The organism is Escherichia sp. WS547 (assembly GCF_046486065.1).
GTDB classification, from domain to species: domain Bacteria; phylum Pseudomonadota; class Gammaproteobacteria; order Enterobacterales; family Enterobacteriaceae; genus Escherichia; species Escherichia coli.
Genome location: NZ_JBJQMA010000002.1, coordinates 287,339 through 377,220 on the forward strand (window position 1 = coordinate 287,339; position 89,882 = coordinate 377,220).

An 89,882-nucleotide genomic window follows, 5' to 3' on the forward strand; every position below is an offset into this window, starting at 1 on the left:
AACGAAGTCTTCCGTTCCGGTATGATCGCCATCGTGGCGGTGTACGGTATCGCATGGATGGCAGAAACCATGTTCGGTGCGCATATGTCTGAAATTCAGGGCGTACTGGGCGAAATGGTGAAAGAGTATCCGTGGGCCTATGCCATTGTTCTGCTGCTGGTTTCCAAGTTTGTAAACTCTCAGGCTGCGGCGCTGGCGGCGATTGTTCCGGTCGCGCTGGCGATCGGCGTTGATCCGGCATACATCGTGGCTTCAGCACCGGCTTGCTACGGTTATTACATCCTGCCGACTTATCCGAGCGATCTGGCAGCGATTCAGTTTGACCGTTCCGGCACCACCCACATCGGTCGCTTCGTCATCAACCACAGCTTTATTCTGCCGGGGTTGATTGGTGTGAGCGTATCGTGCGTCTTCGGCTGGATCTTCGCCGCGATGTACGGGTTCTTATAAATGCACTTTGCGTGCCGCCCGTGACTACGCGGCACGCCATTTTCGAATAACAAATACAGAGTTACAGGCTGGAAGCTATGTCAAACAAACCCTTTATCTACCAGGCACCTTTCCCGATGGGGAAAGACAATACCGAATACTATCTACTCACTTCCGATTACGTTAGCGTTGCCGACTTCGACGGCGAAACCATTCTGAAAGTGGAACCAGAAGCCCTGACCCTGCTGGCGCAGCAAGCCTTTCACGACGCTTCTTTCATGCTCCGTCCGGCACACCAGAAACAGGTTGCGGCTATTCTTCACGATCCAGAAGCCAGCGAAAACGACAAGTACGTGGCGCTGCAATTCTTAAGAAACTCCGAAATCGCCGCCAAAGGCGTGCTGCCGACCTGCCAGGATACCGGCACCGCAATCATCGTCGGTAAAAAAGGTCAGCGCGTGTGGACCGGCGGCGGTGATGAAGAAGCACTGTCGAAAGGCGTGTACAACACCTATATCGAAGATAACCTGCGCTACTCGCAAAACGCGGCGCTGGACATGTACAAAGAGGTCAACACCGGCACTAACCTGCCTGCGCAAATCGACCTGTACGCGGTAGATGGCGATGAGTACAAATTCCTCTGTGTCGCTAAAGGCGGCGGCTCTGCCAACAAAACCTATCTCTACCAGGAAACCAAAGCCCTGCTGACTCCCGGCAAACTGAAAAACTTCCTCGTTGAGAAAATGCGTACCCTCGGTACTGCAGCCTGCCCGCCGTACCATATCGCGTTTGTGATTGGCGGTACGTCTGCGGAAACCAACCTGAAAACCGTCAAGTTAGCAAGCGCTCACTATTATGATGAACTGCCGACGGAAGGGAACGAACATGGTCAGGCGTTCCGCGATGTCCAACTGGAACAGGAACTGCTGGAAGAGGCCCAGAAACTCGGTCTTGGCGCGCAGTTTGGCGGTAAATACTTCGCGCACGACATTCGCGTTATCCGTCTGCCACGTCACGGCGCATCCTGCCCGGTAGGCATGGGAGTCTCCTGCTCCGCTGACCGTAACATTAAAGCGAAAATCAACCGCGAAGGTATCTGGATCGAAAAACTGGAACACAATCCAGGCCAGTACATTCCACAAGAACTGCGTCAGGCCGGTGAAGGCGAAGCGGTGAAAGTCGACCTTAACCGCCCGATGAAAGAGATCCTCGCCCAGCTTTCGCAATATCCGGTTTCCACTCGTTTGTCGCTCACCGGCACCATTATTGTGGGTCGAGATATTGCACACGCCAAGCTGAAAGAGCTGATTGACTCCGGTAAAGAACTTCCGCAGTACATCAAAGATCACCCGATCTACTACGCGGGTCCGGCGAAAACGCCTGCCGGTTATCCATCAGGTTCACTTGGCCCAACCACCGCAGGTCGTATGGACTCCTACGTGGATCTGCTGCAATCCCACGGCGGCAGCATGATCATGCTGGCGAAAGGTAACCGCAGTCAGCAGGTTACCGACGCGTGTCATAAACATGGCGGCTTCTACCTCGGTAGTATCGGCGGTCCGGCGGCGGTACTGACGCAGCAGAGCATCAAGCATCTGGAATGCGTCGCTTATCCGGAGCTGGGTATGGAAGCTATCTGGAAAATCGAAGTAGAAGATTTCCCGGCGTTTATCCTGGTCGATGACAAAGGCAACGACTTCTTCCAGCAAATCGTCAACAAACAGTGCGCGAACTGCACTAAGTAACCTCTTCGGCCCAGCGCCTGGCAGCATGCTGCCAGGTGATCCCCCTGGGCCACCTCTTTTGCGATTGTAATTTCACGCTTGCTGGTGAATAGTCAGTATTTTCCCTGACTTGCGAACTCACCATGACCCGCACACTCAAGCCGTTAATTCTTAACACCGGCGCACTGGCGCTAACGTTAATCCTGATTTATACCGGCATTTCGGCCCATGACAAACTCACCTGGCTGATGGAAGTGACACCGGTGATTATTGTCGTGCCGCTACTGCTTGCCACCGCTAAACGTTATCCGTTAACGCCGCTGCTTTATACGCTCATTTTCTTTCACGCCATCATCCTGATGGTCGGCGGACAATACACCTACGCGAAAGTCCCCGTTGGTTTTGAGGTGCAGGAATGGCTGGGGTTAAGCCGTAATCCGTATGACAAACTGGGGCATTTTTTCCAGGGGCTAGTGCCTGCACTGGTGGCACGAGAGATCCTTGTGCGCGGGATGTACGTTCGCGGACATAAGATGGTGGCGTTTCTGGTCTGCTGCGTGGCGCTGGCGATAAGCGCGATGTATGAATTAATCGAGTGGTGGGCGGCGCTGGCAATGGGCCAGGGAGCGGATGATTTTCTCGGCACCCAGGGCGACCAGTGGGACACGCAATCCGATATGTTCTGCGCGCTGCTTGGCGCATTAACGACGGTGATATTTCTCGCTCGCTTTCATTGCCGCCAGCTACGGCGCTTTGGCTTGATAACCGGATAACAACGTGCGCTTTGTTGACGCCGGATGCGGCGTGAATTCCTTATCCGGTCTACAAAATTTGCAAATCCAAAGCATTACATTAAGACATGGCCTGATAAACATATCGCATCAGGCCATTTTCGTTAGCTATTGTCCACGTCAGGCTTTCACATCACTCACTGCACCGACCGGAATATCAGCATGAACAGGCTCGGGCGGTACTTTGCGATATTTATCCAGCAGATGGATCTGGATCCTGCGCAGCGTGTCACCATTGAGGCGATAGAAACGGAAGTAGAGAATCAGCGTTACCATGAAAAACAGAGTCGGTAGAGCAATCATAATAAACTGCATACCTAATAGGGCTTGCGTAGACTGTTCAACATTCGGTACATAGCCAATCATCCCTAACACAACCGCAATGAAAAAAGCCGCAAAGGCTGAACCGCCCTTCACCACCATAGTCTGCACGGAGTAAGCGATGCTTTCACAGCGTACGTGCAGTTTATATTCACCGTAATCAACGGTATCTGCCACCATGATGACCTGTAATACCCAGAAAAGCGCCGTTCCCACATTCAGCAAGATACCCGCAATCACAATGAGGACGACGTTGTGATAGCTCATTAATGCCATTAACAGGAGAACACCACAGCTTAACACCGGAAGAATAGATGCTCCGGCCCATAAAATGCGTCGGGATAATGATTTAACTAAGCGTGGGAAGAATACTAACGTCACCAGGTTAGCAGCTCCCGCATACGACAGATAATAGGGGAACAAATCCGCATCACCGATAACATATGAGAAATAATAGATAGCAAAGCCGGTAATAATATTGCTGGCTACATTATAAGCAAGAGCCATACCCAAGAGGCATGAAAGCTGATCGTTTTTATAAATAAGCGCAACGATGGCTTTAAGTGTCAGATGGCTTCCTTCAGCAGACGGTTGATTGTCTGACGAAAAGACTTCATGCACATTGCGCAGAGTGATGATGGTTGAAACAATAAAAAAGGCGATCAGTACCAGAGTGAACATCTGAAAGCCAAATCCCCGATCGCCACCGCCGACATAATTAACAAATGGTAGCGTCACACCTGCCGTAACAAAGCCCGCCAGACTGGCAAAAAAACGCGGATAAGGAACCAGTTGTTCGCGCTCACGTTTATCGAGCGTTATGGTTGGAACCAGCGACCAGAAGGGAATATCCATAATGGTGTAAGTCATGCCCCAGAGGATGTAGGTCACGCAAACAAAGACAATCTGAGTAGTACCTTCAAACAGATGCGCACTAAAGAGGAGAAATAAGATTACAGAGTTTGCCAACGTACCGATCAGGATCCAGGGTTTGAACTTACCCCCTCGCGATCGCGTAGCATTTACAATCCATCCCATAATCGGATCGTTAATAGCATCCCAGATCCTCGCCACCAGAAACAAAGTACCGACCAAACCCACAGACAGCCCGACGACATCGGTGTAGTAATACATGAGGTACATATACACAATGCCGATCGCAAAATCCTTCCCGAACGCTCCAAATCCATAACTGAGTTTTGTAGTCATTGAAATGCTCATAGGGTATCGGGTCGCTGTTACCAACGCCCGCCTTCTGTTATTGGTATCGTCAGAGGTGTGCGCCGGAATAAATCCCCCGGCGCAGTAGCGTTTAGTCGCGTTTTAACGGTGCAACCAGCCAGGCAGCCAGTCGCCGTGGGCAGCAATCAAGTCGTCAACAAGAGCATATATTTCGTCAATGCCCAGCACGGCGGCAGTATGCGGGTCCATCATCGCGGCGTGGTAAACACGGTCGCGATTTTCCGTAAGAATGGCTTCGGTCAGCAGCGTCTGTACGTTGATGTTGGTTTGCATCAGGGCGGCCAGATGCGAAGGTAGCGTACCGACTTTGGTCGGCTGAATGCCATTAGCATCAACCAGACAGGCCACTTCCACACAACATCCTTGTGGCAGGTTATCAATCAATCCATCGTTACGGACGTTGCCGTAAATCACACTCGGCTCGCCAGTCCAGATAGCGTTCATGATTGTGCTGGCATATTCCCGTGACGGTTTAATATCAATCCGGGAGGCGTTTTTATACTCCTCCAGCTCTTTATGCCAGTTCGCCAGCTGCTCAACGCAGCGTTTCGGGTACTCATCCAGCGGTACTTTATAACGCTCAATCAAATCCTCACGACCTGGCTTAATAAACCACGGTGTGTACTCAGCAAAATGTTCTGACGATTCCGTGACGAAGTAGCCCAGCTTTTTGAACATTTCGTAGCGCACAATATTCTGGCAGCGAGTATTGCCATGAATATTCGGCTTCGGTGCCTGCCCTGCTTCATAAGCCGCCAGCAGTTCCGGGTAGAGATTCACGTAACTACCGTCGGCGGTTTTGCGCTCCAGTTCCAGGTAAAACGCCATATGGTTGATACCTGCGCAACGGTAACGCAGCGTAGCCGGGTCGATATTGAGGTCACGCGCCAGCTCTTCCGCCGTTCCCTGCACCGAATGGCACAGCCCTACCTGTTTGATATGCGGATAGCGGGCATACATCGCCCAGGTATTCATCGCCATTGGGTTAACGTAGTTGAGCATGGTGGCATCGGGGCAGACTTCCGTCATGTCCTCGCAAATTTGCCACAGATGCGGAATGGTACGTAGCGCGCGCATAATACCGCCCGGCCCCAACGTATCGGCAATGGTTTGTTCCAGACCATGCCGCTTACAGACCTCGAAATCAGTCACCGTGCAAGGTTCATAACCGCCAATCTGAAATGCCACCACGACAAAATCGGCATCCTGTAAGGCTTCTTTCTGTTGGGTGTGGCAGGTGATTTTGCCGCTGGCCCCTGCTGAATCCATCAGCTTGCGCACCACAATATGCGACTCTTCCAGGCGGGTGGGATCAATGTCCATCAGGGCAATATGCGCCGTTTTCAGCGCCTCGCGATGGAACACATCACCAAGAATATTTTTAACGAAAATCGTCGAACCAGCGCCGATAAATGTAATTTTGGGTGCAGACATCATGCAGATCTCCTGGCTTGCTTGAATAACTTCATCATGGCAGGCGAATCTGCAGAAAACCTCCGGCTTCCAGGTTGAGCATTCCCATAAACTCAGATCCTACGTGAAGCATCAATAAATCTGAGTTTATGGGAATAAATTACCTGAAAAGCAGAGTTTTCGGCCTCATGATGCTCGGACGCTCCCCTCGCCGCTGTGGGAAGAGGGTGAAAACCGTGCTCCCACTCGCAGTCATCCTCCCTCACTCCTGCCATAATTCTGATATTCCAGGAAAGAGAGCCATCCATGAATAAAGATACGTTTATGTGCAGTAGCGACGAAAAACAGACCCGCAGCCCGCTATCGCTGTATTCGGAATACCAGCGGATGGAGATTGAGTTTCGCGCACCGCATATCATGCCCACCAGCCACTGGCATGGTCAGGTCGAAGTGAATGTGCCTTTCGATGGCGATGTGGAATACCTGATCAACAATGAAAAAGTGAGTATCAATCAGGGACATATCACGCTGTTCTGGGCCTGTACACCGCACCAACTAACAGATACCGGAACCTGTCAGAGCATGGCGATTTTTAATCTGCCGATGCATCTGTTTCTCTCCTGGCCGCTGGATAAAGACCTGATTAACCACGTCACTCACGGCATGGTGATCAAATCACTGGCGACACAGCAACTTAGCCCGTTTGAAGTGCGCCGCTGGCAGCAGGAATTGAACAGTCCGAACGAGCAAATTCGCCAGCTCGCCATTGATGAAATTGGCCTGATGCTCAAGCGATTTAGCCTCTCTGGCTGGGAACCGATTCTGGTCAATAAAACTTCGCGCACACACAAAAACAGCGTCTCGCGCCATGCGCAATTTTATGTCAGCCAGATGCTGGGCTTTATTGCCGAAAACTATGATCAGGCGCTGACCATCAACGATGTGGCTGAGCACGTCAAACTTAACGCCAACTATGCAATGGGGATATTCCAGCGGGTCATGCAATTGACGATGAAACAGTACATTACCGCGATGCGCATCAACCACGTTCGCGCGTTACTGAGCGATACCGATAAAAGTATTCTCGATATTGCCCTGACGGCAGGCTTTCGTTCAAGTAGTCGTTTTTACAGCACGTTCGGCAAATATGTCGGCATGTCGCCGCAACAATACCGCAAACTTAGCCAACAGCGCCGCCAGACGTTTCCCGGCTAAAGACGATATCAGTATCAGCCAAAAAAATAGTTTAGCCGTCGATAATAAGCAGTGAAAATAATTTAAAATAATCACATAATTCATTGTTTATAAAAACAAATATTTCAAAAATGTTTGTTTTTCACGCGCTTTACAGCCCGAAAAGGCCGGAAGATACTTGCCCGCAACGAAGATTCCTTCATAACCGGGTAAGCAATGATGAAAGTATTAATTGTTGAAAGCGAGTTTCTCCATCAAGACACCTGGGTCGGTAACGCCGTTGAGCGTCTGGCAGATGCTTTAAGCCAGCAAAATGTTACCGTGATTAAATCCACCTCCTTTGATGATGGTTTTGCCATTCTCTCTTCAAACGAAGCCATTGACTGCCTGATGTTCAGCTATCAAATGGAACATCCGGACGAACATCAAAACGTCAGACAATTGATCGGTAAGCTTCATGAGCGCCAACAAAACGTGCCGGTCTTCCTGTTGGGCGATCGGGAAAAAGCCCTCGCCGCAATGGACCGGGATCTGCTGGAGCTTGTCGATGAATTCGCCTGGATTCTGGAAGATACCGCCGACTTTATCGCCGGACGCGCCGTTGCCGCGATGACCCGCTACCGCCAGCAACTGTTGCCGCCACTGTTCAGCGCGCTGATGAAATATAGCGACATCCATGAATATTCCTGGGCAGCGCCAGGCCACCAGGGTGGCGTTGGTTTTACCAAAACACCCGCCGGACGTTTCTACCATGACTACTATGGTGAAAATCTGTTCCGCACCGACATGGGCATCGAACGAACTTCCCTCGGTTCTTTGCTTGACCATACTGGCGCATTTGGCGAAAGCGAAAAATATGCCGCACGCGTATTTGGTGCCGATCGCTCCTGGTCGGTAGTCGTCGGTACTTCCGGCTCTAACCGCACCATCATGCAGGCTTGCATGACCGATAACGATGTCGTGGTCGTTGACCGTAACTGCCATAAATCCATCGAACAAGGCTTGATGCTGACAGGCGCGAAACCGGTCTACATGGTGCCAAGCCGCAACCGCTACGGCATTATCGGGCCAATCTATCCGCAGGAAATGCAACCTGAAACCTTGCAGAAGAAAATCAGTGAAAGCCCGCTGACTAAAGACAAAGCCGGGCAAAAACCGTCTTACTGCGTAGTGACCAACTGTACCTATGACGGCGTGTGTTATAACGCTAAAGAAGCGCAGGATCTGCTGGAAAAAACCTCCGATCGTCTGCACTTTGACGAAGCCTGGTACGGCTATGCACGTTTCAACCCGATCTATGCTGATCACTATGCCATGCGCGGCGAACCTGGCGATCACAACGGTCCTACCGTTTTCGCCACCCACTCCACCCACAAACTACTGAATGCACTGTCACAGGCCTCTTATATTCATGTACGTGAAGGTCGTGGGGCGATTAACTTCTCCCGCTTCAACCAGGCCTACATGATGCATGCCACCACCTCCCCGCTGTATGCCATCTGTGCATCCAACGACGTGGCAGTGTCGATGATGGACGGCAACAGCGGCCTGTCACTGACCCAGGAAGTGATCGACGAAGCGGTTGATTTCCGTCAGGCGATGGCGCGGCTGTATAAAGAGTTCACCGCTGACGGTAGCTGGTTCTTCAAACCGTGGAACAAAGAAGTCGTCACCGACCCACAAACCGGCAAAACCTATGACTTTGCTGACGCACCAACCAAACTGCTGACCACCGTTCAGGACTGCTGGGTCATGCATCCGGGCGAAAGCTGGCACGGCTTCAAAGATATTCCGGATAACTGGAGTATGCTCGACCCGATTAAAGTCAGCATCCTTGCTCCGGGAATGGGTGAAGATGGTGAACTGGAAGAAACCGGTGTTCCGGCGGCGCTGGTCACTGCCTGGCTTGGTCGCCACGGCATTGTGCCTACCCGCACCACTGACTTCCAAATCATGTTCCTGTTCTCTATGGGCATAACCCGTGGGAAATGGGGGACTCTGGTTAACACCCTTTGCTCCTTCAAACGCCACTATGACGCCAACACACCGCTGGCGCAGGTGATGCCGGAACTTGTTGAACAATATCCTGACACTTACGCGAACATGGGGATTCACGATCTGGGTGACACCATGTTTGCCTGGCTGAAAGAAAACAACCCTGGCGCACGGTTGAACGAAGCCTATTCCGGCCTGCCGGTGGCGGAAATCACCCCACGTGAAGCGTACAACGCGATTGTCGACAACAATGTCGAACTGGTATCCATTGAAAATCTGCCAGGACGCATCGCGGCAAACTCAGTTATCCCGTATCCGCCAGGAATCCCGATGCTGCTGTCTGGTGAAAACTTCGGCGATAAAAACAGTCCGCAAGTAAGTTATTTACGCTCGCTGCAATCCTGGGACCATCATTTCCCTGGGTTTGAACACGAAACAGAAGGGACAGAAATTATTGACGGTATTTACCACGTTATGTGTGTGAAAGCGTAACCACTATTCCGCTGAAGGCGTAATTGTTAAATAACATTACGCCGCCTGGCTTGAGGCCTTTTAAGTATGGCAACGTTTTCATAAAAATTGCTGCAAACAAAAATGTCATACTTTTTGCGCGGCCCCACCCCGCGCTTTTTTTTGCCTGTTATTTACCCTGTAAAAAAATATGTACATGAGAAATTACTATAAAAATTTGTAATATTAGTAAAACTCGTTATTTTTATGCATGTTTATATTCATCATACAATTATATAACCATTTCCCGGTATCGCTTTGCTTTAGCGAGAACTGGTCTTTTATTCGCACTCAGGAGTACATGTATGAGGATTTGCAGCGACCAACCTTGTATTGTTTTATTGACTGAAAAAGATGTCTGGATAAGGGTGAATGGGAAAGAACCTATTAGCCTTAAAGCTAACCATATGGCGTTATTAAATTGTGAAAATAATATTATCGACGTCTCCTCTCTTAACAACACTTTGGTTGCTCATATTAGTCACGACATCATCAAAGATTACCTCCGGTTTCTGAATAAAGATCTCTCGCAAATACCAGTATGGCAACGTAGCGCTACGCCCATTCTCACCCTGCCATGCCTGACACCAGACGTCTTTCGCGTTGCCGCGCAACACAGCATGATGCCCGCAGAAACTGAGTCAGAAAAGGAACGAACACGCGCATTATTATTCACTGTGCTATCCCGTTTTCTCGACAGTAAAAAATTCCTTTCACTAATGATGTATATGTTACGTAATTGTGTAAGTGACAGCGTTTATCAAATTATTGAAAGCGATATCCACAAAGACTGGAATCTTAGTATGGTAGCCAGTTGTTTATGTCTTAGCCCGAGTCTGTTAAAGAAAAAGCTGAAAAGCGAAAACACCAGTTATAGCCAAATAATCACCACCTGCCGCATGCGTTATGCCGTAAATGAATTAATGATGGACGGTAAAAATATCTCTCAGGTATCACAGTCCTGCGGCTACAACAGTACGTCGTACTTTATTTCTGTCTTTAAAGACTTCTACGGTATGACGCCTCTGCATTATGTTAGTCAGCACAGAGAACGCACTGTCGCCTGATTTTTAACCTTAACGAAGAGCTATATTAATAACGGCATCAGCGATAACCCGGTCGATAATAATTCAACTATCGAATGCAGGCGTATGATATGACGTAATTTATTGTCACGAAGCTCGCCTTCGCAGGAGTTTAATTATGTCTTCGGATGCTGATGCTCACAAAGTGGGCTTAATCCCCGTCACCCTGATGGTGTCGGGGAATATTATGGGGTCAGGTGTTTTTCTGTTACCTGCAAACCTGGCCTCCACTGGCGGGATTGCCATTTATGGATGGTTGGTGACGATTATCGGTGCGCTGGGGCTCTCGATGGTATACGCCAAAATGTCGTTCCTCGACCCAAGTCCTGGTGGTTCTTACGCTTACGCCCGCCGCTGCTTTGGGCCGTTTCTCGGTTATCAAACCAACGTCCTCTACTGGCTGGCCTGCTGGATCGGCAATATCGCCATGGTGGTCATTGGCGTAGGTTATTTAAGTTACTTCTTCCCGATTCTGAAAGATCCATTGGTATTAACCATCACCTGCGTCGTGGTGCTGTGGATCTTCGTCCTGCTGAATATTGTCGGTCCGAAAATGATCACCCGCGTGCAGGCCGTTGCCACCGTGCTGGCGCTGATCCCCATCGTCGGGATTGCCGTATTTGGCTGGTTCTGGTTCCGTGGTGAAACCTATATGGCGGCATGGAACGTCAGCGGCCTGGGCACCTTCGGCGCGATTCAAAGTACCCTTAACGTTACGCTGTGGTCGTTCATCGGTGTGGAAAGTGCCTCCGTTGCCGCAGGTGTGGTGAAAAACCCGAAACGCAACGTCCCTATCGCCACCATTGGTGGGGTATTGATTGCCGCCGTTTGCTATGTGCTCTCCACCACCGCGATTATGGGGATGATCCCTAATGCCGCACTGCGCGTTTCTGCCTCGCCATTCGGTGATGCCGCACGGATGGCGTTGGGTGACACCGCCGGGGCCATTGTTTCCTTCTGCGCAGCTGCGGGTTGCTTAGGTTCACTGGGCGGCTGGACGTTGCTGGCGGGTCAAACGGCGAAAGCCGCTGCCGATGACGGACTGTTCCCACCGATTTTTGCCCGTGTAAATAAAGCGGGTACGCCAGTGGCAGGGCTGATTATCGTCGGTATTTTGATGACCATCTTCCAGCTCAGTAGCATTTCGCCAAACGCGACCAAAGAGTTCGGTCTGGTTTCTTCCGTGTCGGTCATCTTTACACTGGTGCCATATCTTTACACCTGTGCGGCGTTACTGCTGCTCGGCCACGGTCACTTTGGTAAAGCACGCCCGGCATATCTGGCAGTTACTACCATTGCCTTCCTCTACTGCATCTGGGCCGTGGTGGGGTCCGGGGCGAAAGAGGTTATGTGGTCATTTGTCACCCTGATGGTCATCACCGCCATGTATGCGCTGAATTACAACCGGCTGCATAAAAACCCGTATCCCTTAGATGCACCAATAAGCAAAGATTAATTCCCCTTAATCCAGCAAACATAAAAGCCAACCTTAAGAACTTAAGGTTGGCTTAATTTTGCTTTGCGAGCATATGCGCACTTTGTTCGATGGAAACACCGTGATGTTGAAGCGCCTACTAAAAAGACCCTCTTTGAATTTACTCGCCTGGCTATTGTTGGCCGCTTTTTATATCTCTATCTGCCTGAATATTGCCTTTTTTAAACAGGTGTTGCAGGCGCTGCCGCTGGACTCGCTGCATAACGTACTGGTTTTCTTGTCGATGCCAGTCGTCGCCTTCAGCGTGATTAATATTGTCCTGACACTAAGCTCTTTCTTGTGGCTTAATCGACCGCTGGCCTGCCTGTTTATTCTGGTCGGCGCGGCTGCACAATATTTCATAATGACTTACGGCATCGTCATCGACCGCTCGATGATTGCCAATATTATTGATACCACTCCGGCAGAAAGTTATGCGTTGATGACACCGCAAATGTTATTAACGCTGGGATTCAGCGGCGTGCTTGCTGCGCTGATTGCCTGCTGGATTAAAATCAAACCCACCACCTCACGCCTGCGCAGCGTTCTTTTCCGCGGGGCCAATATTCTGGTTTCTGTACTGCTGATTTTGCTGGTCGCCGCACTGTTCTACAAAGACTATGCCTCGCTGTTCCGCAACAACAAAGAGCTGGTGAAGTCCTTAAGCCCCTCAAACAGCATTGTTGCCAGCTGGTCATGGTACTCCCATCAGCGACTGGCAAATCTGCCGCTGGTGCGAATTGGAGAAGACGCGCACCGCAACCCGTTAATGCAGAACGAGAAACGTAAAAATTTGACCATCCTGATTGTCGGCGAAACCTCACGGGCGGAGAACTTCTCCCTCAACGGCTACCCGCGTGAAACTAACCCGCGGCTGGCGAAAGATAACGTGGTCTATTTCCCTAATACCGCATCTTGCGGCACGGCAACGGCAGTTTCAGTACCGTGCATGTTCTCGGATATGCCGCGTGAGCATTACAAAGAAGAGCTGGCACAGCACCAGGAAGGCGTGCTGGATATCATTCAGCGAGCGGGCATCAACGTGCTGTGGAATGACAACGATGGCGGCTGTAAAGGTGCCTGCGACCGCGTGCCTCACCAGAACGTCACCGCGCTGAATCTGCCTGGTCAGTGCATCAACGGCGAATGCTATGACGAAGTGCTGTTCCACGGGCTGGAAGAGTACATCAATAACCTGCAGGGTGATGGCGTGATTGTCTTACACACCATCGGCAGCCACGGTCCGACCTATTACAACCGCTATCCGCCGCAGTTCAGGAAATTTACCCCAACCTGCGACACTAACGAGATCCAGACCTGTACCAAAGAGCAACTGGTGAACACTTACGACAACACGCTGGTTTACGTCGACTATATTGTTGATAAAGCGATTAATCTGCTGAAAGAACATCAGGATAAATTTACCACCAGCCTGGTTTATCTTTCTGACCACGGTGAGTCGTTAGGTGAAAATGGCATCTATCTGCACGGTCTGCCTTATGCCATCGCCCCGGATAGCCAAAAACAGGTGCCAATGCTGCTGTGGCTGTCGGAGGATTATCAAAAACGGTATCAGGTTGACCAGAACTGCCTGCAAAAACAGGCGCAAACGCAACACTATTCACAAGATAATTTATTCTCCACGCTATTGGGATTAACTGGCGTTGAGACGAAGTATTACCAGGCTGCGGATGATATTCTGCAAACTTGCAGGAGAGTGAGTGAATGAAAATTCTGATTGTTGAAGACGATACGCTGTTATTGCAGGGATTGATTCTGGCGGCACAAACCGAAGGCTACGCGTGCGATGGCGTGACAACCGCGCGGATGGCGGAACAAAGCCTTGAGGCCGGTCATTACAGCCTGGTGGTACTGGATTTAGGGTTACCCGACGAAGATGGACTGCATTTTCTCGCCCGTATCCGGCAGAAAAAATACACCCTGCCGGTACTGATCCTCACCGCTCGCGATACGCTGACCGACAAAATCGCCGGGCTGGATGTCGGTGCCGATGACTATCTGGTGAAGCCTTTTGCGCTGGAAGAGTTACACGCCCGTATCCGCGCCCTGCTACGACGCCATAATAATCAGGGCGAAAGTGAGCTGATTGTTGGCAATCTGACGCTGAATATGGGTCGCCGCCAGGTATGGATGAGCGGAGAAGAACTGATTCTGACGCCCAAAGAATATGCTCTGCTGTCGCGCCTGATGCTTAAAGCAGGCAGCCCGGTGCATCGGGAAATTCTCTACAACGACATCTATAACTGGGACAATGAACCCTCGACCAACACCCTGGAAGTGCATATCCACAATCTGCGCGACAAAGTGGGCAAAGCCCGTATCCGCACCGTGCGCGGCTTTGGCTATATGCTGGTCGCAAATGAGGAAAACTAATTGAATCTGATGCGTTTTCTGCGCCGACCAATATCGCTGCGCCAACGGCTGATATTGACCATTGGGGCCATTTTGTTGGTGTTTGAGCTGATCAGCGTCTTCTGGCTATGGCATGAAAGTACCGAGCAGATTCAGCTGTTTGAGCAGGCGCTACGCGACAATCGCAACAACGATCGCCACATCATGCGTGAGATCCGCGAGGCGGTCGCCAGCCTGATCGTCCCCGGCGTCTTTATGGTCAGCCTGACGCTATTTATCTGCTATCAGGCGGTACGCCGCATCACCCGGCCGCTGGCGGAGCTGCAAAAAGAGCTGGAAGCGCGCACCGCCGACAACTTAACGCCTATTGCCATTCACAGCGCCACCCTCGAAATCGAAGCGGTGGTTTCGGCGTTGAACGATCTGGTCAGTCGCCTGACCAGCACGCTGGATAACGAAAGGTTGTTTACCGCTGACGTCGCGCACGAACTGCGAACGCCACTGGCGGGGGTGCGTTTGCATCTGGAACTGCTGGCGAAAACGCATCACATTGATGTAGCACCGTTAGTGGCTCGACTTGATCAGATGATGGAGAGCGTCTCCCAGCTGCTGCAACTGGCGCGTGCCGGACAGTCATTTTCTTCCGGGAATTATCAACATGTAAAACTGCTGGAAGATGTCATTCTCCCCTCGTATGACGAACTCAGTACCATGCTCGACCAGCGACAGCAAACCCTGCTATTGCCAGAGAGCGCCGCCGACATCACCGTTCAGGGTGATGCAACCCTGCTGAGGATGTTATTGCGAAACCTGGTAGAAAACGCCCATCGTTACAGCCCGCAAGGCAGCAACATTATGATTAAGCTGCAAGAAGATGGCGGAGCGGTCATGGCCGTTGAAGATGAAGGACCGGGTATTGATGAGAGTAAATGCGGGGAGTTGAGTAAAGCGTTTGTACGTATGGATAGCCGTTATGGCGGGATTGGTCTGGGGTTAAGTATTGTCAGCCGCATTACACAGTTGCATCACGGGCAGTTTTTCCTGCAAAACCGGCAAGAGACTTCCGGCACGCGGGCCTGGGTACGGCTGAAGAAAGATCAGTACGTGGCAAACCAGATATAAAGAAAGCTGCTGACCACCAGCACGCTGAACACGGTAGTTAAACTTTCATAAACACGGTTTTTCATTGCACTCTCCTCCGTTAACCTGGAGGAGAGTATGCGCGTCAGAGATTAAGTGAACCTTAAGACTTCAATTGGCCTGATAAGACAGCGTCACATCAGGCCATCCGTTTCAGCTTATTCATCAATTCGCGGATGTTGCTGCACCAGGCGGGTACGTTTCGCCTGCAAATCGGCAATCTCGTGGTCAATATCATCGATTTTCTGCTCGATATTATCGTAATGCTCGACGAGAATTTCCTTCGCTTCCTGTATATCTGACGCCGCCGGTGTCGCACCTTTCAACGGACGATTCGCCGTCTCTTTCATGGTTACGCCGGTGATTAAACCAACCACCGCCACTACCATCAGGTAATAGGCAGGCATCATCAGATTCTGCGAGCTTTCGACCAGCCAGGCCGCCAGTGTTGGCGTCAGACCGGCAACCAGCACCGAAATATTAAATGCCGCCGCCAGCGCGCTGTAACGGATATGCGTCGGGAACATCGCTGGCAAGGTAGAAGCCATAACGCCCGTAAAGCAGTTAAGGATCACCGCCAGCATCAGTAACCCGGCAAAAATCAGGCCGATGACGTTACTGTTAATCAGAATAAACGCCGGGATCGCCAACACAAACAGTGCAACACTACCAAGAAGCACAAACGGACGACGGCCAAAACGGTCACTCAGCAAGCCCATCACCGGCTGGACAAACAGCATACCGATCATAATGGCGATAATAATCAGCACCCCGTGGTCTTCGGAGTAATGCAGGTTATGCGACAAATAACTCGGCATATAGGTCAGCAACATGTAGTAAGTCACGTTGGTGGCAATTACCAGACCAATACATGTCAACAGGCTGCGCCAGTGTTTGGTGGCAATCTCTTTAAACGAGACTTTCGGGCCATCCTGCAAACCTTCGCGGTCGCCCTGTTCCAGTTTATCAACATGCTGCTGGAACGCCGGAGTCTCTTCCAGCGCATGGCGCAGGTAAAGCCCGATAATCCCTAACGGCAGAGCAATAAAGAACGGAATACGCCAGCCCCAGTCGAGGAAGTTCGCTTCGCCGACAATGGTCGAAATTAACACCACCACGCCCGCACCCAGCACAAACCCGGCAATAGAACCGAAGTCCAGCCAGCTGCCCATAAATCCACGTTTACGGTCAGGGGAGTATTCCGCAACAAATATCGACGCCCCGGTATATTCACCGCCGACCGAGAAACCTTGTGCCATCTTACAGATCAACAGCAGAATCGGTGCCCAAATACCAATCGTGTCGTAGGACGGTATTAAGCCAATACAGAACGTACTGATCGACATAATCACAATAGTGATAGCGAGGATCTTCTGGCGACCATATTTATCGCCCAACATACCAAAGAAGAGTCCGCCAAGCGGTCGAATCAGAAAGGGAACGGAGAAAGTGGCAAGTGCAGCAACCATCTGCACGCTGGGGTCAGCCCCCGGGAAAAAAACTTTACCTAATGCGTAAGCAACAAAACCATAAACACCAAAATCGAACCATTCCATTGCATTACCCAGTGATGCTGCGGTAATGGCTTTACGCAGTTTACCGTCATCAATAATGGTGACATCACGAAGGGTAATCGGTTTTACTTTTTTCCTTTTCAGCATAGCTTTCCTCGCAGAGTTGGCCCATTTCCGCAAACGCCAGAAAAATCAGCGCGACGGCCGCAAAAGGGGAGCGGGAATTGCAGGATGCAATCTCTGTAACAAGCGTAGCGGGTTTGCTTACACCCTCCGGTTAAGGAATGTACAATCAAACCAGTTGACGCCTGAATTGGGCAGTTAATGACCTTTTTACCCTACCAGTGTTTAAATTTGTGATCAACTTCACACATGTATTTCGTTTAGGACTCATTGGTGTAACTGATTATTTACACCAGATTTACAGAGAAGATTTCCTCGACCATTGCCCCCGCCAGACGCTGCGCTGAACAGAGTCGTGGCATCCCCAGTGCGACAGTTCGCCAGCGTTGGGTCACTGACCAGCAAACGGGTTGTTTATCTGCCGTGGACCACTTTCCCAGCCAACTTAAAAAATCAGCATGATCCCCGCCCGTCGGAATGGTCGAAGAGGCAAACCACTGATGGTAATAGTGACGCGTGGTCGGTGCCGCATTGATACTCTCTGCCAAATGTTGTGTCGCTTTCACGCGCAAATCACCCAGCAACAACGCCACCGCTTGCGGGCTTCCCAGACGGCAGGCATCGCCAAATGCCCCCCAGCGCAACTCCTCCAGAACGATAAAACAGCGCCCAGGCAACGACCAGGCGTTATACGCCCCAGCACGCCAGCGGGTAAAAATTTGCTCGCTCTGTTCACCCGCCTGCACCAGTAGGCCTCGTTGCGTTAACGCCTTTTCCTTCCAGCGACAACGGGCTGAAAACCACTCATACAAGGCGGCAATTTGCTGGGGGAGCTCCGGGAAAGCAGAGTGCTGGCGGTGATCCATTTTTTGCAGCAGCGCCAGATGCTGCGCGATCTGCGTCAGCGCCAGATGACCGGGATCCAGCATCGACGCCAGTTTTTCCACCAATGTCAGACGCAGGCTAAGCGGCGCATTTAACATCCCGCCGTTCGTCCATGCCTGAAGCTGCACACGCGCAAGAAGTTCCTGCATCAGTCGTTCACGAAACTGCTGCTGATGGGCTTGTGGATGGCGGGCATCATCGCCCTGCGCCAGATCCACTAAAAAGCGCGGATGAACCGACTCCAGCACGCGACCGGGGCCGTCCAGTAACGTCTTGATCAATATCGTTCTGCCGTGAAAAGTGTTTGAATATCATCGCGTAACAGCTGAGCGTCGGTGTAAATCCAGCTGTGAGTCATCACAGCCTGCTGCAATTGCTGCTGCATCAGCCTGACCACCGATTCATTTTGTTGACGCAGAGCCAGGCTTTCGCGTAAACGCGTCTGTAATTCCGTCAAACATGAAGCGAACTCAGCGAAAAAAGTATTCATGCCTGCCGTAACAGATTCATCGACCTGCTCTGCCAGAACTTTAGCCATTTGTTGGCAATAAAGATCGACTTCTGCGCTTAATGCTCGTTGCAACACACTGTAATCAACCGTCTCTGTCGGGGATTTCTCATTTCCCCGTCCCCAGTCGGGCTGATTCAACCAGCGCGAAAAAGTCTCACGCACAACGCCTAAACGCGTGCTCTGCTCGTCCGTTGCTTCCTGGCGCGAAATGACTTCACTGAACAGCTGGCGAGTGTTGAAGTGGGGAACTGCGCCGTGAAAAACAGGAAAATGAAACCCAGGACGAAACCCTGACTCGCTCAATTCCATTTTGACTTGTTGCTCAATGGGGCGAATAACATCGGTTAACACCCGGCAAAGGGTGGATTCCAGCTCGGCAAAACGCAGCGTAAAGTCGCGACTGATGGTGTTCTGCGCCGTCTGTAACAGTGTCTCACAGCGGGTACGAATCTCGCTTAACGGCTCCGAATCATCCTGAAACAAGGCGGCTAACTGCGCATTCACCGCATCTTGCTGTTGACGCAGAAAGTAGTTGGCGGAGGTCAGGGCCAGCTCGATTTCATGTTTAATTTCGCCGCTCACCTGCGCCTGATTGAGTTGCAATAGCTGCAAACTTTCTTCGATCTGATGGATATTTTGCCGCAATTGTTCACAAGCGACGTTTAACCCGTGCGCACGAAAATCCAGGTATTCCCGCGCCTGCTGCGCGTAATTCAACAGTTTATGCGCGGCAGATCGCAGAGCATACAACGAGGCGTTAGCGTAAGCGGCATGAAGCAACGCCTGAATTGGCTTGGCGAACAACGAATCTTCCCACAACTGATCGGCAGCATGACGAATATGTTCGAGGTCCGCCAGATCGGCATGACGCCAGCGCCTGCCGAGCGCGGCATGGGCAAAATCTTCCACCCAGCGTTGTTGCTCTGGCGGTGGTAACTTACCGTTGTTGGCTAACTCATGGCGCGCCCGATTCGCCAGGTAGCCCCACATCGACGACACCGGAAATATCTGCTGTGGCGTAATACAGCCTTTCATCAGCGTCCCGGAAATCAGTGCCCGCACCTGGTCGGCGTCGTCACTGTTACGATCCTGTTGATCGAACTTATTGACCAGCACATACAGCGGCACCGATTGCCCCACCGCCAAAATCGCCTCACGGACCTCTTCATCGGAGATCGATTTCAGTTGCGTATAATCCAGCACCGCCAGTACCGCCGAGGCGCGTGCCAGCTGCTGGTTAAGCATTTTTTGCAGATGCGGTTGCCCGGCTTCATTTGGCCCGGGGGTATCCAGTAACGTCAATTGACCGGGATAACTCTCCAGCCCCGCCAGATGGACAAACTCCACTTCAATCACGGGAATATGCTCAATGGCGGCGTAAGCAGAAAAAGGAAAATCGACGTCCAGCGCCTTCGCCAGTCGCACCAAATCATTCAAACTTTTCAGACAATGAAAAATAGGCTGGGCACCCAGATAATATTTTTCGAAAGCGACGCCATTTTCGATCCGCTGCATAAGCGCACGCATATCTTTATCTATTTCCAGCACATCGGTCAGATGCTTAATATCGCAATCACGCAGGCGCTGTTGTAATTTTTGAATTAAACAATCGATTGGCGCGACATGTGAAAAATGCAGTACCGGTTCCTTTTGCCCGGGCATATGGCGAATAAGCGTCGGCAGCGCAGTCATTGGGCGATTACGATTAGGCAAAACCTCCGTACCAACAATGGCATTAATGGTGGTTGATTTCCCTGCTTTCATGGTACCGACAATCGCCAGCACCATTTCCAGTCGGGAAATTTTACGCAACTCATTATTCAGCATCGCGTGACGTTCGGCGATATTAGGCTGACTCCAGGGTAAAGCCAGTTGTGGCACATCGTCTCCGGGGACAGAGAGAGGCATTTTTTCCAGTAACTGCAACTGTTGGCGAGAAAGCTGTAACAGGCGTTCAGCCTCCTGACTTAACTCATACAGGGTCTGTGTGTACATAGAAAATTCTTCCTTAAAGCAAATTTTGTTACTTTTATTTAGCCAGATTGTTTTTGAGTTCTGTTTTCGGCTTTTATAATTACTGCAAGAAATAATTTTATATTTAGAGTGTTGTTTTTTATTAGAATAAATAACGTATTCCGATACGTTTAAAACGTCAGAAAGATAAAAATATCATTTGAATTAAAAAAAGAACAAGTAGAGCATTAACCTTATCTTAAATAATAAATGGAGGCAAAAAGATTATTTTCTTTTTGCGTTTCCTTTCAAATGAAAACGATCGTCGTCTAAAATCAGCAGTACCCCCGACAAACTCAGGGATTTTGTGTATAATTGCGGCCTTTTTCGGCAATCTGCCGTTTTTTGGCGCTTTTGCCCTGCTGACTTTTGAGGAAATCCACATGTCATTACCACACTGCCCAAAATGCAACTCCGAATACACCTACGAAGATAACGGCATGTACATCTGCCCGGAATGTGCCTACGAATGGAACGACGCAGAACCTGCACAGGAAAGCGACGAGCTGATCGTTAAAGATGCTAACGGCAATCTGCTGGCTGACGGCGACAGCGTTACCATCATTAAAGATCTGAAGGTGAAAGGTAGCTCTTCGATGCTGAAAATTGGCACCAAAGTGAAAAACATCCGCCTGGTTGAAGGCGACCATAACATCGATTGCAAAATCGACGGTTTTGGTCCGATGAAACTGAAATCTGAGTTTGTGAAAAAGAACTGATTGTATTGTGATCGGTAAGCCGGATAAGGCGCTCGCGCCGCATCCGGCAACGATGCCGACTGCCTGATGCGACGCTGACCGCGTCTTATCAGGCTTCCCTCTCATCTGTATAAATTTCGAACTACACTTAACTGGCTTCTCTTAACTGAGGTCACCATCATGCCGTTAAGTCCCTACCTCTCTTTTGCCGGTAACTGTTCCGACGCGATTGCCTATTATCAACGTACGTTGGGCGCGGAACTGCTCTATAAAATCAGCTTCGGCGAAATGCCGAAATCAGCGCAGGACAGCGCCGAGAACTGCCCTTCCGGAATGCAATTTCCCGATACCGCCATCGCTCATGCCAATGTGCGCATTGCCGGAAGCGACATCATGATGAGCGATGCCATGCCGTCAGGAAAAGCCAGCTACTCCGGCTTTACGCTGGTGCTCGATTCGCAACAGGTCGAAGAAGGAAAACGCTGGTTTGATAACCTTGCAGCTAACGGAAAAATCGAAATGGCCTGGCAGGAAACTTTCTGGGCGCATGGCTTCGGCAAAGTCACCGATAAATTTGGCGTACCGTGGATGATTAATGTCGTCAAACAACAACCAACGCAATAATCCGCCGGGAGGCCCGCCCTCCCGCACTGTCATCGAAATCTCGTTAACTCTTCATCCGTTAGTCACTTTTAGTTAACAAAATCGTCACAATAATCCGCCACGATGGAGCCACTTTTTTAGGGAGGCTGCATCATGCAAACGATTATCCGTGTCGAGAAGCTCGCCAAAACCTTCAATCAGCATCAGGCGCTGCACGCGGTTGATCTGAACATTCATCACGGTGAAATGGTGGCTCTGCTTGGGCCGTCGGGTTCCGGCAAATCCACCCTTTTACGTCACTTAAGCGGTTTGATTACCGGCGATAAATCTGCCGGTAGCCATATCGAGCTGCTGGGCCGCACAGTCCAACGCGAAGGCCGCCTGGCCCGCGATATCCGCAAAAGCCGCGCCAACACCGGCTACATCTTCCAACAATTCAACCTGGTGAATCGCCTGAGCGTACTGGAGAACGTGCTGATTGGCGCGCTCGGCAGCACGCCATTCTGGCGCACCTGTTTTAGCTACTTCACCCGCGAGCAGAAACAGCGCGCGTTACAGGCGCTGACCCGCGTTGGCATGGTGCACTTTGCCCATCAGCGCGTTTCCACCCTCTCCGGCGGACAGCAGCAGCGTGTGGCGATTGCCCGTGCGCTGATGCAGCAGGCGAAGGTGATTCTGGCCGATGAACCCATCGCCTCGCTGGACCCGGAATCAGCGCGCATCGTGATGGACACCCTGCGCGACATTAACCAGAACGACGGCATTACCGTGGTCGTCACGCTGCATCAGGTGGATTACGCCCTGCGCTACTGCGAACGCATCGTCGCCCTGCGCCAGGGGCACGTCTTCTACGACGGCAGCAGCCAACAGTTTGATAACGAACGTTTTGACCATCTCTACCGCAGCATCAACCGCGTCGAAGAAAACGCGAAAGCTGCCTGACATCCCCATCATTGAGGAAAACGAATGAACGCTAAGATAATTGCCTCGCTGGCCTTCACCAGCATGTTCAGCCTCAGCACCCTGTTAAGCCCGGCGCACGCCGAAGAGCAGGAAAAGGCGCTGAATTTCGGCATTATTTCAACGGAATCACAGCAAAACCTGAAACCGCAATGGACGCCGTTCTTACAGGATATGGAGAAGAAGCTGGGCGTGAAGGTCAACGCCTTCTTTGCCCCGGACTACGCGGGCATTATCCAGGGAATGCGCTTCAACAAAGTGGATATCGCCTGGTACGGCAATCTGTCAGCGATGGAAGCGGTGGATCGCGCCAATGGCCAGGTCTTCGCCCAGACGGTCGCGGCGGATGGATCGCCGGGTTACTGGAGCGTGTTGATCGTCAACAAAGATAGTCCGATCAACAACCTGAACGATCTGCTGGCGAAGCGTAAAGATCTCACCTTCGGCAATGGCGATCCTAACTCCACCTCTGGCTTCCTCGTCCCCGGCTACTACGTCTTCGCCAAAAACAATATCTCCGCCAGCGACTTCAAGCGCACCGTCAACGCCGGGCATGAAACCAACGCGCTGGCCGTCGCCAACAAGCAGGTGGATGTGGCGACCAACAACACCGAAAACCTCGACAAGCTGAAAACCTCCGCGCCAGAGAAGCTGAAAGAACTGAAGGTGATCTGGAAGTCGCCGCTGATCCCAGGCGATCCGATCGTCTGGCGCAAGAATCTTTCCGAAACCACCAAAGACAAGATCTACGACTTCTTTATGAATTACGGCAAAACGCCGGAAGAGAAAGCGGTGCTGGAACGCCTGGGCTGGGCCCCGTTCCGCGCCTCCAGCGACCTGCAACTGGTGCCGATTCGCCAGCTCGCACTGTTTAAAGAGATGCAGGGCGTGAAAAGCAATAAAGGGCTGAATGAGCAGGACAAGCTGGCAAAAACCACCGAGATTCAGGCGCAGCTGGATGACCTGGACCGCCTGAACAACGCGTTAAGCGCGATGAGTTCGGTGAGTAAAGCGGTGCAGTAATGTGCTCGATCGGTCCCCTCTCCCTTGAGGGAGAGGGTTAGGGTGAGGGGGAAATGCGCACGCTGATGCCCTCACCCCGGCCCTCTCCCACAGGGAGAGGGAGAAAACATTAAACGGAGCAATATATGCAAACCATCACCATCGCCCCACCCAAGCGCAGCTGGTTCTCGCTTCTGAGCTGGGCCATTGTTCTCGCCGTGCTGGTCGTCTCGTGGCAGGGCGCGGAAATGGCCCCGCTCACGCTGATTAAAGACGGCGGCAACATGGCGACGTTCGCCGCCGACTTCTTCCCGCCCGATTTCAGCCAGTGGCAGGATTACCTCACCGAAATGGCCGTCACGCTGCAAATCGCCGTCTGGGGCACCGCGCTGGCGGTGGTTCTCTCCATCCCCTTCGGTCTGATGAGCGCCGAAAACCTGGTGCCGTGGTGGGTTTACCAGCCCGTACGCCGCCTGATGGACGCCTGCCGCGCCATTAACGAGATGGTCTTCGCCATGCTGTTCGTGGTCGCCGTCGGTCTCGGTCCGTTCGCTGGCGTACTGGCGCTGTTTATCCACACCACCGGCGTGCTCTCCAAACTGCTTTCCGAAGCGGTAGAAGCAATTGAACCCGGCCCGGTGGAAGGTATTCGCGCCACCGGTGCCAACAAGCTCGAAGAGATCCTCTACGGCGTGCTGCCGCAGGTGATGCCGCTGCTGATCTCCTACTCCCTCTATCGCTTCGAATCCAACGTCCGTTCGGCCACCGTTGTTGGCATGGTCGGCGCGGGCGGGATCGGCGTCACCCTGTGGGAAGCTATTCGCGGTTTCCAGTTCCAGCAAACCTGCGCCCTGATGGTGCTGATTATCGTCACGGTCAGCCTGCTGGATTTCCTCTCTCAACGGTTGCGTAAGCACTTTATCTGATAAGCGAGGCATTGATATCTATGCACTTGTCTACACATCCGACCAGCTACCCAACACGCTATCAGGAGATAGCCGCAAAACTTGAGCAGGAGCTTCGTCAACACTACCGCTGCGGCGACTATCTTCCCGCCGAGCAGCAACTGGCGGCGCGCTTTGAGGTGAACCGCCACACCCTGCGCCGCGCCATCGACCAACTGGTGGAAAAAGGCTGGGTACAGCGCCGTCAGGGCGTCGGCGTGCTGGTGCTGATGCGCCCGTTCGATTACCCGCTCAACGCCCAGGCGCGTTTTAGCCAGAACCTGCTGGATCAGGGCAGCCATCCCACCAGCGAAAAACTGCTGTCTGTGCTGCGCCCGGCCTCCGGTCACGTCGCTGACGCGCTGGGGATCGCCGAGGGCGAGAACGTTATCCACCTGCGCACCCTGCGCCGGGTCAACGGCGTCGCGCTCTGTTTAATCGACCACTACTTTGCGGACCTCACCCTCTGGCCGACGCTGCAACGCTTCGACAGCGGCTCGCTGCACGATTTTCTGCGTGAGCAAACGGGGATTGCGCTGCGCCGCAGCCAGACGCGGATCAGCGCCCGCCGCGCCCAGGCCAAAGAGTGCCAGCGTCTTGAAATCCCGAATATGTCGCCGCTGCTGTGCGTGCGCACCCTTAACCACCGTGACGGTGAAAGCAGCCCGGCGGAGTACTCCGTCAGCCTGACGCGCGCCGACATGATTGAATTCACTATGGAGCACTGAATGCACGCAGATACCGCGACCCGCCAGCACTGGATGTCCATACTGGCACACAGCCAACCGGCTGAACTGGCAGCCCGCCTGAAGGCGCTGAACATCACTGCCGACTATGAAGTAATCCGCGCCGCTGAAACCGGCCTGGTGCAGATTCAGGCGCGGATGGGTGGCACCGGCGAACGCTTTTTTGCTGGCGACGCCACGCTCACCCGCGCCACCGTACGCCTGACTGACGGCACGCTCGGCTACAGCTGGGTGCTGGGGCGCGACAAACAGCACGCCGAACGCTGCGCGCTGATTGACGCGCTGATGCAGCAAACCCGCCATTTTCAAAACTTATCAGAAACCCTTATTGCCCCGCTGGACGCTGACCGTATGGCACGCATTGCCGCACGCCAGGCCGAAGTGAACGCCAGCCGGGTCGACTTCTTTACGATGGTTCGCGGAGATAACGCATGACCCTGGAAACCGCTTTTATGCTTCCTGTGCAGGATGCCCAGCACAGTTTTCGTCGCCTGTTAAAGGCCATGAGCGAGCCGGGCGTGATTGTCGCCCTGCATCAGCTCAAACGCGGCTGGCAGCCGCTGAATATCGCCACCACCAGCGTGCTGCTGACGCTGGCCGATAACGACACGCCGGTGTGGCTTTCTGCGCCATTAAGTAACGATATCGTCAGCCAGAGCCTGCGTTTTCATACCAACGCGCCGCTGGTCAATCAGCCGGAACTGGCGACCTTCGCGGTAACGGATGAGGCGATTTCCAGCGAACAGCTTAACGCCCTTTCCAGCGGCACCGCTGTTGCGCCAGAAGCGGGCGCGACGCTGATTTTACAGGTCGTCAGCCTGAGCGGCGGGCGCATGCTGCGCCTTACTGGCGCGGGTATTGCCGAAGAACGAATGATCGCTCCGCAGCTGCCGGAGTGCATTCTGCACGAACTTACCGAGCGCCCGCACCCGTTCCCGCTCGGCATCGACCTGATCCTGACCTGCGGCGAGCGCCTGCTGGCTATCCCGCGAACCACTCATGTGGAGGTGTGCTGATGTACGTTGCCGTGAAAGGGGGCGAAAAGGCGATCGACGCCGCCCACGCCCTGCAAGAGAGCCGACGCCGGGGCAATACCGATTTGCCTGAACTGAGCGTCGCCCAGATTGAACAGCAGCTTAATCTTGCAGTAGATCGCGTGATGACCGAAGGCGGCATTGCCGACCGCGAACTGGCGGCGCTGGCGCTGAAACAGGCCAGCGGCGATAACGTCGAAGCGATTTTCCTGCTACGCGCCTACCGCACCACGCTGGCGAAGCTGGCGGTAAGCGAGCCGCTCGACACCACCGGGATGCGTCTCGAACGGCGTATTTCAGCGGTTTATAAAGATATTCCCGGCGGCCAGCTGCTTGGCCCAACCTACGACTACACCCATCGCCTGCTCGATTTCACCCTGCTGGCAAACGGCGAAGCGCCGACGCTGACCACAGCCGACAGCGAACAACAGCCGTCGCCGCACGTTTTCAGCCTGCTGGCGCGTCAGGGGCTGGCGAAGTTTGAAGAAGATAGCGGCGCACAGCCGGACGACATCACCCGCACGCCGCCGGTTTACCCCTGCTCACGCTCCTCCCGCCTGCAACAATTAATGCGCGGCGACGAAGGCTATTTGCTGGCGCTGGCCTACTCCACCCAGCGTGGTTACGGGCGCAATCACCCGTTCGCGGGCGAGATCCGCAGTGGCTATATCGACGTGTCTATTGTGCCGGAAGAGCTGGGATTTGCGGTGAACGTCGGCGAACTGCTGATGACCGAATGTGAAATGGTCAACGGTTTTATCGACCCGCCGGATGAGCCGCCGCACTTCACGCGCGGCTACGGGCTGGTGTTCGGCATGAGCGAGCGCAAAGCGATGGCGATGGCGCTGGTTGACCGCGCTCTACAAGCCCCGGAGTACGGCGAGCACGCGACAGGCCCGGCGCAGGATGAAGAGTTCGTGCTGGCGCATGCCGACAACGTCGAAGCCGCAGGCTTTGTCTCGCACCTTAAACTCCCGCACTACGTCGATTTCCAGGCCGAACTGGAGCTACTCAAACGTCTGCAACAGGAGCAGAACCATGGCTAATCTGAGCGGCTACAACTTTGCCTACCTCGACGAGCAGACCAAGCGCATGATCCGCCGCGCCATCTTAAAAGCGGTGGCGATCCCCGGTTATCAGGTGCCGTTTGGCGGGCGCGAGATGCCGATGCCGTACGGCTGGGGAACTGGTGGTATCCAGCTTACCGCCAGCGTGATTGGCGAAAGCGACGTGTTGAAGGTGATTGACCAGGGTGCGGATGACACCACCAACGCCGTATCAATTCGCAACTTCTTTAAGCGCGTGACCGGGGTAAACACCACTGAACGTACGGACGATGCGACGCTTATCCAGACGCGCCACCGCATCCCCGAAACGCCGCTGACCGAAGATCAGATCATTATTTTCCAGGTGCCGATCCCCGAACCGCTGCGCTTTATCGAGCCGCGCGAAACGGAGACCCGCACTATGCACGCGCTGGAGGAGTACGGCGTGATGCAGGTGAAGCTGTATGAAGATATCGCCCGCTTCGGTCATATCGCCACCACCTATGCCTATCCGGTGAAGGTGAACGGGCGCTACGTGATGGACCCGTCGCCGATCCCGAAATTCGATAACCCAAAAATGGACATGATGCCCGCCCTGCAGCTGTTCGGCGCAGGACGCGAGAAGCGCATCTATGCGGTGCCGCCGTTTACCCGCGTGGAAAGCCTCGATTTCGACGATCACCCGTTCACCGTTCAACAGTGGGATGAGCCGTGCGCCATCTGCGGATCGACCCACAGCTATCTCGACGAAGTGGTACTGGATGACGCCGGAAACCGCATGTTTGTCTGCTCCGATACCGATTATTGCCGCCAACAGAGCGAGGCGAAAAGCCAATGAATCAACCGTTACTTTCGGTCAATAACCTGACCCACCTTTACGCGCCGGGCAAAGGCTTTAGCGATGTCTCTTTTGATTTATGGCCGGGGGAAGTGCTGGGCATCGTCGGGGAATCCGGCTCCGGGAAGACCACGCTGCTGAAATCAATCTCCGCGCGCCTGACGCCGCAGCAGGGGGAGATTCGCTATGAAAACCGCTCCCTCTATGGCATGAGCGAGGCCGACCGCCGTCGCCTGCTGCGCACCGAATGGGGCGTGGTGCATCAGCATCCGCTCGACGGCCTGCGCCGCCAGGTGTCGGCAGGCGGCAATATCGGCGAGCGGCTGATGGCGACCGGGGCGCGTCATTACGGCGATATTCGCGCCACCGCGCAGAAGTGGCTGGAGGAGGTGGAGATTCCCTCCAACCGGATCGACGACCTGCCGACCACCTTTTCCGGCGGTATGCAGCAACGTTTGCAGATTGCCCGCAACCTGGTGACGCATCCGAAGCTGGTGTTTATGGACGAGCCAACCGGCGGGCTGGATGTATCGGTACAGGCGCGCCTGCTCGATCTGCTGCGCGGTCTGGTGGTGGAGCTGAATCTGGCGGTGGTGATTGTCACCCACGATCTGGGCGTCGCCCGCCTGCTGGCGGACCGTTTGCTGGTGATGAAACAGGGGCAAGTGGTGGAGAGTGGGTTAACCGACCGCGTGCTCGACGACCCGCATCATCCGTATACCCAGCTGCTGGTGTCATCGGTTTTGCAGAATTGAGCCAGTGCCGGATACGGCGTAAACGCCTTATCCGGCCGACAAATGCGCTCCCCGTAGGTCGGATAAGACGCGTCAGCGTCGCATCCGACACCCGAACCACGAGGCGAAAAATGATTAACGTACAAAACGTCAGTAAAACCTTCATCCTGCACCAGCAAAACGGCGTGCGCCTGCACGTCTTACAACGTGCCTCGCTCACCGTCAACGCAGGCGAATGCGTGGTACTCCACGGCCACTCCGGCAGTGGAAAATCAACCCTGCTACGCTCGCTGTACGCCAACTATCTGCCCGATGAAGGTCAAATCCAGATCAAACACGGTGATGAGTGGGTAGACCTGATCACCGCGCCAGCCCGCAAAGTGGTGGAGATCCGCAAAACCACCATCGGCTGGGTGAGCCAGTTTCTGCGCGTCATCCCGCGTATTTCGGCACTGGAAGTGGTGATGCAGCCTCTGCTCGATACCGGCGTACCGCGTGAAGCCTGCGCCGCTAAAGCCGCGCGTCTGCTAACACGCCTGAACGTGCCGGAACGCCTGTGGCACCTTGCACCATCGACCTTCTCCGGCGGCGAACAGCAGCGCGTCAACATCGCCCGTGGCTTTATCGTCGACTATCCCATTCTGCTGCTCGACGAACCTACCGCCTCGCTGGACGCTAAAAACAGCGCCGCCGTAGTGGAACTGATCCGCGAAGCCAAAGCCCGCGGCGCGGCCATCGTCGGTATCTTCCATGACGAAGCCGTACGCAATGACGTCGCCGACCGCCTGCACCCAATGGGAGCCTCTTCATGATTATCAATAACGTTAAGCTGGTGCTGGAAAACGAAGTGGTGCACGGTTCGCTGGAGATGCAGGACGGTGAAATCCGCGCCTTTGCCGAAAGCCAGAGCCGCCTGCCGGACGCGATGGACGGCGAAGGTGGCTGGCTACTGCCCGGACTGATTGAGCTGCATACCGACAACCTCGATAAATTCTTCACCCCGCGCCCGAAAGTCGACTGGCCCGCCCATTCGGCGATGAGCAGCCACGACGCGCTGATGGTGGCAAGCGGCATCACCACCGTACTGGACGCCGTGGCGATTGGTGATGTGCGCGACGGCGGCGATCGGCTGGAGAATCTGGAGAAGATGATCAACGCCATCGAAGAGACGCAGAAACGCGGCGTCAACCGCGCCGAGCACCGCCTGCACCTGCGCTGCGAACTGCCGCACCACACCACGCTGCCGCTGTTTGAAAAACTGGTGCAGCGCGAACCGGTGACGCTGGTATCGCTGATGGACCACTCGCCAGGCCAGCGCCAGTTCGCCAATCGCGAGAAGTATCGCGAATATTATCAGGGCAAATATTCCCTCACCGATGCGCAGATGCAGCAGTACGAAGAAGAGCAATTGGCGCTCGCCGCACGCTGGTCGCAGCCAAATCGCGAAACCATCGCCGCAATGTGCCGCGCGCGACACATTGCCCTCGCCAGCCACGATGACGCCACGCACGCCCACGTTGCCGAATCTCACCAGCTTGGCAGCGTGATCGCCGAATTTCCCACCACGTTCGAAGCGGCAGAAGCCTCGCGCAAGCATGGCATGAACGTGCTGATGGGCGCGCCGAATATCGTGCGCGGCGGTTCGCACTCCGGCAACGTGGCGGCCAGTGAACTGGCGCAGCTTGGCCTGCTGGATATCCTCTCTTCCGACTACTACCCCGCCAGCCTGCTCGATGCGGCATTTCGCGTCGCCGATGACGAGAGCAACCGCTTTACGCTGCCGCAGGCGGTGAAGCTGGTGACTAAAAATCCGGCGCAGGCGCTTAATCTTCAGGATCGCGGAGTGATTGGCGAGGGCAAACGCGCCGACCTGGTGCTGGCGCATCGCAAGGGCAACCACATTCATATCGACCACGTCTGGCGTCAGGGTAAAAGGGTGTTCTGATGACGGGAAAACTGATTTGGTTAATGGGGGCCTCTGGCTCCGGAAAAGACAGTCTGTTGACGGAACTCCGCCAGCGGGAACAAACTCAGCTACTGGTAGCGCATCGCTACATCACGCGCGCCGCCAGCGCCGGAAGTGAAAACCATATCGCCCTGAGCGAGCAGGAGTTTTTTACCCGCGCGGGGCAGAACCTTCTGGCCTTAAGCTGGCACGCCAACGGCCTGTATTATGGCATCGGCGTCGAGATTGATCTCTGGCTGCACGCTGGATTTGACGTGCTGGCCAACGGCTCACGCGCGCATTTGCCGCAGGCGCGGGCGCGCTATCAATCGGCGCTGCTGCCCATTTGCTTACAGGTTTCGCCGGAGATCCTGCGCCAGCGCCTGGAAAACCGTGGCCGTGAAAACGCCAGTGAAATTAACGCCCGGCTGGCGCGCGCCGCCCGCTATACTCCTCAGGATTGCCATACGCTCAATAATGACGGCAGCCTGCGCCAGTCGGTCGACACGCTGCTGACGCTGATTCATCAGAAGGAGAAACACCATGCCTGCTTGTGAGCTTCGCCCGGCCACGCAGTACGATACCGACGCAGTTTACGCGCTGATTTGTGAGCTAAAACAGGCGGAGTTTGACCACCATGCGTTTCGCGTGGGGTTTAACGCCAATCTGCGCGCTCCGAACATGCGCTACCATCTGGCGCTGCTGGATGGCGAAGTTGTCGGCATGATCGGCCTGCATTTGCAGTTTCATCTGCATCATGTCAACTGGATCGGCGAAATTCAGGAACTGGTGGTGATGCCGCAGGCGCGCGGTCTGAACATCGGCAGTAAATTACTGGCATGGGCAGAAGAAGAAGCCCGCCAGGCCGGGGCAGAAATGACCGAGCTTTCCACCAACGTCAAGCGCCACGACGCGCACCGTTTCTATCTGCGCGAAGGCTATGAGCAGAGCCACTTCCGCTTCACCAAGGCGCTGTAACATGAGCCTGACCCTCACACTTACTGGCACTGGCGGCGCACAGGGCGTTCCCGCATGGGGCTGTGAGTGCGTGGCCTGCGTCAGAGCGCGGCGCTCACCGCAGTATCGCCGCCAGCCATGCAGCGGCGTCGTGAAGTTTAACGACGCGATCACCCTGATCGACGCCGGGCTGCACGATCTTGCCGATCGCTGGTCGCCCGGATCGTTCCAGCAGTTTTTGCTGACGCACTACCATATGGATCACGTGCAGGGGCTGTTTCCGCTGCGCTGGGGCGTGGGCGATTCGATCCCGGTCTACGGCCCGCCGGATGAACAGGGCTGCGACGATCTGTTTAAACATCCGGGCCTGCTTGATTTCAGCCACACGATGGAACCGTTTGTGGTGTTTGATTTACAGGGGTTACAGGTCACGCCGCTGCCGCTCAACCATTCGAAACTCACTTTCGGCTATCTACTGGAAACGGCACATAGCCGGGTGGCGTGGCTGTCTGACACGGCAGGCCTGCCGGAAAAAACGCTGAAATTTTTACGCAATAATCAGCCACAGGTAATGGTGATTGATTGCAGCCACCCACCGCGCGAGGATGCACCGCGTAATCACTGCGATTTAAACACCGTGCTGGCACTGAATGAGGTTATCCGCTCGCCGCGGGTGATTCTGACCCATATCAGCCACCAGTTTGATGCGTGGCTGATGGAAAACGCACTGCCGTCGGGGTTTGAGGCGGGGTTTGATGGGATGGAGATTGGGGTGGCGTGATGGGTGAGGGGCGATGCCTGCTCTAAACTCAACATCAACGCCCATACTCATCTTCCATTCTCCGCTCTTCATCTTCTAGCTGCCGACGCTCCTGATCAAGCTGGCGCTGGCGATCGTCCAGCTGCCTGCGGCGATCTTCAAACTGGCGGCGGCGGTCGTCATATTGTCTGCGCCGATCGTCGCTCACTTCACGCTGCCAGCCGTCGTCGTGCGAATCTTCATAGTCTCGCCCACGGTCAGGGTTATAAGCATCGTTAATCGCCTGCTGAATATTGCCAATGGTGTCGTCGATAATATCGGCCTGGGCCGGAACGGTGGACAGCGTGAGCAGGGTGAATAAAAGAAATAGCGGAAAGCGTTTCATTAGCCAACCTCAAAAAGAAACTCTATCCACATTAGTCATTACTCATCCATGCAAGTAGTGGATGAATCTCAATTTCTCCGCTGCTCTATTGCCGTAATCGCCTCCACACGTTGTTGATGACGACCGCATTCGTACTGTGCGCCCAGCCACGCATCCACAATCATTTTTGCCAGTTCGAGGCCAACCACTCGTGAACCAAAAGCCAGTGCAACTTCACTGGCGTAATGCGGATAATCAGTGCGCTCTGACGACCTGGTTTCTTTATCAATCCCCTCACTCATTGACCATGAATAAAAGGCTGGCACAGCAACGCAGAATCCTGCGGTGCCAGCGACATGACCGCCCATTGCTCCGGTACGTTTTTTAATAAAAAACACCGGTTGCATTGATTAATTGTGCTCAGTATTTGCCGAAGTACAATATATATAATAAATATATAAAACACCTCATATTATTTACAGAGATAATAAATTCGCGTACTTTTCCCTCTTCAGCACAAATGCCTAATAAAATGGCGCGTTCAGCTCACACTTCTACTTATTAAAGTCGCAATTTCCCAATTATGATAACGCCAGCTTCAAATGACGTATTTTGCATGGGTTACATATTTACGACATAAATGATAAATGGAGATTTATATGAATAACTCTCGGTTATTCCGTTTGAGCAGGATTGTTATTGCGTTAACTGCCGCCAGCAGCATGATGGTAAATACCGCTAATGCGAAAGAGGAAGCGAAAGCCGCCACTCAATATACCCAACAGGTTAATCAGAATTACGCCAAATCATTACCGTTTAGCGATCGTCAAGATTTTGACGATGCCCAGCGTGGATTTATCGCCCCGCTGCTGGATGAAGGTATTCTGCGTGATGCGAACGGTAAAGTTTACTACCGCGCAGACGATTACAAATTTGATATTAATGCCGCTGCGCCGGAAACCGTAAACCCCAGCCTGTGGCGTCAGTCGCAAATCAACGGTATTTCTGGCCTGTTCAAAGTCACCGATAAAATGTATCAGGTGCGCGGCCAGGATATCTCTAACATTACGTTCGTTGAGGGCGAGAAAGGCATTATTGTTATCGACCCGCTGGTGACGCCGCCTGCCGCAAAAGCCGCACTTGATCTTTACTTCCAGCATCGTCCGCAAAAACCGATTGTTGCTGTGATTTACACCCACAGCCACGCCGACCATTATGGCGGTGTGAAAGGCATTATCTCTGAAGCGGATGTTAAATCCGGCAAAGTGCAGGTGATCGCTCCGGCAGGCTTTATGGACGAAGCCATCAGCGAAAACGTGCTGGCGGGTAACATCATGAGCCGCCGTGCGCTCTACTCTTACGGTCTGTTACTGCCGCACAACGCGCAAGGCAACGTGGGCAACGGCCTGGGCGTGACGCTGGCAACGGGCGACCCGAGCATTATTGCACCGACTAAAACTATCGTCAGAACTGGCGAGAAGATGATTATCGACGGCCTGGAATTTGACTTCCTGATGACTCCGGGTAGCGAAGCGCCAGCCGAAATGCACTTCTATATTCCGGCTCTGAAAGCCCTGTGTACCGCCGAGAACGCCACGCATACCCTGCACAACTTCTACACTCTGCGCGGCGCGAAAACCCGCGACACCAGCAAGTGGACCGAGTATCTGAACGAAACGCTGGATATGTGGGGTAATGACGCGGAAGTACTGTTTATGCCGCACACCTGGCCGGTCTGGGGCAATAAGCATATCAATGATTATATTGGTAAATATCGCGATACTATCAAGTACATTCACGACCAGACCCTGCACCTGGCTAACCAGGGCTACACCATGAATGAAATCGGCGACATGATTAAGCTGCCGCCTGCGCTTGCCAATAACTGGGCCAGCCGCGGCTATTACGGTTCTGTCAGCCACAACGCCCGCGCGGTGTATAACTTCTATCTTGGCTATTACGACGGTAACCCGGCTAACCTGCATCCGTATGGTCAGGTGGAGATGGGTAAACGTTACGTGAAAGCGCTGGGCGGTTCTGCCCGCGTCATCAACCTGGCGCAAGAAGCGAACAAGCAAGGTGATTACCGCTGGTCGGCAGAACTGCTGAAACAGGTGATTGCCGCCAACCCTGGTGACCAGGTCGCGAAGAATCTGCAAGCGAATAACTTTGAACAGCTGGGCTATCAGGCCGAGTCCGCCACCTGGCGCGGTTTCTACCTGACCGGCGCGAAAGAGCTGCGCGAAGGGGTGCATAAATTCAGCCACGGCACCACCGGTTCCCCGGACACCCTTCGCGGAATGTCGGTCGAAATGCTGTTCGACTTTATGTCCGTTCGCCTCGATAGTGCGAAAGCCGCGGGTAAAAATATCAGCCTGAACTTCAATATGAGCAACGGCGATAACCTCAACCTGACGCTGAACGATAGCGTGCTTAACTACCGTAAAACGCTGCAACCTGAAGCCAATGCCTCTTTCTACATCAGCCGTGAAGATCTTCACGCCGTGCTGACCGGACAAGTCAAAATGGCGGATCTGGTAAAAGCGAAGAAAGCCAAAATTATTGGCAATGGCGCGATACTGGAAGAAATTATTGCCTGTCTGGATAATTTCGATTTGTGGGTGAATATCGTAACCCCAAATTAATGCCACTCACTTTTGGGGGCGCTTAAGCCCCCAAAAGCATTTATTTTAAAAATACATACAACAAATTAATACATAAAATATATAAGTTATGAATGCGGTGGCTGAATAAAGCTATTTTTATTCATCGAGAAAATAGCCATACTGACGCCTTCAATGGATATTGATATTCACTACAGATATTGTTCGCAGCAGACAGGATGTATTTAATATGCCAACAGTTCTCTCTCGCATGGCGATGCAACTCAAAAAAACAGCCTGGATAATTCCCGTCTTCATGGTTTCGGGATGCTCATTATCTCCGGCAATCCCGGTGATCGGCGCTTATTATCCCAGCTGGTTTTTCTGCGCCATTGCCAGCCTTATTTTGACGCTCATCACGAGGCGAATTATTCAGCGGGCAAATATCAATCTGGCATTTGTCGGAATTATTTATACCGCCCTTTTTGCTCTCTACGCCATGCTGCTCTGGCTGGCATTTTTCTAATCTATTTGAGACGCGCTCATGGAAAGTACGCCGAAAAAAGCTCCTCGCAGTAAATTCCCTGCTCTGTTAGTGGTTGCGTTGGCGCTGGTTGCCCTTGTTTTCGTTATCTGGCGCGTAGACAGTGCGCCATCAACTAATGACGCCTACGCGTCAGCAGATACCATTGATGTGGTGCCGGAAGTCAGCGGTCGCATTGTAGAACTGGCGGTCACCGACAACCAGGCGGTGAAACAGGGCGATTTGCTGTTTCGCATCGACCCGCGCCCATACGAGGCCAATCTGGCGAAAGCCGAAGCCTCCCTCGCGGCGCTGGATAAGCAAATTATGCTCACCCAGCGTAGCGTTGACGCGCAACAGTTTGGTGCCGACTCGGTTAATGCCACGGTAGAAAAAGCCCGTGCCGCCGCGAAACAGGCCAGTGATACATTACGCCGCACCGAGCCATTACTGAAAGAAGGTTTCGTCTCAGCGGAAGACGTTGACCGCGCGAGAACCGCGCAGCGCGCCGCAGAAGCCGATCTTAATGCCGGATTGTTGCAGGCGCAGTCAGCCGCCAGCGCCGTCAGCGGCGTGGATGCGCTGGTGGCGCAACGTGCGGCAGTGGAAGCGGATATTGCGTTGACGAAACTGCATCTGGAAATGGCGACCGTTCGCGCGCCGTTTGATGGCCGGGTCATTTCCCTCAAAACCTCCGTCGGGCAATTTGCTTCTGCCATGCGCCCTATTTTCACCCTAATCGACACTCGTCACTGGTACGTGATCGCCAACTTCCGCGAAACTGATCTGAAAAATATTCGCTCAGGTACACCCGCAACCATTCGCCTGATGAGCGACAGCGGCAAAACCTTCGAGGGTAAAGTGGATTCGATTGGCTACGGCGTGCTACCGGATGACGGCGGCCTGGTGCTGGGCGGCCTGCCGAAAGTGTCTCGTTCTATTAACTGGGTCCGCGTTGCCCAGCGTTTTCCGGTCAAAATCATGGTTGATAAACCTGACCCGGAAATGTTCCGCATCGGCACTTCGGCAGTCGCTAATCTTGAGCCGCAATAATGAGCGCGCTCAACTCCCTGCCATTACCGGTGGTCAGGCTGCTGGCGTTCTTTCATGAAGAGTTAAGCGAGCGGCGGCCAGGTCGTGTGCCGCAGACCGTGCAACTCTGGGTAGGCTGCCTACTGGTGATTCTGATCTCGATGACTTTTGAGATCCCTTTTGTGGCGTTATCGCTGGCAGTGCTGTTTTACGGTATTCAGTCGAACGCGTTTTACACCAAATTTGTGGCGATCTTGTTTGTGGTTGCCACGGTGCTGGAGATCGGCAGCCTGTTTTTGATCTACAAATGGTCATACGGCGAACCGTTGATCCGATTGATCATCGCCGGGCCGATCCTGATGGGCTGCATGTTTTTGATGCGCACCCATCGGCTGGGACTGGTCTTTTTCGCTGTCGCCATTGTCGCCATTTACGGGCAAACCTTCCCCGCCATGCTCGACTATCCGGAAGTGGTCGTGCGCTTAACGCTGTGGTGTATCGTTGTTGGCCTCTATCCAACCTTGCTGATGACGTTAATCGGCGTGCTGTGGTTTCCCAGTCGTGCCATTACGCAAATGCATCAAGCGCTTAATGATCGGCTTGATGATGCCATTAGTCACCTGACGGACAGCCTCGCACCGCTACCCGAAACGCGGATTGAAAGAGAGGCGCTGGCGCTGCAAAAACTCAATGTCTTTTGCCTCGCGGACGATGCCAACTGGCGAACTCAGAGCGCATGGTGGCAAAGCTGCGTGGCAACGGTAACCTACATTTACTCGACGCTGAATCGCTACGATCCCACCTCTTTTGCTGATTCTCAGGCAATTATTGAATTTCGGCAAAAATTAGCCTCAGAAATCAACAAACTGCAGTATGCCATTGCCGAAGGTCAGTGCTGGCAAAGCGACTGGCGGATCACTGAAAGTGAAGCGATGGCGGCACGGGAATGTAACCTGGAGAATATCTGCCAGACGTTATTGCAACTGGGTCAGATGGACCCGAATACGCCGCCAACGCCCGCCGCCAAACCGCCATCAATGGTCGCCGACGCTTTTACCAATCCAGACTATATTCGCTACGCGGTAAAAACGCTGCTCGCCTGTTTGATCTGTTACACCTTCTACAGCGGCGTGGACTGGGAAGGCATTCACACCTGTATGCTGACCTGCGTGATCGTCGCTAACCCGAATGTTGGTTCGTCGTATCAGAAAATGGCGCTGCGTTTTGGCGGTGCCTTCTGCGGTGCAATTCTGGCGCTGTTATTCACGTTACTGGTCATGCCCTGGCTGGACAATATTGTCGAATTGCTGTTTGTGCTGGCACCGATTTTCCTGTTGGGCGCATGGATTGCCACCAGCTCTGAACGCTCTTCTTATATCGGCACACAGATGGTGGTCACCTTCGCGCTCGCCACGCTCGAAAACGTTTTTGGCCCAGTGTACGACCTGGTGGAAATTCGCGATCGCGCCCTGGGTATCATCATTGGTACCGTGGTGTCCGCGGTGATTTACACCTTTGTCTGGCCTGAAAGTGAAGCGCGCACACTGCCGCAAAAACTGGCTGGCGCGCTGGGTATGTTGAGTAAAGTAATGCGGATCCCACGCCAGCAGGAAGTCACGGCTCTGCGCACTTATCTGCAAATTCGTATAGGTCTGCATGCGGCGTTTAATGCCTGTGAAGAGATGTGCCAACGCGTGGCGCTGGAGCGTCAACTGGACAGCGAAGAACGCGCTTTACTGATTGAACGTTCGCAAACGGTTATTCGTCAGGGCCGCGATATTCTTCACGCCTGGGATGCAACCTGGAACTCGGCGCAGGCGCTGGATAACGCACTACAGCCGGACAGAGCAGGTCAGTTTGCCGACGCACTGGAGAAATACGCTGCCGGTCTGGCAACCGCACTCAGCCGTTCTCCTCAAATAACGCTTGAAGAAACACCCGCCTCGCAGGCCATCCTGCCGACCTTATTAAAACAGGAGCAACACGTCTGCCAGCTTTTCGCCCGCTTGCCAGACTGGACAGCCCCGGCATTAACGCCCGCCACGGAACAGGTACAAGGAGCCACGCAATGATCAATCGTCAACTTTCACGCCTGCTGTTGTGCAGCATTCTCGGCAGCACGACGCTGATTTCCGGCTGTGCCCTGGTACGCAGGGATTCTGCGCCTCATCAACAGCTCAAACCTGAACAAATCAAACTGGCCGATGATATTCATCTTGCCAGCTCCGGCTGGCCGCAGGCGCAGTGGTGGAAACAACTCAATGACCCGCAGTTGGATGCCCTGATCCAACGGACGCTAAGTGGTTCACACACCCTCGCCGAAGCGAAACTGCGGGAAGAAAAAGCGCAGTCCCAGGCCGATTTGTTAGATGCTGGTTCACAGTTGCAGGTGGCAGCGTTAGGGATGCTCAACCGCCAACGTGTCTCGGCGAACGGCTTTTTAAGCCCTTATGCGATGGATGCGCCCGCACTGGGGATGGACGGGCCGTACTATACGGAAGCCACAGTCGGTTTGTTTGCCGGATTGGATCTCGATTTGTGGGGTGTGCATCGCTCAGCGGTTGCCGCTGCCATTGGCGCGCATAATGCCGCGCTGGCAGAAACCGCAGCAGTAGAGCTATCGCTGACCACGGGCGTAGCGCAGCTTTATTACAGTATGCAGGCCAGCTATCAGATGCTCGATCTGTTAGAACAAACTCGCGATGTGATTGATTACGCGGTAAAAGCGCACCAGAGTAAAGTGGCGCACGGTCTGGAAGCGCAAGTGCCTTTCCACGGCGCGCGGGCACAGATTCTGGCGGTCGATAAACAAATTGCTGCCGTTAAAGGGCAAATCACCGAAACGCGAGAATCTCTGCGCGCATTGATTGGCGCGGGAGCCAGCGATATGCCGGAGATCAAACCGGTGGCATTACCGCAAATCCAGACCGGTATTCCGGCGACACTCTCTTATGAGTTGCTCGCCAGACGCCCGGATCTGCAAGCTATGCGCTGGTATGTTCAGGCGTCATTAGATCAGGTGGATTCCGCGCGGGCGCTGTTCTATCCGAGCTTTGATATCAAAGCGTTTTTCGGCCTGGATTCTATCCACCTGGATACCTTATTCAAAAAAACCAGTCGCCAGTTCAACTTTATCCCAGGTCTGAAATTGCCGCTGTTTGACGGTGGACGGTTGAATGCCAATCTCGAAGGCACTCGCGCCGCCAGCAACATGATGATTGAACGTTACAACCAGTCAGTGCTGAATGCGGTGCGCGACGTTGCCGTCAACGGCACGCGTCTGCAAACGCTCAACGACGAGCGAGAGATGCAGGCTGAACGCGTGGAAGCAACGCGCTTCACCCAGCGCGCTGCCGAGGCCGCCTATCAACGCGGCTTAACCAGCCGCTTACAGGCCACCGAAGCCCGGTTGCCAGTGCTTGCCGAGGAGATGTCATTACTGATGCTGGACAGCCGCCGGGTGCTCCAAAGCATTCAGTTGATGAAATCGCTGGGCGGCGGGTATCAGGCAAGTCCCGTCGTCGAGAAAAAATAAAATGTCTGCCGCGTGATGGCTGTCACGCGGTATTTCGTTTCGTCACGTCAAAACTGACGACAGCCTGTTTTTCGTCAGAGTTTTGAATAAATAGTGCCCGTAATATCAGGGAATGACCCCAAATAAAATGTGGCATAAAAGATGCATACTGTAGTCGAGAGCGCGTATGCGTGATTTGATTAACTGGAGCGAGACCGATGAAAAAAGTCGTCACGGTTTGCCCCTATTGCGCATCAGGTTGCAAAATCAACCTGGTCGTCGATAACGGCAAAATCGTCCGGGCGGAGGCAGCGCAGGGGAAAACCAACCAGGGTACCCTGTGTCTGAAGGGTTATTATGGCTGGGACTTCATTAACGATACCCAGATCCTGACCCCGCGCCTGAAAACCCCCATGATCCGTCGCCAGCGTGGCGGCAAACTCGAACCTGTTTCCTGGGATGAGGCACTGAATTACGTTGCCGAGCGCCTGAGCGCCATCAAAGAGAAGTACGGTCCGGATGCCATCCAGACGACCGGCTCCTCGCGTGGTACGGGTAACGAAACCAACTATGTAATGCAAAAATTTGCGCGCGCCGTTATTGGTACCAATAACGTTGACTGCTGCGCTCGTGTCTGACACGGCCCATCGGTTGCAGGTCTGCACCAATCGGTCGGTAATGGCGCAATGAGCAATGCTATTAACGAAATTGATAATACCGATTTAGTGTTCGTTTTCGGGTACAACCCGGCGGATTCCCACCCAATCGTGGCGAATCACGTAATTAACGCTAAACGTAACGGGGCGAAAATTATCGTCTGCGATCCGCGCAAAATTGAAACCGCGCGCATTGCGGACATGCACATTGCACTGAAAAACGGCTCGAACATCGCGCTGTTGAATGCGATGGGCCATGTCATTATTGAAGAAAATCTGTACGACAAAGCGTTCGTCGCTTCCCGCACAGAAGGCTTTGAAGAGTATCGTAAAATCGTTGAAGGCTACACGCCGGAGTCGGTTGAAGATATCACCGGCGTCAGCGCCAGTGAGATTCGTCAGGCGGCGCGGATGTATGCCCAGGCGAAAAGCGCCGCCATCCTGTGGGGCATGGGTGTAACCCAGTTCTACCAGGGCGTGGAAACCGTGCGTTCTCTGACCAGCCTCGCGATGCTGACTGGTAACCTCGGTAAGCCGCATGCGGGTGTAAACCCGGTTCGTGGTCAGAACAACGTGCAGGGTGCCTGCGATATGGGCGCGCTGCCGGATACGTATCCGGGATACCAGTACGTGAAAGATCCAGCTAACCGTGAGAAATTCGCCAAAGCCTGGGGCGTGGAAAGCCTGCCAGCGCATACCGGCTATCGCATCAGCGAGCTGCCGCACCGCGTAGCGCATGGCGAAGTGCGTGCCGCGTACATTATGGGCGAAGATCCGCTGCAAACTGACGCGGAGCTGTCGGCAGTACGTAAAGCCTTTGAAGATCTGGAACTGGTTATCGTTCAGGACATCTTTATGACCAAAACCGCGTCGGCGGCGGATGTTATTTTACCGTCAACGTCGTGGGGCGAGCATGAAGGCGTGTTTACTGCGGCTGACCGTGGCTTCCAGCGTTTCTTCAAAGCAGTTGAGCCGAAATGGGATCTGAAAACGGACTGGCAAATCATCAGTGAAATTGCCACTCGTATGGGTTATCCGATGCACTACAACAACACCCAGGAGATCTGGGATGAGTTGCGTCATCTGTGCCCGGATTTCTACGGTGCGACTTACGAGAAAATGGGCGAACTGGGCTTCATTCAGTGGCCTTGCCGCGATACTTCAGATGCCGATCAGGGGACTTCTTATCTGTTTAAAGAGAAGTTTGATACCCCGAACGGTCTGGCGCAGTTCTTCACCTGCGACTGGGTAGCGCCAATCGACAAACTCACCGACGAGTATCCGATGGTACTGTCAACGGTGCGTGAAGTTGGTCACTACTCTTGCCGTTCGATGACCGGTAACTGTGCGGCACTGGCGGCGCTGGCTGATGAACCTGGCTACGCACAAATCAATACCGAAGACGCCAAACGTCTGGGTATTGAAGATGAGGCATTGGTTTGGGTGCACTCGCGTAAAGGCAAAATTATCACCCGTGCGCAGGTCAGCGATCGTCCGAACAAAGGGGCGATTTATATGACCTACCAGTGGTGGATTGGTGCCTGTAACGAGCTGGTTACCGAAAACTTAAGCCCGATTACGAAAACGCCGGAATACAAATACTGCGCCGTGCGCGTCGAGCCGATCGCCGATCAGCGCGCCGCCGAGCAGTACGTGATTGACGAGTACAACAAGTTGAAAACTCGCCTGCGCGAAGCGGCACTGGCGTAATACAGTCCTTTCTACAGCCTCCTTTCGGAGGCTGTTTTTTTATCCATTCGAACTCTTTATACTGGTTACTCCCTACCCAATCGTATTATCAAAATGAAAAAAATTATCGCATTGATGTTGTTTTTGACATTCTTTGCCCACGCGAACGACTCCGAGCCTGGCAGCCAGTATTTAAAGGCAGCAGAGGCCGGGGACCGACGCGCACAATATTTTCTTGCCGACAGCTGGTTTAGCTCCGGCGATTTGAGCAAAGCCGAATATTGGGCACAGAAAGCCGCCGACAGCGGTGATGCTGATGCCTGCGCGCTGTTGGCGCAGATCAAAATCACCAATCCGGTCAGTCTGGACTATCCACAAGCAAAAGTTCTTGCAGAGAAAGCAGCGCAAGCGGGCAGTAAAGAAGGTGAAGTAACGCTGGCGCATATTCTGGTAAATACGCAAGCGGGTAAACCGGATTATCCAAAGGCGATTTCGCTGTTAGAAAACGCTTCGGAAGATCTGGAGAACGACTCTGCCGTCGATGCCCAAATGCTGCTTGGTTTGATTTACGCCAACGGCGTGGGCATTAAGGCCGACGATGACAAGGCAACCTGGTATTTCAAACGCAGCTCTGCGATTTCCCGAACCGGTTATTCCGAGTACTGGGCGGGAATGATGTTCTTAAATGGTGAAGAAGGTTTTATCGAGAAGAATAAACAAAAGGCGCTGCACTGGTTGAACCTGAGCTGTATGGAAGGGTTTGATACCGGGTGTGAAGAGTTTGAGAAATTAACCAACGGTTAAGGTAGGCCTGATAAGACGCGTTAAGCGTCGCATCAGGCATCCACACATTGCCGGGTGGATATCCCCGGCAATCTTCAATTATTGATCCGCAGTTTTATCAAATTTGCCCAGCACTTCACGCTCATAAGCCAGCGCTTTCTTACGGTCAAATTTGTGTTCCCACTTGGCAATCACCAGCACCGCCAGCGCATTACCCACCACGTTCAGCGCAGTACGCGCCATATCGAGGATACGGTCAACACCGGCAATAAACGCCAGACCTTCCAGCGGAATACCTACGCTACCCAGCGTTGCCAGCAGCACCACAAACGACACGCCCGGCACGCCAGCAATCCCTTTCGAGGTCACCATCAGCGTCAGCACCAGAATGATTTCCTGCCAGATGGACAGGTCAATGCCATACAGCTGAGCGATGAAAATAGCGGCAATACTTTGATACAGCGTCGAACCATCAAGGTTAAAAGAGTAACCGGTCGGCACCACGAAACTGGTGATCGACGCCGGTGCTCCGTAGGCTTCCATCTTCTCAATAATTCGCGGCAGCACGCTTTCAGAGCTTGCAGTGGAGTACGCCAGAATCAGCTCATCTTTCAGAATACGAATCAGGATCCAGACGCTTAACCCGCACAGGCGCGCCACAATTCCCAGCACTACCAGCGCGAAGAACAGAATGGCGAAATGCACCAGCAGCACCAGTTTCGCCAGTGGCCACAGAGACGAGAAACCAAAGTTAGCCACCGTCACCGCAATCAGCGCAAACACACCCACCGGCGCATAACGCATCACCATGTGAGTCACTTTAAACATGGTTTCAGAGATGGAGCGGAACACGGTCACCAGCGGTTCACGATGCGTCGCGGGCAGGGAGGAAAGCCCCAGACCAAACAGCACCGAGAAGAAGATGATCGGCAGCATTTCGCCTTTCGCCATCGACGCCACAATGTTCGTCGGCACCAGCGACAAAATCGTGCCCATAATGCCGTGGGAACTGCTTTGTACCGCTTCCGTAGTGCTCTGATATTTCGAGATATCGACGGTCGCCAGCTGCGACATATCCACCCCGGCACCGGGCTGGAAGACGTTCGCCAGAGTGATCCCCAAAATGATGGCGACGGTGGTGATCACCTCGAAGTAAATAATGGTTTTCGCGCCAATACGCCCGAGCTGTTTGGCATCACCAACACCCGCGATACCCACCACCAGCGTGGAGATCACAATCGGCACAACAATCATTTTGATCAGATGGATGAAGATATCACCCGCCGGAGAGAGCAAATTGACGACCAGCCAGTCGCGGCTGTCGCTATGGTAGTGCAGGTAGCTTCCCAGGAGAATGCCCAGCACCATAGCAAACAGAATCTGCCAGGCCAGGCTGAATTTTATATTTTTCATCAGAATAACTTCCTCAATGGAGCGCCGTTCCCCGTTCAGAAACGCGAGAACGTGACATACTGCCAGGGCATGAATTGTGTTGCGTTGGTTTGTAGATTTTTTTAACGCTTATGATCAGTATCATTTGCGCGGTATGTTGCGCAACCCTTTAACAACAGAGCTTTTCGCTGCATTAATGCATAATAACGCGAGTTTATGGCAGGATTAATGAATAACCATTTGTTATGGAAAGATTTTTATTTGTTTAATCTGCAATAATACTGATTGGTGATTATTTTTGGCATATGTTCATTCGATTATTTTTTATGCAGCTCAATAACATAATCTTCATCACCAGATGATTAATCCGATCTCCGCTGCAACAGTTTCGCCATATTAATCGACTCGACCAGCTGTGTCCGGTTAATCCGGGGTGAGTTGAGATCCATCACTTTTTGCCATAGTTCGATGGCTTGCGCGTAATTCGCCTGCATAAACGCATCGGAAGCCAGCAGCATCAGAGCGGTGATTTCGTTAGAGTCCAGCGCGAGGGCTTTGTCGATCATTGCGCGTGTCTGGGCGGTCATATGCTGGCTGGCCTGGTAATAAAGCACCGTCGCCAGCGCCGCATACAGTTCAGCGTTCTCACCACGTAGATGCAACGCCTGACGGTACGCCAGCAGCGAATTGCTGTAATCGTTTTGCCACAGATAGTACTCGCCCAGTAACGCCCACTGTTCGCTGTTTTGTGGATTAGCGCGGATTTTATCCTGCAATGCCTGAAGCTGCGCTTCCGGAGTTTGCTGGCTGGCAAACTGATGTAGCGGATCGCGCTGACGCTGATACTCCGCACGCACCGCCTGCCATTTTGGACTTAACAGATAACTGCCGACACAGAGAAATACCATCAATATCGTGAGTGTTGTCAGCATTTTCACCGGTATTTGAGGCGGTTTCATCGCTTCGCCCTTACCCGCCAGAGGATCAGTGCCATCAGCAGTAACAACACCACTGGCAGCGCCCACAACACCAGAGTCTGACCCGTCAACGGTGGGTTATAACGAACAAAATCACCGTAGCGTTCGGTCATCCAGCCAATGATTTCGACTTCACTTTTCCCCTCCGCCACCATGCTGTAAACCTGATGGCGCATACTGACTGCCACCGGCGCATTGGATTCCAGTAAGTTCTGATTCTGGCACTGCGGGCAGCGTAACTGGCTGGCAATATTTAACGCCTGTTCCTGTTGTTGCGGATTGGCGAATTGCCAGGTGTCTACAACCTGAGCGCGCGCAAAACAGGTAAATAACAGCAGTAGCGTGAGAAGCCCTTTATTCATCGCGCTTCCTCCCCCGCCATCCGCTTAACAATGCGCCCGCAATCATCAACAACCCTCCCCCCCAGATCCAGCGCACACCGCATTGTACATACAAACGAAAAGCGTAACGATCCGGCCCAGTTTTCTCCCCCATGACCGCATACCAGTCATGGATGCCGTTCCAGCGAATTGACGGTTCCATCATTTGCTGACGGCGTGCTTCGTAAAAACGCCGCTCCGGCGTCAGTTCACCAATACGTTGCTGATGGTCAAACAGTGCCACTATCGCTTTTTCGCTGGTGTAATTGCCTCTGGCTTGCAGATCGAGGCGCTCAAAACGGAAGGTGTATCCTGCCAGCGTCACCTGCTGACCCGGCTGTAAATTCAGGCTGATCTCCTGACGGCTGACGCTGGAGACCACGATCCCTGCGGCAAATAACAGCACGCCCGCATGCGCCAGCAGCGCCGGAAGCTGCACGCGTTTGCCAGAGACAAACGTCGCCAGCACAATCACCACCAGCATCAACAGACCAAACGGTAACGTCGCGCGGTTAAAATACGGCGCGCCAACGGAGAGGCGTCCCCAGCCCAGCAGGCCGTAAATCATCGGATAAAGCGTTCCCACCAGCACGATCAGTAGCACCGCGCAAAACAGCAACAGCGTAGCGAGGATTAACATTTCTCGCGATAACCCCGCAAAACGCACCGCCGGGCCACCGTCCCGCGCTCGCCAGCCATACAGAGCCAGAGACGCAAGGCTAATCAGTGCAAACAGGCTGAACAACGGCACGGCGCGGACGTTATCCAGCGCGAACGCATGAACCGAAACCAGAATGCCAGAACGGACAATTAAGGTACCCAGCAGCGACAGCATCAGAGTAACTATCGCCAGTAACAGCGACCAGTGGCGGAAAATCCCCCGCTGGCGTGTCAGGGACAAACTGTGCAGCAGTGCAGTGGCAGAAAGCCAGGGTAATAAAGAGGCGTTTTCCACCGGGTCCCAGAACCACCAGCCGCCCCAGCCCAGTTCGCAATAGGCCCACCAGGAACCGAGGATGATCCCCGCCGTTAATGCCCCCCAGCCTGGTAGTGCCCAGCGCCAGCAAATTCGGGCGCAGGCACCATCAAACTCGCTGCGCAGTAAACTCGCCAGCGCCACGCTCGCCGCCACCATCAAACCGCCATACCCGAGATAAAGCAGCGGCGGATGGAAGATAAGACCGGGATGTTGCAGCATCGGATTGAGATCGCGCCCTTCGATTGCTGGTGGAAATATCCGCACGAAGGGATCGGACCACAGCACTACAAACAGTAGCAGTGCGGCGAGCATGAGAGATAAAACGGCTAGCGTCAGCGGAAATAGCGGATCGGTTTGCTGCCGATAATGCCAGGCAAACAGCGCGCTCCAGGCGGAAAGCAGCAGCACCCAAAGCAGCAGCGAACCTTCATGACCGCCCCACACCGCCGCCAGTTTGAGTTCCCACGACAGCAGGCTGTAGCTATGTTGGGCGACATAAATGACCGAGAAATCGCTGATGAGAAAACAATACGTCAGTACGCCAAAGGCGAGCAGCAGGAGCGCGAACTGCGCCAGAATGCCGATGCAAGTGAGTCGCATCATGGCAGGCCAGCGTAACCGCACTCCCGCGAAGGTCATCAACGGGGTCAACACGTTGACCCCAAGACTTAACAACAACGCCAGAAAACCGACTTCAGGAAGGAATACGTCCAGAAACCACCTCTGTTCTGGCTTACGCCACCGTTAACTGCCCGGCGTAGAGAATGAAAAAACGCAGCATCAACACGCCGACCAGGCTGGCCCCACACGCCGCCAGCACAGCAGGAATGCCGGAACTGCGATTGACCCACGGTTTGAGCAACATTGGCACAATCAGCCCCAGCCCGGCGACACCAAGCCAGAACCACCACGTCCAGAAACCGCCGCCCAATGCCGCCACCAGCGCACGCACTTTACCGTCATCGCCCAGGGCCAGTCCGACAAAAAACGCCACCAGCAGGAAGATTTCGCCCCATACCACAGGGATCTCCATACGGTGTACAAAGTGCGCTTCCGTGGAATGCGGGTTACTGCGTTGGCGCATCGCCATGGCGATCAGCGCCACCGCCGCACCGGACGAGATGCCGGAGAAGAGGAACAACACCGGCAGGATCGGGTTATTGAGGAACGGATACGATTTCAGCGCCGATAGCAGAAAGCCGGTATAAGCCCCCAGCAGCACCGCCAGCACCAGCATCAATGTTTCCAGTCCGCGATGAACGGGCGTCAGCAGGCTCAGAACCTTTTGCACGATCCCCAGCTTCGGCAACCAGCGTTGTTGCAGGGCAAGCAAATCATGTTCAAAGATTTTCGCCAGCCACAGTACCAGCACCACCATGTAAAGCTGAAACAGCATCACCCCCATCGACATCACCGAGGTAAAACTGTAGTGGAACATCAGCTTCCAGAAGGTCCACGGTCTTGTCAGGTGGAAGACGAGGATCAACAGACCGAGGATCACCGCGCCCGGCCCGACAATCAGCGTGGTGCGCAGCAACGTGCTGTCGGCACCGCCCGCCTGCGGGTAGACGCGACGTAACATCACGGCCAGCGTCACCAGACCAGCAGAAATACCAATCAAAAACAGGTAGATGGCAATCGGCCAGTCCCACACCAGCGATTCAAAATGAAATGCGGAAGTCTGCGTCATTGGCTCACCTCCCCGTATTTAAACGGTACGCGGTACAGCTTCGGTTTGGTTCCCAGCGCCAGCTTGTAGCGGTAAGTGGGCTTCTGGCGCAGCAGTTGCGAAATCTCACTGTTGGGATCGTCCAGATTGCCAAACGTCAGCGCCTTCGTCGGGCAAGCCTCAACGCACGCGGGCAGCTTACCGGCCTGCAAATTGGTCTTACGGCAGAAATCGCATTTGTCCGCTGTCTTCGTGACCGGATGGATAAAGCGCACGCGGTACGGACAGGCGGCGATGCAGTACTGACAACCGACGCAGAGATCCGGATTAACATCGACAATCCCGCTGGCAGCATCGCGAAAAGACGCACCGGTCGGGCAGACGTCAACGCACGGCGCATGATCGCAGTGCTGGCAAGACTTACGGAAAAAGCGATATTTCACATCAGGAAATTCGCCCTGCGGCTCGCTACGAATAATCGTCAGGCGCGAGACACCTTCCGGCACCTTGTTCACTTCCCGACAAGCATCCATACAGGCGGTACAGCCGATGCATAACGACTCGTCATGCACCATGCCGTAACGCACCCCATTGATATTCAACGTTTTCGCCACCACGCGCCCTGCGGTGCCGCTGACGGCTGCCAGCACGCCGACGCCGGTGAGAAACTGGCGACGTGACCAGGTCATGGCTGCTCCTTAAGCAACGGAACAGACGCCGGGTTAAAGTTCGGATTGGTGCGCTGATCGCTGTGGCAATCGACGCAAATCTTAATCCGTCCTTTGTCACTTAACGTCTGCATCGTATCTTGCTGTGGATGCAGGGAATGGCAGCTGGCGCACGCCACTTTGGTTACGTGGACATCGTGTGGCCAGAACGCTTTTTGCAACTGTTCCGGCAGATGGCAGGACATACAGACGCTGTTCTGCTCTCCAACCTTGTACATCGGCTCGTTAAAGCGCATCACATCTTTCACCCCTTCGCGGTGTTGCGGTGATGGCTGGCCGTGACAGTTGGTGCAGGTGACCGGCAGTTTGTTATTCGGGTTGATAACGGAAGCATGTTTGCCATGCATACCTTCGGTATCTGGCTTATGACAGTCCAGACAGGCGGCATCCGGGTTACGCTGCTGGGTAACTTCGTAGCGATCACCAGATGCCTGCGCCGCAGGGGTAGCGGTAATTCCGTTCAGGCTCCACAACAGGCCCGACGCCAGCACCCCGGCAGTTAATAACGAACGTAATACGCTCATATTCACTCCATTGTGTTTTCCGCCCCTTGCGAGGCGGAACGGGGTTATTGGCTTAACAGACCGTTTTTACGTGCCTGCTCTTCCCACTGCGGGATCACCGTTTTGATGAAGTCCTGCTTCTCGGCCTTGATTTGTTCCATGTTCAGGCCAATGGCCTTCTGGGCTTTCTCTTTGGTCGAGATATCCGGGATCTGGATTTCATGGGTGATGCCTTTGGTTGCCAGCAGTCGCGCCAGTTTAGTGCGCGCATCCGCCGCTTTATCCATCGCCGTACCGAGCATCCTCAGACCTTCTTCCGGTGCGTGCATATGAATGCCGTGGGAAGCGATCGCCAGATCCCAACGCCACTGGGCATGACGGATATCGTCCTGAATCGGCTTCATTTCGGCTTCCGTCGCGCCTGCATCCAGCGCCGCTTTCGCTTCGAAGTGAGCGTGAACCAGTTGATCTTCAACCTTGATTTTCAGGTCGTTAATCGACTGCTTACGTTCCGCGACCACTTTTTGCAAGGCAGCTTTGTCCTGGGTATGGCAGTTCGCACAAGTCTGGGCGAAGTTATCAAACGGATTACCAATTTTATGGTCGGTGTAGAGTTTGCCTTCGGCGTTCTGCACTTTTGGCATATGGCAATCGATACAGGTCACGTTGTTTTTGCCATGAATGCCCGCTGTCCAGGTTTCATATTCCGGGTGCTGCGCTTTCAGCATTGGCGTTTTCGACAGGGAGTTAGTCCAGTCAGAGAAGGCAATTTTGTCGTAATACTGCTCCATATTTTCGACTTTCATGCCGTTATCCCACGGGAATTTAACCGCTTTGTTTTTGCCGTCGAAGTAATACTCCACATGGCACTGACCGCAAACCATCGATTGCTGGTCGAAACGTCCGGCTTTCTCAAAAGGTTTACCAATGGCTTCCATCGCGCGAGCCGCATACGGACGGGAAAGGGTTAACTCCGGTTTGCCTTTGGCGAACTCTGGTGAGGCAGTGTTATGGCAATCGGCACAACCTAAGTTGTTGACGATTTCCGGGCCGCCGCGCGCCCATTTTCCGTGGAAGTAGCCATCTTCGCCGTCTTTCTGGATCAGACGCGCCACATCCGGGCTTTTACAACTCCAGCATGCCATCGGTAGCGGACCATCTTCAGCGTTTTTCGGCGCACCGGTACGCAGGGTTTCACGCACATCGGTCACAGCAAAGGCATGTCCACGCGGCTTGTTGTAATCGCGCGAGAAGGGATACCCCGCCCACAGGATCACCAGCCGTGGATCTTCCGCCAGGGCGTCAACACGCTCTGACTGTTCCGAGGTGGCTTTCCAGGAGAGATATTGATCGGGATGTTGCGGGGCAAAGGTTTCATTCTTCGCTTCCACAGTTACAGGTTTTGCGGGAGTAGCCGTTTGTTCAGCGTGAACAGAAGTGAAAAAGAAAAAAGGAATCAATAAGCTGAAGATACGGCGTGCGTTTATTTTTATCCTTGTCATAGGGGCTTCATCCGAATTGCGCCATTGTTGCAATGGCGGTTTTTATTGTTTTTCACGACAGTAACCGCACCTACACTGTCATGACATTGCTCACCCCTATGTGTAACAAATAACCACACTGTGAATGTTGTCTTTAATCAATTGTAAGTGCATGTAAAATACCACTTTAGAGTTAGTCAGTATCTTCCTCTTTTTCAACAGCATGCATAACTGCATGTTCCTCAAAGAATTAATCAACTTTTGTTGCTGACCTTCAAAAATTACCCTGCCGTTTATTTGCACAATTCTACTTTTGCGTGATCTGTCGCCCAAATACTAAACAAAACTGCCAATACCCCTACATTTAACGCTTATGCCACATATTATTAACATCCTACAAGGAGAACAAAAGCATGAGTCAAATTCACAAACACACCATTCCTGCCAACATCGCAGACCGTTGCCTGATAAACCCTCAGCAGTACGAGGCGATGTATCAACAATCTATTAACGCACCAGATACCTTCTGGGGCGAACAGGGAAAAATTCTCGACTGGATCAAACCTTACCAGAAGGTGAAAAACACCTCCTTTGCCCCCGGTAATGTGTCCATTAAATGGTACGAGGACGGCACGCTGAATCTGGCGGCAAACTGCCTTGACCGCCATCTGCAAGAAAACGGCGATCGTACCGCCATCATCTGGGAAGGCGACGACGCCAGCCAGAGCAAACATATCAGCTATAAAGAGCTGCACCGCGACGTCTGCCGCTTCGCCAATACCCTGCTTGGGCTGGGCATTAAAAAAGGTGACGTGGTGGCGATTTATATGCCGATGGTACCGGAAGCTGCGGTCGCGATGCTGGCCTGCGCCCGCATTGGCGCGGTGCATTCGGTAATTTTCGGCGGCTTCTCGCCGGAAGCCGTTGCCGGACGCATTATCGATTCTAACTCACGACTGGTGATCACTTCCGACGAAGGCGTGCGTGCCGGGCGTAGTATTCCGCTGAAGAAAAACGTTGATGACGCGCTGAAAAACCCGAACGTCACCAGCATTGAACATGTGGTGGTACTGAAGCGTACTGGCGGGAAAATTGACTGGCAGGAAGGGCGCGACCTGTGGTGGCACGACCTGGTTGAGCAAGCGAGCGATCAGCACCAGGCGGAAGAGATGAACGCCGAAGATCCGCTGTTTATTCTCTACACCTCAGGTTCTACCGGAAAACCGAAAGGCGTGCTGCACACTACCGGCGGTTATCTGGTGTACGCGGCGCTGACCTTTAAATATGTCTTTGATTATCATCCGGGTGATATCTACTGGTGCACCGCCGATGTGGGCTGGGTTACCGGACACAGTTATTTGCTGTACGGCCCGCTGGCCTGCGGCGCGACAACGCTGATGTTTGAAGGCGTACCGAACTGGCCGACGCCTGCCCGTATGGCGCAGGTGGTGGACAAGCATCAGGTCAATATTCTCTATACCGCGCCCACGGCGATTCGTGCGCTGATGGCGGAAGGCGATAAAGCGATTGAAGGCACCGACCGTTCGTCACTGCGCATTCTCGGTTCCGTGGGCGAGCCAATCAACCCGGAAGCGTGGGAGTGGTACTGGAAAAAAATCGGCAACGAGAAATGCCCGGTGGTCGATACCTGGTGGCAGACCGAAACCGGCGGTTTCATGATCACCCCGCTGCCTGGCGCTACCGAGCTGAAAGCCGGTTCGGCAACACGTCCGTTCTTCGGCGTGCAACCGGCGCTGGTCGATAACGAAGGTAACCCGCTGGAAGGCGCTACCGAAGGCAGTCTGGTGATCACCGACTCCTGGCCGGGTCAGGCGCGTACGCTGTTTGGCGATCACGAACGTTTTGAGCAGACCTACTTCTCCACCTTCAAAAATATGTATTTCAGCGGCGACGGCGCGCGTCGCGATGAAGATGGCTATTACTGGATCACCGGGCGCGTGGACGACGTGCTGAACGTCTCGGGTCACCGTCTGGGAACGGCGGAGATTGAGTCGGCGCTGGTGGCGCATCCGAAAATCGCCGAAGCCGCTGTCGTCGGTATTCCGCACAATATTAAAGGTCAGGCGATCTACGCCTACGTCACGCTTAATCATGGGGAGGAACCGTCACCAGAACTGTACGCAGAAGTCCGCAACTGGGTGCGTAAAGAGATTGGCCCGCTGGCGACGCCAGACGTGCTGCACTGGACCGACTCCCTGCCTAAAACCCGCTCCGGCAAAATTATGCGCCGTATTCTGCGCAAAATTGCGGCGGGCGATACCAGCAACCTGGGCGATACCTCGACGCTTGCCGATCCTGGCGTAGTCGAGAAGCTGCTTGAAGAGAAGCAGGCTATCGCGATGCCATCGTAACCCACAATTGCCGGATGCGGCGTATAACGCCTTATCCGGTCTACACGCCCCTTTCTTTATAGTGGGAAAGGGCAAATATAAAAATTCCCCTAAGTATTTCGCGTTGCAGGAAGGAAGCAAGCGAGCATCTCCCAGGAGCATAGAAAACTATGTGACTGGGGGAGGCATGTGCGGCTGACGAACCTGCGGCGTGAATGACGACGGGGAACCTCTGGAGAATCTGTGATGAATGGTACGATTTATCAGCGGATAGAAGACAATGCGCATTTCAGGGAGTTAGTCGAAAAACGGCAACGGTTTGCCACCATCCTGTCGATTATTATGCTGGCAGTTTATATCGGCTTTATTTTACTGATCGCCTTCGCGCCCGGCTGGCTGGGCACCCCGCTGAATCCGAACACCAGCGTCACACGCGGTATTCCGATTGGTGTTGGAGTGATTGTGATCTCCTTTGTTCTCACTGGTATCTACATCTGGCGGGCGAACGGCGAATTCGACCGTCTTAATAATGAAGTCCTGCATGAGGTACAAGCATCATGAAAAGAGTTCTGACGGCGCTTGCCGCCACACTCCCTTTCGCAGCTAACGCCGCGGATGCTATTAGCGGGGCCGTAGAGCGCCAGCCAACGAACTGGCAGGCGATTATTATGTTCCTGATTTTCGTCGTGTTTACGCTCGGCATTACCTACTGGGCGTCAAAACGCGTACGTTCGCGTAATGACTACTACACCGCAGGCGGCAATATCACCGGTTTTCAGAACGGGCTGGCGATTGCCGGGGACTATATGTCTGCCGCCTCATTTTTGGGGATCTCCGCGCTGGTGTTTACCTCCGGCTATGATGGCTTAATTTACTCGCTGGGCTTCCTGGTGGGCTGGCCAATAATTCTGTTCCTGATTGCCGAACGTCTGCGTAACCTCGGTCGCTACACCTTTGCCGATGTAGCCTCTTACCGCCTGAAACAGGGGCCAATCCGTATTCTTTCGGCCTGTGGTTCTCTGGTGGTGGTGGCGCTTTACCTTATCGCTCAGATGGTAGGCGCAGGTAAACTGATCGAGCTGCTGTTTGGCCTTAACTATCACATTGCGGTGGTGCTGGTCGGCGTGCTGATGATGATGTACGTCCTGTTCGGCGGCATGCTGGCGACCACCTGGGTACAAATTATCAAAGCCGTTCTGTTGCTGTTCGGTGCCAGCTTTATGGCCTTTATGGTGATGAAACACGTCGGCTTTAGCTTCAACAATCTGTTCAGCGAAGCGATGGCGGTACACCCGAAAGGTGTCGACATCATGAAACCGGGCGGACTGGTGAAAGATCCGATCTCCGCACTCTCTCTGGGGCTAGGACTGATGTTTGGTACGGCTGGCTTGCCGCACATTCTGATGCGCTTCTTTACGGTCAGCGATGCCCGCGAAGCGCGTAAGAGCGTGTTCTACGCCACCGGATTTATGGGCTACTTCTATATTCTGACCTTTATTATCGGCTTTGGCGCGATCATGCTGGTTGGTGCGAATCCGGAATATAAAGACGCGGCGGGCCATCTGATTGGTGGTAACAACATGGCGGCAGTTCACCTGGCGAATGCAGTGGGTGGCAACCTGTTCCTCGGCTTTATTTCAGCGGTTGCTTTCGCCACCATTCTTGCGGTGGTTGCGGGTCTGACGCTGGCGGGCGCATCGGCGGTGTCTCACGACCTGTACGCTAACGTCTTCAAAAAAGGCGCGACTGAACGTGAAGAGCTGCGGGTATCGAAAATCACCGTTCTGATTTTGGGTGTGATTGCCATTATCCTCGGCGTGCTGTTTGAGAATCAGAACATCGCCTTCATGGTAGGCCTGGCGTTTGCCATCGCAGCGAGCTGTAACTTCCCAATCATTCTGCTTTCCATGTACTGGTCAAAACTGACCACGCGTGGCGCAATGATGGGCGGCTGGCTGGGGCTGATTACCGCAGTGGTACTGATGATCCTCGGCCCGACGATTTGGGTACAGATCCTTGGTCACGAAAAAGCTATCTTCCCGTATGAATACCCGGCGCTGTTCTCTATCAGCGTGGCATTCCTCGGCATCTGGTTCTTTTCGGCAACCGATAACTCAGCGGAAGGCGCGCGTGAGCGTGAACTGTTCCGTGCGCAGTTTATCCGCTCCCAGACCGGCTTTGGCGTTGAGCAAGGCCGCGCGCATTAATCTCTCCCCTTCCCCGGTCGCCTGACCGGGGAATACTCTTCCTCTGCAAAATGCATCACCTTTTCCCATAATATTAAACAAATAAACGCATTAAAAAATGAGCGATTTTTGACAGTCGTAGAAAATGATAATGCAGAGAATATGCCTTTTCTTTCTTGTTAATTATAAGGATATTTTATGTGCTACAATGGTTTAAATAATATGTTTTTCCCTCTTTGCCAGATTAACAATAACCACTCTGTCACAAGTCCATCACATACAAAGAAAACAAAATCAGATAATTACAGAAAACATCATAAAAACACGTTAATTGACAATAAAGCCCTCTCTCTTTTCAAAATAGATGATCATGAAAAAGTGATAGGCTTGATTCAGAAAATGAAAAGATTTTATGATAGTTTACCATCAGGAAAAATCACGAAAGAAACGGACAGGAAAATACATAAATATTTTATAGATATAGCTTCACATGCAAATAATAAATGTGATGATAGAATTACGAGAAGAGTTTACCTTAATAAAGATAAGGAAGTGTCCATTAAGGTAGTATATTTTATAAACAATGTCACCGTCCATAATAATACTATCGAAATCCCACAGACAGTAAATGGTGGTTACGATTTTTCACACCTTAGCCTGAAAGGCATCGTGATTAAAGATGAAGATTTATCCAATTCGAATTTTGCAGGTTGCAGACTACAAAACGCTATTTTCCAGGACTGTAATATTTATAAAACGAATTTTAATTTCGCTATAATGGAAAAAATACTTTTTGATAATTGTATTCTCGATGACTCAAATTTCGCTCAGATAAAAATGACTGACGGAACTCTAAATGCATGCTCCGCTATGCATGTTCAATTCGTCAATGCAACAATGAATAGAGCCAATATTAAAAATACCTTCCTTGATTATTCAAATTTTTATATGGCGTACATGGCTGAGGTAAATCTTTATAAAGTAATAGCGCCATATGTTAATTTATTTAGAGCCGATCTTAGTTTCTCTAAACTCGATTTAATTAACTTTGAACATGCTGATCTGTCTCGCGTCAATCTGAACAAAGCAACCCTCCAGAATATAAACTTAATTGATAGCAAACTCTTTTTTACGCGGCTGACAAATACATTCCTTGAAATGGTTATATGTACCGGCTCTAATATGGCTAATGTTAATTTTAATAATGCCAATTTAAGCAACTGCCATTTCAACTGTTCTGTTTTAACAAAAGCCTGGATGTTTAATACCCGTCTCTATCGGGTTAATTTCGATGAGGCTAACGTGCAGGGAATGGGCATTTCCATTCTCCGTAGGGAGGAAAATATCCCCATTGATAGTGATATCCTGGTAACACTACAGAAATTCTTTGAAGAAGATTGTACCTCTCATACTGGCATGTCACAAACTGAGGATAATATTCATGCAGTCGCTATGAAGATTACTGCAGATATTATGCAACACGCAGATTGAGATTAAGCCGAAGAACAGCCAATGAATTGACTTTAAAAGAGAGATAACTTATTTGTTTTAGAATCATGTATGTTAGCCCGAGCTAACCTGTTAAAGGTGCAAAAGATTGCACCTTTTTCAAATTACCTCGGGCCTGGTTACGTTGCTTTCGGCTTACTGATTTTCCTCAATCAACAACGCTTCAAGCAAATCGAGATCGTGCAGTAATTTTTGCAGCGTTTCGTTGCTGATCTCCCGCGTGGCGCGCAGGTGGTACAGTTCAGCACGTTCAGAACGCAATGCCGCCAGACGGAAGCGACGCTCAAGGTTCTCTTCCTGCACGGAACTTTCAACGTCGTTACGTCCATCGGCGCGACGACGCAGGTTACCAATGACGCGAGAACTGACCTCCGTAAGCAGCTGGTTATCGATATTCTCTTCGGTATCCGCCGCCAGACGCTCCTCCATTTTCTGGATCGCCACAATCGCCACTTCTGCCGTTGCCGCTCGCGCAATACGTTCCTCTTTCAATTGTTGCGAATGGTCCGCGACTTCAATGTGTTGTAGCAGAATAGGCAACATCACCACGCCGACAAACAGCGAGAAGAGAATGACACCAGCCGCCAGGAATACCAGCTCATAGCGCGCCGGGAAGACGTTACCATCCGGCAAGAGCAGCGGGATAGAGAGCACACCGGCCAGAGTGATCGCCCCACGCACCCCGGCGAAAGACGCGATCAGGATTTCTCGTGTGGTCCACGAACCAAACTCCATCGGCTTCTTCTTCAGGAAGCGGTTGCTGAACTTTTTCATCGTCCACAGCCAGCCGAAACGGACCAGCATCAGCGCCGCATAAATCAGAATGATATCGGTAAACAGCATCCAGATTTCGACGTTAGGGTCGATTTCTGCCGCCATCAGCGACGTCTCCAGAATACCCGGCAGCTGCAGACCTAACAGCAGGAATACCATGCCGTTAAAGACAAATTCCAGCATCGCCCAGGTACTGTTTGCGCGCAGGCGCATTGCCAGCGGCGCACGGCGCATCACACCGGAGCGGGTGATGGTCATCCCGGCGGCAACCGCAGCGAGGATGCCGGAAACGCCAATATGTTCGGCAATCAGATAAGAAGCGAATGGCAGCAGGAACAGCAGGACGATCTGCGTCGCGGGTTCATCACCGCCCCAGCGGCTGAGGAATCGCAGCGAGCGACCGTACAGCCAGCTCACCACAAAACCGGCGAGAATACCGCCAATGGCTACTTTCATAAATTCGACCGTCGCACCGCCAACGGTGAAGATCATCGTCCCCATCGCCACTGCTACGGCAAACTTCAACGACACCAGGCCAGAGGCGTCATTCATCAACGCTTCGCCCTGCAAAATGCCCATGATTTTTTTCGGGATGCGCCCTTCGCCAACAATCCCGGAGAGCGCCACAGCATCGGTCGGAGAAAGCACCGCCGCCAGCGCAAAGGCGGGGATCAGCGGAATACCCGGCACCACCCAGTAAATAAGGAAGCCAATGCCGACCACGGTGACCACCACCAGCGCCAGCGCGAGGCCGAAAATCTCTCGACCATGTTCGAGAAATTCACGGGTCGGCGTTTTCCAGCCATCAGCGAACAGCAACGGCGGGATAAACAAGACTAAAAAGAGTTCAGGATCAAACTCCACATGCAAACCAAACGTCGGCCACGCCAGTAGCGCACCGATGGCGATTTGCATAAGCGGAAGCGGGATCTGAAAGGGCATGACACGAGTGACCACCCCGGACAGCGAGACCACGAGGGTCATTATCAGTATGGTGAAGAAGATTTCCATGCGTTCCCTGTTTGCGATGTTTTTTATGATCTGAGAAAGACGTTATGCCTGAATTCTCATTTTTTCAGAATATCGCAAAAGCTCACACAATGTGCGGAGAAAATAAAAACGGGCAGCCATTGCCACCCGTTTTCAGAATCATATGAAAGATTAGATAGCCCAGCCACCCGCATAGAAGGTCACCAGCGCCACAGCGATAACGACCGTACCGATGTTCAACTTGCGCCATTCGCCGGAAACCAGACGACCAATCACCAGAGTCGCGAAGCCGATCATGATGCCTGTTACGATGTTACAGGTCAGCACGATGAATACCGCCGTAACCAGACCCGCCATCGCATCAACAAAATCAGCAAAGTCGATTTTCGCCACGTTACTCAGCATCAGCAGGCCAACGTACATCAGCGCCGGAGCCGTTGCATACCCCGGAACGAGGTAAGAGAGCGGAGAGAGGAACAGAATCAGCAGGAACAGCACGCCAACGGTGATAGCCGTCAACCCGGTTTTACCGCCCGCCGCCGTACCCGCCGCAGACTCGATGTATACCGCTGCCGGAGCTGCACCCACCAGGCCAGAGAAAACGCTGCTCATGGAGTCGGTGGTCAGTGCTTTCCCACCGTCAATGATCTGCCCGTCTTTATCCAGCAGGTTCGCCTGACCGGCGACGGCGCGGATAGTTCCGGTGGCATCAAATACTGCCGTCATCACCAGCGCCAGAACGCTTGGCAGGACTACAGGATTCAGCGCGCCCATAATGTCCAGGCTGCCAATCAGTGAATTGCCGTTTTCATCGCTCAATGAAGGCATGGCGAAAACGCCGGAGAAATGGACGTTAGGATCGAAGATCAAACCGACAATTGAGATACCGATAATGGTCAGCAGAATGCCACCAGGGACTTTCAGTTTTTCCAGGCCGATGATCACCGCCAGACCTACCAGTGACATAATCACCGGGAAGGTCGCGAAATCACCCAGCGCAACGGGCAGACCATCAAGCGGGTTTTTAATCACCAGACCGACACCATTAGCGGCAATGAGCAGCAGGAACAGACCGATACCGATCCCCGTGCCGTGCGCCACACCGTGCGGCAAGTTGCGCAAAATCCAGCTACGGATACCCGTGGCAGAAATTACCGTAAACAGTACACCCATCAGGAACACAGCACCCAGCGCGACAGGTACGCTAATATGTTGCCCCAGCACCAGACTGAATGCGGTAAACGCCGTCAGGGAGATGGCGCAACCAATCGCCAACGGCAGATTAGCCCACAGACCCATCACGATAGAACCGAGTCCGGCAACCAGACAGGTCGCAACGAAAACTGCCGCAGGCGGGAAGCCCGCTTTACCCAACATGCCTGGAACGACGATAACCGAGTAGACCATCGCCAGAAACGTTGTTAACCCGGCAACCACTTCCTGACGGACAGTGCTTCCACGTTGTGAAATTTTAAACCAGGCGTCGAGTGAACCGCCGGTACGCGCTGATGGCGTAGACATAAGAGAACATCCCCTGAGAGTTTAATTTTCGTCAAGATGCGTGGCGGACAATCCCCTGCCAGCGAAACGTTATCTTCCTGCTCCAGGTTTGCGACAAATTGGTGCGTCGCAAAAAAGCAAACGTTTAGCTCCGCGCATACAAAACGGGTGGTAAAAAAAGCAAACGATTATCCGGCGATCATAGCGGCTTTTTCAACCGAAGTTTGCTGCTTTTTTCTCTTTTATTGTCTTGACGATGAAAAACCAGGCAATTGATGCGCAAACGTTATCGTCGATGCGCAAGATTGCAGCGTTATCGAGCCGCATACCGTTCAGGATTGCGATAAAAAATCGTCTGAGATGACAAAAATATTGCGGCTAAAAAGTGTACTTTTACACTGGCGAAGAAACGCCGGTGACATACAATTAAAGCATCAACACCAACCGGAACCTCCACCACGTGCTCGAATGAGGTGTGTTGACGTCGGGGGAAACCCTCCTGTGTACCAGCGGGATAGAGAGAAAGACAAAGACCGGAAAACAAACTAAAGCGCCCTTGTGGCGCTTTAGTTTTGTTCATCTTCCAGCAAGCGTGCGCCTGTGCCTTCTTCTCCTAAGCGGTCGCCCGGGTTACGCAATGGGCAATCACTGCGCGAAAGGCAGCCACAACCAATACATCCGTCCAGCTCGTCACGCAGCGCCACTAAGGTATGAATGCGCCGATCCAACTCTTCTCGCCATTGGGACGAAAGCTGTTTCCACTCTTTCGCACTTAATGTATGCCCTTCGGGCAACACGCCAAACGCTTCACGAATGGTCGCCAGAGGAATGCCAATGCGCTGAGCAATTTTGATGATTGCGACATATCGCAACACATCACGTTTATATCGCCGCTGATTGCCACTATTACGGATACTGCTAATCAACCCTTTGCTTTCATAGAAATGCAGCGCCGATACCGCCACACCGCTGCGTTTTGCCACTTCGCCGGGGGTTAGCAGCGCTTTAATGCGGGGTAATTTCTTTTCCATAAATCGCTTTACCTCAAGTTAACTTGAGGAATTATACTCCCCAACAGATGAATTAACGAACTGAACACTGAAAAGAGGCAGATTTATGTCCCATCAGAAAATTATTCAGGATCTTATCGCATGGATTGACGAGCATATTGACCAGCCGCTTAACATTGATGTCGTCGCAAAAAAATCAGGCTATTCAAAGTGGTACTTACAGCGGATGTTCCGCACGGTGACGCATCAGACACTTGGTGATTACATTCGCCAACGCCGCCTGTTACTGGCCGCCGTTGAGTTGCGCACCACCGAGCGTCCGATTTTTGATATCGCAATGGACCTGGGTTATGTCTCGCAGCAGACCTTCTCCCGCGTTTTCCGTCGGCAGTTTGATCGCACTCCCAGCGATTATCGCCACCGCCTGTAGTTTTATTGCCCGCGCGTTAACTCCCGCGCGGGTAATTGCTCCATCCATTGCATAAACACCTGCGGCGGCATCGCCTTCGCAAAGAACCATCCCTGGCAATAGCGCACGCCGCGTTTGCGCAGCCAGTTAACCTGCTCCTCAGTTTCGACGCCTTCAGCGATCGTTTTTAACCCCAGACTGTGCGCCAGCTCGATGATGTGTTCCGCAATCAAATGACTGGTTTTATGGGTGGTCAGCGTCTCAACAAACGATTTATCGATTTTCAAAATATCGACATTCAATGATTTAAGGTTATGCAAGTTAGAGTAGCCAATACCAAAATCATCAATTGCCACTTCGTAACCAGCCTGGCGGAAAGCCAGAATAATTGGTGTCATTTTGTCGACATCAAGAAATGCATGTTCAGTCACTTCAAATTTAATTTGCTGTGGACGCACCGCGTATTGCTCTGTTTTCTGATTGGTTCGCGCTATCAACCGTGACGTATGAAAATCGGAGGCCGACAGGTTAATAGAAACATAGCGATCGGCATGTGTTGCCAGGTACGCGCCCAGATCGCGGAAGACATTATCAATAACATAATCAGTTACCTGTCCGATCATCCCCTCCTTTTCTGCCAGCGGAATAAACTCTGCCGGATTCATTACTTGCCCCTGCTCACCAGGCCAACGTAACAATGCTTCAGCGCCGATACATTTTTCTGTTTTGATATCGATTATTGGCTGGTAATAAAGGCAAAGTTGATGTTTTTCGAGGGCGCGTTGCAATTTGCGTTTGGGAGACAAATAGTTTTGCCGAATACGTAGCCAGAGTAATAACAGAACAAGACTCCCCAAAATACCGGCGGGTAACGCAAAAATAAGATGATTATAAAAATGCGCTATAAGACGTTGATATGAAGTCGCAACAATGGCTGCAATTGGGCGTTTTGTCGAATAAACTGTCGCATATAAATAGCCATTTCTTTGTACGGTTAAATCATTCAAATGAATCAGTGGAGAAAACGTTGCTGCCGAGGCCTCGTTGCTTAACGAGAAAAAGGTTTTCGTTACCGTATCATACACACCCCATTGCAATGTCGGATCATCAGACATCACTTCACTCCAGAAGAGAGGGTTGATGACCACCACATAATTTCCCCGCTGCATATAGGTCATTTTATAGCCAGAGAAAAAAGGCGTATCGCGGTAATAATAGATAGAAACGTTAGGTTCACGCTTATAATCGGCCGGTGCAATCGTATAGCCGTTTACAGGCGCTATCAGCGATGAGCATAAAAAATGGTTATCACGGGCATAGATCAATTCATTAATATAAAGATAGCCACGAATAATATTCAACATTCGCTTTTGATGGGCTGGAGTGCAAACTTGCCCCTGATAGCGTTCTGCTGCATCGCTCACTAAATCTGCCTGGCGAATGACCAGCTCGGATTTATCCAGCGCCAGCTGAGCAAAAGTTTGGAGCTGACTATTCACTTCTGATTTTGCCCAAAGGAAGGCAATCCATAGCGACAGTATGATGGGAAAGAGAACTAAAAAGATAATGCCCGGCAACGCCAGTAATTGGTGTCGTGCACGATGACTCATTGCTATCAATTTCCTGCCTGTTTATACCCGGTCATTGCAAGGCGAGAACCCTGGTTATCGACGTCTTTAGATAAATCTTACGGTATAAATAGCACTTTTGCCTGATTTGAAATTGATACCTTTTTAATCGTCACCTGAATAAAAATAATTCATTGATATTCAAAACTAATTTCCTACAGGAATGCAGAGGCGGTGGGAAGATATCCCCTTAATGCCGCTGAAAAAACACATAATCTGTACGGCAATAAAAGTCACGGCCTAATCTGGCTAACAAACAATCAATTGTGATATAGTTCACAAAATTAATGAAACAAACAGAGTGTTTCTTTTTTGTGTTCTGCAAGCCCCGCGATAGCCAGATTGTATCACGCCTCCCGTGAACAACGCCGCGCTGTCCGAGGCATCGGCTCTTTTCAGAGGAATTGTTTGATGGCTACCCTCACCACTGGCGTGGTTCTTCTTCGCTGGCAACTTCTTAGTGCCGTAATGATGTTTCTGGCCAGCACACTCAACATCCGTTTTCGTCGGTCTGATTATGTCGGGCTTGCAGTGATCAGCAGCGGTCTGGGCGTGGTTTCTGCCTGCTGGTTCGCAATGGGGTTGCTTGGCATCACAATGGCGGATATCACCGCCATCTGGCACAACATCGAGTCGGTGATGATAGAAGAGATGAATCAGACACCGCCACAATGGCCAATGATTTTGACTTGATATGTAGAAGCCTCCAAAACGGAGGCTTCTTTTTTACGGCTGGCAGATGCTTTAATCATCCACCTTAAAACAATATAACCTATTGTTTTAATGACAAATCAGAACGGAATATCGTCATCAAAGTCCATCGGCGGCTCGTTAGACGGTGCTGCCGGAGCAGACTGCTGCGGGCGAGACTGCGCGCCGCCGCTGAACTGATTGCCGCCCTGCGGCTGCTGAGGCTGACCCCAACCGCCCTGCGGCTGACCACCACCGATATTGCCACCTGCAGGAGCGCCACCACCCTGACGACCACCCAACATCTGCATGGTGCCACCAACGTTCACCACGACTTCTGTGGTGTAGCGATCCTGACCGGATTGATCGGTCCATTTGCGGGTACGCAGCTGACCTTCGATATAAACCTGAGAACCTTTACGCAGATATTCGCTGGCTACTTCTGCCAGTTTGCCGAACAGCACAACGCGGTGCCATTCAGTCTGCTCTTTCATCTCGCCGGTCGCTTTGTCACGCCAGGATTCGGAAGTAGCCAGCGTAATGTTGGCAACAGCGCCACCATTTGGCATGTAGCGTACTTCCGGGTCCTGACCCAGATTACCAACGAGAATAACCTTGTTTACGCCTCTGCTGGCCATGTTCGTGTCTCCTGAAAAAAAAATCGTTCTGAATAAGTGTAAACGCGCGATTGTACCATTACCAATAGCGCTTTTACTATGTTGTGACCTCGGTTCCGGGAAACAAACCTGGCCAGACATTGTTACACAACACTCCGGGTATTGCATTCCAATACTGTATATTCATTCAGGTCAATTTGTGTCATAATTAACCGTTTGTGATCGCCGGTAGCACCATGCCACCGGGCAAAAAAGCGTTTAATCCGGGAAAGGTGAATGGATAAGATCGAAGTTCGGGGCGCCCGCACCCATAATCTCAAAAACATCAACCTCGTTATCCCCCGCGACAAGCTCATTGTCGTGACCGGGCTTTCGGGTTCTGGCAAATCCTCGCTCGCTTTCGACACCTTATATGCCGAAGGGCAGCGCCGTTACGTTGAATCCCTTTCCGCCTACGCGCGGCAGTTTCTGTCACTGATGGAAAAGCCGGACGTCGATCATATTGAGGGGCTTTCTCCTGCCATCTCAATTGAGCAGAAATCGACGTCTCATAACCCGCGTTCTACGGTGGGGACAATCACCGAAATCCACGACTATTTGCGTTTGTTGTTCGCCCGCGTCGGTGAGCCGCGCTGCCCGGACCACGACGTCCCGCTGGCGGCGCAAACCGTCAGTCAGATGGTGGATAACGTGTTGTCCCAGCCGGAAGGTAAACGCCTGATGCTGCTCGCGCCAATCATTAAAGAGCGCAAAGGCGAACACACCAAAACGCTGGAGAACCTGGCAAGTCAGGGTTACATCCGTGCTCGTATTGATGGCGAAGTCTGCGATCTTTCCGATCCGCCGAAACTGGAACTGCAAAAGAAACATACCATTGAAGTGGTGGTTGATCGCTTCAAGGTGCGTGACGATCTTACCCAACGTCTTGCCGAGTCGTTTGAAACCGCGCTGGAGCTTTCCGGTGGTACCGCGGTAGTTGCGGATATGGACGACCCGAAAGCGGAAGAGTTGCTGTTCTCCGCTAATTTCGCCTGCCCAATTTGCGGCTACAGTATGCGTGAACTGGAGCCGCGACTGTTTTCGTTTAACAACCCGGCAGGGGCCTGCCCGACCTGTGACGGCCTTGGCGTGCAGCAATATTTCGATCCTGACCGCGTGATCCAGAATCCGGAACTGTCGCTGGCTGGCGGTGCGATCCGAGGCTGGGATCGCCGCAACTTCTATTACTTCCAGATGCTGAAATCGCTGGCAGATCACTATAAGTTCGACGTCGAAGCGCCGTGGGGCAGCCTGAGCGCGAACGTGCATAAAGTGGTGTTGTACGGTTCTGGCAAAGAAAACATTGAATTCAAATACATGAACGATCGTGGCGATACCTCCATTCGTCGTCATCCGTTCGAAGGCGTGCTGCACAATATGGAGCGCCGTTATAAAGAGACGGAATCCAGTGCGGTACGCGAAGAATTAGCCAAGTTTATCAGCAATCGCCCGTGCGCCAGCTGCGAAGGGACGCGTCTGCGTCGAGAAGCGCGCCATGTGTATGTCGAGAATACGCCGCTGCCTGCTATCTCCGACATGAGCATCGGTCATGCGATGGAATTCTTCAACAATCTCAAACTCGCAGGTCAGCGAGCGAAGATTGCGGAAAAAATTCTTAAAGAGATTGGCGATCGCCTGAAATTCCTCGTTAACGTAGGCCTGAATTACCTGACACTTTCCCGCTCGGCAGAGACACTTTCTGGCGGTGAAGCCCAGCGTATCCGTCTGGCGAGCCAGATTGGTGCGGGCCTGGTTGGCGTTATGTACGTGCTGGACGAGCCGTCTATCGGCCTGCACCAGCGCGATAACGAGCGCCTGTTGGGTACGCTTATCCATCTGCGCGATCTCGGTAATACCGTGATTGTGGTGGAGCACGACGAAGACGCGATTCGCGCCGCTGACCATGTGATCGACATTGGCCCGGGCGCAGGTGTACACGGCGGTGAAGTGGTCGCAGAAGGTCCACTGGAAGCGATTATGGCAGTGCCTGAGTCGTTGACCGGGCAGTACATGAGCGGCAAACGCAAGATTGAAGTGCCGAAGAAACGCGTTCCGGCGAATCCGGAAAAAGTGCTGAAGCTGACAGGCGCACGTGGTAATAACCTGAAAGACGTGACGCTGACGCTGCCAGTCGGTCTGTTTACCTGCATCACAGGGGTTTCAGGTTCCGGTAAATCGACGCTGATTAACGACACACTGTTCCCGATTGCCCAACGCCAGTTGAATGGTGCGACCATCGCCGAACCGGCACCGTATCGCGATATTCAGGGGCTGGAGCATTTCGATAAAGTGATCGATATCGACCAAAGCCCAATTGGTCGTACTCCGCGTTCTAACCCGGCGACCTATACCGGCGTGTTTACGCCTGTGCGCGAACTGTTTGCGGGCGTACCGGAATCCCGTGCGCGTGGTTATACGCCAGGACGTTTCAGCTTTAACGTCCGTGGCGGACGCTGCGAAGCCTGTCAGGGCGACGGTGTGATCAAAGTGGAGATGCACTTCCTGCCGGATATCTACGTACCGTGCGACCAGTGCAAAGGCAAACGCTATAACCGTGAAACGCTGGAGATTAAGTACAAAGGCAAAACCATCCACGAAGTGCTGGATATGACCATCGAAGAGGCGCGTGAGTTCTTTGATGCCGTACCTGCACTGGCGCGTAAGCTGCAAACGTTGATGGACGTTGGTCTGACGTACATTCGCCTGGGGCAGTCCGCAACCACACTTTCTGGTGGTGAAGCCCAGCGCGTGAAGCTGGCGCGTGAGCTGTCAAAACGCGGCACCGGGCAGACGCTGTATATTCTTGATGAGCCGACCACCGGTCTGCACTTCGCCGATATTCAGCAACTGCTCGACGTACTGCATAAACTGCGCGATCAGGGCAACACCATTGTGGTGATTGAGCACAATCTCGACGTGATCAAAACCGCTGACTGGATTGTCGACCTGGGACCGGAAGGCGGCAGTGGCGGCGGCGAAATCCTCGTCTCCGGTACGCCAGAAACCGTCGCGGAGTGCGAAGCTTCGCATACGGCACGCTTCCTCAAGCCGATGCTGTAATCGTTAAGGCCGCTTTCTGAGCGGCCTTTTCCTTTCAGAGTTGCACCAGCAATTTACGTTTTTCTTCCGGCAGCAAATTCACCGCCTGCTGATAAGACGCATCCACCAGATAATAGATTTGCGAATCCGGTAGCGATCCGTCGAGATACACGGTGCTCCAGTGCGCTTTATTCAGATGGCGGCTTGGACGCACATCGCTGTGCTGCTGACGTAGCAGCTCCGCCAGCTCCGGGCTGGTTTTCAGCGAAACCGCCGGGCGATTTTCTACTTCTTTCACCATCGCAAACAGTACATCTTCCACTTTGATCTGCGTCGCTTTCCAGTCGTTATGCACGCTCTGTTCTGCGCCTGGTTTTGCCATGCAATATTGTAGCAACTCCGAAATGGTCATTTTTTACTCCCCTTGTAGTGTCGCGATAATGCGACGCGATCCGCCGTGGATGCGATGTTCCCCCAGCCAGATGCCTTGCCAGGTGCCGGTCTGAATACGCCCTTTATGCACCGGCAATACAAGCGATGTTCCCAGCATTGAGGATTTGATATGAGAAGGCATATCGTCTGCTCCCTCATAGTCATGCTCATAATTTCCGTTGTCGGGAACTGTGCGGAGGAAAAAACGCTCCATGTCGTGGCGTACGGTGGGATCGCAGTTCTCATTAAGTGTCAGAGAGGCGGAGGTATGTTGCAACAACAGATGCAGTAAACCGATGTTAACGCGCGGCATATCAGCCAGCTGATTCAGAATTTCATCCGTTACCAGATGAAACCCACGAGATTTGGCGCTAAGCGTGAGCGTCTTTTGATACCACATGTGCTGCTCCTTGATAAAACTCTCTTAATCAGTTTGCAGCAAGACAGAGAAAGGATAAAGGTGTGATTAAAAAAACAGCATTCGGGAGAGTGTCACGCTCTCCCGCGCTGTCAGTATTCTGAATTGACGATCACCTCTTCACCAAACGCACCCGCTTGTGGCAAGGGTTTGTAGGTAGAGTTGGAGGCGCGCAGAATGCGGATACCACGAGCGCCGACATCGCGTGCGGCGGTAATATCGTTATCGGAATCGCCATAAAAAATTCGGATATTTTTATCCTGCAGCCATTGCGATTTTGTATTTTGCCCTGGTTTATCACCCGCAAAGATCACCGGATTCATATTGGTGGCAGGAATATGAAAATTATCCGCCAGCGTTTTTGAAACCGTTTCTGTTTTCGTCGGGCTACGACCAGTCACAAAGAAGATCGCGTCACCGCGGCGTACATGCATATCAATCAGCTGGCGAGCGACCTCTTTCGGAATGCTGAATTCATCCCAGCCATTGTTCATTTTTTCCCAGAACACAGGATTTTTCAGATAATCTTCGCTTTCTGGCGAGAAGGTTTTTTTGCCGCGCCAGAAGCCCGGACTGGAAAAAAGTACCGTGTCATCGATATCAAACCCCACCGCCATTGGCGGACGCCCTGCGAGGCTATTTTCAATTTGTGCGACCGAAACCCAATGAATTGGTGCCTGTTCAGCAAGCCTGGCAACGTTAGTACCAGGGTTAAGCGGCGAAGGAGATGAGGCCAGGGCAACAGCGGAACTGTTTAGAGCGAACAATAAGCAAACGGCACTGATTGCCTGTGTGATCTTGCGCATATTTTTCCCTAAATAGTCAGTATGTTGAAACTTTTTATTGTGAGATTTGTTGCAAAAACCATCTGACCATAACGCCAGCAGCAGGGGAAAGGAAGGATTATCTGCGGTTTTTGTGATGAAAAGCAGGATGATTATATTTAACCCAGTAAATACGTTCCTGTCGTTTTTTTGTAAAAAAATGTTTATTCCTCAATGAAGGATACATTAATTTTACGTTTATTATGATGAATCCTCTGCAAATGAGCGAAATTTGATAGAACATTTATCTGCTGTACGATTTAATGAACTTAATGATACAGCATTACAAAAACAATCGAAGTTTATAAAGATGATTTCTGGTTGACCAGAACCCTACCCTACAATGGTGACTAATTTTATTACTCTCGAAGGAGATGATGATATGAATATATCATATGTGAATAGCAACAAAATGACATCTTTACCTGTTGAGCTAGATGCACTAAATAATAAAGATATCTCTTATTCCAAAGATTTTTCTTATGCCAAAGATTTCTTTTTATATATAGAAACACAGTTAAAAATTGCAAAAGATTTTTGTAGACCAGGAGAGGAAGTATCAAGATCTATTGCAAATAAAGTTTTTCATGCATTTATTGATTTAGTTAACAAAATCAGAGGCAAGAAAGATTGTATGTATATTTGCACACTTTGCTGTTTTGCCGAGGAGGTTAAAGGTGATTATTCTCATTACAGGACCTTTTTATTTGATATTGGTAATCAATATAAGGTTAAACTTACACAAAGCGGAAAAAAAGAGTTCTCTTTAACATTAGAATTTAACGATACTATAATTGAATCTCAGAAAGTCACAGGCAATAAGGCAAAGCATATTCTTGAGGATATAGAAATATTCTATCGTAACAAACCCGATACTTATTATTAAATTTAATAATGGTTAGATGTGCAGAAATTATTACTCCACACGGTAAAACAGGGAAAAGCACTCCAGAACATTGGGATAAACTTAACAAGTTAGAACTAACAACGTTTTATTACCTCTCACGTAGAACGATGGCATCAAAAAAATCATCTATAAAGCAAGAGTGAAAGCGACGACAGTTTAATTTCACTGCAGGCTGGATAACTCCAGCCTGCTTTCCTGCATTACATTACCGCAGCAAACGCCTTTGCTACACGTTGTACATTTGCCGTATTTAACCCGGCGACACACATGCGACCGCTGGCGATGAGATAAATACCAAACTCCTCACGTAGTCGGTCAACCTGAGCGGCACTTAAACCGGTATAACTGAACATGCCGCGCTGATTAAGCAGATAATCGAAATTGCGTTCTGGTATCTCTGTGCTCAATACCTTCACCAGTTCCTGACGCATCGCCAGAATGCGAGTACGCATCTCTTCTACTTCCGCCAGCCAGCTGGCTTTCAATGCCTCGTCATTCAGCACCGCAGCCACCACCTGCGCACCAAAATTCGGCGGGCTGGAGTAGTTGCGGCGAACTGTTGCTTTCAATTGCCCCAGTACGCGGCCAGCGGCTTCGGCATCTTCACACAGAACAGAAAGTCCGCCAACGCGCTCGCCGTAAAGGGAGAAAATTTTCGAGAACGAATTGCTCACCAGAGCGGGTAATCCAGCGCTGGCAATGGCACGAATGGCGTAGGCATCCTCTTCCATACCGGCACCAAATCCTTGATAGGCAATATCGAGGAATGGAATAAGCTCGCGGGCTTTGAGAATTTCAATCACCGCATCCCACTGATCATTAGTGAGATCGGCACCCGTTGGGTTGTGGCAACATGGATGCAGCAACACAATACTGCGGGCAGGTAATGTTTTCAGCGTCGCCAACAGGTCATTAAAGCGCACGCTGTTAGTCGCTTCGTCATACCAGGGGTAAGTACTCACTTCGAATCCAGCCCCGGCGAATATTGCTACGTGGTTTTCCCAGGTAGGATCGCTGACCCAGACGCCTGATTCCGGGAAGTAGCGTTTCAGGAAATCTGCGCCCACTTTCAATGCCCCTGAGCCGCCAAGGGTTTGAATGGTTGCTACGCGCTGTTGTTGCAGTACCGGATGGTCCGCACCAAACAGCAGCGGCGCAATGGCATGGCGATAGCTATTAAGCCCTTCCATCGGTAAATAAAGCGAAGCGCCATGAGGCTGCGCATTCAGGCGCGCTTCCGCATCCGCCACGGCTTTCAGTTGGGGAATAATTCCGTCTTCGTTGTAGTACAGACCGATACTTAAATTCACTTTGTCGCTGCGAGGGTCTTCTTTGAAACGCTCCATAAGCGTAAGAATCGGGTCGCCAGCGTAGGCGTCAACTTTTTGAAACACGCGATGGTTCTCCAGGTTTACGGGCAGGTGGTTAAAACACAATAAACCGGAAGAAGGCGAAGATCGAGTGGATGTTCAGGGGCGAACGGCAATTAGCAACAGAGTGAGACTCATGACAAACGTACATCCGCCAGAGGCACGGCCTTCATAAGAGCATGAAAGAATATCAACTTATTGAATTGGTAGGATTTTATTGGCCGGATAAGGCATTCACGCCGCATCCGGCACAAACAATCAAATATTACAGAACGATTAATCCACGTATTTCATCGCGACCCTTGAAGTCAGGCGCGTAATAAGTTCGTAAGCGCTTACTTTCGTCATTTCAGCGATACGTTCTACGGGCAAACCTTCGCCCCATAAAATGACCGGGTCCCCGGCTTTGTCCTGCGCCTGTGGACCTAAGTCTACGCAGATCATATCCATCGCCACGCGCCCGACAATCGGCACTTCGCGACCGTTTACCAGCACTGGCGTACCGGACGGCGCGGCGCGCGGATAACCATCGCCATAGCCCATCGCGACTACGCCAAGACGGGTATCACGTTCGCTTACCCAGGTTCCACCATAACCAACAGGTTCTCCGGCTTTATGCTCACGCACGGCAATCAGGCTGGAGGTTAGTGACATCACTGGCTGACAGCCAAAATCGGCACCGGTGGAGCGATCTTCCAGCGGAGATACACCGTAAAGAATAATGCCCGGGCGCACCCAGTCAAAATGCGACTGTGGCCAGAGTAAAATGCCACCCGATGCGGCAATGGAACGTTGACCTGGTTTGCCTTCGCAAAAGGTATTAAAGATAGCGAGTTGTTTCTCGGTTGCGCCGCATTTTGGTTCATCCGCGCGCGCAAAATGGCTGACGATATTCACCGGCTGACGAACGTTTTTGCACTGGGTCAGGCGATGATAAAACGCCTCAGCCTGTTCCGGCCTTACGCCCAGACGGTGCATACCGGTATCGAGTTTCATCCAGACGGTAACCGGCTCGTCCAGGCTGGCCTCTTCCAGCGCAGCAAGCTGTTCTTCGTTATGCACGGCGGTATGAAAATGTTGCGCAGAAATCGTCGGTAGATCTCTGGCATCAAAAAAGCCTTCGAGTAACAGTACAGGTTTGGTGATTCCCCCCGCACGCAGTCGCAGAGCTTCTTCGAGACGGGCTACGCCAAAGGCGTCAGCATCGGGGAGCGTTCGCGCGGTCTCAAGAAGACCGTGACCATAAGCGTTCGCTTTCACCACCGCAACCATTTTACTGGCAGGAGCCAGTTCACGAAGACGTTGCAGGTTGTGTCGCAGAGCGCGGCGGTTAATCACAACAGTTGCCGCTTGCATTTGTGTTCCTTGATAAGTGTTTGCTTTAATTACCTAATTCATAAAATAATTATTATTCGTCGTCGTACTGCGGCCCCGCATAGTTGTCGAAGCGCGACCATTGACCGTTAAAGGTCAGGCGTACCGTCCCGATTGGGCCGTTACGTTGTTTACCGATAATAATTTCCGCGATGCCTTTTAAATCACTGTTTTCGTGATACACCTCATCACGATAGATAAACATGATCAAGTCCGCATCCTGCTCGATAGAGCCAGATTCACGCAGGTCGGAGTTGACCGGGCGTTTGTCGGCACGTTGTTCCAGAGAACGGTTCAACTGGGACAGCGCCACCACCGGCACGTTCAATTCTTTCGCCAGTGCTTTCAGCGAGCGGGAGATTTCTGCAATTTCCAGCGTACGGTTATCGGAAAGCGCCGGTACGCGCATCAGTTGCAGGTAGTCGATCATGATAAGCCCGATGCCGCCGTGTTCACGGGCAATACGGCGTGCGCGGGAACGCACTTCCGTTGGCGTCAGGCCGGAGGAATCATCGATATAGATATTACGTTTTTCGAGCAAAATACCCATGGTGCCGGAAATACGTGCCCAGTCTTCATCATCGAGCTGCCCGGTACGGATTTTAGTCTGGTCAACGCGCGACAGCGACGCCAGAGAACGCATCATAATCTGTTCTGATGGCATCTCCAGCGAGAAGATAAGTACAGGTTTATCCTGCAACATCGCCGCGTTTTCGACGAGGTTCATCGCAAATGTGGTTTTACCCATCGACGGACGCGCGGCGACGATGATCAAATCCGACGGCTGCAAGCCAGCGGTTTTTTTGTTGAGATCGTCATAACCGGTGTTTACTCCGGTAACGCCATCGTGTGGCTGCTGAAACAACTGCTCAATACGCGCCACGGTTGCGTCGAGCACATCAGCGATGTTCTTCGGCCCTTCGTCTTTGTTTGCACGACTTTCGGCAATTTTAAAGACGCGGGATTCAGCCAGGTCCAGCAGATCTTCGCTGGTGCGCCCCTGCGGATCAAAACCGGCTTCGGCAATCTCATTCGCAACCGAAATCATCTCGCGAACAACGGCACGTTCACGCACGATGTCAGCATAAGCACTGATGTTCGCCGCACTTGGCGTATTTTTTGACAGCTCCGCCAGATAAGCGAAACCACCGACGCTATCGAGTTGCCCCTGGCGTTCCAGCGATTCCGCAAGGGTAATCAGATCGATAGGACTACCGCTTTCCTGTAAACGCGCCATTTCAGTAAAGATATGACGGTGTGGGCGGGTGTAAAAGTCGTCTGCCACCACACGCTCGGCTACATCATCCCAGCGTTCGTTATCCAGCATTAAACCGCCCAACACCGACTGCTCCGCTTCGATCGAGTGCGGAGGCACTTTCAGCCCGGCAACTTGTGGATCGCGTTCGCGGGGTTCAGCCTGCTGTTTGTTGAAGGGTTTATTTCCTGCCATAGTGAATGGAGTTACCGAGATAAAGAATGGGTCGAAACTTTACCATATGAAGCAGACCCTGACGATACGTTCTGGAGGACACATGGCAACACGAATTGAATTTCACAAGCACGGTGGCCCGGAAGTACTTCAAGCCGTAGAGTTCACTCCTGCCGATCCGGCGGAGAATGAAATCCAGGTCGAAAATAAAGCCATCGGCATCAATTTTATCGACACGTATATCCGCAGCGGCCTTTACCCGCCGCCATCACTACCCTGCGGATTAGGCACCGAAGCGGCAGGCATCGTGAGTAAAGTCGGCAGTGGTGTAAAGCATATTAAGGCAGGCGATCGTGTAGTCTATGCGCAGTCGGCGTTAGGCGCTTACAGCTCTGTGCATAACATTAATGCGGATAAAGCGGCGATTCTGCCTGCGGCAATTTCTTTTGAGCAAGCTGCGGCATCCTTCCTGAAAGGCTTAACGGTTTATTATCTGCTGCGCAAAACCTATGAAATTAAACCCGATGAGCAGTTCCTGTTCCACGCAGCGGCTGGCGGCGTTGGCTTAATTGCTTGCCAGTGGGCAAAAGCCCTTGGGGCGAAACTTATCGGCACCGTGGGAACCGCGCAAAAAGCGCAGAGTGCGCTAAAAGCGGGCGCATGGCAGGTTATTAACTATCGCGAAGAGAATCTGGTCGAGCGGTTAAAAGAGATCACCGCTGGCAAGAAAGTGCGCGTGGTGTACGATTCCGTGGGCAGAGACACCTGGGAACGGTCGCTGGATTGCCTGCAACGCCGCGGCTTAATGGTGAGCTTTGGCAACTCATCAGGTGCGGTTACCGGTGTGAACTTAGGCATTCTCAATCAGAAAGGCTCGTTGTATGTGACACGCCCTTCCCTGCAAGGCTATATCACCACGCGGGAGGAATTAACCGAGGCCAGTAATGAACTGTTCTCTTTGATTGCCAGCGGTGTGATTAAGGTCGATGTCGCCGAGCAGCAGAAATATCCGCTGAAGGATGCGCAGCGTGCGCATGAGATTCTGGAAAGCCGGGCGACGCAAGGTTCCAGCCTGTTGATTCCATAAAAGAAATAGGGCTTCCACCTGGGAAGCCCTTTCTTTTTATAGTTCGGCTGTATGTAGGGTACAGCACGATGAATCTGTTAGAGGCGCAATAGTGACAGATTTGATTATCAATTCCTATTTTGTTCTAAGGATAAAACCTTAGGTTGTGATCATCCGCACAATCCCTTAGTAACGCCAGCGGTCATAACGCTGATATTTCGGCACTTTTGGTGCTTTAATCGCCTTAATAACCCACACCACCGCAATCGCCAGGAGTAACCACGGCAGCAACTTAATCATCAATGCCAGCATACCGCCGAGGAACATAATGGCCGTCGCCACAACCAGCGCGGCGATAATGCCCAGCAACGAAACGCCGGTGACCATCAACATGACAAAAAAGCCAATCACAAAAAGTAGTTCCAGCATGATGCTCTCCCAAATATGAAATCTCTTGCTGGCATTACAAGAATCATGCCAAAAATAATCTATTGATTTAACAGCAAAACGCCCCGCGACGGTGCGCAGGGCGTGGTGAATTTGACTATTTTTTGGTGAAAAGTTAACGCTTATCCGCCACCAGTTTGAGCGCGTGTTCCAGCACATTAATGTCTGCACCCGCTTTATGGGCATTTTCACTTAAATAACGCCGCCACTGCCGCGCGCCAGGAATACCCTGGAACAAGCCCAGCATATGCCGGGTAATATGGCCAAGATACGTCCCCTGGCTGAGTTCACGCTCAATGTACGGATACATGGCGCGCACTACCGCCACCGGATCGGCATCGGTATCCGAGGAACCAAAGATCTCTCGGTCTACCGCCGCCAGAATACCCGGATTCTGATACGCTTCGCGCCCGACCATCACGCCATCCATATGTTGCAAATGCGCTTTAGCCTCTTCCAGCGACTTGATGCCACCGTTAATCGACATTGTCAGATGCGGAAAGTCACGCTTCAGTTGATACACACGCGGATAATCGAGCGGCGGGATTTCACGGTTTTCTTTCGGGCTTAACCCCGAAAGCCAGGCTTTACGTGCGTGGATGATGAACATCTCACACTCGCCTTTGCCGGAAACGGTGTTGATGAAATCGCAGAGAAATTCATAGCTGTCCTGGTCGTCGATGCCAATACGCGTTTTCACCGTCACCGGAATCGACACCACATCGCGCATCGCTTTCACGCAGTCGGCAACCAGCTGCGCATTACCCATCAGACACGCCCCAAACATGCCGTTCTGCACCCGGTCAGACGGGCAGCCGACATTCAGGTTGATCTCATCATATCCGCGCGCTTCTGCCAGCTTTGCACACTGCGCCAGCGCCGCCGGATCGCTACCGCCCAGTTGCAATGCTACCGGATGTTCTTCTTCACTGTACGCCAGGTAATCACCTTTACCGTGAATAATCGCCCCTGTAGTCACCATTTCGGTATACAGCAACGTATTGCGGGAAAGCAGACGCAAGAAATAGCGGCAATGTCTGTCCGTCCAGTCGAGCATTGGTGCAACGCTAAACCGACCACTCCAGTGAACGTCAGTTTTTTCAGGCATTGCGCTGGTTTGGTTGATTTTTTGCATTTCAGAATTACCGTGCATTTTCAAATGTAGAGATTATTTTATCGATATATCATGGGGTTATGTTATTCAGCATCACTGTTCAGGAGGCTCAATAGCGGGGTACTATACCATAACAACAGGAAGCGCCTGTCTCATTGCAAAAGAAAATTGAGATCCTCTCAAGGCATGAAGCTCTCACGAAGTGATGGAAATAATCTTATTAGCCGTTAGCTTTGTTAAGGCCAATGATAAACAATCCAGGTTCGACGATAAATAAAAATCACACATTAAACTACGGTGATATCTCTCCCTGCTAATAGCACTGATAGAGAAAAAAAGAACCCAATAAGCATTGGGTTCTTTTATGTAATACCTTCCATACCATCGAAGAACTTCACATATTATTTTACTAGTTCAATACCAAATAGATCATAAATTGAATTAGAGATATCGTTTGGAATTTGAATCAATTCCGTTGAATCTGGGTCACACGATTGTACGAAGTCATTTAATTTCTGCGCCGCACCATGCATTTTTGTAACGTCTTTTAGGACTCGTTTTCCTTCGTCTTCCTGACGTTTCATATCAGTTACAATGTCATTGAAATCCAGTTTCCCTGCGACTGCCAGATTTTTCATCTCCTTCAGATTTTTTTCATCTCTTGTTGAGATAACGTTTTCACCTGATCTGTTATGTATTTTTCGCAATACTCATCAATATCCACTGCAGCTACCAGATCTGCTAATGCACTACCATATGAACATGAAATTAAAAGGGAAGCCAAGGGTTTTAAGCGAATATCGTCATATTGATGATATGCATTTTCTAAATTTATAAAACCATCACCTAAAGTTTGTAGATGTAACGAAGCTATAGATTCATCATCAATAGATTTTTCATAAAATAGTTGAATAGTTGATGGGAGTCCATTCGGGCTTGCTACATCAAAAGTACATCTGTCTATGAGACTTACTGTCTGATGTTCTACTTTATTACAGACAAAACTAATCGCATAATGAAAAATCGCCCTGTCTACATATAAAGCGATATAATCACGATCGCCTAATTGCTCTTGAGAGCAGTCATCAATACACTTATCGACCCACAGTTTGAGTTCATTTATTCTGCTGATTAACGACACATTTTTGATACTTGCTGTCCATAAATTAAGGGTGATTTTTTGAATAAATAAATCTATTTTTGCAATAATCACATCGCGATTATTCGCAGTTGCATAATCAACCGATTTATTATATATATCCTTTATTTTTTCTTTGCTCGCATCTTTAATTTCGTATTGATTTGAATGGAGTGTATTATTGAAGAATTCTGTTGCACTTGAAATTATACCTGACATGATTCATCCACCTTTTTTGTCGTACCGTGTCCTCCTTATAATTCTTTTGCCATCTGCTCACTATCAAAAATCGCTCATAATCTCTGAAGTACAGGTATGCGATCAAACCCAGCTAAATAAATAGCGATTTAACTTGAAGCAATTTATTTAAAAATGAATTATTAATTATTATCGTGTTGATAATGGTACTACCAGGCAAAACAACACCTTACGTACAAAACAGAAAATCAACATTACGGCAACAATAAGGGTTCTCGGTGTTTTTCCTGGAACATGGTAAAGTAAGGACATTCTTAACCCCCACTTTGAGGTGCCCGATGGAAAAGACCACAACGCAGGAGTTATTAGCGCAGGCTGAAAAAATCTGTGCGCAGCGTAATGTGCGCCTGACCCCACAGCGCCTGGAAGTGTTGCGCCTGATGAGTCTGCAGGATGGCGCTATCAGCGCTTATGATCTGCTTGATTTGCTGCGCGAAGCTGAACCGCAAGCCAAGCCGCCAACGGTTTATCGCGCGCTGGATTTTCTTCTTGAGCAAGGTTTTGTGCATAAGGTGGAATCCACCAACAGTTATGTGCTCTGTCATCTGTTCGACCAGCCCACGCATACGTCAGCCATGTTTATTTGCGATCGCTGCGGCGCAGTGAAAGAAGAATGTGCAGAAGGCGTGGAAGACATTATGCATACGCTGGCGGCCAAAATGGGGTTTGCCCTGCGGCATAATGTGATTGAAGCACATGGACTCTGTGCGGCATGCGTGGAAGTGGAAGCGTGTCGTCATCCTGAACAGTGCCAGCATGATCACTCTGTACAGGTGAAAAAGAAATCACGTTAAGAGGGCGTACATCCTTGTACACGTCGGGCAGGAGGGATTAATTACCAGCGATACTCATTGCGGGTTTCCCAATCCACGACCTCTTTTTCTGCCTGATCTTTCTGATAACCATAACGTTCCTGGATTTTACCGACCAGTTGATCACGTTTACCTTCAATGATCGTCATATCATCATCGGTCAGTTTGCCCCATTGCTCTTTCACTTTACCTTTAAACTGTTTCCAGTTACCGCCGGCTTCATCTTTATTCATAATCAAGACCTCATCGTTAGGTTGTGAATGAGAGTACGTTCACTTTTCTTCTGAACGTGAGATTAAGTGTAGTCAGCAATTTGGCTTAGGATTATTTATTCAGAATTTTTAACCGTCACGTTGCGGCAAACCAGGTACCGTTGCGCCAGTGACGCCGCCAGATAGCCGCCAGAGAAAGCCCGCGCAAAGCCAGAAAGACGGTTAATGCCAGCCACAAACCATGATTACCCAGCCACGGCAGCGTAAGGAGCGTCAGCGCAAAACCTGCGGCGGCCACCGCCATACTGTTACGCATTTCGGCGGCGCGCGTTGCACCTATAAACATGCCGTCGAACAGATAACACCAGACGCCGACCAACGGCAAAATCACCTGCCAGATAAGATAGCGGTCGGCCAGCTGCTGAATCTGGGTTAACGACGTCAGCAATGCAATGATGTGTTCCCCTGCCAGCAAATAAACCACCGAAAACAGTAACGCTACAATCCCCGACTGGCGGCACGCTGCCCGCCAGACATCCAGTAACTGGCTACCGTCGCGCGCACCGTACGCCTGACCAGAATGTGCTTCAACCGCGTAGGCAAAACCATCCAGCGCATAGGCGGTAAAGGTGAGTAGCGTCATCAGAACCGCGTTAACAGCGATAATGTCACTCCCCAGTCGCGCGCCAAGTACGGTGATCGCGCCGAAACAGAGTTGCAACAACAGCGAGCGCAGCATGATATCGCGGTTAAGCGCCAGTAAGCGACGGAAATTTCCTCGCCAGGCAGTTTTCAGCATTTCGCCGGAGATTCCGCGTAGTTTGAGGATTTTACGCACCATTAGCAGACCAATCAGCAATGTTGCATATTCCGCAATAACCGTCGCCAGCGCCGCGCCCTGCACGTTCATATGCAGCCCCATCACCAGCCAGACATCCAGCACAATGTTGAGGATATTGCCGACCACTAACAAAATTACTGGCGCACGGGCATATTGCACGCCGAGTAACCAACCAAGTAATACCAGATTCGCCAGCGACGCCGGTGCGCTTAACCAGCGGATTTCAAGAAAGCGCCGCGCCTGTTCTAGCACCGCTTCGCTGCCGCCAACAATATGCAGCGCCAGATCGATAATCGGCGTACGCAGCAGCGCAATTAACGCCCCAGCCCCCAACGCCAACAGCAACGGTTGCACCAGCGCTCGGGCTAATGCCTGAGGATTTTTGGCACCATAAGCCTGCGCAGTCAGCCCGGTGGTGCTCATGCGTAAAAACAGCAACAACATAAAGAGAAAGCTGGTCGCCGTTGCACCAACCGCCACGCCGCCCAAATAAACCGGACTATCAAGATGACCAATAACCGCCGTATCGACCAGTCCCAGCAACGGAACGGTGATATTGGAGAAAATCATGGGTAAGGCGAGATGCCAGAGTGCTTTATCAGATGAAGTGAGGAATGCCATGCAGACAAGCCTGATGAAGAGAGATGAAAAACAAACCGCGACGCCAGGCGGCATCGCGGTCTCAGAGATATGTTACAGCCAGTCGCCGTTGCGAATAACTCCAACCGCCAGCCCTTCAATGGTGAAGCTCTGCTGACGAAGGTCAACGACAATTGGTTTAAACTCGCTATTTTCTGGCAACAGTTCGACTTTATTGCCCTGTTTTTTCAGGCGCTTAACGGTAACCTCGTCATCAATACGTGCGACAACGACCTGACCGTTACGTACATCCTGAGTTTTATGCACTGCCAGCAAGTCGCCATCCATAATGCCGATATCTTTCATCGACATCCCGCTGACGCGCAGCAGGAAATCAGCATTCGGCTTGAATAAGGAAGGATCGACCTGATAATGACCTTCAATATGCTGTTGCGCCAGAAGCGGTTCACCGGCAGCCACACGACCTACCAGCGGCAACCCTTCTTCCTCTTCCTGCAACAGACGAATCCCGCGTGATGCGCCGGAAACAATTTCAATAACGCCTTTGCGTGCCAGCGCCTTCAGATGTTCTTCAGCCGCGTTTGGGGAACGGAACCCCAAACGCTGCGCGATTTCCGCACGCGTCGGCGGCATACCTGTCTGGCTGATGTGATCACGGATGAGATCAAACACCTCTTGTTGCCTGGCCGTTAACGCTTTCATTCCGCCCCCTGGGTGTATATACAGTTATGCTGTGAGTATATACAGCAAAAGGCGATTTTGGAACCATAAACTGCACAATAAACCAGAGATTTATCGAAATCTGGAAGGGTTATCCAAAATGCGACCATAACAGGATGCACCAGGTAATCACGGCGACGATAATCGCAATCAGCACCGCGGCGGATCCCATATCTTTAGCGCGTCCGGATAGCTCATGGTATTCAGAGCCAATTCGGTCAACCACTGCTTCGATGGCGCTATTGAGGATTTCCACAATCATCACCAGCATCACGGAGCTGATAAGCAGCACGCGGGTAATTACGTCCACATCCAGCCAGCAGGCGATGACCACCGCCAACAATACCGCTACGCCTTCCTGACGGAATGCCGCTTCGTTGATCCATGCAGCGCGTAAACCTTTCCAGGAATAGCCAGCAGCTTTGATAATTCGGGTGAGTCCAGTGGTATTATTGGCCATTGAAAGAACCTTTTTACATTATGAGCGTCAATATCAGTGTACCGTTAAATCCGATGATTCGGGTTTGCGTAACGCCGCGCGAAACATGAGCGGATACCACAGAATTTCCCATGACTTTCTGCTATCCTTGCCGCGCATTTGCATTATTAACCAGAGGCTTTACATCGTTTATGTCCGGCTGGCCACGAATTTACTACAAATTACTGAATTTACCATTAAGCATCCTGGTAAAAAGCAAGTCTATTCCGGCAGATCCTGCCCCGGAACTGGGGCTGGATACCTCTCGTCCAATTATGTACGTTTTACCGTACAACTCGAAAGCAGACTTGCTGACGTTGCGCGCCCAGTGTCTGGCACATGACCTGCCTGACCCGTTAGAGCCGCTGGAAATCGACGGCACGCTACTGCCGCGCTATGTGTTCATTCACGGCGGGCCGCGTGTGTTCACCTATTACACGCCGAAAGAAGAGTCTATTAAGCTGTTCCACGACTATCTCGACTTGCACCGTAGCAACCCAAATCTGGATGTGCAGATGGTGCCAGTATCGGTGATGTTTGGTCGCGCGCCGGGGCGTGAAAAAGGCGAAGTAAACCCGCCGCTGCGTATGCTTAACGGCGTACAGAAATTTTTCGCTGTACTGTGGCTCGGTCGCGACAGTTTTGTGCGTTTCTCGCCGTCAGTTTCGCTGCGCCGTATGGCGGATGAACACGGCACGGATAAAACTATCGCGCAGAAACTGGCGCGCGTGGCGCGTATGCACTTTGCCCGTCAACGTCTGGCTGCCGTAGGCCCACGTTTGCCTGCTCGTCAGGATCTGTTTAATAAGCTGCTCGCCTCCCGCGCCATTGCCAAAGCGGTAGAAGATGAAGCGCGCAGCAAAAAAATCTCCCATGAAAAAGCGCAGCAGAACGCGATTGCACTGATGGAAGAGATTGCGGCGAATTTCTCTTACGAGATGATTCGCCTGACTGACCGTATTCTGGGCTTCACCTGGAACCGACTTTACCAGGGTATCAACGTCCATAACGCCGAGCGCGTTCGCCAGTTGGCCCACGACGGTCATGAGCTGGTGTATGTGCCTTGCCACCGCAGTCACATGGACTACCTGCTGCTTTCTTACGTGCTGTATCACCAGGGGCTGGTGCCGCCGCATATCGCCGCCGGGATCAACCTGAACTTCTGGCCGGCCGGGCCGATTTTCCGCCGTCTGGGTGCGTTCTTTATTCGCCGTACGTTTAAAGGCAATAAGCTCTATTCCACCGTTTTCCGTGAGTATCTCGGCGAACTGTTCAGCCGTGGTTATTCCGTCGAGTACTTCGTAGAAGGCGGTCGTTCCCGTACGGGGCGTTTGCTGGATCCGAAAACCGGTACGCTGTCGATGACCATTCAGGCGATGCTGCGTGGCGGCACGCGTCCGATTACGCTGATTCCGATCTATATCGGTTATGAGCACGTCATGGAAGTGGGTACTTACGCCAAAGAACTGCGCGGCGCGACGAAAGAGAAAGAGAGCCTGCCGCAGATGCTGCGCGGTTTAAGCAAGCTGCGTAATCTCGGTCAGGGTTACGTCAACTTCGGTGAACCAATGCCGTTGATGACCTACCTTAACCAGCACGTACCAGACTGGCGTGAATCTATCGATCCCATCGAAGCGGTGCGTCCGGCCTGGTTAACGCCGACGGTCAATAATATTGCTGCCGATCTGATGGTACGCATTAACAACGCAGGCGCGGCAAACGCCATGAACCTGTGCTGTACTGCGCTACTGGCGTCACGTCAGCGCTCACTCACCCGCGAGCAGTTAACCGAGCAACTCAACTGCTACCTGGATCTGATGCGCAACGTACCTTACTCCACGGACTCTACCGTTCCTTCAGCCAGCGCCAGCGAGCTTATCGATCACGCGCTGCAAATGAACAAGTTTGAAGTTGAGAAAGACACTATCGGCGACATCATCATTCTGCCGCGCGAGCAAGCGGTGCTGATGACCTACTATCGCAACAACATTGCGCATATGTTGGTGCTGCCTTCGCTGATGGCGGCAATTGTCACCCAGCATCGCCACATCTCCCGCGACGTATTGATGGAGCACGTCAATGTGCTTTACCCAATGCTGAAAGCGGAACTGTTCCTGCGCTGGGATCGCGACGAGTTACCGGACGTTATTGATGCGCTGGCAAATGAGATGCAACGTCAGGGGCTGATTACCCTGCAAGATGATGAGTTGCATATCAACCCGGCGCATTCTCGCACGCTACAGCTGCTGGCCGCAGGCGCGCGCGAAACGCTGCAACGTTATGCCATCACTTTTTGGCTGTTGAGCGCCAACCCGTCGATCAACCGCGGTACGCTGGAGAAAGAGAGCCGCACCGTCGCGCAACGTCTCTCCGTGCTGCACGGTATCAACGCGCCGGAGTTCTTCGACAAGGCGGTGTTCAGTTCTCTGGTGCTGACACTGCGTGATGAAGGGTATATCAGCGATAGCGGCGACGCCGAACCGGCAGAAACGATGAAGGTTTATCAGTTGCTGGCGGAGTTGATTACATCAGACGTGCGTTTGACGATTGAGAGTGCGACGCAGGGCGAAGGGTAATCAGGGAGAATTGCCGGATGCGGCGCAAACGCCTTATTCGGCCTACCATGATCTGCAAATTCAATAAATTGCGATATGTTGTGTAGGCCTGAGAAGCGCAGCGCATCAGGCAACCCAGAAGGAAGCCGGATGATCATCCGGCTTTTTTACATCATCAGAAATGCCAGTAACTCATTGCCAGCCCTAAAAACAGTACCAGACCAACATAGTTATTATTCATAAATGCTTTAAAGCAGGCTTCACGCTCGCGGTTGGCAATCAGTTTTTGTTGATAAACAAACAGCGCGCCAGCCACCAGAATTGACCAGTAATATCCCCAGCCTAAGCCATTTAACTCACCGATAATCGCCATCAACGCCAGTACGCCAATCTGCAATATACCAATAATCAATTTATCGTATTGGCCGAACAGGATTGCGGTGGATTTAATGCCAATCTTCACATCATCATCGCGGTCAACCATCGCATACTGCGTGTCGTATGCCACCGCCCAGAGAATATTGGCGAGGAACATTAACCAGCAACTCAATGGCACCGACTCACTCACAGCAGCAAAAGCCATTGGAATCGACCAGCCAAACGCCGCGCCCAGCACCACTTGCGGTAGATGGGTATACCGCTTCATAAACGGGTACACCCACGCCAGCGCTAGCGCGGCAATCGACAACAGAATGGTCATCGTATTCAGCGTCAGCACCAGTAAAAACGAAATCAGTACCAGCACGACAAACAGCGCGCGCGCCTCTTTCTCCGTTACCGCGCCGCTGGGAAGCGGTCGGTTCGCCGTGCGCTTAACATGACCATCAAACTTGCGGTCAGCATAATCATTCACCACGCAACCAGCAGCGCGCATCAGCCAGACACCCGCGACAAACACCGCCAGGATCCAGAGCTGGGGAACGCCCGGTGTCGCCACCCACAACGCCCATAATGTTGGCCAGAGCAGCAGTAACGCGCCAATTGGCTTATCCGTACGCATTAAGCGATGAAACGCCAGCAGCTTATTCTGCGTCAGACTCCACTCCATATTTTTTTCCTCTTAGTACAACGGTGACGCCGGTAAAAACAGTTCTGTTAGCAACAGCGGTTTACCGCTTAATCGCAGGCGGGAACGTCGCCCCCACAGTCCGGCATCACGGCCTATCTCAATAAAGTCCCGGGTTAATGTCGATGATGTGAACAGATAGCGTCCTAACGGCGTTTTACCTAATTTTTGTAACGCCAGCTCCGGCCCGCTTAACGTTGACACAGGAACGACGGTACGACCGGCAAGCCACGGTTCACCATCGGCACATAACAAAATTTCACGTAACCAGTAACGAGACTCTTTCGGCAGCAGCGGCAGTTCTTCGGGAATTTCATTCTGCTCGACAAACCCTTCGCGGATCATCGTCACGCTCACCGTTTTTCCCTGCTGTTCAAAACGTTTTGTCATGGAATCTTCCAGCAACAGCCAGTCGAGCAGTTGCGTATCCAGGGCGGGGATCTCTTTAAAATAGCGCAGCGCACGCAGTTGCGTTAACGCGGGGTGTGACATGCCGAACTCTCCGTTACATAACGTAAAGGCATTGTATCGCAGAAAAGTGTTTACGGGAGATGTAAAGCAAATTAAGTGATCTAATGCGCAACAAAAACGCAACAATCGCATGAAGTGGTAAAACGCTGTTGAACCTTACGCTTTGCCGATGCCCGTGCTGGCGAGGGCAACCATAGGGACATCACCGCCCAGGATGCCAGGAACGATGATGTTTTCCTTTACTTAAATACCTTTATTCTTTATACGATTAGCTCGCCAACTCGCAGTAAAAATTGGGAAAAGCGCATGTTTATCCTGAGATTTGGTGCCGAAAAGTGTTTCCGGAGTAAGATTAACAGGCAACATCTCATGTCTGGATTTGTAGATATACGTGGAATTCCAATTGGTATCTTTTGTAGGATTCAACATATCATGTAAGCGCTGGGAGCTTACCACCATAACTGGCCCATCATAGACAGAGGAGAACAGGATAAAGATATTATCGTTTCGTGTTAATTCATTCGTGTTAAAGGTTCTTAAATTATCTTCAATTTCTATAAATAAAGGTGAAACATCATCACTACGAATCCACTCTTTATAAAGATGCCAGGCATTTTCTTTGATCGTATCATTCGTTGATCGTAGAGCCTGATCGATAAGTTGGATAAAAAAATTGTTATTTTGATCAATCAGCCATTTATTCATATTAAATCTGTTAATAAAATCGATCATCTGTTGGGTATCGAAATGCATCTTACTGAATCGATTTTGACGCATAAAATTATCGAACTTGTTATCTTCATCAGGATGGATATAACTACGTATAATTGGATCTTTTATATAAGGACAATGGCTAAATATTTTCTTCATATTCTCAATAAAGTTTTTATTAACAATATTAAGAATTTTTAATTGCATCACCAATTTTACTGCCAGAACGGATTTCAATATCGCTGGATCATCTGGCAATGTATCAATCATTTTTATAATGTTATTGATATAACCATCGAGATATTCATTTCCAAATATATCTGAGTAATCAATAGATAATACCATTCGTTGTGTAACGCTGTCTTTAAAATTCCCTGTCGATATTCGCACATGATCAAACACGACAGCTGTCAAATTCGATTTAATAAATGATATTTCTTTGTCAGAAAGAAATTCTGCTCTGGTGAAGTGCGAAGCATAAAGATAACAATTATTGAACTTTGAATTTCTAATCTGACATTCACGAAAATTACTATGAGTAAGCTGGCTCCGCGAGAAGTCAACTGTATCAAGAATACTTTGGCTAAAATCGACATATTCGCCACTCGCTTTGATAAAAATCACATTGTGTAAACGTCGACATTTAAATATGACATTATCAACTGTTGCAGTAGTAAAATTGCAATCCCCTATTTCTTTACATTCGAATGTTACATGTTGTAGATTTGACGATAAAAAAGACACCTTCGAAATAACGTCACCTTTAAAATGACAACTTGTTAAATCCAAATCAGACAGGTCAGTATACCCCTGCGCATCTTTATCCATCAGAAAATCACAAGCACATTCTATTTCTTCATTTCTATAGAATTTTACGCTTATAATATCATTACTGATTGAGACTTCACGAAACATATTTATTGCATGATTTTTTTCGTTCCGTTGTTTTATATTTAAAAATATATCACTGATATAAATAAAGTTATCTCTATTTAAACCTGGCACCCCATTAAAATTACGTAGTAAATCAAGATCTAATTTATTATTTCCTTGCACCACATCATGTTTTATCAAAGAGTTATTGCCGTCAAACTTTGAGATATGACCTAACATAAAACCTCTGCATTACAGAAATGAAATAACTGGAAAAAGTAGCCTGAGCGTCCAGACACTACCGGCGAAAGGAAAAGAGTCTCTGATAATGCATTGAGATAATGGATATTCTTAGTGAAGAAGAAGTGAAGTACTATAAAAAATCGCTCATATCCCTGGAATGAAGCATAATAAATATCCTCCGGCATAGCCGGAGGTTTTTCAAATGCGCCTATAAGGCTCTCTTACCAGCCGCGCCCTAACAGGCGCACACGATCTGACATTTGCATCCAACTTCGTTACTTACGGCCCGTAAACGGGCTGCCCGGATAGGGAATCGATAACTGCTCTCCCATTTTATCCTCTTCAAGCTGGTGCTTTATGTAATCCTGTATCTTCGCCGTGTTCTTACCCACTGTATCGACGTAGTACCCTCTGCACCAGAACTCCCTGTTCCTGTATTTGAATTTCAAATCACCAAACTGCTCGTAAAGCATCAGACTGCTTTTCCCTTTCAGATATCCCATA

General features: G+C 51.8%; 79 protein-coding genes and 3 pseudogenes (1 of these 82 cut by a window edge). 44 read left to right on the forward strand and 38 right to left on the reverse strand.

From position 1 onward, the window contains the following. The 3 genes from dcuB to ACJHWK_RS03275 all read left to right on the forward strand — a co-directional run. Positions 1 to 450, forward strand: the final stretch of a protein-coding gene (gene dcuB, locus ACJHWK_RS03265; RefSeq protein ID WP_000899522.1) for an anaerobic C4-dicarboxylate transporter DcuB. The gene continues 891 nt to the left of window position 1, outside the view; only the last 450 of its 1,341 coding nucleotides appear in the window; the start codon falls outside the window, past its left edge; its stop codon occupies positions 448 to 450. A 77-nt stretch (positions 451 to 527) separates the two neighbouring features. Next, entirely contained in the window at positions 528 to 2,174 is a 1,647-nt protein-coding gene (gene fumB, locus ACJHWK_RS03270) for a class I fumarate hydratase (protein ID WP_170886394.1), read from the forward strand. Between the two features lie 122 nt (positions 2,175 to 2,296). Then, the gene (locus ACJHWK_RS03275) at positions 2,297 to 2,926 is read left to right on the forward strand and encodes a DUF2238 domain-containing protein (RefSeq protein WP_001522260.1); all 630 of its coding nucleotides are present in this window, start codon (positions 2,297 to 2,299) and stop codon (positions 2,924 to 2,926) included. A 138-nt stretch (positions 2,927 to 3,064) separates the two neighbouring features. Here ACJHWK_RS03275 and melB read toward each other — a convergent pair whose 3' ends face one another. Both melB and melA read right to left on the reverse strand, forming a co-directional pair. Next, the gene (gene melB, locus ACJHWK_RS03280) at positions 3,065 to 4,486 is read right to left on the reverse strand and encodes a melibiose:sodium transporter MelB (protein ID WP_170886393.1); all 1,422 of its coding nucleotides are present in this window, start codon (positions 4,484 to 4,486) and stop codon (positions 3,065 to 3,067) included. 102 nt (positions 4,487 to 4,588) lie between these two features. Beyond that, positions 4,589 to 5,944: an alpha-galactosidase gene (melA, locus tag ACJHWK_RS03285; protein ID WP_000986622.1), complete on the reverse strand. Its 1,356-nt coding sequence runs from the start codon at positions 5,942 to 5,944 to the stop codon at positions 4,589 to 4,591. Positions 5,945 to 6,226: 282 nt separating this feature from the next. Here melA and melR point away from each other — a divergent pair, with 282 nt between their 5' ends. The 7 genes from melR (at position 6,227) to pmrB (ending at position 15,673) form a co-directional block, all read left to right on the forward strand. Next, positions 6,227 to 7,135: a transcriptional regulator MelR gene (gene melR / locus ACJHWK_RS03290; protein ID WP_001030801.1), complete on the forward strand. Its 909-nt coding sequence runs from the start codon at positions 6,227 to 6,229 to the stop codon at positions 7,133 to 7,135. A gap of 198 nt (positions 7,136 to 7,333) precedes the next feature. Continuing rightward, complete coding sequence (gene adiA / locus ACJHWK_RS03295; RefSeq protein ID WP_001445819.1) at positions 7,334 to 9,601, forward strand: arginine decarboxylase; 2,268 nt, start codon at positions 7,334 to 7,336, stop codon at positions 9,599 to 9,601. A 323-nt stretch (positions 9,602 to 9,924) separates the two neighbouring features. Next, positions 9,925 to 10,686 carry a DNA-binding transcriptional activator AdiY gene (gene adiY / locus ACJHWK_RS03300; RefSeq protein ID WP_001217059.1) on the forward strand — a complete coding sequence of 254 codons (762 nt, stop codon included), beginning with the start codon at positions 9,925 to 9,927 and terminating at the stop codon, positions 10,684 to 10,686. A gap of 136 nt (positions 10,687 to 10,822) precedes the next feature. Continuing rightward, complete coding sequence (gene adiC / locus ACJHWK_RS03305) at positions 10,823 to 12,160, forward strand: arginine/agmatine antiporter (protein ID WP_000093154.1); 1,338 nt, start codon at positions 10,823 to 10,825, stop codon at positions 12,158 to 12,160. 103 nt (positions 12,161 to 12,263) lie between these two features. Then, entirely contained in the window at positions 12,264 to 13,907 is a 1,644-nt protein-coding gene (gene eptA / locus ACJHWK_RS03310; RefSeq protein WP_001522258.1) for a phosphoethanolamine transferase EptA, read from the forward strand. Then, complete coding sequence (gene basR, locus ACJHWK_RS03315) at positions 13,904 to 14,572, forward strand: two-component system response regulator BasR (RefSeq protein ID WP_000697919.1); 669 nt, start codon at positions 13,904 to 13,906, stop codon at positions 14,570 to 14,572. Before eptA ends, basR begins: the two co-directional genes overlap by 4 nt. After that, on the forward strand, positions 14,573 to 15,673 hold the full coding sequence (gene pmrB, locus ACJHWK_RS03320) for a two-component system sensor histidine kinase PmrB (protein WP_001052138.1): 1,101 nt from the start codon (positions 14,573 to 14,575) through the stop codon (positions 15,671 to 15,673). Here the strand turns inward: pmrB and pmrR are convergent. The 4 genes from pmrR to crfC form a co-directional block, all read right to left on the reverse strand. Then, positions 15,649 to 15,738: an LpxT activity modulator PmrR gene (gene pmrR, locus ACJHWK_RS03325; protein ID WP_000797657.1), complete on the reverse strand. Its 90-nt coding sequence runs from the start codon at positions 15,736 to 15,738 to the stop codon at positions 15,649 to 15,651. The genes pmrB and pmrR overlap by 25 nt on opposite strands. A 111-nt stretch (positions 15,739 to 15,849) precedes the next feature. Next, complete coding sequence (gene proP, locus ACJHWK_RS03330; RefSeq protein ID WP_001305708.1) at positions 15,850 to 17,352, reverse strand: glycine betaine/L-proline transporter ProP; 1,503 nt, start codon at positions 17,350 to 17,352, stop codon at positions 15,850 to 15,852. A gap of 263 nt (positions 17,353 to 17,615) precedes the next feature. Continuing rightward, complete coding sequence (locus ACJHWK_RS03335; RefSeq protein WP_001522256.1) at positions 17,616 to 18,494, reverse strand: YjcZ-like family protein; 879 nt, start codon at positions 18,492 to 18,494, stop codon at positions 17,616 to 17,618. After that, on the reverse strand, positions 18,491 to 20,719 hold the full coding sequence (gene crfC, locus ACJHWK_RS03340) for a clamp-binding protein CrfC (protein WP_147706739.1): 2,229 nt from the start codon (positions 20,717 to 20,719) through the stop codon (positions 18,491 to 18,493). Before crfC ends, ACJHWK_RS03335 begins: the two co-directional genes overlap by 4 nt. 401 nt (positions 20,720 to 21,120) lie before the next feature. Here crfC and ACJHWK_RS03345 point away from each other — a divergent pair, with 401 nt between their 5' ends. From ACJHWK_RS03345 to phnP, 16 genes are all read left to right on the forward strand, one after another. Next, positions 21,121 to 21,456, forward strand: coding sequence for a zinc ribbon domain-containing protein YjdM (locus ACJHWK_RS03345; protein WP_001300891.1), 336 nt, complete (start codon positions 21,121 to 21,123; stop codon positions 21,454 to 21,456). Positions 21,457 to 21,615: 159 nt separating this feature from the next. Next, positions 21,616 to 22,059, forward strand: a complete 444-nt coding sequence (gene yjdN / locus ACJHWK_RS03350) for a VOC family metalloprotein YjdN (RefSeq protein WP_001131339.1) — start codon at positions 21,616 to 21,618, stop codon at positions 22,057 to 22,059. Positions 22,060 to 22,191: 132 nt separating this feature from the next. Next, positions 22,192 to 22,980: a phosphonate ABC transporter ATP-binding protein gene (phnC, locus tag ACJHWK_RS03355; protein ID WP_001193403.1), complete on the forward strand. Its 789-nt coding sequence runs from the start codon at positions 22,192 to 22,194 to the stop codon at positions 22,978 to 22,980. A 24-nt stretch (positions 22,981 to 23,004) separates the two neighbouring features. Beyond that, positions 23,005 to 24,021 carry a phosphonate ABC transporter substrate-binding protein gene (phnD, locus tag ACJHWK_RS03360; protein ID WP_000992002.1) on the forward strand — a complete coding sequence of 339 codons (1,017 nt, stop codon included), beginning with the start codon at positions 23,005 to 23,007 and terminating at the stop codon, positions 24,019 to 24,021. Between the two features lie 125 nt (positions 24,022 to 24,146). Continuing rightward, positions 24,147 to 24,926: a phosphonate ABC transporter, permease protein PhnE gene (phnE, locus tag ACJHWK_RS03365; protein WP_001193496.1), complete on the forward strand. Its 780-nt coding sequence runs from the start codon at positions 24,147 to 24,149 to the stop codon at positions 24,924 to 24,926. 20 nt (positions 24,927 to 24,946) lie between these two features. After that, positions 24,947 to 25,672, forward strand: coding sequence for a phosphonate metabolism transcriptional regulator PhnF (phnF, locus tag ACJHWK_RS03370; RefSeq protein WP_001400506.1), 726 nt, complete (start codon positions 24,947 to 24,949; stop codon positions 25,670 to 25,672). Beyond that, complete coding sequence (gene phnG, locus ACJHWK_RS03375) at positions 25,673 to 26,125, forward strand: phosphonate C-P lyase system protein PhnG (protein WP_001522253.1); 453 nt, start codon at positions 25,673 to 25,675, stop codon at positions 26,123 to 26,125. It begins immediately after the preceding gene. Then, positions 26,122 to 26,706 (forward strand): phosphonate C-P lyase system protein PhnH, encoded by a 585-nt coding sequence (gene phnH, locus ACJHWK_RS03380; protein ID WP_000171616.1) that lies wholly within the window; start codon positions 26,122 to 26,124, stop codon positions 26,704 to 26,706. The genes phnG and phnH overlap by 4 nt, the downstream gene beginning before the upstream one ends. Beyond that, on the forward strand, positions 26,706 to 27,770 hold the full coding sequence (phnI, locus tag ACJHWK_RS03385; RefSeq protein ID WP_001305710.1) for an alpha-D-ribose 1-methylphosphonate 5-triphosphate synthase subunit PhnI: 1,065 nt from the start codon (positions 26,706 to 26,708) through the stop codon (positions 27,768 to 27,770). Before phnH ends, phnI begins: the two co-directional genes overlap by 1 nt. After that, on the forward strand, positions 27,763 to 28,608 hold the full coding sequence (gene phnJ, locus ACJHWK_RS03390; protein WP_000002284.1) for an alpha-D-ribose 1-methylphosphonate 5-phosphate C-P-lyase PhnJ: 846 nt from the start codon (positions 27,763 to 27,765) through the stop codon (positions 28,606 to 28,608). The genes phnI and phnJ overlap by 8 nt, the downstream gene beginning before the upstream one ends. After that, complete coding sequence (gene phnK / locus ACJHWK_RS03395) at positions 28,605 to 29,363, forward strand: phosphonate C-P lyase system protein PhnK (RefSeq protein WP_001075537.1); 759 nt, start codon at positions 28,605 to 28,607, stop codon at positions 29,361 to 29,363. The genes phnJ and phnK overlap by 4 nt, the downstream gene beginning before the upstream one ends. Before the next feature lie 110 nt (positions 29,364 to 29,473). Continuing rightward, positions 29,474 to 30,154 carry a phosphonate C-P lyase system protein PhnL gene (phnL, locus tag ACJHWK_RS03400; RefSeq protein ID WP_000611392.1) on the forward strand — a complete coding sequence of 227 codons (681 nt, stop codon included), beginning with the start codon at positions 29,474 to 29,476 and terminating at the stop codon, positions 30,152 to 30,154. After that, positions 30,151 to 31,287 carry an alpha-D-ribose 1-methylphosphonate 5-triphosphate diphosphatase gene (phnM, locus tag ACJHWK_RS03405; RefSeq protein WP_000586264.1) on the forward strand — a complete coding sequence of 379 codons (1,137 nt, stop codon included), beginning with the start codon at positions 30,151 to 30,153 and terminating at the stop codon, positions 31,285 to 31,287. Before phnL ends, phnM begins: the two co-directional genes overlap by 4 nt. Beyond that, complete coding sequence (gene phnN / locus ACJHWK_RS03410; protein ID WP_001522251.1) at positions 31,287 to 31,844, forward strand: ribose 1,5-bisphosphokinase; 558 nt, start codon at positions 31,287 to 31,289, stop codon at positions 31,842 to 31,844. Before phnM ends, phnN begins: the two co-directional genes overlap by 1 nt. After that, a complete protein-coding gene (gene phnO, locus ACJHWK_RS03415) occupies positions 31,831 to 32,265 on the forward strand; it encodes an aminoalkylphosphonate N-acetyltransferase (RefSeq protein ID WP_170886392.1) in 435 nt (144 codons plus the stop codon). Before phnN ends, phnO begins: the two co-directional genes overlap by 14 nt. A gap of 1 nt (position 32,266) precedes the next feature. Further along, positions 32,267 to 33,025: a phosphonate metabolism protein PhnP gene (gene phnP, locus ACJHWK_RS03420; protein ID WP_001522250.1), complete on the forward strand. Its 759-nt coding sequence runs from the start codon at positions 32,267 to 32,269 to the stop codon at positions 33,023 to 33,025. Between the two features lie 34 nt (positions 33,026 to 33,059). Here the strand turns inward: phnP and yjdP are convergent, their stop codons facing one another. Both yjdP and ACJHWK_RS03430 read right to left on the reverse strand, forming a co-directional pair. Beyond that, positions 33,060 to 33,389 (reverse strand): DDRRRQL repeat protein YjdP, encoded by a 330-nt coding sequence (yjdP, locus tag ACJHWK_RS03425; protein ID WP_000819737.1) that lies wholly within the window; start codon positions 33,387 to 33,389, stop codon positions 33,060 to 33,062. Positions 33,390 to 33,457: 68 nt separating this feature from the next. Next, on the reverse strand, positions 33,458 to 33,775 hold the full coding sequence (locus tag ACJHWK_RS03430) for an RpiB/LacA/LacB family sugar-phosphate isomerase (protein ID WP_001522249.1): 318 nt from the start codon (positions 33,773 to 33,775) through the stop codon (positions 33,458 to 33,460). Between the two features lie 252 nt (positions 33,776 to 34,027). Between ACJHWK_RS03430 and yjcS the strand changes: the two genes are divergently transcribed. The 7 genes from yjcS to yjcO all read left to right on the forward strand — a co-directional run bounded on the left by yjcS (position 34,028) and on the right by yjcO (position 44,189). Then, positions 34,028 to 36,013 carry an alkyl sulfatase YjcS gene (gene yjcS, locus ACJHWK_RS03435; protein WP_001522248.1) on the forward strand — a complete coding sequence of 662 codons (1,986 nt, stop codon included), beginning with the start codon at positions 34,028 to 34,030 and terminating at the stop codon, positions 36,011 to 36,013. A gap of 208 nt (positions 36,014 to 36,221) precedes the next feature. Then, on the forward strand, positions 36,222 to 36,497 hold the full coding sequence (locus tag ACJHWK_RS03440; protein WP_001309139.1) for a YtcA family lipoprotein: 276 nt from the start codon (positions 36,222 to 36,224) through the stop codon (positions 36,495 to 36,497). Between the two features lie 18 nt (positions 36,498 to 36,515). Then, positions 36,516 to 37,547 (forward strand): multidrug efflux transporter periplasmic adaptor subunit MdtN, encoded by a 1,032-nt coding sequence (gene mdtN / locus ACJHWK_RS03445; RefSeq protein ID WP_001522247.1) that lies wholly within the window; start codon positions 36,516 to 36,518, stop codon positions 37,545 to 37,547. After that, a complete protein-coding gene (gene mdtO / locus ACJHWK_RS03450) occupies positions 37,547 to 39,598 on the forward strand; it encodes a multidrug efflux transporter permease subunit MdtO (RefSeq protein ID WP_020233741.1) in 2,052 nt (683 codons plus the stop codon). The genes mdtN and mdtO overlap by 1 nt, the downstream gene beginning before the upstream one ends. Beyond that, complete coding sequence (gene mdtP, locus ACJHWK_RS03455; protein ID WP_020233742.1) at positions 39,595 to 41,061, forward strand: multidrug efflux transporter outer membrane subunit MdtP; 1,467 nt, start codon at positions 39,595 to 39,597, stop codon at positions 41,059 to 41,061. Before mdtO ends, mdtP begins: the two co-directional genes overlap by 4 nt. Positions 41,062 to 41,258: 197 nt before the next feature. Beyond that, complete coding sequence (gene fdhF / locus ACJHWK_RS03460) at positions 41,259 to 43,406, forward strand: formate dehydrogenase subunit alpha (protein ID WP_077468916.1); 2,148 nt, start codon at positions 41,259 to 41,261, stop codon at positions 43,404 to 43,406. 93 nt (positions 43,407 to 43,499) lie between these two features. Then, positions 43,500 to 44,189 carry a Sel1 family TPR-like repeat protein YjcO gene (gene yjcO, locus ACJHWK_RS03465; protein ID WP_000719886.1) on the forward strand — a complete coding sequence of 230 codons (690 nt, stop codon included), beginning with the start codon at positions 43,500 to 43,502 and terminating at the stop codon, positions 44,187 to 44,189. Positions 44,190 to 44,267: 78 nt separating this feature from the next. Here yjcO and gltP read toward each other — a convergent pair whose 3' ends face one another. From gltP to nrfA, 8 genes are all read right to left on the reverse strand, one after another. Then, a complete protein-coding gene (gene gltP, locus ACJHWK_RS03470) occupies positions 44,268 to 45,581 on the reverse strand; it encodes a glutamate/aspartate:proton symporter GltP (RefSeq protein WP_000789589.1) in 1,314 nt (437 codons plus the stop codon). 341 nt (positions 45,582 to 45,922) lie between these two features. Continuing rightward, positions 45,923 to 46,519, reverse strand: coding sequence for a heme lyase NrfEFG subunit NrfG (gene nrfG / locus ACJHWK_RS03475; RefSeq protein ID WP_001522243.1), 597 nt, complete (start codon positions 46,517 to 46,519; stop codon positions 45,923 to 45,925). After that, positions 46,516 to 46,899 carry a heme lyase NrfEFG subunit NrfF gene (gene nrfF / locus ACJHWK_RS03480; protein WP_001522242.1) on the reverse strand — a complete coding sequence of 128 codons (384 nt, stop codon included), beginning with the start codon at positions 46,897 to 46,899 and terminating at the stop codon, positions 46,516 to 46,518. The genes nrfG and nrfF overlap by 4 nt, the downstream gene beginning before the upstream one ends. Continuing rightward, positions 46,892 to 48,610 (reverse strand): heme lyase CcmF/NrfE family subunit, encoded by a 1,719-nt coding sequence (locus ACJHWK_RS03485; protein ID WP_071593684.1) that lies wholly within the window; start codon positions 48,608 to 48,610, stop codon positions 46,892 to 46,894. Before ACJHWK_RS03485 ends, nrfF begins: the two co-directional genes overlap by 8 nt. A 19-nt stretch (positions 48,611 to 48,629) precedes the next feature. After that, entirely contained in the window at positions 48,630 to 49,586 is a 957-nt protein-coding gene (nrfD, locus tag ACJHWK_RS03490) for a cytochrome c nitrite reductase subunit NrfD (RefSeq protein ID WP_001522240.1), read from the reverse strand. Beyond that, on the reverse strand, positions 49,583 to 50,254 hold the full coding sequence (gene nrfC / locus ACJHWK_RS03495; protein WP_000220281.1) for a cytochrome c nitrite reductase Fe-S protein: 672 nt from the start codon (positions 50,252 to 50,254) through the stop codon (positions 49,583 to 49,585). The genes nrfD and nrfC overlap by 4 nt, the downstream gene beginning before the upstream one ends. Beyond that, complete coding sequence (gene nrfB, locus ACJHWK_RS03500; protein ID WP_001296647.1) at positions 50,251 to 50,817, reverse strand: cytochrome c nitrite reductase pentaheme subunit; 567 nt, start codon at positions 50,815 to 50,817, stop codon at positions 50,251 to 50,253. The genes nrfC and nrfB overlap by 4 nt, the downstream gene beginning before the upstream one ends. Positions 50,818 to 50,861: 44 nt before the next feature. Then, positions 50,862 to 52,298: an ammonia-forming nitrite reductase cytochrome c552 subunit gene (gene nrfA, locus ACJHWK_RS03505; RefSeq protein WP_170886391.1), complete on the reverse strand. Its 1,437-nt coding sequence runs from the start codon at positions 52,296 to 52,298 to the stop codon at positions 50,862 to 50,864. Positions 52,299 to 52,690: 392 nt separating this feature from the next. Between nrfA and acs the strand changes: the two genes are divergently transcribed. The 4 genes from acs to espX5 all read left to right on the forward strand — a co-directional run bounded on the left by acs (position 52,691) and on the right by espX5 (position 58,305). Next, positions 52,691 to 54,649: an acetate--CoA ligase gene (acs, locus tag ACJHWK_RS03510; RefSeq protein ID WP_000078214.1), complete on the forward strand. Its 1,959-nt coding sequence runs from the start codon at positions 52,691 to 52,693 to the stop codon at positions 54,647 to 54,649. Between the two features lie 225 nt (positions 54,650 to 54,874). Further along, positions 54,875 to 55,189 (forward strand): DUF485 domain-containing protein, encoded by a 315-nt coding sequence (locus ACJHWK_RS03515; RefSeq protein WP_001014565.1) that lies wholly within the window; start codon positions 54,875 to 54,877, stop codon positions 55,187 to 55,189. Then, a complete protein-coding gene (gene actP / locus ACJHWK_RS03520; RefSeq protein WP_000832550.1) occupies positions 55,186 to 56,835 on the forward strand; it encodes a cation/acetate symporter ActP in 1,650 nt (549 codons plus the stop codon). The genes ACJHWK_RS03515 and actP overlap by 4 nt, the downstream gene beginning before the upstream one ends. Before the next feature lie 177 nt (positions 56,836 to 57,012). Next, positions 57,013 to 58,305, forward strand: a complete 1,293-nt coding sequence (gene espX5, locus ACJHWK_RS03525) for a T3SS effector pentapeptide repeat protein EspX5 (protein ID WP_170886390.1) — start codon at positions 57,013 to 57,015, stop codon at positions 58,303 to 58,305. A 153-nt stretch (positions 58,306 to 58,458) separates the two neighbouring features. Here espX5 and ACJHWK_RS03530 read toward each other — a convergent pair whose 3' ends face one another. From ACJHWK_RS03530 to soxR, 3 genes are all read right to left on the reverse strand, one after another. Then, a complete protein-coding gene (locus ACJHWK_RS03530) occupies positions 58,459 to 60,108 on the reverse strand; it encodes a Na+/H+ antiporter (RefSeq protein ID WP_000402207.1) in 1,650 nt (549 codons plus the stop codon). 150 nt (positions 60,109 to 60,258) lie between these two features. Then, on the reverse strand, positions 60,259 to 61,608 hold the full coding sequence (gene ghxP / locus ACJHWK_RS03535) for a guanine/hypoxanthine transporter GhxP (protein WP_000106882.1): 1,350 nt from the start codon (positions 61,606 to 61,608) through the stop codon (positions 60,259 to 60,261). Between the two features lie 545 nt (positions 61,609 to 62,153). After that, complete coding sequence (gene soxR / locus ACJHWK_RS03540; protein ID WP_000412424.1) at positions 62,154 to 62,618, reverse strand: redox-sensitive transcriptional activator SoxR; 465 nt, start codon at positions 62,616 to 62,618, stop codon at positions 62,154 to 62,156. Between the two features lie 85 nt (positions 62,619 to 62,703). Here soxR and soxS point away from each other — a divergent pair, with 85 nt between their 5' ends. Next, positions 62,704 to 63,027 (forward strand): superoxide response transcriptional regulator SoxS, encoded by a 324-nt coding sequence (soxS, locus tag ACJHWK_RS03545; protein WP_000019358.1) that lies wholly within the window; start codon positions 62,704 to 62,706, stop codon positions 63,025 to 63,027. 2 nt (positions 63,028 to 63,029) lie between these two features. Here soxS and pdeC read toward each other — a convergent pair whose 3' ends face one another. Further along, the gene (gene pdeC, locus ACJHWK_RS03550) at positions 63,030 to 64,616 is read right to left on the reverse strand and encodes a c-di-GMP phosphodiesterase PdeC (RefSeq protein ID WP_001550430.1); all 1,587 of its coding nucleotides are present in this window, start codon (positions 64,614 to 64,616) and stop codon (positions 63,030 to 63,032) included. Positions 64,617 to 65,045: 429 nt separating this feature from the next. Between pdeC and ACJHWK_RS03555 the strand changes: the two genes are divergently transcribed. Then, on the forward strand, positions 65,046 to 65,327 hold the full coding sequence (locus ACJHWK_RS03555; protein WP_001295689.1) for a YjcB family protein: 282 nt from the start codon (positions 65,046 to 65,048) through the stop codon (positions 65,325 to 65,327). Between the two features lie 98 nt (positions 65,328 to 65,425). Here ACJHWK_RS03555 and ssb1 read toward each other — a convergent pair whose 3' ends face one another. Continuing rightward, the gene (gene ssb1, locus ACJHWK_RS03560) at positions 65,426 to 65,962 is read right to left on the reverse strand and encodes a single-stranded DNA-binding protein SSB1 (RefSeq protein WP_000168305.1); all 537 of its coding nucleotides are present in this window, start codon (positions 65,960 to 65,962) and stop codon (positions 65,426 to 65,428) included. 255 nt (positions 65,963 to 66,217) lie between these two features. Between ssb1 and uvrA the strand changes: the two genes are divergently transcribed. Beyond that, positions 66,218 to 69,040 carry an excinuclease ABC subunit UvrA gene (uvrA, locus tag ACJHWK_RS03565; RefSeq protein ID WP_000357740.1) on the forward strand — a complete coding sequence of 941 codons (2,823 nt, stop codon included), beginning with the start codon at positions 66,218 to 66,220 and terminating at the stop codon, positions 69,038 to 69,040. Between the two features lie 34 nt (positions 69,041 to 69,074). On the opposite strand, the gene ACJHWK_RS03570 is transcribed toward uvrA, so the two are convergent. The 3 genes from ACJHWK_RS03570 to aphA form a co-directional block, all read right to left on the reverse strand. Beyond that, positions 69,075 to 69,431 carry an MmcQ/YjbR family DNA-binding protein gene (locus tag ACJHWK_RS03570; RefSeq protein WP_000155657.1) on the reverse strand — a complete coding sequence of 119 codons (357 nt, stop codon included), beginning with the start codon at positions 69,429 to 69,431 and terminating at the stop codon, positions 69,075 to 69,077. Positions 69,432 to 69,434: 3 nt separating this feature from the next. Further along, a complete protein-coding gene (locus ACJHWK_RS03575) occupies positions 69,435 to 69,851 on the reverse strand; it encodes a secondary thiamine-phosphate synthase enzyme YjbQ (RefSeq protein WP_000270375.1) in 417 nt (138 codons plus the stop codon). A gap of 110 nt (positions 69,852 to 69,961) precedes the next feature. After that, positions 69,962 to 70,675 (reverse strand): acid phosphatase AphA, encoded by a 714-nt coding sequence (gene aphA / locus ACJHWK_RS03580; protein ID WP_001226928.1) that lies wholly within the window; start codon positions 70,673 to 70,675, stop codon positions 69,962 to 69,964. Between the two features lie 400 nt (positions 70,676 to 71,075). On the opposite strand from aphA, the pseudogene ACJHWK_RS03585 reads away from it, so the two are divergent. Then, positions 71,076 to 71,298 (forward strand): annotated as a pseudogene (locus ACJHWK_RS03585) (hypothetical protein). Positions 71,299 to 71,800: 502 nt separating this feature from the next. On the opposite strand, the gene tyrB reads toward ACJHWK_RS03585, so the two are convergent. From tyrB to dnaB, 3 genes are all read right to left on the reverse strand, one after another. Beyond that, the gene (tyrB, locus tag ACJHWK_RS03590; protein WP_001522223.1) at positions 71,801 to 72,994 is read right to left on the reverse strand and encodes an aromatic amino acid transaminase; all 1,194 of its coding nucleotides are present in this window, start codon (positions 72,992 to 72,994) and stop codon (positions 71,801 to 71,803) included. Between the two features lie 252 nt (positions 72,995 to 73,246). Next, on the reverse strand, positions 73,247 to 74,326 hold the full coding sequence (gene alr, locus ACJHWK_RS03595) for an alanine racemase (RefSeq protein WP_001147328.1): 1,080 nt from the start codon (positions 74,324 to 74,326) through the stop codon (positions 73,247 to 73,249). Positions 74,327 to 74,378: 52 nt separating this feature from the next. After that, positions 74,379 to 75,794 (reverse strand): replicative DNA helicase, encoded by a 1,416-nt coding sequence (gene dnaB / locus ACJHWK_RS03600; RefSeq protein WP_000918363.1) that lies wholly within the window; start codon positions 75,792 to 75,794, stop codon positions 74,379 to 74,381. Between the two features lie 82 nt (positions 75,795 to 75,876). Here dnaB and ACJHWK_RS03605 point away from each other — a divergent pair, with 82 nt between their 5' ends. Next, on the forward strand, positions 75,877 to 76,860 hold the full coding sequence (locus ACJHWK_RS03605) for a quinone oxidoreductase (protein WP_000235495.1): 984 nt from the start codon (positions 75,877 to 75,879) through the stop codon (positions 76,858 to 76,860). Between the two features lie 165 nt (positions 76,861 to 77,025). Here the strand turns inward: ACJHWK_RS03605 and pspG are convergent, their stop codons facing one another. The 3 genes and pseudogenes from pspG to ACJHWK_RS03620 form a co-directional block, all read right to left on the reverse strand. Continuing rightward, positions 77,026 to 77,268 carry an envelope stress response protein PspG gene (gene pspG / locus ACJHWK_RS03610; RefSeq protein WP_000891404.1) on the reverse strand — a complete coding sequence of 81 codons (243 nt, stop codon included), beginning with the start codon at positions 77,266 to 77,268 and terminating at the stop codon, positions 77,026 to 77,028. Between the two features lie 133 nt (positions 77,269 to 77,401). Beyond that, positions 77,402 to 78,439, reverse strand: coding sequence for a tRNA dihydrouridine(20/20a) synthase DusA (dusA, locus tag ACJHWK_RS03615; RefSeq protein WP_001298868.1), 1,038 nt, complete (start codon positions 78,437 to 78,439; stop codon positions 77,402 to 77,404). A 362-nt stretch (positions 78,440 to 78,801) separates the two neighbouring features. After that, positions 78,802 to 79,757 (reverse strand): annotated as a pseudogene (locus ACJHWK_RS03620) (DUF2713 family protein). 317 nt (positions 79,758 to 80,074) lie between these two features. On the opposite strand from ACJHWK_RS03620, the gene zur reads away from it, so the two are divergent. Then, positions 80,075 to 80,590: a zinc uptake transcriptional repressor Zur gene (zur, locus tag ACJHWK_RS03625; RefSeq protein ID WP_000416263.1), complete on the forward strand. Its 516-nt coding sequence runs from the start codon at positions 80,075 to 80,077 to the stop codon at positions 80,588 to 80,590. A 41-nt stretch (positions 80,591 to 80,631) separates the two neighbouring features. On the opposite strand, the gene ACJHWK_RS03630 is transcribed toward zur, so the two are convergent. The 4 genes from ACJHWK_RS03630 to dgkA all read right to left on the reverse strand — a co-directional run bounded on the left by ACJHWK_RS03630 (position 80,632) and on the right by dgkA (position 83,441). Continuing rightward, a complete protein-coding gene (locus tag ACJHWK_RS03630) occupies positions 80,632 to 80,841 on the reverse strand; it encodes a CsbD family protein (RefSeq protein WP_001030593.1) in 210 nt (69 codons plus the stop codon). 115 nt (positions 80,842 to 80,956) lie between these two features. Continuing rightward, positions 80,957 to 82,282: an MATE family efflux transporter DinF gene (dinF, locus tag ACJHWK_RS03635; protein WP_021523322.1), complete on the reverse strand. Its 1,326-nt coding sequence runs from the start codon at positions 82,280 to 82,282 to the stop codon at positions 80,957 to 80,959. Positions 82,283 to 82,354: 72 nt separating this feature from the next. Beyond that, the gene (gene lexA, locus ACJHWK_RS03640; protein WP_000646078.1) at positions 82,355 to 82,963 is read right to left on the reverse strand and encodes a transcriptional repressor LexA; all 609 of its coding nucleotides are present in this window, start codon (positions 82,961 to 82,963) and stop codon (positions 82,355 to 82,357) included. 109 nt (positions 82,964 to 83,072) lie between these two features. After that, positions 83,073 to 83,441, reverse strand: a complete 369-nt coding sequence (dgkA, locus tag ACJHWK_RS03645; protein WP_001522162.1) for a diacylglycerol kinase — start codon at positions 83,439 to 83,441, stop codon at positions 83,073 to 83,075. A 170-nt stretch (positions 83,442 to 83,611) separates the two neighbouring features. Between dgkA and plsB the strand changes: the two genes are divergently transcribed. Further along, the gene (gene plsB / locus ACJHWK_RS03650; protein WP_000017354.1) at positions 83,612 to 86,035 is read left to right on the forward strand and encodes a glycerol-3-phosphate 1-O-acyltransferase PlsB; all 2,424 of its coding nucleotides are present in this window, start codon (positions 83,612 to 83,614) and stop codon (positions 86,033 to 86,035) included. A gap of 154 nt (positions 86,036 to 86,189) precedes the next feature. Here plsB and ubiA read toward each other — a convergent pair whose 3' ends face one another. The 4 genes and pseudogenes from ubiA to tnpA form a co-directional block, all read right to left on the reverse strand. Further along, entirely contained in the window at positions 86,190 to 87,062 is an 873-nt protein-coding gene (ubiA, locus tag ACJHWK_RS03655; protein ID WP_000455227.1) for a 4-hydroxybenzoate octaprenyltransferase, read from the reverse strand. 12 nt (positions 87,063 to 87,074) lie between these two features. Next, positions 87,075 to 87,572, reverse strand: a complete 498-nt coding sequence (gene ubiC / locus ACJHWK_RS03660) for a chorismate lyase (RefSeq protein ID WP_001305723.1) — start codon at positions 87,570 to 87,572, stop codon at positions 87,075 to 87,077. Positions 87,573 to 87,794: 222 nt separating this feature from the next. Further along, on the reverse strand, positions 87,795 to 89,375 hold the full coding sequence (locus ACJHWK_RS03665) for a SopA family protein (protein ID WP_001522161.1): 1,581 nt from the start codon (positions 89,373 to 89,375) through the stop codon (positions 87,795 to 87,797). Between the two features lie 278 nt (positions 89,376 to 89,653). Beyond that, a pseudogene (gene tnpA / locus ACJHWK_RS03670) lies at positions 89,654 to 89,882 on the reverse strand (IS200/IS605-like element IS200F family transposase); the annotation flags it as partial.

Bases quoted from the DNA above. Each gene is read 5' to 3' on its own strand.
- fumB (WP_170886394.1), top strand. From the start codon at position 528: ATGTCAAACAAACCCTTTATCTACCAGGCACCTTTCCCGATGGGGAAA.
- ACJHWK_RS03275 (WP_001522260.1), top strand. From the start codon at position 2,297: ATGACCCGCACACTCAAGCCGTTAATTCTTAACACCGGCGCACTGGCG.
- melB (WP_170886393.1), bottom strand. From the start codon at position 4,486: ATGAGCATTTCAATGACTACAAAACTCAGTTATGGATTTGGAGCGTTC.
- melA (WP_000986622.1), bottom strand. From the start codon at position 5,944: ATGATGTCTGCACCCAAAATTACATTTATCGGCGCTGGTTCGACGATT.
- melR (WP_001030801.1), top strand. From the start codon at position 6,227: ATGAATAAAGATACGTTTATGTGCAGTAGCGACGAAAAACAGACCCGC.
- adiA (WP_001445819.1), top strand. From the start codon at position 7,334: ATGAAAGTATTAATTGTTGAAAGCGAGTTTCTCCATCAAGACACCTGG.
- adiY (WP_001217059.1), top strand. From the start codon at position 9,925: ATGAGGATTTGCAGCGACCAACCTTGTATTGTTTTATTGACTGAAAAA.
- adiC (WP_000093154.1), top strand. From the start codon at position 10,823: ATGTCTTCGGATGCTGATGCTCACAAAGTGGGCTTAATCCCCGTCACC.
- eptA (WP_001522258.1), top strand. From the start codon at position 12,264: ATGTTGAAGCGCCTACTAAAAAGACCCTCTTTGAATTTACTCGCCTGG.
- basR (WP_000697919.1), top strand. From the start codon at position 13,904: ATGAAAATTCTGATTGTTGAAGACGATACGCTGTTATTGCAGGGATTG.
- pmrR (WP_000797657.1), bottom strand. From the start codon at position 15,738: ATGAAAAACCGTGTTTATGAAAGTTTAACTACCGTGTTCAGCGTGCTG.
- proP (WP_001305708.1), bottom strand. From the start codon at position 17,352: ATGCTGAAAAGGAAAAAAGTAAAACCGATTACCCTTCGTGATGTCACC.
- crfC (WP_147706739.1), bottom strand. From the start codon at position 20,719: ATGTACACACAGACCCTGTATGAGTTAAGTCAGGAGGCTGAACGCCTG.
- ACJHWK_RS03345 (WP_001300891.1), top strand. From the start codon at position 21,121: ATGTCATTACCACACTGCCCAAAATGCAACTCCGAATACACCTACGAA.
- yjdN (WP_001131339.1), top strand. From the start codon at position 21,616: ATGCCGTTAAGTCCCTACCTCTCTTTTGCCGGTAACTGTTCCGACGCG.
- phnC (WP_001193403.1), top strand. From the start codon at position 22,192: ATGCAAACGATTATCCGTGTCGAGAAGCTCGCCAAAACCTTCAATCAG.
- phnD (WP_000992002.1), top strand. From the start codon at position 23,005: ATGAACGCTAAGATAATTGCCTCGCTGGCCTTCACCAGCATGTTCAGC.
- phnE (WP_001193496.1), top strand. From the start codon at position 24,147: ATGCAAACCATCACCATCGCCCCACCCAAGCGCAGCTGGTTCTCGCTT.
- phnF (WP_001400506.1), top strand. From the start codon at position 24,947: ATGCACTTGTCTACACATCCGACCAGCTACCCAACACGCTATCAGGAG.
- phnG (WP_001522253.1), top strand. From the start codon at position 25,673: ATGCACGCAGATACCGCGACCCGCCAGCACTGGATGTCCATACTGGCA.
- phnH (WP_000171616.1), top strand. From the start codon at position 26,122: ATGACCCTGGAAACCGCTTTTATGCTTCCTGTGCAGGATGCCCAGCAC.
- phnI (WP_001305710.1), top strand. From the start codon at position 26,706: ATGTACGTTGCCGTGAAAGGGGGCGAAAAGGCGATCGACGCCGCCCAC.
- phnJ (WP_000002284.1), top strand. From the start codon at position 27,763: ATGGCTAATCTGAGCGGCTACAACTTTGCCTACCTCGACGAGCAGACC.
- phnK (WP_001075537.1), top strand. From the start codon at position 28,605: ATGAATCAACCGTTACTTTCGGTCAATAACCTGACCCACCTTTACGCG.
- phnL (WP_000611392.1), top strand. From the start codon at position 29,474: ATGATTAACGTACAAAACGTCAGTAAAACCTTCATCCTGCACCAGCAA.
- phnM (WP_000586264.1), top strand. From the start codon at position 30,151: ATGATTATCAATAACGTTAAGCTGGTGCTGGAAAACGAAGTGGTGCAC.
- phnN (WP_001522251.1), top strand. From the start codon at position 31,287: ATGACGGGAAAACTGATTTGGTTAATGGGGGCCTCTGGCTCCGGAAAA.
- phnO (WP_170886392.1), top strand. From the start codon at position 31,831: ATGCCTGCTTGTGAGCTTCGCCCGGCCACGCAGTACGATACCGACGCA.
- phnP (WP_001522250.1), top strand. From the start codon at position 32,267: ATGAGCCTGACCCTCACACTTACTGGCACTGGCGGCGCACAGGGCGTT.
- yjdP (WP_000819737.1), bottom strand. From the start codon at position 33,389: ATGAAACGCTTTCCGCTATTTCTTTTATTCACCCTGCTCACGCTGTCC.
- ACJHWK_RS03430 (WP_001522249.1), bottom strand. From the start codon at position 33,775: ATGCAACCGGTGTTTTTTATTAAAAAACGTACCGGAGCAATGGGCGGT.
- yjcS (WP_001522248.1), top strand. From the start codon at position 34,028: ATGAATAACTCTCGGTTATTCCGTTTGAGCAGGATTGTTATTGCGTTA.
- ACJHWK_RS03440 (WP_001309139.1), top strand. From the start codon at position 36,222: ATGCCAACAGTTCTCTCTCGCATGGCGATGCAACTCAAAAAAACAGCC.
- mdtN (WP_001522247.1), top strand. From the start codon at position 36,516: ATGGAAAGTACGCCGAAAAAAGCTCCTCGCAGTAAATTCCCTGCTCTG.
- mdtO (WP_020233741.1), top strand. From the start codon at position 37,547: ATGAGCGCGCTCAACTCCCTGCCATTACCGGTGGTCAGGCTGCTGGCG.
- mdtP (WP_020233742.1), top strand. From the start codon at position 39,595: ATGATCAATCGTCAACTTTCACGCCTGCTGTTGTGCAGCATTCTCGGC.
- yjcO (WP_000719886.1), top strand. From the start codon at position 43,500: ATGAAAAAAATTATCGCATTGATGTTGTTTTTGACATTCTTTGCCCAC.
- gltP (WP_000789589.1), bottom strand. From the start codon at position 45,581: ATGAAAAATATAAAATTCAGCCTGGCCTGGCAGATTCTGTTTGCTATG.
- nrfG (WP_001522243.1), bottom strand. From the start codon at position 46,519: ATGAAACCGCCTCAAATACCGGTGAAAATGCTGACAACACTCACGATA.
- nrfF (WP_001522242.1), bottom strand. From the start codon at position 46,899: ATGAATAAAGGGCTTCTCACGCTACTGCTGTTATTTACCTGTTTTGCG.
- nrfD (WP_001522240.1), bottom strand. From the start codon at position 49,586: ATGACGCAGACTTCCGCATTTCATTTTGAATCGCTGGTGTGGGACTGG.
- nrfC (WP_000220281.1), bottom strand. From the start codon at position 50,254: ATGACCTGGTCACGTCGCCAGTTTCTCACCGGCGTCGGCGTGCTGGCA.
- nrfB (WP_001296647.1), bottom strand. From the start codon at position 50,817: ATGAGCGTATTACGTTCGTTATTAACTGCCGGGGTGCTGGCGTCGGGC.
- nrfA (WP_170886391.1), bottom strand. From the start codon at position 52,298: ATGACAAGGATAAAAATAAACGCACGCCGTATCTTCAGCTTATTGATT.
- acs (WP_000078214.1), top strand. From the start codon at position 52,691: ATGAGTCAAATTCACAAACACACCATTCCTGCCAACATCGCAGACCGT.
- ACJHWK_RS03515 (WP_001014565.1), top strand. From the start codon at position 54,875: ATGAATGGTACGATTTATCAGCGGATAGAAGACAATGCGCATTTCAGG.
- actP (WP_000832550.1), top strand. From the start codon at position 55,186: ATGAAAAGAGTTCTGACGGCGCTTGCCGCCACACTCCCTTTCGCAGCT.
- espX5 (WP_170886390.1), top strand. From the start codon at position 57,013: ATGTGCTACAATGGTTTAAATAATATGTTTTTCCCTCTTTGCCAGATT.
- ACJHWK_RS03530 (WP_000402207.1), bottom strand. From the start codon at position 60,108: ATGGAAATCTTCTTCACCATACTGATAATGACCCTCGTGGTCTCGCTG.
- ghxP (WP_000106882.1), bottom strand. From the start codon at position 61,608: ATGTCTACGCCATCAGCGCGTACCGGCGGTTCACTCGACGCCTGGTTT.
- soxR (WP_000412424.1), bottom strand. From the start codon at position 62,618: ATGGAAAAGAAATTACCCCGCATTAAAGCGCTGCTAACCCCCGGCGAA.
- soxS (WP_000019358.1), top strand. From the start codon at position 62,704: ATGTCCCATCAGAAAATTATTCAGGATCTTATCGCATGGATTGACGAG.
- pdeC (WP_001550430.1), bottom strand. From the start codon at position 64,616: ATGAGTCATCGTGCACGACACCAATTACTGGCGTTGCCGGGCATTATC.
- ACJHWK_RS03555 (WP_001295689.1), top strand. From the start codon at position 65,046: ATGGCTACCCTCACCACTGGCGTGGTTCTTCTTCGCTGGCAACTTCTT.
- ssb1 (WP_000168305.1), bottom strand. From the start codon at position 65,962: ATGGCCAGCAGAGGCGTAAACAAGGTTATTCTCGTTGGTAATCTGGGT.
- uvrA (WP_000357740.1), top strand. From the start codon at position 66,218: ATGGATAAGATCGAAGTTCGGGGCGCCCGCACCCATAATCTCAAAAAC.
- ACJHWK_RS03570 (WP_000155657.1), bottom strand. From the start codon at position 69,431: ATGACCATTTCGGAGTTGCTACAATATTGCATGGCAAAACCAGGCGCA.
- ACJHWK_RS03575 (WP_000270375.1), bottom strand. From the start codon at position 69,851: ATGTGGTATCAAAAGACGCTCACGCTTAGCGCCAAATCTCGTGGGTTT.
- aphA (WP_001226928.1), bottom strand. From the start codon at position 70,675: ATGCGCAAGATCACACAGGCAATCAGTGCCGTTTGCTTATTGTTCGCT.
- alr (WP_001147328.1), bottom strand. From the start codon at position 74,326: ATGCAAGCGGCAACTGTTGTGATTAACCGCCGCGCTCTGCGACACAAC.
- dnaB (WP_000918363.1), bottom strand. From the start codon at position 75,794: ATGGCAGGAAATAAACCCTTCAACAAACAGCAGGCTGAACCCCGCGAA.
- ACJHWK_RS03605 (WP_000235495.1), top strand. From the start codon at position 75,877: ATGGCAACACGAATTGAATTTCACAAGCACGGTGGCCCGGAAGTACTT.
- pspG (WP_000891404.1), bottom strand. From the start codon at position 77,268: ATGCTGGAACTACTTTTTGTGATTGGCTTTTTTGTCATGTTGATGGTC.
- dusA (WP_001298868.1), bottom strand. From the start codon at position 78,439: ATGCACGGTAATTCTGAAATGCAAAAAATCAACCAAACCAGCGCAATG.
- zur (WP_000416263.1), top strand. From the start codon at position 80,075: ATGGAAAAGACCACAACGCAGGAGTTATTAGCGCAGGCTGAAAAAATC.
- ACJHWK_RS03630 (WP_001030593.1), bottom strand. From the start codon at position 80,841: ATGAATAAAGATGAAGCCGGCGGTAACTGGAAACAGTTTAAAGGTAAA.
- dinF (WP_021523322.1), bottom strand. From the start codon at position 82,282: ATGGCATTCCTCACTTCATCTGATAAAGCACTCTGGCATCTCGCCTTA.
- lexA (WP_000646078.1), bottom strand. From the start codon at position 82,963: ATGAAAGCGTTAACGGCCAGGCAACAAGAGGTGTTTGATCTCATCCGT.
- dgkA (WP_001522162.1), bottom strand. From the start codon at position 83,441: ATGGCCAATAATACCACTGGACTCACCCGAATTATCAAAGCTGCTGGC.
- plsB (WP_000017354.1), top strand. From the start codon at position 83,612: ATGTCCGGCTGGCCACGAATTTACTACAAATTACTGAATTTACCATTA.
- ubiA (WP_000455227.1), bottom strand. From the start codon at position 87,062: ATGGAGTGGAGTCTGACGCAGAATAAGCTGCTGGCGTTTCATCGCTTA.
- ubiC (WP_001305723.1), bottom strand. From the start codon at position 87,572: ATGTCACACCCCGCGTTAACGCAACTGCGTGCGCTGCGCTATTTTAAA.
- ACJHWK_RS03665 (WP_001522161.1), bottom strand. From the start codon at position 89,375: ATGTTAGGTCATATCTCAAAGTTTGACGGCAATAACTCTTTGATAAAA.